The following is a 113680-nucleotide window of genomic DNA, read 5'->3' as shown; positions in this document are numbered from 1 at the left end:
CAATCAGGCCCTGACCACCACCGGTGTTCCCGATGTGCAGCCCGCCCCAGAACTGATACGTCCCATCGGGAAGCTTATAGGCCTGACGCTCGTACATCAGGCGATAGCGCAGACCGCGCTGATGCAACCACCGCACACAATCCAAACTCTCGTGTACGAGGACTTCGGTCAAGTCCGGATCATTGCGCCCATCAGTGACTTTCGCCAGATCCGCGGCGTACTCGTCCGCTGAATACGGGGGCACTTCGGTGACGGTATGCCGCTGGTCCTGATCGATCAGATCGGCGATATCGGCCAGCCCGCGATGTGCGATACGGGTGGCACCGGCTGTGTAATAGCTGTTGCCACCCGATTCGCTCTCGTTTCCTTTTTCGAGCAAGATCACGCGCCGTCCTCGCGCCGCGGCCGCGTGGGCGGCAGTGAATCCTGCGTTGCCGCCGCCGACTACGACCACATCGGTCGTATGGTCCTGTGCATCGTTGAGTGTCATCGACTATGTCCTGTCCGAGGTTTCGAGCTGACGGTTCGAGGCTCGATGACGCAGGTGCTGTACTGCGCTGACGGTGAGCGCGGCCGCGAGCACCAGGTAGAGGGTGATGGTGATCGGACTGCCGACCAGGATTCCGAGGCTGCCTTCCGATACCGCGAGAGCGCGGCGTAGTTCGACTTCTGCCAGGGGGCCCAGAATGACGGCGATGAGGACTGGGGCAAGTGGAATGTTGTAGCGGCGCATCATGAATCCGACGAGTCCGATGGCGACGAGGAGCCACAGATCGATGCTGGACGAACTGATGGCGTAGACACCGAGCACGCAAAAGACGCTGATGCTGGCGTAGAGGTAGTGGCGTGGAATGGACAGCAATTTGGCCCATACCGGAGCGAACGGAAGGTTGATCGTCAGCAGGATCACCAGACCGATGAACAGAGACGCCAACAAAGTCCAGACCAAGTCACCGCTGCGCTCGAACAACAGAGGCCCCGGCTGCATCCCGTACTGCTGGAATGCAGCCAGCATGATCGCCGCGGTTGCCGAGGTCGGCAGCCCCAGAGCGAGCAGCGCGCCCATTGCTGTACCGGCCGTGGAGTTGGCGGCAGCCTCGGGTGCAGCCAGGCCCCGAATGGAACCGCTGGTGCCGAAGGTGTCGTCGCCGTTCTTCTTGGCCAAGTACTTCTCGGTGCCGTACGCCATGAAGGTCGGCACTTCGGATCCACCGGCCGGGATGAGCCCGAACGGCGCTCCGAAGGTCGTGCCTCGCAGGAATGCGGGAAGGGCCCGGCGGAAGTCGGCCAGATTCAGACGCGTTTTTCCGCCGGCTTTCACCGCAGTGACTACCGGGTCTCGGTGGATGCGTGAGGCGACGAAGAGCACCTCACCCAGTGCGAGCAGGCCGACTGCGATCACGACGATGGAGATGCCGTCGAACAGTTCTGGCATGCCGAGCGCATAGCGCGCGGTACCACTCGGTCCGTCGACTCCGACCAACGCCAGTGCCAGTCCGATACCGAGGGCCGCCAGACCGCGCACGACGGATTCCGACACCACGGCCGAGATCGCCAGAAAGGCGAAGACGGCGAGCGCGAAGTACTCGGCGGGGCCGAAGACGGTGGCGAGTCGAACGAGGGTAGGGGCAAAGAACACGACCAACGTCGTTGCGATGATGCCACCGATGAATGCTCCGACGGCCGCAGTTGCCAGTGCCTTGGCGGCTTGACCGCTCTTGGCCATACGGTGGCCCTCGAAGGTCGACGCGATCGCCGACGAGTTGCCGGGGGTATTGAGCAGGATCCCGGAGGTCGAGTCGCCGAAGAGGCCGCCGAAATAGATGCCGGCGAACATGATGAATGCGGCGGTGGGCTCGAGGGAGAACGTCACCGGCAGCAGCAATGCCACGGCCATCGAAGAACCGAGACCGGGCAGCACTCCGACCGCGGTGCCGAGAATCGCGCCGATGAGAACCCACAGCAGATTCATCGGGGTGAGGGCGGCTGCGAAGCCGTCCATCAACAGGGGGAGTTGATCCATCAGAACAGCCCTCCTACGAAACCGGACGGCAATGGCAGTCCGAGACCTGCATTGAAGGCCAATTGGATGAACGACGACATCAGTAAGGCCAGACCAATGTCCAACAGCGGCCTTCTGCTACCGAGCGCACGTGCCACGACCCAGAACAGCGCAGCGGCGCAGAGTATCCAGCCCAGAATCTCGAGCAGAAGTACGAACCCCACCAGGGCACCCACGACTTGCCCGACGGTCTTCCAATCCGAATGCGTCGCCCATGTCGGTGCTGCAGGACCTGGGAGTGGATCGCTGTTGTCGGAGAGATCTCCGAGGTCGCGCAACATGTCGGGGGAGAAGTCGCCGTGTCCGGGATGCGCTGCGGTGTCCGAAACCTTGGGATGGCGAATGATGTTGATCGCCAATGCCGTTGCGCTCCCATAGAGCAGGATGCAGACGATGATGGGGAAGAATTGGGGGCCGGGAACCGACGACCCCATGACCTTCATCGTGACAGTGCCGACGGTGAGAAACACTGCGATGGCGTACAGCAGTGCGACGACAGCGAGCTCGCTGCGCCCGGTCCAGAACGAGTGGGGGCGCGGATTTTCAGCGCGCCGCGTCGGTAGAGAGTCTGTGCTCATTGTCCGAGTTCCTCGATGATGTCCTTGGCTCGCGCCACTTCGAGTTCGATGAAGTCCTCGAACTCGGTTCCGGTAGAAAAGGTGTCGGTCCAGTTGTTGCGATCCATCGTGGCTTTCCATTCCGGTGTCTCGCGCATTTCTCCGATGATGTCCACGAACTCGTTCTTGGTGGCCTCCGAGATTCCCGGTGCTGCAACGAATCCGAGCCAGTTCGACATCGCGACGTCGGTTCCTTGCTCTGTGAAGGTAGGAATGTCCACCTCGTCCACCCGCTCCGGTGCGGAGATGGCGAGAGCCCGCAGTGAGCCGGCGGCTATCTGGTCGCTCACCTCGTTGTATCCTGAGATCCCAGCTGTTGTGACGTGAGAAAGCAACGCGGACAGGGCTTCCCCACCGCCGGAGTATGCGATGTAGTTGACGGCGGCGGGGTCGATTCCGTTGGCTTGGGCCAGGAGTCCACTGAGTAGATGGTCGATCGATCCGAGCGATCCACCACTGATCGAGGTGCCGCCCGGATTCGCGCGCCAATCGGCGAGGAATTGGTCGAGGGTGAGGTAGGGCGAATCGCCGGGAACGACCAGGACCGCATAGTAATCGGCCATTCGTGCGATAGGCACCACGTCGTCGAACGACTCCGGATTGTCGGCCATTTCGATGGCGCCGACCAGGACTCCGCCGGTGGCCATCAACGCGTCCTCACGGCCGGGGGTCTGGACGAACTGGCTCAGCCCGATCGTGCCGCCCGCGCCCGGGATGTTGATGACCTGCGGGTTGTTGACGATGCCCTGAGCGCGCATGGCGCGCTGACTTTCACGGGCGAACCCGTCCCAGTTGCCTCCGGGTGCGGCCGGCGCGATCAACGTGAGTTTTCCCCGGGCGGTGGCGGCCGCACCGGACGAACTGGCGTTGACGAATGCGGTCACGGTGACGATCACGACCGCGAGGACGAACAGCGCGGTGGTCAGCGGCCGCTTCACTGAGTGCGGCTTTCCGACTCGAGAACGGAATGCGCGAACGATGCGATGGCCTCGGCGAACGCCTCGGGCTGCTCGGGTGCAAGAGCGTGTGCAGCGTCGGCGATGACGGACTCCGTGACCCGCTCGCCCAACATGGGCTTGAAGATGTTCGGGATGACGACCGCATCGTGTTCGGCTTGCAGGTCGAGTATCGGCACCGTTCCACCTGCGAAGTATTCGTCGATCGGCGTGATGTTGCGCGCGTGGCTCTGAGCGTGATGTGTGCTGGTCGACCACCCGGTCATCCACGAACTCGGATCATGGCCCGGCGCAAAGAATGCCTGTCGCAGGCACTCCATGCGTACCTCATCGGGCAGGTCCAGATTACCGGCCCCGTCGATGGCGTCCCGAAGCCTCGAGTACGGTTTTTCGTTCGATCCTGGAGGCATCTTTCCGGCCGAGGCCGCGGCCATGACGAGGCCGCTGACGAGATCGGGCCGGTCCATTGCCAGCATTCTGGCGGGCTGGCTGCCCCATGCGTGGCCGACGACGACTGTGCCGGTGCACTGTTCGTGATCGAGGACCGCGGCGACGTCGGCGGCGAAGTGGTGCAGGTTCAGGCCGTTCATCGGTCCTGTGCTTTCGCCGATGCCGCGGGGGTCGGGGCGGATCACACGGAAACCGCGCGCTGCCAGTAGTGGGGCAACGTCGTCGTAGTCCGCCGATCCCCGCGCCAGGGAAGGGAGAATCACAATAGTTGGACCGTCGCCCTCTCGGACGTAGCCGATCCGGACATCACCGTGACCGGCCACGCAGTGTTCGCGGGCGGTATGTGTGTTGGCATCGCTGGCAGTGGTGTGCACGACGGTCCGTTCTGTCGAGAGTCTGAGTCATCCGTGGTCCGAGTAGCCGCAAGATTGCTTCTGATGTCCTACTGACGTACAACAGTACGTAGGTGGTACGTTATTCGTGTTCCACATCACTGTCAACAATCGGTGTTGTGCACACCACAATGAGAGGATCGGACCATTGGCAAGAGTGCATCCCGCCGCTAGTAACGGCGAAGTCGCAGACCGAGTGAAGGCCCGTAGAGGCGGCCACCTGACCCCGCTCGACGAGGCCTTGCTGCACAGCGAACCGTTCGCCGACGGATGGAACACGTTGCTCGGTGCGGTCAGGTCCAGCATGGCGCTGCCCGGTGTGCTCCGAGAACTCGCCATCTGCCGCATCGCTGCGCTGAACGGTGCCGACTACGAGTGGCGTGCGCACGCCCCGCTCGCACGCGCCGAGGGGCTGACGGACGAGCAGGTTGCCGCCCTGAGACTCGACGCCGACGTTGCCCCGCTGAACGACGATCATCTGCTCGTCCTCGCCTATGCGGACGCGATGACGCGCTCGGTCACCGTGTCCGACGAGCTCAGCGCGGCAGTCCACGATCGATTGGGCACCCAACAACTGGTCGAGCTGACCGGCACCATCGCGGCGTACAACATGGTGTCTCGTTTTCTCGTAGCACTACAGGTCGGCCAGACCGCGCCGGCCGACACCCTCGAATCATCGGAAAGTGAAGTGACGGTATGACGGGTCGATTGGCAGGCAAGGTCGCTCTGGTGACAGGGGCCGGAAGCGTCGGACCCGGATGGGGCAACGGGCGCGCATCCGCGGTGCGTTTCGCGCAGGAAGGGGCGACGGTATTCGCGGTGGATCTCAACCGCGAGGCACTGGAGGAGACGGTCGCGCGCTTCGACGGACCAGAAGGCTCGATCATCCCCCTACAGTGCGACGTGACCGATACCGCTGCCGTCGAGACCGTCGTGTCCACGTGTGTGGAGCAAGCGGGCAGGATCGATGTCCTGGTCAACAACGTCGGTGGGTCGCGCGCCGGTGGCCCGGTCGAGATGACCGAAGAAGAGTGGAACAAGCAGCTCGAATTCAACCTCACGACAACATTTCTCACGTGCAAACACGTCCTGCCGCACATGAAGGAGGCCGGCACGGGTGCCATCGTCAACACCGCGTCGACATCCGGTATCCGCTGGACCGGAGCTGCACAGGCGGCGTACGCCGCGTCGAAGGCCGGAGTGATCGCATTCACCCGGTCGGTCGCGGTACAGCACGCGCCGCTGGGCATTCGTGCCAACACGGTGATTCCAGGACAGCTGCACACGCCGATGGTCGAGGTTCGGCTCGCCGGGCAACGCTCCGGCGGTGACGTGGACAAGCTTCTCGAACAACGGCTCTCACGGATTCCGATCGGTTTCATGGGCGATGGCCGAGACACCGCGAATGTTGCGTTGTTCCTTGCTTCCGACGAGGCACGGTTCATCACCGGTACCGAGATCGTCGTCGACGGCGGCATGTCCGCTCGCTGTGACTGACCCTGCAACGAAGGAGAACGACATGCTTCCACGATCGGAGCCCACGATCGAAGGTCCGCTCGCGTTCCCCAGCGCGCCGGTATACCGGTTGCCACCGAATGCGTGCGACAGTCATTGCCACGTGTTCGGCCCCGCAGCGCAATTTCCCTTCGCGCCCGACCGGACGTTCACACCACCGGACGTCCCGTTGAGCAGTCTCCGAAGGCTGCACGATGCGCTCGGTTTCGAGCGTGCGGTCATCGTCCAGTCGGCGTCGCACGGGCGCGATCATGCGGTGCTCGTCGATGCTCTTCGTACAGGTCGTGGCCGGTATCGGGGCGTCGCGCTGATCGGCCTCGACACCCCCGATCGGGAGCTCGCAGCGCTGCACGAAGAAGGCGTGAGAGGGGTACGTCTGCAGTTCATGTCGCACCTGGGTCCGCCACCGAGCGACGATGAAATAGTGCAGTACGCGCACAAGATCGCCCCGTACGGTTGGCACCTGGAGATTCACGTTTCAGGAACAGGGGCTGCAGACAGGTACGAGGTCATCTCCTCGCTCCCCGGACGGGTCGTCATCGATCACCTGGGGAGGGTCGACCTGGCTCAGGGGCTCGACAGTGCTGCGATTCGGGCAATCGAGCGGTTGCTCGACACCGGCAATGTGTGGCTCAAGCTGAGCAGCACCTACCGCGTCAGCACCCAGGGTGCACCGTACGACGATGCGAACGAACTCGCGGCACGGTATGCGGCACACAACCCGGATCGTGTGGTGTGGGGTACGGACTATCCGCACCCGAATCTGCACGCAGCCATGCCCGACGACGGAGTGCTGGTGGACGGTATCCCCGCGATTGTTCCGAGTACGGCCGGGCAACAGAAGCTTTTGGTCGACAACCCTTCGGAGCTGTTCGACTTCTGATCCCTGCCCGACGACGACGCCGGCCCCGAACCGTAAGCGGTTCGGGGCCGGCGTCTTTCGATCGATGTGACGATCAGTGACCTGCCGCAGCGGCAGACCCTACCGTCAACGACTCGCCTCGGTCCGAGCTCGAAGCTCGACGCACCAGCGCGTCGAGTGCGACGACGCCTGCACCAGCGGGACGGATGGAGACCGGGTTGATCTCGGCCTCCAGTACGTCTGTGTGGGACACGGCGAGCTCGGAGACCGCAACGATGGTGGCTGCGAGAGCATCCAGATCGCCTTCCGGAAGTCCCCGGTAGCCGGTGACCACCGACAGCCCCTTGACCTCACCGATCATCTCGTGAGCGGTCTTCGTGTCGACCGGTGCGAGGCGAACCGAGGAGTCAGCGAAAATTTCGGCCAGCACGCCTCCGGTGGACAGTACGACCAACGGTCCGACATCGGCGCTGACGCGATATCCCACCAACGCGTCGGCCAAGCCGCGAGGTGCCATCTGCTGTACGAGAACACGGTCTACGACGACGTCGGGCTGGTGCTCGCCGACGCTGGTGACGATGGATCGAGCAGCGTCGCGCACACCCTGGTCGTCGGTCACGTTCAGCATGACCCCGCCGACATCGCTCTTGTGAGGGACTCTGTCCGACAACACTTTCACGACGGCCGGGTAAGCAAATGGCAGGTTCAGATCGTCTTCGAGCGAGGCGACGTCCAGTGCGACTGCGGGGCAGAATTCGACGCCCAGCGAGCCGAGCAGCTCGCCCGATGCCTTCTCGTCCAGTACCGCGGTCGGTGCCGTGGCGTCGACGGCGAACCGAGCTCCGTTGCCGATGGACGCCGGAACGCGACCGTATGTGGCTGCGATGACGTCGGCGCACGACTCCGGTGTGCGGAAGGCAGGGACGCCGGAGGTGTTGAGAAGTGCTGCGGCGTCGGGTGCTTCGGGCAGCGCGAAGGCGACGATGGGCACCGAATGGTTGCCCCGCTCGGAGATGGCCTGCACCGCGAGTTCCGGGTTGAGGCGAGCCGAGGAGCCGATGACGAACACGATGAGATCGAACTCGCCGCTCTCCTGCATCGCGTCCAGAGCGTTGGTGACAATGTCGTGGCGCGCGCCTGCCAAGCCCAGATCGGCAATCAGGCTGTGTGGGATGGTGGCTCCGCGCTCTGCCATCGTTGCAACGAGTTTCTCGCTCGGTCCTGCGATGGTGAGTCCGCGCAGCGCGAGCTGGTCGACCATTATCGCTGCACCGCCGCCGGTGGTCGTCACTACGCCGACTCGAGGGGAGACGGGCGTGGGGGAGACGGGGACGCGACGCAGCAGGCCGGGTGCTTCGACGAGAGACTCGAAGTTGTAGACCCGAGCGAAACCGCAGGCGCGGAAGAATGCCTCGGACTCACTGTCCTCGCCGGCGAGTGCTCCGGTGTGCGAAACAGAAAGTGCCGCAGCCTCATCCGAGCGACCGAGCTTGTACACCGCTACCGGCTTGCCGGCAGCGGCGGCGGCCTGTGCGAACGAGGCGAGGTCTTCCGAATTGCGCAGCGACTCCATGAAGAGGGCGAAGGAGGTGACGCCGGGATCGGCAACCATCGACTCGCAGAGGGCTCCGAGGGACAAGTCTGCTTCACCACCGGTGGAGACGAGTCCGGCGAATCCGATACCGCGGCCGCGTGCTCGACTGACGAGGGATCCGATGACGCTGCCGGACTGCGAAGCGACGAAAATTCCGCCGGACGGGATGTTCGGCTCGCCGAATGCTGCGTTACCCGTGAGCATGACTCCGGTGCGCGGATTGACCACTCCCAGGCTGCTGGGACCGATGACTCGCACGTCGCCCTTGGCTGCGGCCGCTCGCAGACGGTCCTCGCGTTCGACGCCCTCGGGGCCTTCCTCGGCAAATCCCGACGAGAGAACTGTGGCGGCAGTGACGCCGAGTCGAGCGCACTCTTCGACAGCAGAGATCGCCGCTTCTGCGCCGGTCATGATGTAGACGTGCTCGGGAACCTCGGGCAGGGAAGACAGGCTGGGCCATGCCTTTTCGCCCTGCACGGTTTCCCTCGTGGGGTTGATGAAATAGGCGTTTCCGGTATAGCCGGCCTGCGCCAGAAATTGCTGCGGCCGAGCCGTCGTCTTCTTCGGATCGTTGGATGCCCCCACGATCGCAATCGACTTCGGGTCGATCAGTCTCTGGGCGAACGACCGAGTGCCGTCGGGATCGTTGCGATGTTCGTTCATGGGCTCAACTCCTGGGAGCAATGGGCGGTCGTGGCTTCGAACAGCACGCCGGATGGTGGTGCAGACCACTCGACCGGGACTGCATGATCTACGTTACACACTCTATAGAGTACTGTCTATCAACATGGGATCGAGCATTGGTGATCACGAGGACACCGAGGACGGCGACAACACGTCCGTCGCGGGCGTGACGAACCGCGAGGATCTGGTGAACAGGCTTGCCGTCGAGCCGTGTCGTGCACCTGACGATCGACTCGATCGCGCAATTTCGAGCTTCGTGGGGAGGCCTGTCGAGGGGTTCACTCAGCGAACATTCGGCGGACACCTTATTGCGCAGGCAGTGCTCGCAAGCGCTGCGACGGTCGACGATCCCGAACGCGTGGTGAACTCCCTCCACGCGTACTTCCTCATCTCGGGTTCGCATGAACACCCCTTGCGCTACGACGTCGACGCCGTGCGAGACGGAAGGTCTTTCTCCATCCGAGAAACCACGGTGGTTCAGAACGCTCGCAACCTCACCAGGCTCTCGGCCTCGTTCTGTGCGTCAGCGGCAGTCGGAGCCCCCAATGACGCGGAAGCCAATGTCCTGCCGGCGGTTCCACACCCCGAGTCGCTCGAGCCGCTGCATCGGCGTCGTCATCTCGGTCTGCCGGCCGACGGCATCAAGCTTCCGACGCGACGGCGTTGGGAGACCGCGTCTCGGCCGGTCGATATCCGGTACATCGACGACTCCGAACGGCGTTGCTTCTGGTTTCGTACCGCAGCCGTCGACGGCGTCCATCAAAACGTTCACAGGGCGATCCTGGCGTTCGCAAGTGATCGATCGTTGCTACCCGCCATCGCACATGCACGCGGAGATCTGGCCGGGGCCCACACCATGCGCACGGCGAGTATCGATCACTCGATGTGGTTCCATGCCGACGTGCGGGCCGGCGACTGGTATCTCTATCTTCAGGACTCGCCGTTTCACACCCCCAGATCCGGCTTGGCGCGAGGGTCGATCGTGGACGAGAGGGGTCGTCCGGTCGCTTCGGTGGTGCAACAAGGCCTGATCCTCGAACATAAATCGGAGAACTGATGTCGGTTCACGACCGCTACTGACACATCGATCCTGGATGCCGTTCCCGACGTACAGGAGCGATCGACGCTCGCTGCACAGGCTCACGGCCGCGGAATCTTTGTCGACCTACGGGTGAACAGTCGGTGTGGTTGCGCTTGATTCCGGGTGCCGGTCTCGGTGGACGCTGTGCCGCCGCGCAGCAGATCTGCTGCCGCACATGCCCGGGGGCACCGGAATTGTCGCGATAACCGTGGTTTCGCGGGTTTCGGATATCGGTTCGGGACCATCGGACCGGAAGGTGCCGAATGGCTTCTGTTGGTGCACAATGCTTGTCGAACTGCACTGCTCGACGACGGGGACGAGATATGCACATTGTCGTGGGAACCACGTGTGTCGCCACAGCGGCGGCTCTTCGTCGGTTCGTGTCGCAGGCGTCTGCGCCGTTCGTCGACAGCTCGCGAAACATGATCATCTGCCGAACGTGACCGGCACCGGCACCCGACGGCGTGCTTCCCCTCGGTCGACCCGCGAACAATCGTCGCGGACAATACTGCAACACAGAAGGATTCGACGTGGCCGCAACCGTGGAGCAAGCCTCCTATGTCTTCCGTGAGTGGCACAAGCGCATCGGGGATCGAGACGCGCCCGCTCTGTCCGAGTTGTACGCCGCAGGTGCGGTTCTCGAAAGCCCCTTGGTTCCGGTGCTGTTCGATCTGCGATCCGGAATAGTCGAAGGACGAATCGCACTCGACAGCTTTCTGCAGGAGACCACGCGTCGGCGATCCGACGAGAACGAATCGCCGTCGCCGGACCGCGTGGGCATCTACACGTTCGACGGGCACCGTCTGGTCTGGGAACACCCGCGTCAGACGGCGAACGGCGACAAACTCGATCTCGTCGAGATCGTGGAGCTCGACGGACCCCTCATCTCGAGACATCGAATCTATTGGGATTGGCACGGCATCGGGCGCATCGATCCCGCCGAACGACCTCGAGCCACTCGAAGGAAGCGAATCGGCCAGAGCTGAGGGCGTCCCTCGTGACGGTGGCGGTGCCCGATTTCGAGACAGTTCTCCATACACTGAAGCCCGTGACTCGGGTGAGCGGTTTCCACGGCTCCGATCGTGCTCGGCTTCTGGCCGGTGGGGCGATCGAGCTGCTGGCTACCGACGGTGTGCACGGACTGACTCACCGTCGTCTCGACAAGGCGCTCGGTATCCCTCCCGGCTCCACCTCGAATGTCTTTCGTCGTCGCGTCGATCTGCTGCGGGCCGCTCTCGATGCGCTCGTGGAGCAGGAAATGGTGGTCCTGTACGACGCTCTGGGCGATCGTGAGCCAGGGCCGTGGAGTGTGGACACCGCTGCCGAAGTATTCGCGGATGTGGTCGACGCGTGGCTGCTGCCGGCCAATCGCACTCTGCTCGTCGCGCGCTACACGCTGATTCTCGAGTCCTCACGATCCGACGAATTGGCACCGTTGTTGACCGCCGCGCGCAGTCGCTTCACCGCATTGGCGGAATTGCTCTGTGCCGCAGCCGGTGTCGGTTCCGAGGAGGCCTCCATCGATCCGGCGATTCAGCTTGTGGCCTGGGCGGACGGTGTGCTGTTAGCACACGTCACCGCTGGGGTCCGGGCACCGACGCGTGCTGATGTCGCGCAGGGAGTTCGCAGGTTGCTCGGTCTCTGACGACAACGTCGCGCTCGGATTTCGAACCGCGTTGGATGTCGTTCCCGTACGGTATGCAGAAACTACGATCGTAGTTTTCCGTCGATTCGGACGGGGGCGAACGGCCGAGGGGTGGACGATGATCGAGGAACAGACGACTTTCACGGTGGACGGTATCGAAGTAGCCGCAGTGTTGACTTTGCCCGAAGGAGAGAACGCCATGCGGTGCCCGGCGGTGTTCACGGCTCCTGGGTTCGCCGGAGTGAAGGAAATGCTGATACCGAACTACAGCGCAGACCTGGCCGCAGGTGGGGTGGCATCGCTCGCATTCGACTACCCGGGGTTCGGCGCAAGCGGAGGCGACGTACGCCAGCACATCGACCTACCTCAGCAGTTGCGGTCCTTCCATGCCGCGCTCGACGTACTGGCGCGCGACCCACGGATCGATTCCGACCGAATTGCCGTGTGGGGTACCAGCATGTCGGGAGGGCATGCCATTGCTGTGGCCGCGGACGATCCGCGAGTGAAGGCGGTTGCCGCGATCATCCCGTTCATCCGCCTCACTCCCACCGGCAATCTCGAGCTCGCACCGGTCATCGTTCGGGATGCGCTACGACGTCTGTTCCGTAGGCCGGGATTGACCATTCCGGCGGCGGGACGGCCGGGTGAGGTGGCGACGATGAACTCGGACGGAGCCTACGAATGGTCACAGGAGATGGCGCGCGGAGCGGAGAACTACCGCAACGAGGTGACCGTCGCTTCGCTACCGGCCATGTTGCGGTGGTCGACGCGCAAGGCGGCAGCCCGACTCACCGTTCCGGTTCTCGCGATACTCGCCGAATCCGACACCATCACTCCGCCCTCGCGAGTGCGCACAGCGTTCGCTGACGTCGACACGGTCGAGTACGTGTCCTACCCCGAATCGCACTTCGAGCTGTTCACCGATCACGCTGACGCAGTTTGTAAGTCGACGGTGGAGTGGTTGGTCGACAAGCTCGGAGAATGACTTGCGCCGCCTGACGTGATGGGTCTTTCAGTGCACGAGGGCCTGCTGTCGGCCGGCCACTCGGGCGGCAATGGCAGAAGCGAGATCGGCGACCTCCGCAGAGAGAGCGTCGGGAGTCTTGGTATCGGTTTCGTGCAGGAAAGTCGTCGATCCGACTGTGGCACCGCAATATTCGACGATACCGCGTTCGATCTGCGTCCGGAACGCGTCGTACACGCCGTGGCGATCGAAGCTGTCGGCGTCGTCGCCGGCAAGAGAGACCAGGTGGACGGTGAGTCGATCCAGCTTCTTGACGATGCCGTAGTCGGCAGTGAGATCGTAGGCCCACCCGCTGACGAAGACGCGATCGATCCACCCTTTCAGCAGGGCAGGCATGGACCACCAGTACATCGGGAAGACCAGAACCAGGTGATCGGCGCGGTCTATCCGTTCCTGTTCGGCAATCACGTTCGCAGGCGCGATGCCGTTGCCCCGAAACAGATTCAGGTCCCCACCGGCGAACCGTGGGTCGAAATTCTCCGCGGCGAGATCGGCCGTCTCGACGGTGTCACCTGCAGTGCGGATTGCGTCGGTCACGGATCGAGCGACGTGGTGGGTCAGTGAGTCGGGGTCGGAATGGGAGACTACGACGAGTGCGGGCATGGTCGATTCCTTCTGCGAGGCGAAACGGCTATGTACCAACAGTAGGTTACTATTAGTACATAGCGCAAGGGGGTCTCCGATGGCGCGGACGCGATTGTCTCGATCCGACCGATACGACCAGTTGGTCGAGGTCTCGTGGGCGCTCGTGCGAGCGGAGGGGGCCGACGCTCTGACGCTGGGCCGACTCGCCGAACATGCCGGCGTCGCAAAACCCGTGGTGTACAGCCACTTCGCCTCGCGTGCAGAACTGTTGGCCGCACTGTTCACAGAATTCGACGACCGACAAACGGTCATGCTCGAGGAATCTCTGCGCTCCGCGCCCGACTCGTTGAACGGACGCGCACAGGCCATCGCCGACTCGTACGTCGGCTGCGCGTTGGCGCAGGGTCGTGAGCTGACGGGTGTGCTGGCGGCACTGGAGGGCTCGCCCGAACTCGAACAGGTCAAGAGAACGGCCGAACGGGCGTACTCCGAACGATGCCGGTCGATTCTCGACCCGTACAGCGGATCCGGGGGTATCTCGGCACCGTCGTTCACTGCGATCTTCGGTGCAGCGGAGGCTCTCTCTCAGGCGGCGGTATCCGGCACTCTCGCACCGGAGGACGCGACGGGGGAACTTGCTCGACTGATCGTCGCTGCGGTCGGCAAGGACTGACCCCGACCCGAGCGGAGGGCCGCTACACGGCGGGGAATCGGTTGCGCAACGCATCGAGCTGGCGGTGCAGCTCGTAGAGCGACTGCTTCTGAGTCTGCGCCTCGTCGCTGTGCCAGACGTGGCTGCGGGAATCGCCGACGCGCAGGGCTTTGCGGGCGAGTTGCTCGGAGTCCTCGATGCGACTCGACGCGGCCGCGATCTCGGCGGTCAGCATGTCGGCGAACACCCTCGCCTGAGCCGCGTCCGAATTCTCTGCCATGTGCGACCACTCTCGATCTCGCGGCTCGACCGTTGATCGTTCGAGTACCGATGATCAGGATAACCAACTGTAAAAAGACCGCTGGACCGGCTTTGGTGTAACGGGAGCGTCGCTGCCGGGCCCGGACTACTACTCGGTGTAGTCGGTAGTAAGCTCCCGTCCATGTCCGAGCCGACGGAAGGATTCGCGCCTCTGCGCGGTGCCTCCGTGGGCGGACTCTCGGCGCTGGTCACCGCCTGGGCGCACACCGTCGGCGGCGGGATGGCCCCGTCCGATGCGTCGATCGTGCTGCTGGCGCTGGTGTGCTCGGCCGTCGGATACGCAACCGCGGTGGCACCGACGGGGGCTGCACCGCGCACTCGACTGCTGGTCGTTCTCGCTGCGGCCCAGTCGATCGGCCATCTACTGCTCACCGTCGTCGACAGTCACCATCACGGTCCCATGATCACCGAGCAGATGTTCGCGGCCCACGTGGTCGCCGTCCTGGTCGGTGCCCTGGCCATCAGGGGTGCAGAACTCGGCATCCGACGCGCGGTGACCTCGCTGGGCAGGGCTCTCCCACTACTGGCTGCCCTCGTCGTCGACGACAAGCGCATCGCCCCGCCACTGCCGGTGTACCGGATTCCGGGATCACCGCGACTTCTCGACCTTTCTGGCTGCGGAAACCGCGGACCACCGGCTCGAACTGCCTGAGCACAACCCACCGTCACACCCGCCCTGCTCGTCAGGCGTCGGGTAGTGGGTTGCTGCCGCATTCGACACCGCACATCGCACTCTCGGTGATTCACGCTGCCTCCGCGCGGCCCGGTCCCGTAGGCGATGCCACCTCGCGCACATCCGCGCGCCCACTCATCTCTTCACGAAACGAGACCTCGTGTCCACACCCGAAATGGAACGCGTCGCCGATCCTTCCCCGCCCACCCGTCCGACAAGCCCTCGCAGCTGGCGTCCGCTGATCCTGCGGCTGCACTTCTATGCGGGCATTCTCGTTGCACCGTTCATTCTCATCGCCACCATCAGCGGCGGGCTGTACGCCGTCGCACCGACCATCGAACAACTCATGTATCGGGACTACCTGCACGTCGACGCCACCGGCCCGGCCGTGCCGGTAGCGGATCAGATACGCGCAGCGCAGGCCGAACGACCCGATCTCACCGTCGCCGCCGTTCGCCCCGCAGCCGAAGCAGGCGACACCACCCGAGTGATGTTCACCGACCCCACCCTCGGTGAATCGAAGCGGCTGGCCGTCTTCGTCGATCCCGCGACCGCGACGTCCGTGGGCGAGCTGACGGTGTACGGCTCGTCCGGCTCATTGCCTGTGCGTACCTGGATCTCCGAGCTGCATCGCCATCTGCACCTGGGTGAACCCGGTCGCCTCTACAGCGAACTCGCCGCCTCGTGGCTGTGGGTGATCGCGCTCGGCGGCCTCTACCTGTGGTTCGAGCGCTATCGACGCAACCGCGACAAGGCACGACTGCTCACTTTCGATCGCAAGTCGAAGGGGCGCAATCGGTCTTTGAACTGGCACGGAGTGGCGGGAATCTGGATCGCTGTGGGTCTGATCTTCCTGTCCGCCACCGGACTCACGTGGTCCACCTACGCGGGCGAGAACGTCACCGACCTCCGCACGGCGCTGAGCTGGACCACCCCCGCCATCACCAAGACCATCGGCTCCTCCGAGGCGACGACGACGGGTGACCACTCCGGTCACGGCGGTCATTCGATGGACATGTCGGCCGACGCGTCGATGACCGACGACAACGTCGGTCGCATCGATTCGGTCCTCGGCATCGCGAAGGCCAACGGTATCGACGGGGCGGTGGAGGCGTCGATCCCGGCGTCGGACGACGCAGCGTTCGTCGTCGCCGAGACCCGTCAGCCCTGGGTGATGTCGAACAACTCCATCTCGATCGACGGCAGTACCGGCACGGTGATCGACACCCTGTACTTCTCCGACTGGCCCCTTGCTGCCAAGCTCTCGGCCTGGGGTATCCAACTGCACATGGGGACTCTGTTCGGTGTAGCCAATCAGCTTGCGCTGCTTGCACTTGCGGTCGCTCTGGCATCGGTCATCGTCCGCGGTTACATGATGTGGTGGAAACGCCGTCCCACCAAGGCAACCGGCGTCACCGCGGGGCGTCCCCCGCTGCGCGGCGGCATTCGCCGAATCTCACCGATCTCCGTCGTCGCACTGACGGTCGTCGCGGTTGCTGTCGGCTGGTTCGTCCCACTCCTCGGGCTGAGCCTGGTGGCGTTCCTCGCCGTCGACGTGGTCCTCGGCTCGATCCGTCGAGCACGGACCAGAACCGCCAATGCTGCTGCCTCTCGACACGAAAGCGAACTCGCATGACACTCTCCCGACGTACCTCGACCTTGTTGGCCGCCGTGTCGGTCACCGGTCTGATCCTCACCGGATGTTCCAGCAACGAGTCGGCCGCCGCGGCGAAGGAGTCCGATTCCGTTGTCGTCCGCGAGCAGTGGGTCAAAGCCGCCGACTCCGGTATGACCGCGGCGTTCGCCGAATTGCAGAACACCGGCGACTCCGATGTGCACGTGGTCGGTGCGTCGTCGCCGGCGTCGAGCACAATGGAACTGCACGAGATGGCAACCGGGGCCGACGGAGCGATGGTGATGCGTCCGAAGGAGGGCGGCTTCGTCATTCCGGCGGGCGGAACGCATGTGCTCGCCGCGGGCGGCGACCATTTGATGCTCATGGATGTGACCTCTCCGCTCACTCCAGGAGCCGACGCGGAGTTCACCCTCGAGTTCGAGGATGCGTCGAGTACGACGTTCACCGCGCAGGTTCGTGACTTCTCCGGTGCCCAGGAGAACTACGAGCCGGGCAGCATGGACATGGACATGGACATGGACATGGACGGGTCGGCAACCCCTGCCCCGACACCCGGTGGCTGACAACGACAACCGGTCACCACGCTCGCTGAGCCGGCGACGTCTCCTCGGTGGAGGCGTCGCCGCGCTCGGAGTCGCGGGGGTGGGAGCCGCGACCGGTTACGGAATCATCGGCAACCGGGCCGAGGAGACGGCCACCGGAGGTGACACGGTGCCGTGGCGTGGCCTGCATCAAGCGGGCATCGATACGGTTCCGCCACAGGCACACTCGACGTTCGTCGGGCTGACCTTGCACGATCGAGTCGGGCGCGACGAGCTGATCGGGATTCTGAAGGTCTGGACCGAGGACATCGGACGGCTCACTGCCGGTGCACCCGCGCTGGCCGATACCGAAGCCGAACTGGCGCTTCGGCCCGCACGCCTGACGGTGACCGTCGGACTCGGCCCCGGCGTGTTCGATGCGATCGGTCTGCCGGATCGGCGGCCGTCGTGGCTGGCACCGCTTCCTGCCTTCGGAATCGACCGTCTGGAACCGGAATTCACCGGTGGAGATCTGCTGCTGCAGGTGTGCTCGGACGATCCTGTCACCGTTGCACACGCCCTTCGGGTACTCACCAAGAACGTTCGCTCGTTGGTGACGATCGCCTGGACGCAGCGCGGGTTCCGGCGCTCGCGGGGTACCGAGGAATCGGGCACCACGATGCGCAATCTGATGGGGCAGGTCGACGGTACCGTCAATCCGAAGGCCGGAAGTACCGACTTCGACGGCCTGGTCTGGGACGACGGCAGCGACCAGCCCTGGATGCAGCACGGAACGTCGATGGTGTTGCGTCGCATACGAATCGAGATGGACACCTGGGACGAACTGGACCGACCCGGCCGGGAGTTGTCGGTGGGAAGAACTCTCGACACCGGTGCCCCGTTGACCGGAACCGCAGAGTTCGACGAGGCCGATTTCGACGTGACCGATCGATTCGGCATTCCGGTCATCCCGCCGTCCTCGCACATCGCGAGGGCACGGCACCTTCACGACGGCGAGCGAATCTTCCGGCGGGCGTACAACTACGACGATCCACCTGCTCCCGGTTCGGTGTCGAACTCCGGACTTCTGTTCGCGAGCTATCAGCGCGATGTGCTGACCCAGTTCCTACCGATTCAGCAGCGCCTCGACGAGTTCGATGCACTGAACGAGTGGACGACGCCGATCGGGTCCGCGGTGTTCGCGATACTGCCGGGAGTGGTCGACGACGGCTATCTGGGTCAGAGCCTGCTCGGGTGACTGCGCCGACAGGTGCGGATCCCGCGACTCAGAACGAGGTTGCCAGGGCGACGCCGAGTGCGGTCAACGTGTCGACGAACTCGGCTTCGGTGAATGTCAGAGTGCCGCGCAGCCATCGGTCGAGAAGTTCGGTCGTCCCGGCGATCATCAGCACGGTGGCTGCCTCGGCGCGGGGGTCCGCAGGATCGGCGTCGAGCACTGCTTTCATCAGCAGTGGGGTGAACCTGTCGACCATGTGTCGGCGCCGGTCCTCGAGTGCGGGATTGGCCGACGCCTCGGTGTACAGCAGGGAGGACCGTGGATCGGCGGTGAGAGCGCGCACCAAGGCCGCGGCGGTGTGTGCGACGCGTTCTTCCGTCGATCCATGTTCCTGTTCGAGCTCGTTCAGTGCGGTTCCCACGGTATCGATCACGTCGTCGAGTGCAGAGACGAGGATGGCGTCGCGGTCACCGAAGCTCTCGTAGAAGTAGCGCTTGGACAGGCCGGCGCGGGCACAGATGTCGTCGACCGTGACGGTGGAGACACCGGACTCCGCTACGGCGTCGAGGCACGCGTCGAGCAGCTTCTCGCGTCGCTCACGTCGACGTTCGTCGGCGGCGACGCCTCGGTAGGGACGAACGACGGGCGGCATGGCTACATCTTGACACGAAGATGTGCTCAGTTGTGCGCGGTGAGCCGAGGGCGGGTCTCTCGCCGCGCGACCGGGGTCAGAGCGCTGTCCACGTTGGACAACGCCAGACCCATGCTGGTGGTCATGCCGATCCCGGTCGTGACGGTGACGATGTGCACACGGTCGACGGGCTCTTCCAGCAGGAATTCCGAACCCGGTGCGGAGCAGTACGTTCCCTGCCATCGCTCGACGACGTCGATGCGGTCGACTCCGAACAGCGTTCTCGCTTCGCCGAGCAACACCTCGAAACCGTCTTCGCTCTGGAACGGCGAGGTGGTGATCTCGCGAACGTGGGTGTCGCCCAACAGGATCGACCCGTCCGGTTGTGGGGTGTACATCTGGTGCAGGTCGAGTTCGACGTAGTCGGGATACTCGGCCTGCAGGCGGGCAGCGACGTCTGCAACGGCGGGCAGGTTCTCGAAACCCGAGTACCTCAGCAGCGACCAGCCGGTGAACAGCGGCGAGGGAAGCGGTGCACGCAGCGGCATGGTGGCTCGCATCATGTGCAGTCGGCACCGCACCAGTCCGCCGCGTTCGGCGCTCTCGGGAAACAGGCGATCGATGTCGTGGTTGACGGTGACGAACGTGGCACCGGCATGCAGGTCGCCGCGGGAGGTGCGAACGATTCCCGGCGCGAACGACGTTGCAGCGGTGCGCCAGTGGAAGTCCACCCCGGAATCGGCGAGCCAGCGTGCGACGGCCGGAGCGGCGGAGCGCGGGTCCACCTGGACGTCCAGAGGCAGGTACATGCCGCCGACCACATCGGTGTCGGCAAGGGGGAGTCGGTTCAGTACCTCGCTGCGGTCCAGCAGCTGTACCTGATCCTCGCCCCGTAGTTCGGCGAACTGCTCGAGCACCGCGAGCTCGTCCTCGTGCCGGGCGACGCAGTGCGTTCCCGATTCCGCTGCCCAGAAGTCGGCTCTTCGGGCGAGGTCGAGCCAGTGACTGCGGCCTGCTCGCGCGTACTCGAGTGCGGTCCCGGATTGCGCTGTGATGCAGGCGTGTCCGAAGTTCTGGACGGAGGCACCTGCGACACGATCGGCATGATCGATCACAGCCACGGTGAGTCCGCGCCGATGGGCGTGATACGCGTGTGCGAGGCCGACGATCCCGGCCCCGACGACCACGACGTCGTACGTCGATGTCATACGGAAAGTCTTTCTGCTGAGGTCATGTCAGGCGTCCATGACGGCGGTGAAGGTCATCCGGTCTCCGCGATAGAGCGACCGTCGGTGTTCGATGGGAACACCGTCCGTGTCGTAGGAGACACGGCCGAGCAGAAACATCGGTGTCCGAGTGTCGACGGTGAGCAGTGCGGCTTCCCTGGCATCGGGGAGGACGGTTTCGATGGTGTCGACAACGCGCCCGAACGTGACTCCCCGGGCTGCCAATTCGGCATAGAGAGACGTTCGGTGATCGAAACTGTCCTGTAGCCCCGGGATTCGATAGGCGGGAATGCGGGTCGTTTCCAGTCCGACTCGCACGTCGCCGGTGGTGAAGACGCGTTCGAGTTGCACCACCTCCGAACCGATCTCGATCGCGAGGAGTTCCGCCAGCACGTCGTCTGCTCGGAACACTTCCCAGCCGACCAGAATTCGAGTGGCGCTCATGCCCTTCTCGCGCGCGGCCTCGGTGTAGGAGCCGATCGCCAACGGCAGCACCACTTTGGGTTCGGCCACCACCGTCGCCCGGCCGCGACGTTCGATTCGACCGGCTACCAACAGTTCTCGGATGGCTTGACGCAGTGTCTCGCGGGACACGTCGTATCGATCGGCGAGATCGCGCTCGGACGGAAACGCGTCGCCCGCAGACATGCCGTCGAGCATCGCGTCGAGGCTTCTGCGGACGATCTGATGCTTGAGTACGCGAGGTTCGGTGTCCACGGCCATGGACCAACCATAGCATCAATTGGTCTAGACCTAATTGTCGTGCGACGTTCACGGTCCGTTCACTCACGTTCCACGTAATGGTCTATACCAAACGGCAGTCTCTTCCCCATGCCGAACTCCACCAGCCCGAACATCAGCACCCCCGTCGAGCTCGTCGTCCTCGACATGGCCGGAACCACTGTCACCGACGACGGTCTGGTACTCGAATCGTTCGATGCCGCAGCCACCGCCGTCGGACTTGCCGACGCCGGTCCGGAACGTGACGACGCCCGCCGCTATGTGCTCGACACGATGGGTCGGTCCAAGATCGAGGTGTTCCGCGCACTGTTCGGAACAGAGGACCGCGCTCAGGCCGCCAACCGCGCTTTCGAGTCGGCCTACGACGCCCGCATCGACGACGGGGTCTCACCCGTACCCGGTGCGGCCCAGGCGATCACGAAGCTTCGCGAATCCGGAATCACCGTCGTCCTGACGACCGGATTCTCGGCACCCACCCAGAATCGCATCATCGACGCGCTCGGCTGGCGGGATCTGCCGGACGCATTCCTCGCACCCGGGAGTGCCGGTCGTGGCCGTCCGCACCCCGATCTCGTGCTCTCGGCCGCCCTGCTCGCCGAGGTGACCGACATTTCCGCGGTCGCCGTCGTCGGTGACACGTCGAGCGACATCCTGTCCGGTCGCCGAGCCGGCGCATCGCTGCTGGTCGGCGTCCTCACCGGAGCTCATTCCGAGACCCAGCTGCTCGAAGCGGGTGCCACCCACGTGCTCGACAGCGTCGCCGACCTTCCCCCCATCGTTCTGCCCTGAACAGCTCTGCCCTGAACAGCTCTGCCCTGAACATCCACCACACCCCGAACGGACATCACGCCATGACCACCATCTCTCGCCGTCGTGCCGGAACCGCCGCGGCCGTGCTCTCTGCCGCGGCTCTCGTCGCAGCCGGTTGTTCGAGCTCATCCGAGGGGGCGACCACCGAGCAGGGATTCCCCGAAACCATCACGCTCGCAGCCATTCCCGCCGAGAACTCCACTGACCTGAAAGCCAGCTACGACCCCGTCATCGAGCGGCTGGAGAACGAGACCGGAGCGAGCGTCGAGTTCATCCAGGCCTCGGACTACGCCGGCGTGGTCGAGGGCCTGATCGCAGGCAACGTCGACATCGCGTTCTTCGGCCCCTTCGCGTACGTCGTCGCAGGCATCAACGGTGCGGAGATGACACCGCTGGGTGCCGTCGTCCAGGACGAGGGAACTCCTCCCGGCTACCAGTCGTACGGAATCGCTCGTTCGGACAATGCCTCGGTGAACGGTCTCGCCGACTACGCAGGCAAGAAGGTCTGCTTCGTCGACCCGAGCTCCACCTCCGGATTCCTCTACCCGACAGCGGGACTCATCGAGGACAACGTCATTTCCTCCGGTTCCGAGGCCGACATCTCCGCCGCGATGACCCCGATCTACGCCGGCGGACACGATGCATCGGCGCTGGCCGTCAAGGCCGGAGACTGCGACGCCGGATTCGCGTTCGACACCATGGTCGACCGCACGATGATCGACAACGGTGAACTTGCACCCGGTGAGCTCAAGACCGTGTGGAAGTCCGAGATGATCGCCGGATCGCTCTTCGCAGCCAACAACGATCTCGGTGCCGACGCCATTGCCAAGCTCCAGGACGTCTTCAGCGAGGGCATGAACTCGGATGCCTTCGTGGCCGACGGCATCTGTGCCGAGGAATGCCGCATCACCGACGAGGACGCCTGGGGCGTCGTTCCCGCCCAGGACAGCGATTACGACGGCGTGCGCCACGTATGCGAGGTCACCGGCTCCGAGAAGTGCCAGGGCTGATGATGTCCGCACCGATGGACCGGGGCGACGTGGTGGTCAGTGTTCGCAACGTCACCAAGACATTCGGATCCACCACAGCGCTCGAGAACGTGAATCTCGATGTGCATCAGAGTGAGATGTTGGTTCTGCTCGGGCTTTCCGGCTCCGGGAAGTCGACGCTGTTGCGGTGCATCAACGGCTTGCAGCCCGTGACGTCGGGGAGCGTCACTGCACTCGACATCCGGGTCGATCTGGCGAACCGCCGCCGTGTGCGCGAGCTACGCCGAGATGTCGGCTTCGTCTTCCAGCACTTCAATCTCGTCGGTCGGTTGAGTTGCCTCGAGAACGTACTCGTGGGAGGCATCGGCCGACTGTCGATTCCGCGCTACGGCGCACTCACCTACCCGAAAGCGATGCGAGAGGAAGCCCGCGCGTGCCTCGACCGAGTCGGGTTGGCGGACTTCGCCGAACGGCGTGCCGACACGCTGTCGGGTGGACAGCAGCAACGGGTGGCGATCGCACGCACCCTGATGCAGCGTCCGCGGATCGTCCTCGCGGACGAACCCGTCGCCTCGCTCGACCCCGAGAACGCGGGCGTGGTGATGGATCTGTTGCAGCGAGTGTGCAGCGAGGAGAAACTGACCGTGGTGTGCACGTTGCATCAGGTCGATCTCGCCCTCGGCTGGGCCCATCGCCTCGTGGGTCTCCGAGACGGTCGGGTGGTGCTCGATCGCCCCGCCGCCGGTCTCCAGCGTGATGACATCATGCCGATCTATCAACGGATCGCGCCCGACCCCGGGAGCATGACCACGGTGGCACCGACATGACCGTCACCGTCGAACCGAGGCCCACGAACACTGCAGGGCAGAAGGATCCGCAGCGGCGTCGATGGCTGTTCCCGGCACTGGGTGTCGTCGCGCTCGTTCTCACCGTGCTCTCGGCGGGCTACATCGACTTCGCGCCGACGACCTTGATCGACGGTCTCGAGGATGTGGGCAACCTGCTCGAGCGGATGCTGCCGCCGCGTGTCGACGACACCGGAAGGATCGTCTCCCTCGCGCTCGACACCTTGCTCATGGCAGTGCTGGGCACCGTGCTCGCAGCGGTCGTCTCGGTACCGCTGGCGTTCCTCGCGGCACGGAACACCTCGCCCCACCCGGCCCTGTACGGCATCGCGCGCGCCGTCATCACCTTCTGCCGGGCGATGCCGGATCTGCTGTTCGCGGTGCTGTTCGTCCGGGCGTTGGGAATCGGTGTGCTGCCCGGCATCCTGGCTCTGGCACTACATTCCATCGGCATGCTCGGCAAACTGTTCGCCGACGCCATCGAAGAGACCGATGTCGGACCGCGAGAGGCGCTCCGTGCCGCTGGAGCCGGCTACTACCGGGAGATGATCAATGCTGTGGTCCCGCAGGTTGTTCCGGCGTGGATCGGCGCCTTCGTCTATCGAATCGACATCAACCTGCGCATGTCGGTCGTGCTCGGCTTCGTCGGGGCAGGCGGCATCGGTTTTGCCCTGCAGGACGCTCTCCGCGGACTGATCTACCCGCGTGCTCTCGGAATCGTGTTGGTGATCCTGGTGATCATCGCCGCAATGGAATTGGCAGCGATGACTCTGCGCCGCATGCTGCTGGTCCCGTCCGCGGCCGGCCCGCAGCGCGATCGACTGATGCGCCTCGGGGCGTTGGCTGTGCTCTTGTTCGCGATCGTGGCGTCGTTCGTGGTTCTCGAATTGGATCCGCGCTCGCTGCTGACCTGGATCGGGCCGTCGATCGAGGTGTTCGGTCGAATGGTCCCACCGGATTTCTCCGCTTTGGGATCGGACCTGTTCGACGCCGCTGTACAGACCGTCGCCATCGGAGTCGTGGCCACCGCAATCGGCATCGTGCTGTCGATTCCCGTCGGAGTTCTGGCTGCGCGCAACGCAACTCCGCATCCCGCGGTGTGCTGGGTTGCGCGATCCTGGATTCTGTTGGTTCGGGCTGTGCCCGAACTCATCCTCGCCGTCGTGTTCGTTGCAGCGCTCGGATTGGGTCCGGTGGCGGGAACCTGCGCACTGGCCATCGGATCCGTCGGATTTCTCGGCAAACTCGTTGCGGACGCGATCGAGGAGATCGATCCCGGTCCCCTCGAAGCGGTGGCGTCGGTGGGTGGCGGTTGGTGGAACAGGACATCGAGTGCCGTTGTTCCTCAGGCCATTCCATCGATGGTCGGTTCGAGCTTGTATCTGCTCGACGTGAACATTCGTACCTCGACCATTCTCGGGATCGTCGGTGCGGGCGGCATCGGCTTCCTGCTCTTCGAGTCGATTCGTACCCTGAACTTCGACGTCGCCGGTGCGATCGTTCTCGTCATCTTCGTCGTCGTGTACATCGTGGAAAGGATCTCCGGATGGATCAGATCACTGCTGGTCTGACGCCGGCCGCCGTCTGGACGGGGAGCGGGATCGAGACGTGGGACATCGAGATTCCCGCCCTCGAGTCGGGTGATCTGCTGGTGCGCGTCGATCTCGCCACGGTGTGCGGGAGCGATCTGCACACGGTGTCCGGTCGACGGCACGGAGCGTGCCCGTCGGTACTCGGGCACGAGGCCGTCGGTCGCGTCGTCGCCGCCGGTGATGCCACATCCCCAGCGGCGGTCGGGGATCGGATCGTGTGGTCGGTGACCGTGCCCTGCGGCCGATGCAGTCGATGCGTCCGCGGGTTCACGGCCAAGTGCTCGTCCGTGCGCAAGGTGGGTCACGAATCTGCCGAGAGTCCATGGGTTCTCAGCGGCTCCTACGCCCGACACATCGTGCTTCCTCGCGGTACCGCAGTGGCCCGGGTGCCCGACACCATGCCCGACGCCGTCGCCGCACCGGCAGCGTGTGCGACGGCCACGGTGATGGCGGCTCTCGACGCAGCGGGTGCTTTGGACGGCCGACGGGTACTGATCGTCGGGGCCGGAATGCTGGGGGTCACCGCCGCCGCAGCGGCATGCGAGCGAGAGGCATCGGTGACGGTCGTCGATCGAGACCCAGAGCGACAGAGACAATCTCGTGCATTCGGGGCCGGTGAGGACGACGGTGCACGAACAGATGTGGCGATCGACTTCTCCGGATCGTCGGAGGCCGTGCAGTCGGCGTTGGGGCGACTCGACGTCGGTGGGCGGCTCGTGCTTGCCGGATCCGTCGCGCCGGGTCCGCCGATCACCGTCGACCCGGAAGCAGTGGTCCGGAACTGGCTGACCATCACCGGCATCCACAACTACGAGCCGCGGCACCTCCATCAGGCCGTTGCCTTCCTACGCGACACCGGCGCGAAGTATCCGTGGGAATCCCTCGTCGAGGCACCGGTGCCGTTGGCCGAACTCGCGTCGGTGTTGCGGCCGACGCCGTCGGGAATTCTCCGATCCTCGGTCGCGCCGTAGGTTCTGGGTCTGTCCACCAGCTCTGTCGTGCCCACGTCGGCCGGGGCGTGTCGCCGACAGCGTCGCCCTCGACGTAGCGAGCGACGATCAGATCCGGCCGATGCGGGCCCGGTGTTCGGATTGCGTTTCGTTCGAGCGGGATACCCGGAGGTCATGCCCGAAGGTGACACAGTGTTCGTATTGGCCGCGAGGTTGCGTCGAGCATTGGACGGCGCATCGTTGCGGGCCGGAAGGCTGCAGGTGCCCGCGCATGCAGTCGAGAATCTGGCCGGGCGAACCGTCGTCGCACACCGGACCCACGGCAAACATCTGCTGACCGATTTCGACGACGACACGACGCTGCACACACATCTGCGGATGAGCGGATCGTGGACGGTGGTGCGGGCCGGTCGCTCGATTCCGCAGCGTGTCCGACCCGACGTGCGGGTGCGGCTCGCCGCGGTCGACGGGCCCACCGCCTACGGAATTCTGCTACCGGTCGTCGATTACGGATACACACCGGACATGAACGCGCTGATCGCACATCTGGGACCGGACCCACTGCACTCGACGTTCGACGCAGACCGAGCGGTTGCCAACATTGCCGCTCAGGGAACGCGGCCGATCATCACGACGCTGCTGGACCAGAGGGTGATCGCCGGGCCGGGAAATCTGTGGGCGAACGAGCTCTGCTTTCTGCGCGGGCTGTGGCCGTGGACTCCGTCGACCGCCGTCGACGCCCAGCGGTTGGTCGCGTTGCTCGAACGAGCAATGCGTCACTCGGCGACGGTCCCGGGTGCGATGCAGGTCACCACCGGGGACACCCGCCGGGGCCGCACGCATTGGGTCGCCGGTCGAGCCGGGAAGCCGTGCCTGCGGTGCGGAACATCGATTCGGGTGGTCGCAGAAGTGAACGGTGAACCGGACAGGCGTCGAACGTGGTGGTGTCCGAGCTGTCAACCGAAGCAATAGCGACGGGCGGTCGATCGCTGTTGTCTCAACGAGATAACCGCCCGCGGGTATCGCGTGTTGCCTGCCGATACCACTGACAGCCATTCCTCGCGAGCGGCGAATCGAAACCCCGTCGTCTCGTCAGAAGGTCGAGTCCGTCGGATGATCGGTCTCCACCAGATCACGGGCCACGAGGTGCAGAGGGAGGTTCTGTTGCTGTGACAGCTTGGCCAACAGCTCGAAGGCCTGCACCGCGTCGAGGTCGTAGCGTTCCATGATCATGCCCTTGGCCTGACCGATGATGTCTCGACTGGCCAGACCGGTTCGGAACTGCTCGTGGTCACGGGCGCTGAGCATCGCGATGGCAGCGTGGGCAGAAAGCGATTCACCGATGGTCACCGCGTCGGCGTGGAATGCGCCGGGTCGGTCGCTGTAGAGCACGAGCGCACCGAGGTCGTCGGCGTTGCTGTAGAGCTGGAACGCAGCAAGTGATTTGAAACCCTCTTCGACGGCGGTGGCGGCGAATCGAGGCCACCGATCCTCGTCGGTCAGATCGGCGGCGACGACGACGTCGAAGTGATGAACCTCGGTGGAAATGGGTCCTTCGCCGAGCTCGTACTGCAGGCGACACAGCTTCTCCGCGACCGGATCGGTGGACGCGACCACCGTCCGCTCGCCCTTTTTCACCGTGGTGATGCATCCGGTGACTGCACCCGGGATCATCGTGATGGCAGTACGCAGAATCGCATCGAGTGTCTGCGGCATCGAGCGCCGAGTCTCACGCAAGGATCGGGCGAATTCGGCCAAGCTCGAGGCGTCCGCCGATGCGGCTGTGTTGCCTTCGATAGAAGAGTGCGGCATGCACACAGTCCTCTCGCATGGGACCCCTGCCGACTTCGTCGCAGAGATCGGAGATCATGCGCCTTCTGCTGGACGCTCGATTCGGCCGACGGTGTCGGCTCCGTGCACTTTATACGCTGCCTTCGGGACGGTTGTACGTAGAACCGTCGAGCGTCGGCGGCGGCACCCGAAAACGCAGCGAAGGCCGCCGATCCGCAGATCGACGGCCCTCGCGGGTGCGACTTACTTGAAGGTGTCCTTGATGTTCTCGCCGACCTTCTTCACGCCTGCCGAACCCTGATCCTTCTTGCCCTCGGCCTCGAGGTCCTTGTTGTTGGTGGCGTCGCCCACAACTTCCTTGGCCTTGCCGATGGCGTCTTCTGCTGCGTTCTTGGCCTTGTCGATGAAGCTCATGTGAGTCCCTTTCTCGTTTCGTGCGGTGTCAGTAGTTGGTCGATGCTCGAACCGGAAAGCGCACGCCGAACCTATGAGATCTGGGTCACATCGGACGCCGCGCTCGGTCGACGTTTCGAGGAGCGGCACGGCGGATACATTCGAGCGATGATGGTCGGCAAGGTGGACAGCTTTCAGCGCAGGCACCCGTCAGCGGGTTTCCCGCTCGCAGTTCTGTACAAGTTCCTCGACGATCGAGGTGGATATCTCGCGGCTCTCATCGCGTACTACTCGTTTCTCTCGTTGTTCCCGTTGCTGCTGCTCTTCACCACCGTGTTGGGAATCGTGCTGGCCGGCGACCCCGAATTGCAGAGTCGAATCATCGATTCCGCGATGAGCCAGATCCCGGTCATCGGTGACCAACTCGGTCAGCCGGACCGCCTCAGCGGCGGAACGACCGCCATCGTCATCGGCGTGGTGGGGTCGTTGTACGGCGGGCTCGGAGTGTCACTTGCCGCGCAGTACGCGATGAACACCGCGTGGTCCGTCCCGCGAAACGAACAACCGGATCCGATCAAGGGACGCCTGCGAGGGCTGTTGCTGCTGAGCACCGTCGGCACGGCGATCATCGGACTGACCGTTCTCAACGGAGTCGCGTCCTCGGGTGTGTTCGGTTTTGCCGGCGGTGCGTTGGCGCTCGTCGGGGCCGTGGTCGTCAACGTCGTGGTCTTCACCGCCGCATTCCGTATCGGCACCGCCCGAGCCCTGACCGTGCGTGAGGTGCTGCCCGGCGCTGCGATCGCCGCGGTGATCTGGCAGGCACTGCAATCGTTCGGCGGGATCTACATTCGCTATGTCGTCGGCAACGCCAGCGCCAGCAACGGAATCTTTGCAATCGTCCTCGGCCTGCTCGGCTTTCTCTACGTCTCGTCGGTGCTCATCGTGCTGTGTATCGAAATCAATGCCGTGCGGGTCGACCACCTGCACCCACGGGCGCTGTTGACGCCGTTCACCGACAACGTCGAACTCACCGAGGGTGACAAGAACTCCTACACCGGACAGGCAGAAGCGCAGCGCAACAAAGGATTCCAGGACATCACCGTCACCTACGACGAGCCGGATTCGGTGACGGGGGAAGACGCGCCGACCAAGTGACCCGTGTGTCCACTGTTTCTGCTCGCGAGCGGTTCCCCTGTTCGGATGCGAATCGTGGTCACTCCAGGCGGCTCGGAATTTCTGACATGCATGGGAAAAATAATGCGTCGGTGCTAAAGTTGGGTTCATGCCATCGCCCAAGGCGGACCGTCCCGAACCCACATTCATTCAGAACGCCCGTCGCGAACAGCTGATCCACTGCGCTGTCGATGTCATCGCGGAAGCGGGGGCGGAGAAGGCGTCGTTCGTCCGCATCGCCGAGCGCGCCGGAATCAGTCGCGGCGTCATCTCCTACCATTTCGGCACCCGCGAGGAACTCCTCGATGGCGTCGTCCAGCTCGTCTACGCACTCGGTGAACAGGAGGTCGGACCTCTCGTTCGTGCGGCAGGTTCGAGTCGAGAAGCGTTGCTGGAGTTCATCGGCGGCAGCGTCGTGTTCTACGCTGCCTACCCTCGGCACATGAAGGCACTGTCGGCAATCTTCGCCACAGCTCCCGCTCGCGGTGAACGATCCGAGCACGGAGCCGAGATGCTCGAAGTTCACGGCCTTCTCGAGTCGGGGCAGCAGACTGGTGAGTTCCGGTCCTTCGACACTCGGATCATGGCCATGACGATTCGCGCTGCTCTCGACGCGGCCGTGTGGCAAGTAGGAGCTGGCGACGATGCGGTGAAGCTGGCCGACGAGCTGCGTCGAACATTCGATGCCGCAACACGATCGGACGGCCGATGAGGAAGTTGCCGGTCGCCCTCGCTACCGTGCTCCTGGTACTCGCCGGGTGCGCATCTACCTCGGATCCATCCGACAGCGCAAGCCTCGACGTCGCCACGACCACAGCTACCGTGCACGGGTTTGCTGCGCAGAACACGCGGCAATTTCTCGGCATCAGGTACGCGGAGCCTCCGGTCGGTGATCTGAGATGGTCACCTCCACAACCGCTTCCGGCATCCGACGACGATGCCGACGCCACTGCGCCGGGTTCGCAGTGTCCGCAGAGCTCGGCCGAGTCCGGTGGAACACCGACGACGGACGAAGATTGCCTCTTCCTCAATGTGACGACGCCGCTGGTGACGTCGAACGAGCCACTGCCGGTCATGGTGTGGTGGCACGGCGGCGGTTTCACGTCTGGAGCGGGCTCCGGATACGAAGCTCAGCGGATCGCTTCGGAGGGCAACGTCATCGTGGTGACGGTGAACTACCGACTGGGCATGCTGGGTTACCTGGGGCTCCCCGGCCTGGACGGGGGCGGCAACTTCGGATTCGCCGATCAGATTCAGTCCCTGCGGTGGGTGAACGACAATGCCGCAGCATTCGGGGGAGACCCCGACAACGTCACCGTGTTCGGGGAGTCCGCAGGCGGTATGGCGGCGTGTGCTGCGCTGACATCGCCTGCCGCGCAGGGGTTGGTGGACAAGGTGGCCATCATGTCGGGGTCGTGTGCGTTGAACTTTCCGACCGACTCGATCTACCCGGGCGTGCCCGAACAACGACCTTACGTTGCGCTGGCCGACAACGAGGCCACCGGAGCCGAAGTGGCGCAGCAACTGGGATGCTCGGGCTCGGGCGCGATCGAATGTTTGCGTGCGCTGCCCGTCGATGCTCTCGTAGCGCAGGGACAGAATTTCTCCAATCAACTCGCCTACGGTACCGAGCTGCTACCCGCCGATCCGGCGCGTGCTGTCGAAGCCGGTGCAGCCCTGAACGTTCCGGTGTTCTCCGGTGGCAACCGGGCCGAACAGAATTCGTTCGTCGGTGGGGCGCTGTTGGCGGATCCGACTTCGGTGACAGCCGATTCGTATCCCGCACTCCTCGCCGATGCATTCGGACCCGAGGCCGCCGGCGTCGCCGATCTGTATCCGCTGCAGAACTTTTCGTCTGCGGCGCTGGCATGGGCGTCGGCGACCACCGATGCCGGTTGGTCGTGCCCGACGTACCGAAACAACCGGGCTCTGGCAGTGAATGCGCCGGTGTATTCGTACGAGTTCGCCGATACCGGGACCGCTGACGTCAGTGGCGTCGGTGCGTCCGGCGTGCCACAGGATGCCGCACATGCGACGGATATGCCGTACTTCTTCGACATTGCGGGACACGATCTGCTGAAGACTCCGGCGCAGCACGATCTCGCCCGATCGATGATCGCGTACCTCACCTCGTTCGCCCACACCGGAACACCCAGTGCAGACAATGCACCGCCGTGGCCTCGTACCACCGCAGACGTCAGCCCCGTTCTGCAGTTCGTCTCCGACGACATCTCGGTGATCGACGCCGATGCCGAGCATCACTGTGACTTCTGGAATTCGCTCGCGCGCTGACAGATGGGTTCGGTCGACGGGCAAACGCGCGCGCGTTTGCCCGTCGACCGAACCCATCTGTCAGCGCGCGAGCGAATTCCAGAAGTCACAGTGATGCTCGGCATCGGCGTCGATCACCGAGATGTCGTCGGAGACGAACTGCAGAACGGGGCTGACGTCTGCGGTGGTACGAGGCCACGGCGGTGCATTGTCTGCACTGGGTGTTCCGGTGTGGGCGAACGAGGTGAGGTACGCGATCATCGATCGGGCGAGATCGTGCTGCGCCGGAGTCTTCAGCAGATCGTGTCCCGCAATGTCGAAGAAGTACGGCATATCCGTCGCATGTGCGGCATCCTGTGGCACGCCGGACGCACCGACGCCACTGACGTCAGCGGTCCCGGTATCGGCGAACTCGTACGAATACACCGGCGCATTCACTGCCAGAGCCCGGTTGTTTCGGTACGTCGGGCACGACCAACCGGCATCGGTGGTCGCCGACGCCCATGCCAGCGCCGCAGACGAAAAGTTCTGCAGCGGATACAGATCGGCGACGCCGGCGGCCTCGGGTCCGAATGCATCGGCGAGGAGTGCGGGATACGAATCGGCTGTCACCGAAGTCGGATCCGCCAACAGCGCCCCACCGACGAACGAATTCTGTTCGGCCCGGTTGCCACCGGAGAACACCGGAACGTTCAGGGCTGCACCGGCTTCGACAGCACGCGCCGGATCGGCGGGTAGCAGCTCGGTACCGTAGGCGAGTTGATTGGAGAAATTCTGTCCCTGCGCTACGAGAGCATCGACGGGCAGCGCACGCAAACATTCGATCGCGCCCGAGCCCGAGCATCCCAGTTGCTGCGCCACTTCGGCTCCGGTGGCCTCGTTGTCGGCCAGCGCAACGTAAGGTCGTTGTTCGGGCACGCCCGGGTAGATCGAGTCGGTCGGAAAGTTCAACGCACACGACCCCGACATGATGGCCACCTTGTCCACCAACCCCTGCGCGGCAGGCGATGTCAGCGCAGCACACGCCGCCATACCGCCTGCGGACTCCCCGAACACGGTGACGTTGTCGGGGTCTCCCCCGAATGCTGCGGCATTGTCGTTCACCCACCGCAGGGACTGAATCTGATCGGCGAATCCGAAGTTGCCGCCCCCGTCCAGGCCGGGGAGCCCCAGGTAACCCAGCATGCCCAGTCGGTAGTTCACCGTCACCACGATGACGTTGCCCTCCGAAGCGATCCGCTGAGCTTCGTATCCGGAGCCCGCTCCAGACGTGAAACCGCCGCCGTGCCACCACACCATGACCGGCAGTGGCTCGTTCGACGTCACCAGCGGCGTCGTCACATTGAGGAAGAGGCAATCTTCGTCCGTCGTCGGTGTTCCACCGGACTCGGCCGAGCTCTGCGGACACTGCGAACCCGGCGCAGTGGCGTCGGCATCGTCGTCGGATGCCGGAAGCGGTTGTGGAGGTGACCATCTCAGATCACCGACCGGAGGCTCCGCGTACCTGATGCCGAGAAATTGCCGCGTGTTCTGCGCAGCAAACCCGTGCACGGTAGCTGTGGTCGTGGCGACGTCGAGGCTTGCGCTGTCGGATGGATCCGAGGTAGATGCGCACCCGGCGAGTACCAGGAGCACGGTAGCGAGGGCGACCGGCAACTTCCTCATCGGCCGTCCGATCGTGTTGCGGCATCGAATGTTCGACGCAGCTCGTCGGCCAGCTTCACCGCATCGTCGCCAGCTCCTACTTGCCACACGGCCGCGTCGAGAGCAGCGCGAATCGTCATGGCCATGATCCGAGTGTCGAAGGACCGGAACTCACCAGTCTGCTGCCCCGACTCGAGAAGGCCGTGAACTTCGAGCATCTCGGCTCCGTGCTCGGATCGTTCACCGCGAGCGGGAGCTGTGGCGAAGATTGCCGACAGTGCCTTCATGTGCCGAGGGTAGGCAGCGTAGAACACGACGCTGCCGCCGATGAACTCCAGCAACGCTTCTCGACTCGAACCTGCCGCACGAACGAGAGGTCCGACCTCCTGTTCACCGAGTGCGTAGACGAGCTGGACGACGCCATCGAGGAGTTCCTCGCGGGTGCCGAAATGGTAGGAGATGACGCCGCGACTGATTCCGGCGCGCTCGGCGATGCGGACGAACGACGCCTTCTCCGCCCCCGCTTCCGCGATGACATCGACAGCGCAGTGGATCAGCTGTTCGCGACGGGCGTTCTGAATGAATGTGGGTTCGGGACGGTCCGCCTTGGGCGATGGCATGAACCCAACTTTAGCACCGACGCATTATTTTTCCCATGCATGTCAGAAATTCCGAGCCGCCTGGAGTGACCACGATTCGCATCCGAACAGGGGAACCGCTCGCGAGCAGAAACAGTGGACACACGGGTCACTTGGTCGGCGCGTCTTCCCCCGTCACCGAATCCGGCTCGTCGTAGGTGACGGTGATGTCCTGGAATCCTTTGTTGCGCTGCGCTTCTGCCTGTCCGGTGTAGGAGTTCTTGTCACCCTCGGTGAGTTCGACGTTGTCGGTGAACGGCGTCAACAGCGCCCGTGGGTGCAGGTGGTCGACCCGCACGGCATTGATTTCGATACACAGCACGATGAGCACCGACGAGACGTAGAGAAAGCCGAGCAGGCCGAGGACGATTGCAAAGATTCCGTTGCTGGCGCTGGCGTTGCCGACGACATAGCGAATGTAGATCCCGCCGAACGATTGCAGTGCCTGCCAGATCACCGCGGCGATCGCAGCGCCGGGCAGCACCTCACGCACGGTCAGGGCTCGGGCGGTGCCGATACGGAATGCGGCGGTGAAGACCACGACGTTGACGACCACGGCCCCGACGAGCGCCAACGCACCGCCGGCAAAACCGAACACACCCGAGGACGCGACTCCGTTGAGAACGGTCAGTCCGATGATCGCCGTGCCGACGGTGCTCAGCAGCAACAGCCCTCGCAGGCGTCCCTTGATCGGATCCGGTTGTTCGTTTCGCGGGACGGACCACGCGGTGTTCATCGCGTACTGCGCGGCAAGTGACACTCCGAGCCCGCCGTACAACGACCCCACCACGCCGATGACGATGGCGGTCGTTCCGCCGCTGAGGCGGTCCGGCTGACCGAGTTGGTCACCGATGACCGGGATCTGGCTCATCGCGGAATCGATGATTCGACTCTGCAATTCGGGGTCGCCGGCCAGCACGATTCCCAACACGGTGGTGAAGAGCAGCAGCAACGGGAACAACGAGAGAAACGAGTAGTACGCGATGAGAGCCGCGAGATATCCACCTCGATCGTCGAGGAACTTGTACAGAACTGCGAGCGGGAAACCCGCTGACGGGTGCCTGCGCTGAAAGCTGTCCACCTTGCCGACCATCATCGCTCGAATGTATCCGCCGTGCCGCTCCTCGAAACGTCGACCGAGCGCGGCGTCCGATGTGACCCAGATCTCATAGGTTCGGCGTGCGCTTTCCGGTTCGAGCATCGACCAACTACTGACACCGCACGAAACGAGAAAGGGACTCACATGAGCTTCATCGACAAGGCCAAGAACGCAGCAGAAGACGCCATCGGCAAGGCCAAGGAAGTTGTGGGCGACGCCACCAACAACAAGGACCTCGAGGCCGAGGGCAAGAAGGATCAGGGTTCGGCAGGCGTGAAGAAGGTCGGCGAGAACATCAAGGACACCTTCAAGTAAGTCGCACCCGCGAGGGCCGTCGATCTGCGGATCGGCGGCCTTCGCTGCGTTTTCGGGTGCCGCCGCCGACGCTCGACGGTTCTACGTACAACCGTCCCGAAGGCAGCGTATAAAGTGCACGGAGCCGACACCGTCGGCCGAATCGAGCGTCCAGCAGAAGGCGCATGATCTCCGATCTCTGCGACGAAGTCGGCAGGGGTCCCATGCGAGAGGACTGTGTGCATGCCGCACTCTTCTATCGAAGGCAACACAGCCGCATCGGCGGACGCCTCGAGCTTGGCCGAATTCGCCCGATCCTTGCGTGAGACTCGGCGCTCGATGCCGCAGACACTCGATGCGATTCTGCGTACTGCCATCACGATGATCCCGGGTGCAGTCACCGGATGCATCACCACGGTGAAAAAGGGCGAGCGGACGGTGGTCGCGTCCACCGATCCGGTCGCGGAGAAGCTGTGTCGCCTGCAGTACGAGCTCGGCGAAGGACCCATTTCCACCGAGGTTCATCACTTCGACGTCGTCGTCGCCGCCGATCTGACCGACGAGGATCGGTGGCCTCGATTCGCCGCCACCGCCGTCGAAGAGGGTTTCAAATCACTTGCTGCGTTCCAGCTCTACAGCAACGCCGACGACCTCGGTGCGCTCGTGCTCTACAGCGACCGACCCGGCGCATTCCACGCCGACGCGGTGACCATCGGTGAATCGCTTTCTGCCCACGCTGCCATCGCGATGCTCAGCGCCCGTGACCACGAGCAGTTCCGAACCGGTCTGGCCAGTCGAGACATCATCGGTCAGGCCAAGGGCATGATCATGGAACGCTACGACCTCGACGCGGTGCAGGCCTTCGAGCTGTTGGCCAAGCTGTCACAGCAACAGAACCTCCCTCTGCACCTCGTGGCCCGTGATCTGGTGGAGACCGATCATCCGACGGACTCGACCTTCTGACGAGACGACGGGGTTTCGATTCGCCGCTCGCGAGGAATGGCTGTCAGTGGTATCGGCAGGCAACACGCGATACCCGCGGGCGGTTATCTCGTTGAGACAACAGCGATCGACCGCCCGTCGCTATTGCTTCGGTTGACAGCTCGGACACCACCACGTTCGACGCCTGTCCGGTTCACCGTTCACTTCTGCGACCACCCGAATCGATGTTCCGCACCGCAGGCACGGCTTCCCGGCTCGACCGGCGACCCAATGCGTGCGGCCCCGGCGGGTGTCCCCGGTGGTGACCTGCATCGCACCCGGGACCGTCGCCGAGTGACGCATTGCTCGTTCGAGCAACGCGACCAACCGCTGGGCGTCGACGGCGGTCGACGGAGTCCACGGCCACAGCCCGCGCAGAAAGCAGAGCTCGTTCGCCCACAGATTTCCCGGCCCGGCGATCACCCTCTGGTCCAGCAGCGTCGTGATGATCGGCCGCGTTCCCTGAGCGGCAATGTTGGCAACCGCTCGGTCTGCGTCGAACGTCGAGTGCAGTGGGTCCGGTCCCAGATGTGCGATCAGCGCGTTCATGTCCGGTGTGTATCCGTAATCGACGACCGGTAGCAGAATTCCGTAGGCGGTGGGCCCGTCGACCGCGGCGAGCCGCACCCGCACGTCGGGTCGGACACGCTGCGGAATCGAGCGACCGGCCCGCACCACCGTCCACGATCCGCTCATCCGCAGATGTGTGTGCAGCGTCGTGTCGTCGTCGAAATCGGTCAGCAGATGTTTGCCGTGGGTCCGGTGTGCGACGACGGTTCGCCCGGCCAGATTCTCGACTGCATGCGCGGGCACCTGCAGCCTTCCGGCCCGCAACGATGCGCCGTCCAATGCTCGACGCAACCTCGCGGCCAATACGAACACTGTGTCACCTTCGGGCATGACCTCCGGGTATCCCGCTCGAACGAAACGCAATCCGAACACCGGGCCCGCATCGGCCGGATCTGATCGTCGCTCGCTACGTCGAGGGCGACGCTGTCGGCGACACGCCCCGGCCGACGTGGGCACGACAGAGCTGGTGGACAGACCCAGAACCTACGGCGCGACCGAGGATCGGAGAATTCCCGACGGCGTCGGCCGCAACACCGACGCGAGTTCGGCCAACGGCACCGGTGCCTCGACGAGGGATTCCCACGGATACTTCGCGCCGGTGTCGCGTAGGAAGGCAACGGCCTGATGGAGGTGCCGCGGCTCGTAGTTGTGGATGCCGGTGATGGTCAGCCAGTTCCGGACCACTGCTTCCGGGTCGACGGTGATCGGCGGACCCGGCGCGACGGATCCGGCAAGCACGAGCCGCCCACCGACGTCGAGTCGCCCCAACGCCGACTGCACGGCCTCCGACGATCCGGAGAAGTCGATCGCCACATCTGTTCGTGCACCGTCGTCCTCACCGGCCCCGAATGCACGAGATTGTCTCTGTCGCTCTGGGTCTCGATCGACGACCGTCACCGATGCCTCTCGCTCGCATGCCGCTGCGGCGGCGGTGACCCCCAGCATTCCGGCCCCGACGATCAGTACCCGTCGGCCGTCCAAAGCACCCGCTGCGTCGAGAGCCGCCATCACCGTGGCCGTCGCACACGCTGCCGGTGCGGCGACGGCGTCGGGCATGGTGTCGGGCACCCGGGCCACTGCGGTACCGCGAGGAAGCACGATGTGTCGGGCGTAGGAGCCGCTGAGAACCCATGGACTCTCGGCAGATTCGTGACCCACCTTGCGCACGGACGAGCACTTGGCCGTGAACCCGCGGACGCATCGACTGCATCGGCCGCAGGGCACGGTCACCGACCACACGATCCGATCCCCGACCGCCGCTGGGGATGTGGCATCACCGGCGGCGACGACGCGACCGACGGCCTCGTGCCCGAGTACCGACGGGCACGCTCCGTGCCGTCGACCGGACACCGTGTGCAGATCGCTCCCGCACACCGTGGCGAGATCGACGCGCACCAGCAGATCACCCGACTCGAGGGCGGGAATCTCGATGTCCCACGTCTCGATCCCGCTCCCCGTCCAGACGGCGGCCGGCGTCAGACCAGCAGTGATCTGATCCATCCGGAGATCCTTTCCACGATGTACACGACGACGAAGATGACGAGAACGATCGCACCGGCGACGTCGAAGTTCAGGGTACGAATCGACTCGAAGAGCAGGAAGCCGATGCCGCCCGCACCGACGATCCCGAGAATGGTCGAGGTACGAATGTTCACGTCGAGCAGATACAAGCTCGAACCGACCATCGATGGAATGGCCTGAGGAACAACGGCACTCGATGTCCTGTTCCACCAACCGCCACCCACCGACGCCACCGCTTCGAGGGGACCGGGATCGATCTCCTCGATCGCGTCCGCAACGAGTTTGCCGAGAAATCCGACGGATCCGATGGCCAGTGCGCAGGTTCCCGCCACCGGACCCAATCCGAGCGCTGCAACGAACACGACGGCGAGGATGAGTTCGGGCACAGCCCGAACCAACAGAATCCAGGATCGCGCAACCCAGCACACCGCGGGATGCGGAGTTGCGTTGCGCGCAGCCAGAACTCCGACGGGAATCGACAGCACGATGCCGATTGCGGTGGCCACGACTCCGATGGCGACGGTCTGTACAGCGGCGTCGAACAGGTCCGATCCCAAAGCGGAGAAATCCGGTGGGACCATTCGACCGAACACCTCGATCGACGGCCCGATCCAGGTCAGCAGCGAGCGCGGATCCAATTCGAGAACCACGAACGACGCCACGATCGCGAACAAGAGCACAGCCAACGCCCCGAGGCGCATCAGTCGATCGCGCTGCGGGCCGGCCGCGGACGGGACCAGCAGCATGCGGCGCAGAGTCATCGCTGCCAATTCCATTGCGGCGATGATCACCAGGATCACCAACACGATTCCGAGAGCACGCGGGTAGATCAGTCCGCGGAGAGCGTCCTGCAGGGCAAAACCGATGCCGCCTGCCCCGACGAAGCCGAGCACGACCGACATGCGCAGGTTGATGTCGATTCGATAGACGAAGGCGCCGATCCACGCCGGAACAACCTGCGGGACCACAGCATTGATCATCTCCCGGTAGTAGCCGGCTCCAGCGGCACGGAGCGCCTCTCGCGGTCCGACATCGGTCTCTTCGATGGCGTCGGCGAACAGTTTGCCGAGCATGCCGATGGAATGTAGTGCCAGAGCCAGGATGCCGGGCAGCACACCGATTCCCAACGCCCGGACGAACAGCACCGCGAACAGCAGATCCGGCATCGCCCGGCAGAAGGTGATGACGGCGCGCGCGATGCCGTACAGGGCCGGGTGGGGCGAGGTGTTCCGTGCCGCGAGGAACGCCAGCGGTACCGAGACGACCGCTGCGAGCACGGTGCCCAGCACTGCCATGAGCAAGGTGTCGAGCGCGAGGGAGACGATCCTTCCGGTGTCGTCGACACGCGGCGGCAGCATCCGCTCGAGCAGGTTGCCCACATCCTCGAGACCGTCGATCAAGGTCGTCGGCGCGAAGTCGATGTAGCCCGCCGAGAGCACGGTGAGAACGAGCGCGACGACACCCAGTGCCGGGAACAGCCATCGACGCCGCTGCGGATCCTTCTGCCCTGCAGTGTTCGTGGGCCTCGGTTCGACGGTGACGGTCATGTCGGTGCCACCGTGGTCATGCTCCCGGGGTCGGGCGCGATCCGTTGATAGATCGGCATGATGTCATCACGCTGGAGACCGGCGGCGGGGCGATCGAGCACCACCCGACCGTCTCGGAGACCCACGAGGCGATGGGCCCAGCCGAGGGCGAGATCGACCTGATGCAACGTGCACACCACGGTCAGTTTCTCCTCGCTGCACACTCGCTGCAACAGATCCATCACCACGCCCGCGTTCTCGGGGTCGAGCGAGGCGACGGGTTCGTCCGCGAGGACGATCCGCGGACGCTGCATCAGGGTGCGTGCGATCGCCACCCGTTGCTGCTGTCCACCCGACAGCGTGTCGGCACGCCGTTCGGCGAAGTCCGCCAACCCGACTCGGTCGAGGCACGCGCGGGCTTCCTCTCGCATCGCTTTCGGGTAGGTGAGTGCGCCGTAGCGCGGAATCGACAGTCGGCCGATGCCTCCCACGAGTACGTTCTCGAGGCAACTCAACCGACCGACGAGATTGAAGTGCTGGAAGACGAAGCCGACATCTCGGCGTAGCTCGCGCACACGGCGGCGGTTCGCCAGATCGACCCGGATGTCGAGTGCAGTGACGCTCCCCGACGTCACGGGCTGCAAGCCGTTGATGCACCGCAACAGCGTCGACTTCCCGGAGCCGGAAAGCCCGAGCAGAACCAACATCTCACTCTGATGCACATCGAGATTCACGTTCTCGAGCGCTGTGGTGGATCCGAATGTCTTGGTGACGTTGCGAACACTGACCACCACGTCGCCCCGGTCCATCGGTGCGGACATCATCAGCCCTGGCACTTCTCGGAGCCGGTGACCTCGCATACGTGGCGCACGCCGTCGTAATCGCTGTCCTGGGCGGGAACGACGCCCCAGGCGTCCTCGTCGGTGATGCGGCATTCCTCGGCACAGATGCCGTCGGCCACGAAGGCATCCGAGTTCATGCCCTCGCTGAAGACGTCCTGGAGCTTGGCAATGGCGTCGGCACCGAGATCGTTGTTGGCTGCGAAGAGCGATCCGGCGATCATCTCGGACTTCCACACGGTCTTGAGCTCACCGGGTGCAAGTTCACCGTTGTCGATCATCGTGCGGTCGACCATGGTGTCGAACGCGAATCCGGCGTCGCAGTCTCCGGCCTTGACGGCCAGCGCCGATGCATCGTGTCCGCCGGCGTAGATCGGGGTCATCGCGGCGGAGATGTCGGCCTCGGAACCGGAGGAAATGACGTTGTCCTCGATGAGTCCCGCTGTCGGGTAGAGGAATCCGGAGGTGGAGCTCGGGTCGACGAAGCAGACCTTCTTGCCTGCGTAGTCGGCGAGACCGTTCACCGAGGCATTGTCCGAACGAGCGATTCCGTACGACTGGTAGCCGGGAGGAGTTCCCTCGTCCTGGACGACGGCACCCAGCGGTGTCATCTCCGCACCGTTGATGCCTGCGACGACGTACGCGAAGGGGCCGAAGAACGCGATGTCGACGTTGCCTGCGATCAGGCCCTCGACCACGCCGGCGTAGTCCGAGGCCTGGATGAACTCGACGCTCGCTCCGGTCTCGTTCTCCAGCCGCTCGATGACGGGGTCGTAGCTGGCTTTCAGGTCAGTGGAGTTCTCGGCGGGAATGGCTGCGAGCGTGATGGTTTCGGGGAATCCCTGCTCGGTGGTCGCCCCCTCGGATGAGCTCGAACAACCGGCTGCGACGAGAGCCGCGGCAGAGAGCACGGCCGCGGCGGTTCCGGCACGACGGCGAGAGATGGTGGTCATGGCGTGATGTCCGTTCGGGGTGTGGTGGATGTTCAGGGCAGAGCTGTTCAGGGCAGAGCTGTTCAGGGCAGAACGATGGGGGGAAGGTCGGCGACGCTGTCGAGCACGTGGGTGGCACCCGCTTCGAGCAGCTGGGTCTCGGAATGAGCTCCGGTGAGGACGCCGACCAGCAGCGATGCGCCGGCTCGGCGACCGGACAGGATGTCGCTCGACGTGTCACCGACGACGGCGACCGCGGAAATGTCGGTCACCTCGGCGAGCAGGGCGGCCGAGAGCACGAGATCGGGGTGCGGACGGCCACGACCGGCACTCCCGGGTGCGAGGAATGCGTCCGGCAGATCCCGCCAGCCGAGCGCGTCGATGATGCGATTCTGGGTGGGTGCCGAGAATCCGGTCGTCAGGACGACGGTGATTCCGGATTCGCGAAGCTTCGTGATCGCCTGGGCCGCACCGGGTACGGGTGAGACCCCGTCGTCGATGCGGGCGTCGTAGGCCGACTCGAAAGCGCGGTTGGCGGCCTGAGCGCGGTCCTCTGTTCCGAACAGTGCGCGGAACACCTCGATCTTGGACCGACCCATCGTGTCGAGCACATAGCGGCGGGCGTCGTCACGTTCCGGACCGGCGTCGGCAAGTCCGACGGCGGTGGCTGCGGCATCGAACGATTCGAGTACCAGACCGTCGTCGGTGACAGTGGTTCCGGCCATGTCGAGGACGACGAGCTCGACGGGGGTGCTGATGTTCGGGCTGGTGGAGTTCGGCATGGGGAAGAGACTGCCGTTTGGTATAGACCATTACGTGGAACGTGAGTGAACGGACCGTGAACGTCGCACGACAATTAGGTCTAGACCAATTGATGCTATGGTTGGTCCATGGCCGTGGACACCGAACCTCGCGTACTCAAGCATCAGATCGTCCGCAGAAGCCTCGACGCGATGCTCGACGGCATGTCTGCGGGCGACGCGTTTCCGTCCGAGCGCGATCTCGCCGATCGATACGACGTGTCCCGCGAGACACTGCGTCAAGCCATCCGAGAACTGTTGGTAGCCGGTCGAATCGAACGTCGCGGCCGGGCGACGGTGGTGGCCGAACCCAAAGTGGTGCTGCCGTTGGCGATCGGCTCCTACACCGAGGCCGCGCGCGAGAAGGGCATGAGCGCCACTCGAATTCTGGTCGGCTGGGAAGTGTTCCGAGCAGACGACGTGCTGGCGGAACTCCTCGCGATCGAGATCGGTTCGGAGGTGGTGCAACTCGAACGCGTCTTCACCACCGGCGACGTGCGAGTCGGACTGGAAACGACCCGCATTCCCGCCTATCGAATCCCGGGGCTACAGGACAGTTTCGATCACCGAACGTCTCTCTATGCCGAATTGGCAGCCCGGGGAGTCACGTTCGGGCGCGTTGTCGACACCATCGAAACCGTCCTCCCCGATGCCAGGGAAGCCGCACTGCTCACCGTCGACACTCGGACACCGATGTTTCTGCTCGGCCGTGTCTCCTACGACACGGACGGTGTTCCCATCGAACACCGACGGTCGCTCTATCGCGGAGACCGGATGACCTTCACCGCCGTCATGGACGCCTGACATGACCTCAGCAGAAAGACTTTCCGTATGACATCGACGTACGACGTCGTGGTCGTCGGGGCCGGGATCGTCGGCCTCGCACACGCGTATCACGCCCATCGGCGCGGACTCACCGTGGCTGTGATCGATCATGCCGATCGTGTCGCAGGTGCCTCCGTCCAGAACTTCGGACACGCCTGCATCACAGCGCAATCCGGGACCGCACTCGAGTACGCGCGAGCAGGCCGCAGTCACTGGCTCGACCTCGCCCGAAGAGCCGACTTCTGGGCAGCGGAATCGGGAACGCACTGCGTCGCCCGGCACGAGGACGAGCTCGCGGTGCTCGAGCAGTTCGCCGAACTACGGGGCGAGGATCAGGTACAGCTGCTGGACCGCAGCGAGGTACTGAACCGACTCCCCCTTGCCGACACCGATGTGGTCGGCGGCATGTACCTGCCTCTGGACGTCCAGGTGGACCCGCGCTCCGCCGCTCCGGCCGTCGCACGCTGGCTCGCCGATTCCGGGGTGGACTTCCACTGGCGCACCGCTGCAACGTCGTTCGCGCCGGGAATCGTTCGCACCTCCCGCGGCGACCTGCATGCCGGTGCCACGTTCGTCACCGTCAACCACGACATCGATCGCCTGTTTCCCGAGAGCGCCGAACGCGGCGGACTGGTGCGGTGCCGACTGCACATGATGCGAGCCACCATGCCGCTGCGTGCACCGCTTCCCTCGCCGCTGTTCACCGGCTGGTCGCTGCTGAGGTACTCGGGTTTCGAGAACCTGCCCGCCGTTGCAGACGTCGCTGCCCGCCTGCAGGCCGAGTATCCCGACTACGTCGAACTCGACCTGCACCAGATGTACACCCCACAACCGGACGGGTCGATCCTGTTGGGCGACACCCACGTTCGCGAGATCACCACCTCGCCGTTCCAGAGCGAAGACGGTTTCGAGGTGTTGCTCGGCGAAGCGAGAACGCTGTTCGGAGTCGACCGCATCGACGTCGTCGAGCGATGGCAGGGAACGTACTGCTCCGCACCGGGTTCGGAATTCCTGCTGGAAGAGCCCGTCGACCGTGTGCACATCGTCACCGTCACGACCGGGATCGGCATGACCACCAGCATGGGTCTGGCGTTGTCCAACGTGGACAGCGCTCTGACCCCGGTCGCGCGGCGAGAGACCCGCCCTCGGCTCACCGCGCACAACTGAGCACATCTTCGTGTCAAGATGTAGCCATGCCGCCCGTCGTTCGTCCCTACCGAGGCGTCGCCGCCGACGAACGTCGACGTGAGCGACGCGAGAAGCTGCTCGACGCGTGCCTCGACGCCGTAGCGGAGTCCGGTGTCTCCACCGTCACGGTCGACGACATCTGTGCCCGCGCCGGCCTGTCCAAGCGCTACTTCTACGAGAGCTTCGGTGACCGCGACGCCATCCTCGTCTCTGCACTCGACGACGTGATCGATACCGTGGGAACCGCACTGAACGAGCTCGAACAGGAACATGGATCGACGGAAGAACGCGTCGCACACACCGCCGCGGCCTTGGTGCGCGCTCTCACCGCCGATCCACGGTCCTCCCTGCTGTACACCGAGGCGTCGGCCAATCCCGCACTCGAGGACCGGCGCCGACACATGGTCGACAGGTTCACCCCACTGCTGATGAAAGCAGTGCTCGACGCCGATCCTGCGGACCCCCGCGCCGAGGCAGCCACCGTGCTGATGATCGCCGGGACGACCGAACTTCTCGACCGATGGCTGCGCGGCACTCTGACATTCACCGAAGCCGAGTTCGTCGACACGTTGACCGCACTCGGCGTCGCCCTGGCAACCTCGTTCTGAGTCGCGGGATCCGCACCTGTCGGCGCAGTCACCCGAGCAGGCTCTGACCCAGATAGCCGTCGTCGACCACTCCCGGCAGTATCGCGAACACCGCGGACCCGATCGGCGTCGTCCACTCGTTCAGTGCATCGAACTCGTCGAGGCGCTGCTGAATCGGTAGGAACTGGGTCAGCACATCGCGCTGATAGCTCGCGAACAGAAGTCCGGAGTTCGACACCGAACCGGGAGCAGGTGGATCGTCGTAGTTGTACGCCCGCCGGAAGATTCGCTCGCCGTCGTGAAGGTGCCGTGCCCTCGCGATGTGCGAGGACGGCGGGATGACCGGAATGCCGAATCGATCGGTCACGTCGAAATCGGCCTCGTCGAACTCTGCGGTTCCGGTCAACGGGGCACCGGTGTCGAGAGTTCTTCCCACCGACAACTCCCGGCCGGGTCGGTCCAGTTCGTCCCAGGTGTCCATCTCGATTCGTATGCGACGCAACACCATCGACGTTCCGTGCTGCATCCAGGGCTGGTCGCTGCCGTCGTCCCAGACCAGGCCGTCGAAGTCGGTACTTCCGGCCTTCGGATTGACGGTACCGTCGACCTGCCCCATCAGATTGCGCATCGTGGTGCCCGATTCCTCGGTACCCCGCGAGCGCCGGAACCCGCGCTGCGTCCAGGCGATCGTCACCAACGAGCGAACGTTCTTGGTGAGTACCCGAAGGGCGTGTGCAACGGTGACAGGATCGTCCGAGCACACCTGCAGCAGCAGATCTCCACCGGTGAATTCCGGTTCCAGACGGTCGATTCCGAAGGCAGGAAGCGGTGCCAGCCACGACGGCCGCCGATCCGGCAGACCGATCGCATCGAACACGCCGGGGCCGAGTCCGACGGTCACCGTCAGGCGTGCGGGCCGAAGCGCCAGTTCGGCTTCGGTATCGGCCAGCGCGGGTGCACCGGCAGTGAGCCGTCCGATGTCCTCGGTCCAGACCTTCAGAATCCCGATCAGCTCGTCGCGCCCGACTCGATCGTGCAAGGTCAGCCCGACGAACGTCGAGTGTGCCTGTGGCGGAACCGTATCGATGCCCGCTTGATGCAGGCCACGCCACGGCACCGTGTCACCTCCGGTGGCCGTCTCCTCGGCCCGGTTGCCGATGATTCCGTAACCGGTCGCGGCTCCCACCCCCGCGACTCCGAGCGCGGCGACGCCTCCACCGAGGAGACGTCGCCGGCTCAGCGAGCGTGGTGACCGGTTGTCGTTGTCAGCCACCGGGTGTCGGGGCAGGGGTTGCCGACCCGTCCATGTCCATGTCCATGTCCATGTCCATGCTGCCCGGCTCGTAGTTCTCCTGGGCACCGGAGAAGTCACGAACCTGCGCGGTGAACGTCGTACTCGACGCATCCTCGAACTCGAGGGTGAACTCCGCGTCGGCTCCTGGAGTGAGCGGAGAGGTCACATCCATGAGCATCAAATGGTCGCCGCCCGCGGCGAGCACATGCGTTCCGCCCGCCGGAATGACGAAGCCGCCCTCCTTCGGACGCATCACCATCGCTCCGTCGGCCCCGGTTGCCATCTCGTGCAGTTCCATTGTGCTCGACGCCGGCGACGACGCACCGACCACGTGCACATCGGAGTCGCCGGTGTTCTGCAATTCGGCGAACGCCGCGGTCATACCGGAGTCGGCGGCTTTGACCCACTGCTCGCGGACGACAACGGAATCGGACTCCTTCGCCGCGGCGGCCGACTCGTTGCTGGAACATCCGGTGAGGATCAGACCGGTGACCGACACGGCGGCCAACAAGGTCGAGGTACGTCGGGAGAGTGTCATGCGAGTTCGCTTTCGTGTCGAGAGGCAGCAGCATTGGCGGTTCTGGTCCGTGCTCGACGGATCGAGCCGAGGACCACGTCGACGGCGAGGAACGCCACCAGGCTCAGCCCGAGGAGTGGGACGAACCAGCCGACAGCAACCGCGACGACCGTCAGTGCGACGACGGAGATCGGTGAGATTCGGCGAATGCCGCCGCGCAGCGGGGGACGCCCCGCGGTGACGCCGGTTGCCTTGGTGGGACGGCGTTTCCACCACATCATGTAACCGCGGACGATGACCGATGCCAGAGCGACCGCAAGTGCAAGCAGCGCAAGCTGATTGGCTACACCGAACAGAGTCCCCATGTGCAGTTGGATACCCCAGGCCGAGAGCTTGGCAGCAAGGGGCCAGTCGGAGAAGTACAGGGTGTCGATCACCGTGCCGGTACTGCCGTCGATCGAGATGGAGTTGTTCGACATCACCCAGGGCTGACGGGTCTCGGCGACGACGAACGCTGCGTCGTCCGACGCCGGGATCGACGCCTCCACCGCCCCGTCGATACCGTTGGCCTTCGCGATGCCGAGGACCGAATCGATGCGACCGACGTTGTCGTCGGTCATCGACGCGTCGGCCGACATGTCCATCGAATGACCGCCGTGACCGGAGTGGTCACCCGTCGTCGTCGCCTCGGAGGAGCCGATGGTCTTGGTGATGGCGGGGGTGGTCCAGCTCAGCGCCGTGCGGAGGTCGGTGACGTTCTCGCCCGCGTAGGTGGACCACGTGAGTCCGGTGGCGGACAGGAAGATCAGACCCACAGCGATCCAGATTCCCGCCACTCCGTGCCAGTTCAAAGACCGATTGCGCCCCTTCGACTTGCGATCGAAAGTGAGCAGTCGTGCCTTGTCGCGGTTGCGTCGATAGCGCTCGAACCACAGGTAGAGGCCGCCGAGCGCGATCACCCACAGCCACGAGGCGGCGAGTTCGCTGTAGAGGCGACCGGGTTCACCCAGGTGCAGATGGCGATGCAGCTCGGAGATCCAGGTACGCACAGGCAATGAGCCGGACGAGCCGTACACCGTCAGCTCGCCCACGGACGTCGCGGTCGCGGGATCGACGAAGACGGCCAGCCGCTTCGATTCACCGAGGGTGGGGTCGGTGAACATCACTCGGGTGGTGTCGCCTGCTTCGGCTGCGGGGCGAACGGCGGCGACGGTGAGATCGGGTCGTTCGGCCTGCGCTGCGCGTATCTGATCCGCTACCGGCACGGCCGGGCCGGTGGCGTCGACGTGCAGGTAGTCCCGATACATGAGTTGTTCGATGGTCGGTGCGACGGCGTACAGCCCGCCGCTGATGGTGGCGATGAGAATGAACGGTGCAACGAGAATGCCCGCATAGAAGTGCAGCCGCAGGATCAGCGGACGCCAGCTGCGAGGGCTTGTCGGACGGGTGGGCGGGGAAGGATCGGCGACGCGTTCCATTTCGGGTGTGGACACGAGGTCTCGTTTCGTGAAGAGATGAGTGGGCGCGCGGATGTGCGCGAGGTGGCATCGCCTACGGGACCGGGCCGCGCGGAGGCAGCGTGAATCACCGAGAGTGCGATGTGCGGTGTCGAATGCGGCAGCAACCCACTACCCGACGCCTGACGAGCAGGGCGGGTGTGACGGTGGGTTGTGCTCAGGCAGTTCGAGCCGGTGGTCCGCGGTTTCCGCAGCCAGAAAGGTCGAGAAGTCGCGGTGATCCCGGAATCCGGTACACCGGCAGTGGCGGGGCGATGCGCTTGTCGTCGACGACGAGGGCAGCCAGTAGTGGGAGAGCCCTGCCCAGCGAGGTCACCGCGCGTCGGATGCCGAGTTCTGCACCCCTGATGGCCAGGGCACCGACCAGGACGGCGACCACGTGGGCCGCGAACATCTGCTCGGTGATCATGGGACCGTGATGGTGACTGTCGACGACGGTGAGCAGTAGATGGCCGATCGACTGGGCCGCAGCGAGAACGACCAGCAGTCGAGTGCGCGGTGCAGCCCCCGTCGGTGCCACCGCGGTTGCGTATCCGACGGCCGAGCACACCAGCGCCAGCAGCACGATCGACGCATCGGACGGGGCCATCCCGCCGCCGACGGTGTGCGCCCAGGCGGTGACCAGCGCCGAGAGTCCGCCCACGGAGGCACCGCGCAGAGGCGCGAATCCTTCCGTCGGCTCGGACATGGACGGGAGCTTACTACCGACTACACCGAGTAGTAGTCCGGGCCCGGCAGCGACGCTCCCGTTACACCAAAGCCGGTCCAGCGGTCTTTTTACAGTTGGTTATCCTGATCATCGGTACTCGAACGATCAACGGTCGAGCCGCGAGATCGAGAGTGGTCGCACATGGCAGAGAATTCGGACGCGGCTCAGGCGAGGGTGTTCGCCGACATGCTGACCGCCGAGATCGCGGCCGCGTCGAGTCGCATCGAGGACTCCGAGCAACTCGCCCGCAAAGCCCTGCGCGTCGGCGATTCCCGCAGCCACGTCTGGCACAGCGACGAGGCGCAGACTCAGAAGCAGTCGCTCTACGAGCTGCACCGCCAGCTCGATGCGTTGCGCAACCGATTCCCCGCCGTGTAGCGGCCCTCCGCTCGGGTCGGGGTCAGTCCTTGCCGACCGCAGCGACGATCAGTCGAGCAAGTTCCCCCGTCGCGTCCTCCGGTGCGAGAGTGCCGGATACCGCCGCCTGAGAGAGAGCCTCCGCTGCACCGAAGATCGCAGTGAACGACGGTGCCGAGATACCCCCGGATCCGCTGTACGGGTCGAGAATCGACCGGCATCGTTCGGAGTACGCCCGTTCGGCCGTTCTCTTGACCTGTTCGAGTTCGGGCGAGCCCTCCAGTGCCGCCAGCACACCCGTCAGCTCACGACCCTGCGCCAACGCGCAGCCGACGTACGAGTCGGCGATGGCCTGTGCGCGTCCGTTCAACGAGTCGGGCGCGGAGCGCAGAGATTCCTCGAGCATGACCGTTTGTCGGTCGTCGAATTCTGTGAACAGTGCGGCCAACAGTTCTGCACGCGAGGCGAAGTGGCTGTACACCACGGGTTTTGCGACGCCGGCATGTTCGGCGAGTCGGCCCAGCGTCAGAGCGTCGGCCCCCTCCGCTCGCACGAGCGCCCACGAGACCTCGACCAACTGGTCGTATCGGTCGGATCGAGACAATCGCGTCCGCGCCATCGGAGACCCCCTTGCGCTATGTACTAATAGTAACCTACTGTTGGTACATAGCCGTTTCGCCTCGCAGAAGGAATCGACCATGCCCGCACTCGTCGTAGTCTCCCATTCCGACCCCGACTCACTGACCCACCACGTCGCTCGATCCGTGACCGACGCAATCCGCACTGCAGGTGACACCGTCGAGACGGCCGATCTCGCCGCGGAGAATTTCGACCCACGGTTCGCCGGTGGGGACCTGAATCTGTTTCGGGGCAACGGCATCGCGCCTGCGAACGTGATTGCCGAACAGGAACGGATAGACCGCGCCGATCACCTGGTTCTGGTCTTCCCGATGTACTGGTGGTCCATGCCTGCCCTGCTGAAAGGGTGGATCGATCGCGTCTTCGTCAGCGGGTGGGCCTACGATCTCACTGCCGACTACGGCATCGTCAAGAAGCTGGATCGACTCACCGTCCACCTGGTCTCTCTTGCCGGCGACGACGCCGACAGCTTCGATCGCCACGGCGTGTACGACGCGTTCCGGACGCAGATCGAACGCGGTATCGTCGAATATTGCGGTGCCACAGTCGGATCGACGACTTTCCTGCACGAAACCGATACCAAGACTCCCGACGCTCTCTCTGCGGAGGTCGCCGATCTCGCTTCTGCCATTGCCGCCCGAGTGGCCGGCCGACAGCAGGCCCTCGTGCACTGAAAGACCCATCACGTCAGGCGGCGCAAGTCATTCTCCGAGCTTGTCGACCAACCACTCCACCGTCGACTTACAAACTGCGTCAGCGTGATCGGTGAACAGCTCGAAGTGCGATTCGGGGTAGGACACGTACTCGACCGTGTCGACGTCAGCGAACGCTGTGCGCACTCGCGAGGGCGGAGTGATGGTGTCGGATTCGGCGAGTATCGCGAGAACCGGAACGGTGAGTCGGGCTGCCGCCTTGCGCGTCGACCACCGCAACATGGCCGGTAGCGAAGCGACGGTCACCTCGTTGCGGTAGTTCTCCGCTCCGCGCGCCATCTCCTGTGACCATTCGTAGGCTCCGTCCGAGTTCATCGTCGCCACCTCACCCGGCCGTCCCGCCGCCGGAATGGTCAATCCCGGCCTACGGAACAGACGTCGTAGCGCATCCCGAACGATGACCGGTGCGAGCTCGAGATTGCCGGTGGGAGTGAGGCGGATGAACGGGATGATCGCGGCAACCGCCTTCACTCGCGGATCGTCCGCGGCCACAGCAATGGCATGCCCTCCCGACATGCTGGTACCCCACACGGCAATTCGGTCGGAATCGATCCGTGGGTCGCGCGCCAGTACGTCGAGCGCGGCATGGAAGGACCGCAACTGCTGAGGTAGGTCGATGTGCTGGCGTACGTCGCCTCCGCTTGCGCCGAACCCCGGGTAGTCGAATGCGAGCGATGCCACCCCACCTGCGGCCAGGTCTGCGCTGTAGTTCGGTATCAGCATTTCCTTCACTCCGGCGAACCCAGGAGCCGTGAACACCGCCGGGCACCGCATGGCGTTCTCTCCTTCGGGCAAAGTCAACACTGCGGCTACTTCGATACCGTCCACCGTGAAAGTCGTCTGTTCCTCGATCATCGTCCACCCCTCGGCCGTTCGCCCCCGTCCGAATCGACGGAAAACTACGATCGTAGTTTCTGCATACCGTACGGGAACGACATCCAACGCGGTTCGAAATCCGAGCGCGACGTTGTCGTCAGAGACCGAGCAACCTGCGAACTCCCTGCGCGACATCAGCACGCGTCGGTGCCCGGACCCCAGCGGTGACGTGTGCTAACAGCACACCGTCCGCCCAGGCCACAAGCTGAATCGCCGGATCGATGGAGGCCTCCTCGGAACCGACACCGGCTGCGGCACAGAGCAATTCCGCCAATGCGGTGAAGCGACTGCGCGCGGCGGTCAACAACGGTGCCAATTCGTCGGATCGTGAGGACTCGAGAATCAGCGTGTAGCGCGCGACGAGCAGAGTGCGATTGGCCGGCAGCAGCCACGCGTCGACCACATCCGCGAATACTTCGGCAGCGGTGTCCACACTCCACGGCCCTGGCTCACGATCGCCCAGAGCGTCGTACAGGACCACCATTTCCTGCTCCACGAGCGCATCGAGAGCGGCCCGCAGCAGATCGACGCGACGACGAAAGACATTCGAGGTGGAGCCGGGAGGGATACCGAGCGCCTTGTCGAGACGACGGTGAGTCAGTCCGTGCACACCGTCGGTAGCCAGCAGCTCGATCGCCCCACCGGCCAGAAGCCGAGCACGATCGGAGCCGTGGAAACCGCTCACCCGAGTCACGGGCTTCAGTGTATGGAGAACTGTCTCGAAATCGGGCACCGCCACCGTCACGAGGGACGCCCTCAGCTCTGGCCGATTCGCTTCCTTCGAGTGGCTCGAGGTCGTTCGGCGGGATCGATGCGCCCGATGCCGTGCCAATCCCAATAGATTCGATGTCTCGAGATGAGGGGTCCGTCGAGCTCCACGATCTCGACGAGATCGAGTTTGTCGCCGTTCGCCGTCTGACGCGGGTGTTCCCAGACCAGACGGTGCCCGTCGAACGTGTAGATGCCCACGCGGTCCGGCGACGGCGATTCGTTCTCGTCGGATCGCCGACGCGTGGTCTCCTGCAGAAAGCTGTCGAGTGCGATTCGTCCTTCGACTATTCCGGATCGCAGATCGAACAGCACCGGAACCAAGGGGCTTTCGAGAACCGCACCTGCGGCGTACAACTCGGACAGAGCGGGCGCGTCTCGATCCCCGATGCGCTTGTGCCACTCACGGAAGACATAGGAGGCTTGCTCCACGGTTGCGGCCACGTCGAATCCTTCTGTGTTGCAGTATTGTCCGCGACGATTGTTCGCGGGTCGACCGAGGGGAAGCACGCCGTCGGGTGCCGGTGCCGGTCACGTTCGGCAGATGATCATGTTTCGCGAGCTGTCGACGAACGGCGCAGACGCCTGCGACACGAACCGACGAAGAGCCGCCGCTGTGGCGACACACGTGGTTCCCACGACAATGTGCATATCTCGTCCCCGTCGTCGAGCAGTGCAGTTCGACAAGCATTGTGCACCAACAGAAGCCATTCGGCACCTTCCGGTCCGATGGTCCCGAACCGATATCCGAAACCCGCGAAACCACGGTTATCGCGACAATTCCGGTGCCCCCGGGCATGTGCGGCAGCAGATCTGCTGCGCGGCGGCACAGCGTCCACCGAGACCGGCACCCGGAATCAAGCGCAACCACACCGACTGTTCACCCGTAGGTCGACAAAGATTCCGCGGCCGTGAGCCTGTGCAGCGAGCGTCGATCGCTCCTGTACGTCGGGAACGGCATCCAGGATCGATGTGTCAGTAGCGGTCGTGAACCGACATCAGTTCTCCGATTTATGTTCGAGGATCAGGCCTTGTTGCACCACCGAAGCGACCGGACGACCCCTCTCGTCCACGATCGACCCTCGCGCCAAGCCGGATCTGGGGGTGTGAAACGGCGAGTCCTGAAGATAGAGATACCAGTCGCCGGCCCGCACGTCGGCATGGAACCACATCGAGTGATCGATACTCGCCGTGCGCATGGTGTGGGCCCCGGCCAGATCTCCGCGTGCATGTGCGATGGCGGGTAGCAACGATCGATCACTTGCGAACGCCAGGATCGCCCTGTGAACGTTTTGATGGACGCCGTCGACGGCTGCGGTACGAAACCAGAAGCAACGCCGTTCGGAGTCGTCGATGTACCGGATATCGACCGGCCGAGACGCGGTCTCCCAACGCCGTCGCGTCGGAAGCTTGATGCCGTCGGCCGGCAGACCGAGATGACGACGCCGATGCAGCGGCTCGAGCGACTCGGGGTGTGGAACCGCCGGCAGGACATTGGCTTCCGCGTCATTGGGGGCTCCGACTGCCGCTGACGCACAGAACGAGGCCGAGAGCCTGGTGAGGTTGCGAGCGTTCTGAACCACCGTGGTTTCTCGGATGGAGAAAGACCTTCCGTCTCGCACGGCGTCGACGTCGTAGCGCAAGGGGTGTTCATGCGAACCCGAGATGAGGAAGTACGCGTGGAGGGAGTTCACCACGCGTTCGGGATCGTCGACCGTCGCAGCGCTTGCGAGCACTGCCTGCGCAATAAGGTGTCCGCCGAATGTTCGCTGAGTGAACCCCTCGACAGGCCTCCCCACGAAGCTCGAAATTGCGCGATCGAGTCGATCGTCAGGTGCACGACACGGCTCGACGGCAAGCCTGTTCACCAGATCCTCGCGGTTCGTCACGCCCGCGACGGACGTGTTGTCGCCGTCCTCGGTGTCCTCGTGATCACCAATGCTCGATCCCATGTTGATAGACAGTACTCTATAGAGTGTGTAACGTAGATCATGCAGTCCCGGTCGAGTGGTCTGCACCACCATCCGGCGTGCTGTTCGAAGCCACGACCGCCCATTGCTCCCAGGAGTTGAGCCCATGAACGAACATCGCAACGATCCCGACGGCACTCGGTCGTTCGCCCAGAGACTGATCGACCCGAAGTCGATTGCGATCGTGGGGGCATCCAACGATCCGAAGAAGACGACGGCTCGGCCGCAGCAATTTCTGGCGCAGGCCGGCTATACCGGAAACGCCTATTTCATCAACCCCACGAGGGAAACCGTGCAGGGCGAAAAGGCATGGCCCAGCCTGTCTTCCCTGCCCGAGGTTCCCGAGCACGTCTACATCATGACCGGCGCAGAAGCGGCGATCTCTGCTGTCGAAGAGTGCGCTCGACTCGGCGTCACTGCCGCCACAGTTCTCTCGTCGGGATTTGCCGAGGAAGGCCCCGAGGGCGTCGAACGCGAGGACCGTCTGCGAGCGGCCGCAGCCAAGGGCGACGTGCGAGTCATCGGTCCCAGCAGCCTGGGAGTGGTCAATCCGCGCACCGGAGTCATGCTCACGGGTAACGCAGCATTCGGCGAGCCGAACATCCCGTCCGGCGGAATTTTCGTCGCTTCGCAGTCCGGCAGCGTCATCGGATCCCTCGTCAGTCGAGCACGCGGCCGCGGTATCGGATTCGCCGGACTCGTCTCCACCGGTGGTGAAGCAGACTTGTCCCTCGGAGCCCTCTGCGAGTCGATGGTTGCCGATCCCGGCGTCACCTCCTTCGCCCTCTTCATGGAGTCGCTGCGCAATTCGGAAGACCTCGCCTCGTTCGCACAGGCCGCCGCCGCTGCCGGCAAGCCGGTAGCGGTGTACAAGCTCGGTCGCTCGGATGAGGCTGCGGCACTTTCTGTTTCGCACACCGGAGCACTCGCCGGCGAGGACAGTGAGTCCGAGGCATTCTTCCGCGCCTGCGGTTTCGCTCGGGTCTACAACTTCGAGTCTCTCGTCGAAGCACCCGGCCTGCTGCGTCGCGTCCCCGTCTCCCCCACGCCCGTCTCCCCTCGAGTCGGCGTAGTGACGACCACCGGCGGCGGTGCAGCGATAATGGTCGACCAGCTCGCGCTGCGCGGACTCACCATCGCAGGACCGAGCGAGAAACTCGTTGCAACGATGGCAGAGCGCGGAGCCACCATCCCACACAGCCTGATTGCCGATCTGGGCTTGGCAGGCGCGCGCCACGACATTGTCACCAACGCTCTGGACGCGATGCAGGAGAGCGGCGAGTTCGATCTCATCGTGTTCGTCATCGGCTCCTCGGCTCGCCTCAACCCGGAACTCGCGGTGCAGGCCATCTCCGAGCGGGGCAACCATTCGGTGCCCATCGTCGCCTTCGCGCTGCCCGAAGCACCCGACGCCGCAGCACTTCTCAACACCTCCGGCGTCCCTGCCTTCCGCACACCGGAGTCGTGCGCCGACGTCATCGCAGCCACATACGGTCGCGTTCCGGCGTCCATCGGCAACGGAGCTCGGTTCGCCGTCGACGCCACGGCACCGACCGCGGTACTGGACGAGAAGGCATCGGGCGAGCTGCTCGGCTCGCTGGGCGTCGAATTCTGCCCCGCAGTCGCACTGGACGTCGCCTCGCTCGAAGACGATCTGAACCTGCCATTTGCTTACCCGGCCGTCGTGAAAGTGTTGTCGGACAGAGTCCCTCACAAGAGCGATGTCGGCGGGGTCATGCTGAACGTGACCGACGACCAGGGTGTGCGCGACGCTGCTCGATCCATCGTCACCAGCGTCGGCGAGCACCAGCCCGACGTCGTCGTAGACCGTGTTCTCGTACAGCAGATGGCACCTCGCGGCTTGGCCGACGCGTTGGTGGGATATCGCGTCAGCGCCGATGTCGGACCGTTGGTCGTACTGTCCACCGGAGGCGTGCTGGCCGAAATTTTCGCTGACTCCTCGGTTCGCCTCGCACCGGTCGACACGAAGACCGCTCACGAGATGATCGGTGAGGTCAAGGGGCTGTCGGTGGTCACCGGCTACCGGGGACTTCCGGAAGGCGATCTGGATGCTCTCGCAGCCACCATCGTTGCGGTCTCCGAGCTCGCCGTGTCCCACACAGACGTACTGGAGGCCGAGATCAACCCGGTCTCCATCCGTCCCGCTGGTGCAGGCGTCGTCGCACTCGACGCGCTGGTGCGTCGAGCTTCGAGCTCGGACCGAGGCGAGTCGTTGACGGTAGGGTCTGCCGCTGCGGCAGGTCACTGATCGTCACATCGATCGAAAGACGCCGGCCCCGAACCGCTTACGGTTCGGGGCCGGCGTCGTCGTCGGGCAGGGATCAGAAGTCGAACAGCTCCGAAGGGTTGTCGACCAAAAGCTTCTGTTGCCCGGCCGTACTCGGAACAATCGCGGGGATACCGTCCACCAGCACTCCGTCGTCGGGCATGGCTGCGTGCAGATTCGGGTGCGGATAGTCCGTACCCCACACCACACGATCCGGGTTGTGTGCCGCATACCGTGCCGCGAGTTCGTTCGCATCGTCGTACGGTGCACCCTGGGTGCTGACGCGGTAGGTGCTGCTCAGCTTGAGCCACACATTGCCGGTGTCGAGCAACCGCTCGATTGCCCGAATCGCAGCACTGTCGAGCCCCTGAGCCAGGTCGACCCTCCCCAGGTGATCGATGACGACCCGTCCGGGGAGCGAGGAGATGACCTCGTACCTGTCTGCAGCCCCTGTTCCTGAAACGTGAATCTCCAGGTGCCAACCGTACGGGGCGATCTTGTGCGCGTACTGCACTATTTCATCGTCGCTCGGTGGCGGACCCAGGTGCGACATGAACTGCAGACGTACCCCTCTCACGCCTTCTTCGTGCAGCGCTGCGAGCTCCCGATCGGGGGTGTCGAGGCCGATCAGCGCGACGCCCCGATACCGGCCACGACCTGTACGAAGAGCATCGACGAGCACCGCATGATCGCGCCCGTGCGACGCCGACTGGACGATGACCGCACGCTCGAAACCGAGCGCATCGTGCAGCCTTCGGAGACTGCTCAACGGGACGTCCGGTGGTGTGAACGTCCGGTCGGGCGCGAAGGGAAATTGCGCTGCGGGGCCGAACACGTGGCAATGACTGTCGCACGCATTCGGTGGCAACCGGTATACCGGCGCGCTGGGGAACGCGAGCGGACCTTCGATCGTGGGCTCCGATCGTGGAAGCATGTCGTTCTCCTTCGTTGCAGGGTCAGTCACAGCGAGCGGACATGCCGCCGTCGACGACGATCTCGGTACCGGTGATGAACCGTGCCTCGTCGGAAGCAAGGAACAACGCAACATTCGCGGTGTCTCGGCCATCGCCCATGAAACCGATCGGAATCCGTGAGAGCCGTTGTTCGAGAAGCTTGTCCACGTCACCGCCGGAGCGTTGCCCGGCGAGCCGAACCTCGACCATCGGCGTGTGCAGCTGTCCTGGAATCACCGTGTTGGCACGAATGCCCAGCGGCGCGTGCTGTACCGCGACCGACCGGGTGAATGCGATCACTCCGGCCTTCGACGCGGCGTACGCCGCCTGTGCAGCTCCGGTCCAGCGGATACCGGATGTCGACGCGGTGTTGACGATGGCACCCGTGCCGGCCTCCTTCATGTGCGGCAGGACGTGTTTGCACGTGAGAAATGTTGTCGTGAGGTTGAATTCGAGCTGCTTGTTCCACTCTTCTTCGGTCATCTCGACCGGGCCACCGGCGCGCGACCCACCGACGTTGTTGACCAGGACATCGATCCTGCCCGCTTGCTCCACACACGTGGACACGACGGTCTCGACGGCAGCGGTATCGGTCACGTCGCACTGTAGGGGGATGATCGAGCCTTCTGGTCCGTCGAAGCGCGCGACCGTCTCCTCCAGTGCCTCGCGGTTGAGATCCACCGCGAATACCGTCGCCCCTTCCTGCGCGAAACGCACCGCGGATGCGCGCCCGTTGCCCCATCCGGGTCCGACGCTTCCGGCCCCTGTCACCAGAGCGACCTTGCCTGCCAATCGACCCGTCATACCGTCACTTCACTTTCCGATGATTCGAGGGTGTCGGCCGGCGCGGTCTGGCCGACCTGTAGTGCTACGAGAAAACGAGACACCATGTTGTACGCCGCGATGGTGCCGGTCAGCTCGACCAGTTGTTGGGTGCCCAATCGATCGTGGACTGCCGCGCTGAGCTCGTCGGACACGGTGACCGAGCGCGTCATCGCGTCCGCATAGGCGAGGACGAGCAGATGATCGTCGTTCAGCGGGGCAACGTCGGCGTCGAGTCTCAGGGCGGCAACCTGCTCGTCCGTCAGCCCCTCGGCGCGTGCGAGCGGGGCGTGCGCACGCCACTCGTAGTCGGCACCGTTCAGCGCAGCGATGCGGCAGATGGCGAGTTCTCGGAGCACACCGGGCAGCGCCATGCTGGACCTGACCGCACCGAGCAACGTGTTCCATCCGTCGGCGAACGGTTCGCTGTGCAGCAAGGCCTCGTCGAGCGGGGTCAGGTGGCCGCCTCTACGGGCCTTCACTCGGTCTGCGACTTCGCCGTTACTAGCGGCGGGATGCACTCTTGCCAATGGTCCGATCCTCTCATTGTGGTGTGCACAACACCGATTGTTGACAGTGATGTGGAACACGAATAACGTACCACCTACGTACTGTTGTACGTCAGTAGGACATCAGAAGCAATCTTGCGGCTACTCGGACCACGGATGACTCAGACTCTCGACAGAACGGACCGTCGTGCACACCACTGCCAGCGATGCCAACACACATACCGCCCGCGAACACTGCGTGGCCGGTCACGGTGATGTCCGGATCGGCTACGTCCGAGAGGGCGACGGTCCAACTATTGTGATTCTCCCTTCCCTGGCGCGGGGATCGGCGGACTACGACGACGTTGCCCCACTACTGGCAGCGCGCGGTTTCCGTGTGATCCGCCCCGACCCCCGCGGCATCGGCGAAAGCACAGGACCGATGAACGGCCTGAACCTGCACCACTTCGCCGCCGACGTCGCCGCGGTCCTCGATCACGAACAGTGCACCGGCACAGTCGTCGTCGGCCACGCATGGGGCAGCCAGCCCGCCAGAATGCTGGCAATGGACCGGCCCGATCTCGTCAGCGGCCTCGTCATGGCCGCGGCCTCGGCCGGAAAGATGCCTCCAGGATCGAACGAAAAACCGTACTCGAGGCTTCGGGACGCCATCGACGGGGCCGGTAATCTGGACCTGCCCGATGAGGTACGCATGGAGTGCCTGCGACAGGCATTCTTTGCGCCGGGCCATGATCCGAGTTCGTGGATGACCGGGTGGTCGACCAGCACACATCACGCTCAGAGCCACGCGCGCAACATCACGCCGATCGACGAATACTTCGCAGGTGGAACGGTGCCGATACTCGACCTGCAAGCCGAACACGATGCGGTCGTCATCCCGAACATCTTCAAGCCCATGTTGGGCGAGCGGGTCACGGAGTCCGTCATCGCCGACGCTGCACACGCTCTTGCACCCGAGCAGCCCGAGGCGTTCGCCGAGGCCATCGCATCGTTCGCGCATTCCGTTCTCGAGTCGGAAAGCCGCACTCAGTGAAGCGGCCGCTGACCACCGCGCTGTTCGTCCTCGCGGTCGTGATCGTCACCGTGACCGCATTCGTCAACGCCAGTTCGTCCGGTGCGGCCGCCACCGCCCGGGGAAAACTCACGTTGATCGCGCCGGCCGCACCCGGAGGCAACTGGGACGGGTTCGCCCGTGAAAGTCAGCGCGCCATGCGCGCTCAGGGCATCGTCAACAACCCGCAGGTCATCAACATCCCGGGCGCGGGCGGCACGATCGGGCTGAGCCAGTTCGTCCAGACCCCCGGCCGTGAGGACGCGTTGATGGCCACCGGCGGAGTCCTGGTCGGCGCCATCGAAATGGCCGACAATCCGGAGTCGTTCGACGACGTGGTGCCTATCGCACGAATGGCCGATTACTATGCGGTCCTGGTCGTTCCCGGCGATTCGCCCTACCTCACCCTCGACCAATTCCTCGCCGATTGGCGCGCGAATCCGGGCGGCACCTCGATCAGTGGTGGATCGCTCGGATCGATCGACCATCTACTCAGTGGACTCCTGGCCCAAGCCAACGGAATCGACCCCGCCGCCGTCAACTACATCGCATACTCCGGCGGTGGGGAAGCCCTGTCCGCGTTGCTTTCTCACGTCACAACAGCTGGGATCTCAGGATACAACGAGGTGAGCGACCAGATAGCCGCCGGCTCACTGCGGGCTCTCGCCATCTCCGCACCGGAGCGGGTGGACGAGGTGGACATTCCTACCTTCACAGAGCAAGGAACCGACGTCGCGATGTCGAACTGGCTCGGATTCGTTGCAGCACCGGGAATCTCGGAGGCCACCAAGAACGAGTTCGTGGACATCATCGGAGAAATGCGCGAGACACCGGAATGGAAAGCCACGATGGATCGCAACAACTGGACCGACACCTTTTCTACCGGAACCGAGTTCGAGGACTTCATCGAACTCGAAGTGGCGCGAGCCAAGGACATCATCGAGGAACTCGGACAATGAGCACAGACTCTCTACCGACGCGGCGCGCTGAAAATCCGCGCCCCCACTCGTTCTGGACCGGGCGCAGCGAGCTCGCTGTCGTCGCACTGCTGTACGCCATCGCAGTGTTTCTCACCGTCGGCACTGTCACGATGAAGGTCATGGGGTCGTCGGTTCCCGGCCCCCAATTCTTCCCCATCATCGTCTGCATCCTGCTCTATGGGAGCGCAACGGCATTGGCGATCAACATCATTCGCCATCCCAAGGTTTCGGACACCGCAGCGCATCCCGGACACGGCGACTTCTCCCCCGACATGTTGCGCGACCTCGGAGATCTCTCCGACAACAGCGATCCACTCCCAGGTCCTGCAGCACCGACATGGGCGACGCATTCGGATTGGAAGACCGTCGGGCAAGTCGTGGGTGCCCTGGTGGGGTTCGTACTTCTGCTCGAGATTCTGGGCTGGATACTCTGCGCCGCTGCGCTGTTCTGGGTCGTGGCACGTGCGCTCGGTAGCAGAAGGCCGCTGTTGGACATTGGTCTGGCCTTACTGATGTCGTCGTTCATCCAATTGGCCTTCAATGCAGGTCTCGGACTGCCATTGCCGTCCGGTTTCGTAGGAGGGCTGTTCTGATGGATCAACTCCCCCTGTTGATGGACGGCTTCGCAGCCGCCCTCACCCCGATGAATCTGCTGTGGGTTCTCATCGGCGCGATTCTCGGCACCGCGGTCGGAGTGCTGCCCGGTCTCGGTTCTTCGATGGCCGTGGCATTGCTGCTGCCGGTGACGTTCTCCCTCGAGCCCACCGCCGCATTCATCATGTTCGCCGGCATCTATTTCGGCGGCCTCTTCGGCGACTCGACCTCCGGGATCCTGCTCAATACCCCCGGCAACTCGTCGGCGATCGCGTCGACCTTCGAGGGCCACCGTATGGCCAAGAGCGGTCAAGCCGCCAAGGCACTGGCAACTGCGGCCGTCGGAGCATTCATCGGTGGCATCATCGCAACGACGTTGGTCGTGTTCTTTGCCCCTACCCTCGTTCGACTCGCCACCGTCTTCGGCCCCGCCGAGTACTTCGCGCTCGCCGTCTTCGCCTTTCTGGCGATCTCGGCCGTGGTGTCGGAATCCGTCGTGCGCGGTCTGGCGGCCCTCGGTATCGGACTGGCACTGGCGTTGGTCGGAGTCGACGGACCGAGTGGTACCGCGCGCTATGCGCTCGGCATGCCAGAACTGTTCGACGGCATCTCCATCGTCGTGATCGCAGTCGGCCTGCTCGCACTGGGTGAGGTGCTCTTCGTCGCCTCACGCATCCACCGAGACCCGGTAGTCACTGCGGTGAAAGCCGGCGGAAAAACGCGTCTGAATCTGGCCGACTTCCGCCGGGCCCTTCCCGCATTCCTGCGAGGCACGACCTTCGGAGCGCCGTTCGGGCTCATCCCGGCCGGTGGATCCGAAGTGCCGACCTTCATGGCGTACGGCACCGAGAAGTACTTGGCCAAGAAGAACGGCGACGACACCTTCGGCACCAGCGGTTCCATTCGGGGCCTGGCTGCACCCGAGGCTGCCGCCAACTCCACGGCCGGTACAGCAATGGGCGCGCTGCTCGCTCTGGGGCTGCCGACCTCGGCAACCGCGGCGATCATGCTGGCTGCATTCCAGCAGTACGGGATGCAGCCGGGGCCTCTGTTGTTCGAGCGCAGCGGTGACTTGGTCTGGACTTTGTTGGCGTCTCTGTTCATCGGTCTGGTGATCCTGCTGACGATCAACCTTCCGTTCGCTCCGGTATGGGCCAAATTGCTGTCCATTCCACGCCACTACCTCTACGCCAGCATCAGCGTCTTTTGCGTGCTCGGTGTCTACGCCATCAGTTCGTCCAGCATCGATCTGTGGCTCCTCGTCGCCATCGGACTCGTCGGATTCATGATGCGCCGCTACAACATTCCACTTGCCCCAGTCCTCATCGCCGTCATTCTGGGCCCCCTGGCAGAAGTCGAACTACGCCGCGCTCTCGCGGTATCGGAAGGCAGCCTCGGAATCCTGGTCGGCAGTCCGATCACCATCACCCTCTACCTGGTGCTCGCGGCCGCGCTCACCGTCAGCGCAGTACAGCACCTGCGTCATCGAGCCTCGAACCGTCAGCTCGAAACCTCGGACAGGACATAGTCGATGACACTCAACGATGCACAGGACCATACGACCGATGTGGTCGTAGTCGGCGGCGGCAACGCAGGATTCACTGCCGCCCACGCGGCCGCGGCGCGAGGACGGCGCGTGATCTTGCTCGAAAAAGGAAACGAGAGCGAATCGGGTGGCAACAGCTATTACACAGCCGGTGCCACCCGTATCGCACATCGCGGGCTGGCCGATATCGCCGATCTGATCGATCAGGACCAGCGGCATACCGTCACCGAAGTGCCCCCGTATTCAGCGGACGAGTACGCCGCGGATCTGGCGAAAGTCACTGATGGGCGCAATGATCCGGACTTGACCGAAGTCCTCGTACACGAGAGTTTGGATTGTGTGCGGTGGTTGCATCAGCGCGGTCTGCGCTATCGCCTGATGTACGAGCGTCAGGCCTATAAGCTTCCCGATGGGACGTATCAGTTCTGGGGCGGGCTGCACATCGGGAACACCGGTGGTGGTCAGGGCCTGATTGCCGATCACACCCGCGTCGCGCTGGCCGAGGGCGTCGATATCCGCTACGGCCACTCCGTCACCGACCTGATCTACGACAACGACCGCGTCACCGGAGTGCGCTTTCGTAGATCCGACGGCAGCGCCGGAACGGTGTTGGCCGAGTCGACTGTGCTGGCCGCAGGCGGTTTCGAAGCCGACGCCGAGATGCGCGAACAGCATCTGGGGGCAGGGTGGTCCCACGCCAAGGTACGAGGCACACCACTCAATACCGGCGAGGTTCTCGCGGCCGCCCTCTCGATCGGTGCAGGTAAGGGCGGAGACTGGACGACCTGCCACAGCACGGCATGGGATGCGTTGGCGGAGAACAACGAAAGCAATCGCGAACTGACCAACCGGTTGACTCGGCAGTCCTATCCACTCGGAATCGTCGTCAACAATCGAGGGGACAGATTCCTCGACGAAGGAGCCGATTTCCGCAACTACACCTACGCGAAGTACGGGAAGGAGATTCTCGCTCAACCTGACTTCATCGCGTACCAGATCTTCGACAGCGCTCTGCGTCCGATGCTCAGAACCGAGGAATACGACATGCCGGGAGTCTCGGAAACGGTGGCCGACTCGGTCGGCGAACTGGCCCGCATTCTCGGCATCGGCGCTCGAGGGTTGGAGACGACCATCGACGAATTCAACGCGTCGATCGACCGATCGATCACGTTCGATCCCACAGTGAAGGACGGCCGCGCCGCACGAGTGCAGCCACCGAAGAGCAACTGGGCCGCACCGATCGAAACCCCGCCGTTCTACGCATATCCCGTCACCTGCGGAATCACCTTCACCTTCGGTGGTCTGGCCGCCGACACCCACGGCCGCGTCCGTCGAGACGACGGTTCGACCATCGCCGGTCTGCTGGTCTGCGGAGAGATGCTCGGTGGGCTGTTCAGCGGAAACTATCCTGGCGGTTCCGGGCTCGCTGCGGGTGCCGTCTTCGGCCGCCGAGCGGGCAACATCGCCTGAATCGACACTCGGCTGCCTGAACAGCAGCCGAGTGCTGGCTACGATGGGCGACAGTGAGGGTCGGTCACGACCATCCGATCGACAGGAGCGCACAGAGGAATGCCGAGAGACGATCCCGACTACATCGAGTCGGTCAGCAAGGCGTTCCAAGTGATCGAAGCGTTCAGCGCGTCGCACCCGACGCTGACCATTTCGGAGGCTGCCGCACTCACGGGGTTGACCAGACCTACCGTTCGGCGTCTTCTGCTGACGCTGTGCAGGCTGGGCTTTGCCTCGCAGCCGGACGGCAAAAGGTTCGCGCTCACCCCGCAGATGATGCGACTCGGTTACGCCTACCTTTCGTCCACCCCGATCTGGGACCATGCGCTGCCGTATCTCAGGGACCTTGCCGATGCAGTGCGCGAGTCGGTTTCACTTGCTGTGCTCGATTCACCCGACATCGTCTACGTCGCTCGTGTCCCTGCCGCACGGTCGATGACGATCACACTGACTGTGGGCGCACGACTTCCGGCTTATCCGACCTCGCTGGGTAGGGCACTGCTCTCAGGACTGTCGGCGGCAGAACTCGACGCCTACCTCGACAAGACCGAATTGCTCCGGCTCACCCCGACGACCATCACCGACCCTGACGATCTTCGCAGCGAACTCGCGCGGGTACGAGATCAGGGCTACGCGATCATCGACGGTGAACGCGAAGAAGGTGTGCGCTCTGCCGCGGTGCCGATCAAGAACCGGCAGGGTCGTACCATCATGGCCCTGAACGTGTCGGCGAACTCCGCGCGGATGTCCGTCGAGACCCTCCGCGACGACGTGGTACCCCAACTCTTGCGCACTGCCGAAACAATTTCGGCGAATGGACGTTTCGTCGAGCACGGGTGAGGCCGGTCGATAGTCCGTACGACAACAGCCACCTCGACCGCGATCGAGGTGGCTGTGATCGTGCATCGCTCGGCTACGTACGCAGAACGGTTGGGTCACCGACAGTGAACCCTGGTCCGACCACCGCGGCAAGACGCTCGAGCCGTTCCGAGAGCTGTGCAGGATCCTGGTTCGACACCCACGGCCCGAGGCCGCCGACATGCGAGGGAAAACCATAGGCGAGTGTCAGCATCAGGTCGATATCGCCGGAACGATCGGCAATTCCGTCCTGCAGCAACAGTGCAGCCTCGTTGACCATCGACAGAAGCACACGGTCGACGATGGCGTCGTCGGTGAACGCACTCCGTTCGATGCCCTTGCCCGACGAGGATCGATCGATCAGCTCGTGGACGGCAGGGTCGGAGATCGGGGTTCGAGAACCGTCGACGTACCGATACCAACCCGCGCCGGTCTTCTGGCCGAATCGGCCCTGTTCGCACAGAGCGTCCGCGACGTCCGGATAGCGTTCGGCAGGATTGCGATCGGCTTTTTTCGCCTGCCGCATCCGCCAGGCGATGTCGAGTCCAGACATGTCCGAGACCGCGAACGGGCCCATCGCGAAACCGAACTGGACCAACGCTCGGTCGACCTGCTCCGGGTAGGCACCCTCTTCCAGCATCAGCTCGCATTGGCGACGATAGGCGTTGTAGATCCGGTTCCCGATGAACCCGTCGCACACGCCCGCAACGATCGGCAGCTTCTTCAACACGGTCGCCGCTGTCAACGCTCGGTCCAATGCCTCACGTGACGTCTCGCGCCCTCGCACCACTTCGAGGACCGCCGCGCGATGCGCAGGGCTGAAGAAGTGCATACCCACTACCCGACCGGGACGATCGACCGCCGTCGCGAGCTCGTCGATATCCAGATACGACGTGTTTGTCGCCAGAGTGACGTGCGGACGAACCACATGTTGAAGTCGTTGCAGCAGTTCCTTCTTGACCGCCATGTCCTCGAAGACAGCCTCGATGACAAGGTCGCATTCGTCCAAGGACTCGACCGAACGACCGGGGCTCAGGAGCATCATGCGCTCGTCGACATCGTGCGTGCTCAGCCGCCCCTGTGCGACCGACCGCTCGTACGTCGAACGCAACTTCTCGATTGCCCGCACCGCCATGTCGGGATCCCTGTCCACGAGGACCACGGACTTCCCCGCCTCGACGAAGGCGCGGGCGATGCCGGCTCCCATCGTTCCCGCGCCGACGACACCCACCGAGTCGACTTCCCTCGGCGACGTCGGCTTGTTCGCCTTCGTCGTTTCACGTCGAGCGAAGAACAGGTGACGCAAAGCCGCCGCTTCAGGACCGTTGCGCAGTCTGGTGAATTCGGCTCGCTCGAAGGCGATCGCGGACGGCGCAGACAGCGCCACGCCGTTCAGAATCGCTGTCACCGCCGCCGCGTACTGCGGTCGTCCGCGTCCCCGCGTCAGCACTGCGTGTGCCGTCTGCTCGAACTCACCCGGCTCATCGACCGATACGACCGGAAGGTCCATCAGAACACGCTTGCCCGAGCAATTCCTAGCGAAAGAGACTGCAGCAGAGCGCAGATCACCGTCGGCAAGGCTGTCGACGAGACCGTTGTCAGCTGCCCATCGCACCGGCATGGACTTGCCGGAGGTGATCAGATCCAGCGTTCGTGAGGGTCCGATGATGCGCAACGGTCGCTGCGTGCCGCCGGCACCCGGGATCATTCCGAGGCCGATTTCCGGCAATCCCACGACGGTCCCGGGCGCAGCGATTCGGTAGTCACATCCGAGCGCCAGCTCGAAGCCACCGCCCAGCGTCGAGCCGGAGATAGCCGCGACAACGGGCTTGGCAGAGGCCTCGATTGCCGCGATGACGGTAGGCAGTGTCGGCTCGGGGACGGGTCCGTCGAACTCTCGCAGATCCGAACCGGACACGAAATGTTTGCCCGCTCCGAGGAGAACGATCGCATCGATCGCACTGTCTGCATTCGCGGCACCGAGCCCGTCCAACAGACCTCGCCGAACCGCTGCGCTACTCGCATTGACCGGAGGATTGTCGATCGTCAGAACCGCAACCCTGTCCTCGACCTCGTAGGAAACCACGCCTCGCACCGCGACTGGTGTCGAGGTCATCGGGCGTCTTCCTGCCTCGGTGCGCGCTGGCTGAACTTCCGGTCGAACACTTCTTCGGCGATGCGGTTCTTCAACATCTCGATGGATCCGCCCGCGATCATCCAGCCACGGGTACGACGCATGCAGTATTCGACCAGGGACTCGGAGCTGTAGCCCAGGGCCCCCATGGCCTGCATTGCTTCGTTGGCGGCGAGGAAACCTGCTTCATTGGCGGCGAGCTTGGCCACCGAGGTCTCGTACGCGGACGGCAGGCCGGCCGCGGCATTACGGACGGCACGCTCGAGCAGCAGTTCGGCGCCATCGAGGGCAACCGCTACCTCGGCGAACTTCCACTGCAGGCCCTGAAATTCGTTGAGGGTACGGCCGAACTGGGTCCGCTCACTCACGTGTGCACGCGCGGTATCGAAGGCCAGTCGTCCCAAAGCCAATGCGCGCGAGGCGTTTCCGATGCGCTCGACGTTGAACCCGCTCATCTGCTTCTTGAACCCACCCGGTCCGAGCAGGATGTTCTCGCGCGGGACCCACACGTTGTCGAAGTAGAGCTGGCACCACTGCTCGCCGCTCATGTAGTTCGACGGCTTCCCGAACGAGAGCCCTTCGGCACCGCGCTCGACGAGAACGGAGCCGATGTTGCGGGTGCCGGGGCCGAAGCGGACGTAGATCAGAAACAACGTGGCGTCGACGCTGTGCGTGCCCCAGATCTTGGTGCCGTTGAGCCGATACCCGTCACCGTCCTCGGTCACCGAGGTCTCCAGCTCGGTCGCAGCCGAACCTGCCCCGGGCTCGCTCATGCCGAGGCTGATCAGGGCGTTGCCCGACAACAGGTCCGGCAGGTACTTGTGCTTCTGCTCCTCGGTACCGAACTCAGCGAAGGTACGGATCGCGCCGAAGTTACCGGCCTGCAAAATGTCTGCGCTCTTGGGGCACGAACGAGCAACTTCCTGGATGACGGCCACCGCGTCAGCCAACGATGCTCCCTGGCCCCCGTCCTTCTCGGCGATGGTCAGGCCCAGAAGATCTTGCGCGCCCAGCAGGCGAGCGATGTCCCACGAGTACGCGGGGTCATGGGCCCGTTCGAGGGCTCCGTCGGCGAGGTGCCGTTTCGCGAAGGCGCGAACCGAATCCACCAGTGCATCACGGTCGGTCATCACTGCGGTCATGATTGTCCTTCTCTCGATATTCTATAGATTCATGAAGTCTGCGAGATCGCTCTCGATTCGGGCCGGATCAGCCCATGTAACCGAACGCCTGCTTCCAGATCTCTTCGTCTCGCGCTGCGAACTCGTCGTATTCCTCTTCGGTGAAGAGATGGAACTGCGGCGAATTTGCCTGCGGCAGCTGGTACTTGTCGCCCGCTTTGATCGGGTCCATGTCGGTACGCGCCGGGACGAACCCCTGCGCCGCTGCGAATCCTTGTCCGGACTTGGACATCGTCCAATTCATGAACACCTGAGCAGCGGGATTGGCGAGACCGTTCGCGGTCATGCCCATCAAGTTTTCCGACGCCGACACGCCCTTGTCGGGAATCACCAATTCGAGAGGCGCACCTGCGAGTTCGGCCGCGAAAGCGTTGTTGAAGCTCAGCGATGCGATGGATATCTCACCACGAGCAAGCGCATCGACCTCGGTGGACGTCGAATCGAAGATGCGTGGATTCTGCTCGCCCTGCTTCTTCAAGAAGTCCTCGCCGAGTGTGGAGATCTGGAAGTTGGCCAGCGCATTCAGCGTTCCGCCGGTGGTCACCGCGACGACACCGAGCTTTCCCTTGTACTTCGGGTCGGTCAGATCCTCCCACTGGGTGGGCTGATCCTCTTCGATGATCGCGTCGTTGTATCCCATTGCGTTCACGAAGTAGTAGCAGTTGAGATAGGTGTCGCGTAAACCGGTGTTCTGCTGACGAAGCAGATCGTCGAAAGGCGTTGCATACGGCACGAATACACCCTGCTCAGAGAATTGCTTCGCCACGCGCGGATCGGTGACTCGCGCGATGTCGGCACCGAGTTTGCCTGCGCCCTGCTCGGACAGAACACGTTCGGCGAGCTTGTTCGTCGGCAGGCGCGTCAGCTCGATATCGAGGCCCGTCTCCTGCTTGAATCGGGCTGCAGTGAGGTCTTCGGCTTCTTTTCCGGTGCCGGAGTAGAGCTTGACAACTCCCCCCTGCGCCGCATCCCAGAGGGCCTTGTCCGCGACGAGTTCTCCGTCGATCACGAGACCGTTACTGGTGTCGACCTCCGATGCCCGATACAGCTCGCGAGCTTGCTCGTCTTTGCCGCCGCCTTCCTGGCCGCACGCTGTCAGCGTCACGACGAGTGCGGTCGCTGCCACGAGGGCTCCGGCCAGCCGTGGGAGACGTCCCTTTCGAGTAGTCATTTCGATTCCTTTCGAGCCGGTTGCGTTATGCATGACCGGACCCACTTTTGGCACCGATCCGGCGCGGCAGGTAGCTGAGGATGAACATGATCGCGCAGTAGATCAGGGCCAGCGCGGAAGCCTCGCGGAGCGCTCCACCGTTCTCGAACTGGTCGTAGATGGCGATCGAGAGTATGCGGGTGTCGGTGGTGTACAGGAACAGGGGCACGGTGAGCTCGCGCATGCTGAGCATCAGCAGCATCAGGAACGTCGAGGACACCGCGACGCGGAGCAGCGGAATCGTGACGAAGCTGATGGCACGAAAGCGGCGTGCTCCCAACAGAACTGCGCTGTCTTCCAGATCGCGATCGGTCGACTGGATCGCAGCAGCGATACCGCGGAATCCCTGTGGCATCTGCACCGCGACGAATCCGATGATCAGAACCCAGAGCGTGCCGTATACGGGCACCGGCATGACCAACCACGTCCAGAGCAGTCCGATTCCGAGAACGATTGCCGGGATGGCCAACGGCACCATCGACAGCGCTTCGAGCAGACCGCGTGCGTACGAACTGGTGCGGTAGACGGTGTAGCCGACGAGGAAGGCCAGCACGGTTCCGCCTGCTGCCGCCATCACGGACACCAGGACGCTGTTGGTCGCTGCCGTGTGGAAGGTCTCCGAGGAGAACACGTCCAAGAACGAGGTGATATCCAATGCGCCCGGCTCGGTCAACGAACCGAACGACTGCATGTACGGCGAGCTGCGGATGGCCGAAAAAAACAGGGCGAGAAGCGGAAGCACAATCGCGAGAACGAAATACAGCAGCGCCAGCAGCAGTGCCGGTGTACGTAGCTTGCCGAGGTCGAGGGTGCGAGCCTTGACTCCCTTGCCCGAGACCGTGGTGTAGGAACGCTTGGCCAATACCTTGCGCTGCACGATGGTGATCGCAATGACGGCGGCGACCAGAACGATCGCGATGACCGATGCCTCGTTACCGCGCGAGGGCGAGGTGTTCATCAACCTGTAGATGAAGGTGGGCAGAGTGTCGATCTGGCCGGGGGTGGCCAATACCTGTGCAACAGGGAAGTTTTCGAGGATCAGAATGAACATCAACAAGCCCGAACCCATGATTGCCGGCAGCGCCAGTGGGGTGGTGACCGAGCGAATCGTGCGCCAGGTGGACGCTCCGTGCACGTTGGACGCATCTTCGAGGTCGGGGTTCATCAATGACATCGAGGCGTGAATGAGCAGGAAGGCGTACGGCGCGTAGTACATGGCGAACACCATGACGACGCCACCGGTGGAGTACATGTTGACCGGGCTTCCCATTCCCAGATCTCGGCCCGCTACGTTCAGCAGACCCGCTCCCGGACTTCCGAGAATCGACCATGCCAATGCACCCACGTACGACGGCAGGAACATCGGCATCAAGCCGATGAGAAAGACGAAGGACTTTCCGCGGACGTTCGTTCTGGCGGTGATGAATGCCAGGAATCCGCCGATGCACAGGGCAATTGCCGTCGCGGACACCGCAATGAGCAAGGAGTTCGCGGTCGCTCCGAGGACGCCGGCCTCGAGAAGGACATCGACGTTCTTCAGCGTGAGATCGAACGAGATGCTTCCGGGGCGCGGGACCGTCTCACTGAACGCTGCAAGCAGGACGAAGCCTGCAGGTACCAGCACGAGGAACGCAACGACGAGCAGCAGGGGAAGGCTGCCGAACTTGCCGCGCCGGCCGATCTTCTTGTTGCGCTTACGTGGTACGAGTGGAAGTGGTGCCTCCGGTGCCGACTTCTCGAGGAGTGACGCACTCATGCTGCTACCGCCACTCGGGATTCCGCAACCGGGGCCTCGTCGGGCAGAACCTTGACCGCATCCGCGGCGATGGTGACCTTGACGCGTGCACCCGGTGCCAGCAGACCGTCGGTGGGCGGCGCGCACACGGCGTCGAGCTGAACTCCGCCGTCGAGCTTGACCTTGCACCGAATGGTCGATCCCTGGAAGACAGCGATCTCGACGACGCCGTCGAGGATGTTGGTGTCGGAATGGCTTGCGGCCGAGGCAGCGTCGCGGGGCTGGTCGAGCGTGACGAGAATGTCTTCCGGTCGAATGCAGGCGCTCGACGCCGCCGTGGGCACGTCGGAGGCGGACCGAAGCACGACCTCGGACCCGGTGAGATGAAGCGATCGCGATGTCGAGTCGGCCGCGACCGAGAAGACATTGGTCACGCCGAGGAAGCTGGCGATCGAGGCGCTCACGGGCGAACCGTAGATCTGCTCGGGAGTGCCCAGCTGACTGATGCGACCCTCCTGCATGATCGCGATGCGGTCGGCCAGAGCAAGCGCTTCCTGCTGATCGTGGGTGACGTAGAGGCTCGTCAGACCACGTTCGGTCTGGATCCTGCGGAGCTCGACGCGAAGGTCGTCGCGCAGCCTGGCGTCGAGGTTGGACAGTGGCTCGTCGAGTAGGAGCACGCTCGGGGCCATCGCCATGGACCGTGCGAGGGCCACACGCTGCATCTGCCCACCGGAGAGCATGCTCGCTCCGCGGTCGGCCAGGTGCGCCAGTCCGACGAGTTCGAGTACGGCGAGCGCCTCGGCCCGACGCTTGGACTTCGCCACGCCCTTCATCTTCAGCGGGAACGCCACGTTCTCGAGGACGGTCTTGTGCGGCCACACGGCGTAGGACTGGAAAACCATGCCCACATTGCGCTTGTACACCGGAACCACTTTTCCGGAGTTGCCATCGAACACCGTCTTGTCGCCGATCGAAATGGTTCCACCGGTAGGCATTTCGAGACCGGCGATGCAGCGCATCGTGCTGGTCTTTCCGCAGCCCGACTGGCCGAGCAGGACGACCGATTCGCCGTCCGGGATGATCAGGTCGAGACTCTTGATGGCTACGAAGTCGCCGTAGGCGAGTTCGAGATCGTGAACTGCAACCTCCATGAGAGGTCCTTTCTGTATCCGACGGCTGCCCGCGGAAGTGGATGTCTTAGGTGGTGGTGGAGTACGCGCGCACTGCGGCGTCGAGATCGTCGAGGAAGGTGAGGGTGTCGAAGTTCCAGCAGGATTCGATCAGCTGCTTGGCTCCGTCGGCACCGATCAGTGGTTCGACCAGTCCGCGAGCTTTGACCTCGAGGTCGGCGTCGGACATGGGGTTGGTCGGCTCCCCGTACGGCTGCTCGACGCGGTGGACCAAACGACGTCCGTCCTTGGTGGTGATCGCAACCTCGGCCGGGCGTCCGGTCTTGGGGTACGACGCCTCGGCGGCCTCGTCGAGGCGAACAGTCACCGCGTCCATGAGTGCGACGATGTCGGCGTCCTGTCGGGTGGTCTCGGCGAAGTCCGTCATGGTGACGGCTCCGCGAACAGCTGCCACGGCGACAGTGAACGGAAGACTCAACTGTGCCTGCAGGATGGTGTCGAGGACTCGACCTGCGTGGCGGGTGGCGATGGCGAAGGTACCGACGTCGATGGAGCTGATATCGGCTGCATCGAGGGAATGTTCGTTACGGAGCGCCAGGACTGCGTCGATCGCACCGTGCAGGTGTCGGCAGCACGGATACGGCTTCACGTAGGTGCGCAGTAGAACCCAGTCCTCACCGAGTCCTCGGGTGAGGGTGTCGGCGAACCAGTCCGTGCCTTCGTCCCCCGCATAGGCGGCGAAGTAACCATCACGACCCTCGAAGATGGTGGTGGGACCGGTCAGGCCGGCTTCGGCCAAGTCGGCACTGGCGATGCCGTCACGGGCAGCTTTGCCTGGATGGAAGCGCTTGACCTCGGCCGAACCGCCCAGGAACTCGAAGACGCCGCTGGCGTGCGAGCCGGCGAGGCCGAGCGCGTTGGCAACGCCGTTCGCGTCGAGCTCGAGCAGAACCGCGACGGCGGCAGCCGCCCCGAAGACTCCGGCGATCGGGGTGTTGTGGAAATGGCGGTTACGTGTTGCGGGGTGGCCTGCGTCGGCAATTCTGCACGCCAGCTCCATTCCGATGGCGGAGGCGATCAGGACGCGCTCACCGCTGATCCCGCGCTCCTGAGCGACTGCGAACACGGCCGGGAACACCACCGAAGTTGGGTGCATCGAACCCGGTGTGTACCCCTCGTCGGACTCGATTCCGTGGCCGTTGGTTCCGTTGAGCAGTGCTGCGCCCAGGGCAGACGTGCGACCGTGACCGATCGCAGTGGAGGTGGAGCCTGTGTAGGACCGCGAGACGTGCACCCCGACGGCGCGCGAAACATCTCCGACTGCGCTTGCGGCCACGCCGGCCAGGTGATCGAGGAGCATGCGCCGAACATGATGATCCATCTTCCCCGGGAGTGGGGCATTGCTCTGCCTCACGATCCAGTCGGCGATATCCAGTGTCAGATTGTGCTGGGAGCTCATTCGCATCTCCGTAATCGGTCTCGTCAGTGATTGTCTCGCCGGTGGGAAGGGCCTACATCGTTATCGAACAGCGAGTTGCCGGTCACACTCCCCTGCGCTGGTGATGCACGTTACACACTCTATAGAGTGTTGTCTACTGTCCATAGTCCATGTGCAACCGACTGTTTATGCGTAAGGTCGACACACGATGGTGTAGACAAAATAGAGCGCACTTCGCACGAAGAGAGGTCCCCGGCATGAGCGTCTCCAGTTCCGCCCCGCCAGTGAGCCGGACGAAATACGTAGTCGATCGCCTCAAGGAAGACGTGGCCAGCGGTGCGATCAAGCCCGGCGAGTTGATCAAACAGACCGTTCTCGCGAAGCGATACGGAGTCAGCGCCACACCGGTCCGCGAAGCACTGCGCATGCTCGAAGCCGACGGAGTCGTCTCCTACGACGCACACAAGGGTGCGTCGGTACGAGAAATGACGCCGGACACCGCCCGCGACCTCTATCGCCTCCGCGCCGCGGCCGAGCGCACGGCCGCCGAAATGGCCGTGGAGAGAATGACGCCGCGTGGACTCGACGCGATTCGCGCGGCACATGCAGAGCTGTCCGCCGCCCAGGAAGCGGGCACCAGCACTCCGGCCGAACTCTCGGTTCTCAATCGAGCCTTCCACTTCGCCATCTACGGCCAGACGTCCCCACTGATCGTTCAGCACCTCGAACTTCTGTGGGCCCGTTTCACCCCCGGCACCACCGTGTGGCGTCGACCGGCAGATGCGGCCGAGCTTCAGCACGATCACGACGGCATTCTCGCCGCGATCGAGCGAGGAGATGCGGAGGAGGCCGGGCGACTGACCGCCGAACACGTGGCCCGCGCCAGCCGCATTCGCGAACGGGAGCCCGACCTTCGGGCTGCAGGAGCCGACGAAATCGAGAACTTCTCGAATGAGTGACCTCCCTGTCGGTCGCATCGAAACCGGCACGGGACACTGAGCGCAGATGATCAAGTCTTGGTTTGTGATGCTCTGTGCCACAACGGCACTCATCCAGGCGGTGTACGCAGCAGTACGTGTGATGATCACCTACAAAGCGTTGGAACTCGGCGGTGATGCCCTGACGGTCGGAATCCTCACGGCCCTGTATTCGCTGCTTCCACTGGTCGCGGCGATGCAGATCGGACGGGCGGTCGACGGTCGCCGGGCGGCGACCATGCTGCGCCTGGGCACCGCGATCTCACTCATCGCCGTCGCAGTCGTCATCGTGAGCTCGGGGATCGTGGTACTGGCTGCCGGCTGTATCTTACTGGGCTTCAGCCACATCCTGACCATGGTGTCCAGCCAGGGCTACATCCCCGTCCGGTCGAAACCGGACGACTACGACCGGCGCTTCGGTGGATTGACGGTCTGGATATCGGTGGGCCAGTCGATCGGAATACCGATCGTCGGCTTCATCGCCTCACGCAGCGACGTCGGCCATGTGGACACACAGGGAGCCTTGGTTGCCATGTTCGGCGTCGCGGTCGTGGCCTCGATCCTCACGTTGGCGCCCTCACTGAGTATCAGCGGGGCCTCGGTCAGCGCGCGCAAGCAGCACGAAAAACAGTCCACACGAACGATGTTGACGACACAAGGCATGCGTCCAGCAGTATTTTCGAGTTTGATCATTCTGACGTCCATGGACCTGATGACCGCGTACCTACCGGTCTTCGGCGAGCAGTACGGGTACAGCGTCGTAGTCGTGACAGTCATCTTGACAGCTCGCTCCGTCGCCGCCATCATCTCACGTACGCTGCTCACTCAGCTGTTGAAAGTGGCTCCCAGACAGTGGCTTCTGGTATCCGGGAGCCTCTGCTCCGCTCTCCCCATGGTTCTGGTCCCGATCCTGCCGAACCAATGGGTAGTGGGTGTACTGATCGCGATCGCCGGATTCTTCTGGGGTCTCGCTCAACCCCTGACCATGACTTGGGTTGCCGGACTGGTGAACCCACGGAACCGTGCGTCTGCTCTCTCGCTTCGCCTGACGGGCAATCGCCTCGGGCAAGTAGTCATCCCCCTCGTCGCAGGCACCTTCGCCGGCTCGGCCGGGGCGGGTGCGGTCTTCTACCTCACGGGCGGGCTGCTGGCCGGGGCCGCAGCATCGACGTGGCGGGCTCTGTTCCGAACTCAATCTCCTTGAACACCGACCTCCAGTAAGGAATTCACATGCCAGACGCCGTCATCTGCGAACCTCTTCGAACGCCCGTCGGACGGTTCGGAGGCGTTTTCCGAGACATAGCCCCCGAGGAACTCGCAGCCACTGTCATCCGAGAAATAATGCACCGCACCGGCATTCAAGCCGGCCGCGTGGACGACGTCATCCTCGGCCAAGCATCACCCAACGGAGAAGCACCCGCACTCGGCCGAGTCGCAGCATTGCAGGCCGGACTGGGCATCGAGGTTCCCGGGCAGCAGATCGATCGCAGGTGCGGATCGGGCCTGCAAGCAGTCATCAACGCGTGCATGCAGGTTCAGACCGGAGCCAGCACTCTCGTCCTGGCCGGCGGAGCAGAGTCGATGAGCAACGCCGAGTTCTACGCGACCGGCATGCGATGGGGCGTCAAGGCAGAATCGGTCCAGTTGGCCGACCGATTGGCCCGCGCGCGTGTCACCGCAGGAGGGGCGCACTTCCCGGTTCCCGGCGGAATGATCGAAACCGCGGAGAACCTACGTGCCGAGTTCTCGATCTCACGCGCAGACCAGGACTCGCTGGCAGTGCTGTCGCATCGTCGAGCAGTCGCCGCGCAAGCGAACGGCGTCTTCGACGAGGAAATCGTCCCGGTGTCGGTTCCCAATCGGAAGGGTGATCCCACAGTCGTTGCCGTCGACGAACACCCGCGCCCCGACACCACCATGGAGAGCTTGGCTTCACTACGTCCGATACGCCAGCGGGTCGACCCCGATTCGACCGTCACTGCGGGAAATGCCAGCGGTCAGAACGACGGCGCGGCGCTGTGCGTAGTCACGACCCCTGAGGTCGCATCCGAGTTGGGCCTTCGCCCGCTGGCCAGACTCGCATCCTGGGCGGTAGCAGGCGTCCCGCCCCGCACGATGGGCATCGGCCCGGTTCCCGCTACGCGAGCCGCACTCGGTCGGCTCGAACTCGGGCTCGAAGACATGGACGTCATCGAACTCAACGAGGCCTTCGCAGCGCAGGCTCTCGCGGTCCTCAGAACCTGGGAGATCGAGCCCACCGATCCGCGACTGAACCCCAACGGGTCGGGCATCTCGCTCGGCCACCCAGTCGGCGCAACCGGAGCCCGAATCTTGGCGACACTTCTTCGGGAAATGGATCGGCGCGAGGTTCGCTACGGACTCGAGACCATGTGCATCGGTGGAGGACAGGGACTGGCTGCGGTATTCGAGCGCACGGCGCTCTGATCGAAGTCGTGAGTCAGGCGGACGTCAACCGAAAGATCGGGAACCGACGACCCTCCGCCGTCTCGACGTATTTCGCGAAGCCCTCGGACGCGTCCAAAAACTTCTGCCAGTTCGCGTCCCACTCGTCGTCGGGGAGTTCCGACACGGTCACCGCGATGGTTCGGACGGCACCGTCGCCGGGAACCTCGACATCGATGGCGGGGTGTGCACGCAGGTTGTGCACCCACGCAGGATGTTTCGGTGAGCCGGCTGCCGAGCCCACGATCAGCCAGCTGTCGTCCTCCGGAATCGCCATGAGTGGGTTCAACCGGATCTCACCGCTCTTGGCTCCGATGGAGTGCAGCACGACGAGCGCATCACCGAAACCCGCCGTCGACACGTGTCCGCCGTTGCTCCGGAACTCGTCGATGATCATCTGGTTGAAGTCGGCCATAGGACGAGTATGCCGCGCATCGTGTCCTTTCGGACCCGATCGAATGCCACGATTTCCATCGGCGCAGGACAAAGGTTAGCCTGTGCTCATACACGCCTCGGTGTGTGCCGCCGTCGGGCAATCCCCGGCGGCTCGTTGCTGTCTTAACCCGAAGGACATTCCACGTGCTCAACGTTCGTCGCCGCGCAGGCACTCTCGCTGCCGCCGCCGCCCTGATCGGATCGCTCGTCGCCTGCGGAGCATCCGAGGAGGTCTCCGACGCCACCGCGGAGGCCACCGACGGCGGGACGTCGTATCCGCTGACGATCGAGAACTGCGGCGAGTCGGTCACCTTCGACTCCGCCCCGCAGCGAGTTGTGTCACTCGACCAGAACTCCACCGAAATCCTTCTCTCGCTCGGTGTGCAGGATCGGATGGTGGGCACCGCATCCTGGACCGATCCGGTCCGCGACAACCTCGCAGACGCCAACGCCGCGGTTCCTCGACTGGCCGACAATGCCCCCACCTACGAGGTCGTCGTCGATACCGAACCCGACCTCGTCACCGCATCGTTCGGACGCCACTTCGAGCAGGGCGGCGTCGCGCAGCGTTCGCGCTTCACCGAAACCGGTGCCGCCACGTATCTTTCACCCACCGACTGCGACGCCGGTCGTAGCGTCAACGGGGGCAACACCCGGACGACGCCGCTCACCATGGAGTCGCTGTACCAGGAGATCACCGAACTCGCGGCGATTTTCGACGTCAACGAGCGCGGTGCCGAATTCGTCGAAGAACTGAAGACCCGCATGGCCGACGCCACCGCGCGAACCGCAAATGCCGATGTGTCCGTGGCCTTCTGGTTCGCAGACACCAAGAGCCCGTACATCGCAGGCGGACGCGGCTCGGCCGATCTGCTCGCCAGAACGGTCGGAATGACGAACGTCTTCGCCGATACCGACGACGACTGGCCCGCCGTCGGCTGGGAGACCATGGTGGATCGGGATCCGACCGTCCTCGTACTGGGTGACCTGGCCCGCAATCGCTTCCCCGGTGACCTACTCGCCGACAAGATCGCATTCCTCGAGTCCGACCCCGTCACCAGCACGATGGCCGCCGTCCGCGACAAGCGCTACATCTCGCTGCACGGCGCGGAGATGAACCCGTCGATCCGGGCCGTCGACGGCGTCGAGAAGGTGTCGGCCGGACTGCGCGACCTGGGACTGTCGTCCTGACCGCGACCATCACCCCGCGGCGGACCGCCCAGCGATCGCACACCGACCTGTGGCGTTGGGGGTTGGCTCTGCTGGGCGGTGTCGTGCTGTGTGTGGTGTCTGTTCTCGTCGCCATCACGCTCGGGCCCGCGAACATCTCGCTGGTCAACGTTCGCGATGTGGTGCTCAACCATCTCGGCGTCACCGATGTGCCGGTGAAAGCGTCGAAGAACGCGATCGTCTGGGAGGAGCGGCTCCCCCGAGCACTCGTCGCTGCGGCCAGTGGCGTCGGGCTCGGGATCTGCGGCGTCATCATGCAGTCGCTTCTGCGCAATCCGTTGGCGGATCCGTTCGTGCTCGGGGTGTCCTCGGGTGCGTCGACGGGAGCCGTGGTGGTCGGCGTTCTCGGTGTCGGCGGTGCCGCACTCGGTCTGTCGGGCGGCGCGTTCATCGGTGCGCTCGTTGCGTTCGGGTTGGTGCTCTTCCTTGCCCGCATGTCCGGTAGCGGAAACGACCGCGTCATCCTCGCCGGTGTCGCGACCACTCAGTTGTTCTCGGCGCTCACATCTTTCGTGATCTTCGCGTTCGCGGACTCCGACGAGACCCGCGGCGTGATGTTCTGGCTCCTCGGATCGTTCGAGGGAGTGCGATGGAACGACGTCGTGCTCTGTGTGACCGTTGCCGGTATCGGCGCAGTGGTCTGTTGCTACTACGCGTACGTGCTCGACGCATTCGCGTTCGGAGACTCGGTGGCGTCCTCGCTCGGCTTCGACGTCAAGAAGGTGCGCCTGGCACTGCTCGTCGGAACCGCCCTGATCACTGCGACACTCGTCAGCGTGGCCGGTGCCATCGGTTTCGTCGGCCTCATTCTTCCGCACGCGGCGCGACTGTTGGTGGGGCCCAACCACAGCCGCCTCGTGCCCACCACTGCCGTCATCGGCGCGATCTTCATGGTGTGGGTCGACGCCGTCTCCCGAGTCGCCTTCGCCCCGACCCCACTGCCGGTCGGCGTCGGAACAGCACTGGTCGGCGTCCCTGCCTTCATCGCAATCATGGCTCGCAAGAGAGGAATTCGATGACACTGCACGCGTCGAACGTCTCCTGGAAGCGCGGCGGCGCACTCGTGGTCGACGGAGTGACGCTGCACCCCGCGCCCGGCCGAACGGTTGGCCTGTTGGGGCCCAACGGTTCCGGTAAGTCCTCGCTGCTCCACCTGCTGGCCGGGGCCGCGTCGCCAACCTCAGGCGTCGTCGAGTTGGACGGTGCCGAGCTCGGTTCGCTCAAACGCAAGCACATCGCTCGCGCCGTCGCGGTCGTCGGACAGCACGCGCACACGGACGTCGACGTGACGGTCGGAGATGTCGTGCGTCTGGGACGGATCCCCCATCGCGGGGCGTTCGGCGGTAGCGACCTCGACGACGACGCAGTGGACGACGCGCTCGCGCAGACCGGACTCACCGGCAAGGCGGATCGATTGTGGCGCACGCTGTCCGGCGGTGAGCAGCAGCGGGCGCACATTGCACGCGCACTCGCCCAGCAGCCTCGCGAGATGTTGCTGGACGAGCCGACCAACCACCTCGACATCCATCACCAGCTCGAATTGCTGGCCCTCGTCGCCCGTCTGCCGATCACCAGCATCGTCGCGCTGCACGACCTGAATCTGGCCGCGATGTTCTGCGACGAGGTGCTCGTGCTCCAGGACGGCAGGGTCGTCGCAGGTGGCGCACCTGCGGACGTGCTGACCGAAGAACTCATCGCCGAGGTGTATCGAGTACGGGCGCGGGTGTCGTTGGACGACGAGAACGGACGGGTTCACATCCGTTTCGATGCGGCGGCCGGGTACGAGACCGTCGAGGGTGAGCAGAACACCCGCGTGACGGCAGTCTCGCGCGGCTGATCGGAGTCGGACTGCAGCCCCGGGAGGTTGGGTGCCACGATTCGTGGTACCCCTGAACCATGAGCGAATCTTTCGGACCGGGCGTTTCGACCACGAGCCTGCCCCCATTCGGGTTCGAGTCGACCTTGGCCGACCAGGTCCCCGGCGTCACCTTACCGTGGCAGGGCACCTACGCACCGGATCCTCGCGTACTGATCCTCAACGACGGCCTGGCCCGGTCACTCGCGCTCGACCCTGCGTCGCTGCGCACTCCGGACGGGGCCGGCGTGCTGTCCGGATCCGTTTCTCCGACCGAGACCGCCACCGTGGCGATGGCGTACGCGGGTCATCAGTTCGGCAACTACCAGCCATTGCTTGGGGACGGCCGAGCGCTGCTGCTCGGTGAGCTTCGCGACGATCAGGGCCGTCGGGTCGATCTGCATCTCAAGGGTTCCGGTGCCACGCCGTTCTCGCGCGGTGGTGACGGGCGTGCGGTGGTGGCAGCCATGCTGCGCGAGTACCTGATCAGCGAGGCGATGCATGCGCTGCACATCCCCACCACCCGCTCACTCGCCGTCGTCACGACCGGAGAACGGGTGGTGCGAGAGGGAGGTCCGCAGCCCGGCGCGGTACTGGCCAGGGTGGCGTCGAGCCATCTGCGGGTGGGCACCTTCGAGTTCGCTGCCCGACGAGAGGGACTCGCGCAGACCCTCGCGGACTACGCGATCGCCCGCCACTACCCCGAATTCGTCGAGCGAGCACCCGAGGATCGCTACCTCGCATTCTTCGAGGCCGTCGTCGATGCTCAGGCGTCCCTTGTCGCACAATGGATGTCGGTCGGATTCGTGCACGGCGTCATGAACACCGACAACACGACGATTTCCGGCGAGACCATCGACTACGGGCCGTGTGCCTTTCTGGACGCCTACGATCCCGCCACGGTGTACAGCTCCATCGACCACGGTGGACGCTACGCCTACGGCAACCAACCCGCCGTTCTCGGGTGGAATCTGGCGAGATTCGGCGAAACACTACTGCCACTGGTGAATTCGACTCCCGATCTCGCGATCACCGCCCTGACCGCGGTCCTGGACACCTACGGGGATCGCTACCGACAGCACTACGGCGCCGCGATGGCCGCCAAACTCGGCCTGGACGAGGGTGCAGTCGATGGCGCTCTCGTCGACGATCTGCATCGGTTGCTCACGGATCACCGCGCCGACTGGACCCTGACTTTCCGCGCCCTCGCCGAGAACCTACGCGGAAACTCGGTGCCGTTCGACTCCCTCGTCCCACCCGACGCCTCCAGGAGTTGGCTCGAGAGGTGGCGGACTGCGGTTTCGGCTCGGGGACAGGACTTTTCATCCGTCGCCGACGGTATGGACCGCGTCAACCCGGCATACATTCCCCGGAACCACCTGGTCGACGCTGCGCTCCAGGCTGCGACGACCGGCGATCTGGGGCCCTTCGAGCGTCTGCTCGAGGTCGTCACATCGCCGTTCGACCGACACGATGACCGGGCGGATTACGCCCTGCCTGCTCCTGAGAACTTCAGTGCCGGTTTTCGGACCTACTGCGGAACCTGACTTCCTGCGCGCACCTGCAGGCCCCGGCAAGGGTCGTCGTGATGGACATCGCCTGCCGACCTCGTCAATTCACGAAAACCGCACCGGGTGCGGCCCACGGTGAGAGACTGTGGTGCGTGCAGACGCTGTGGCCCTGGGGTGCTCGTGCACGATCGATGACAAACCTGCGTCCGATCGTGCTCTCGGTGTGCGTGGTCGTTCTGATCGGCGTCGGCATTCCCGTTTCGGCACATGCGGTTCCTGGTGTCGAGGGAACCGCGCGCACGTGTTCGGCACCGTCTGTCGCGGAAGCCGGTTTCGAGCGCGCAACCCCGTCCGAAGTTGGGATGGACGATAGGGCTCTCGCCGACGCGGTGGCATTGGCATCGTCACGCCTGCGTACCAACGTGCAGGTGTTTCGGTACAACTGCCTCGTCGGGGAAGGCCCATACAACGAGGCCACAGGCAACACACCGTGGCACTTGTGGAGCTCGACGAAAAGTGTGGTGTCGATGCTGGCGGGTGTGGCCACCACCTTGGGCGAACTGGACGTCGACGCGACGATCGACCGGTACCTTCCCCCAGGCCAGGGCGATGCGGCACACCGCAGCATCACGGTACGGCAGTTGTTGAACCAAAGTTCCGGGCTCGCGCAGGGGATCGTGTCGGACGGCATCCCGAGCGGCCTCGACGTGACCGTCGACGTCGCGGCCGAAGCCCTGTCTCGGCCGTTCGTCACGGCCCCAGGACAGGACTTCGCATACTCCCAACGCGGGCCGGACCTGTTGGCCTACGTTGTCGAGAACGCCGTCGGCGAAGACCTTCAAGCCTTCGCCCAGCGAGAGTTGTTCTCTCCCATCGGCATCACACCGGCCGACTATCATTGGGCGAGAGACCGCACAGGGCACACATACGGCTTTGCACTCCTGTTCATGCCGCCCAACGACTTTGCGCGACTGGGAATGCTGTTGGCGAACGACGGGTCGTGGAACGGTCGCCGGATCATCTCCCGCGATTACGTTTCCGCGCTTCGCGAGCCGTCCCGGACGAACGCCTGCTACGGATTCTTGGTGTGGCTGAACCGAACACCATGCCACGGACCCAGTTTTCCGTCCGAGCAGACCGTAGATGCCCCGCTGATGGGACCGATGCCCGATGATGCCTACGCCATGGTCGGGTTTCTGCAGCAGAACAATTTCATCATCCCCAGTCTTGGCGTTCAGGTCACGTGGAACGGTGCTTTCGGAGACGTATCGCCGGATCCGGCGACAGTGCTCAGTGCAAGTGTCAACAGCGAGCTGTATTCCAGTTTCTTCAACGCACTCGCCGCGGCATTACCGGACGCGGATATCGTGCCGCGCCCGTATCGACCGACATTCAACGTCGACATCGACCCCGCCAGCTTCCTCGACACCAGTGACCTGTTCGACAGTGTGCAGGACCTGGGACCTCATTCGACCAGAATGCCCTTCGCCGCCACCCCGCCAGGATGCCTCCTGTTCGTCTGCCTGCCGATCTCGCCTCAGACACCGCACAGAGTGGGCAAGTGAGTCCTCTTTTCGGCAGCGTGTGCGGCCGGACCTCGTTTCGAACAACGGTCTCTGCGCCGCCCTGTACGCCGATCTCGACAGACATGCGGGACGTCGGTCGACCTGGCCAGATATACCTTTCGCGATCCCCGTACCCGCCGGTTCTATCCCGAGTGGAGTGACCTCACGGACATGACCGTGCACACCGCCGAACCGGGTACCCCGTCAGGCGACGCGCTCGGCCGGCTCAGACGTCAGGTAAAGCGGTGCCGTCTGAGTTTCGGTCGTTGGTGGATCGGCACTGTCCGGCAGCATCATTGGGGTTAGGATCCGGTCGTGCCTTCTTCCCCTACACAATGGTCGGTCGGCGACGTCGTCATCACTCGCGTCGACGAGATTGCGTTGGAGGGGCAGGGACGGTGGCTGCTTCCCGACGCCACCCCCGAGCTCGTCGGCGCTCAACCTTGGCTCGATCCGTCGTCCACCGACGAGGACGGCGAGATTCGGGTGTCCGTGCACAGCTTCGTGGTCGATATCGCCGATACACGCGTCATCGTCGACACCGGTGTGGGAAACGGCAAGGTCCGGGAAAATCCTGCATGGAACGACCTCGACACCGAATACCTCCAGCGGCTGGCCGGCGCAGGAGTGTCACCGGATTCGGTCGACCTCGTGGTCACTACACACATCCACCGTGATCACGTCGGATGGAACACCACCGTGCGAGAGGGTCTGTGGGAGCCGACCTTTCCCCGCGCCCGATATCTCACGTCCCGCACGGAATGGGACTTCTGGGCTTCCCAGGAGTTGAGCGCGGACCAGGAGCGGATGTTCGCGGACTCCATCACCCCGATCAGGCAGGCAGGACAACTCGATGTGGTCACTGCCGAATCGGCGGTCGAGATCGCCGACGGAATCGAACTGATTCCCACACCGGGCCACACCCCCGGTCATGTGTCGGTGCGGATCTCGTCGGCGGGCGAGACAGCCTTCATCACAGGGGATTCGATGCACCACCCCGTGCAGCTCGCCCACCCGAGTCTGTGCTGCGGTGCCGACGTCGATCCACTTCTGGCTCGACGCACCCGAGAACTGATCCTCTCCAGCATCGCCGACACGAACACCCTCCTACTGGGCAGCCACTTCACACCGCCCACAGGCGGCCATGTAGAGAGCACGACAACAGGATTCGTTCTCGTTCCCGCTCCGGCACGGTAGCGCTGCGCGGAAAAGTCGCTCTCCTTCGCGCTCGAGCGAAGGCCTGTGCGTCGATCATCACTGGCCACATACCGTCGCTCTGTCGCCGTGAGGATTGCCGCTCGAAGGGCCGCTCTCGGTTGTTCGCCGATGGGCCGAGATGCACGTGCGTGAAATCGACGACCATCGCCAGTCCTCCAACACCGATCGGCACGCTTACCTGATGACACTCAGCGGTTGCGTTTCTGCTCCGCCCGGATCAATCCGCCGCCGACGATCAGTCGCTGAATTTCGCTCGTGCCCTCGTACAGGCGCAGCAGTCGCACATCCCGATAGATGCGCTCGACCGGGACCTCTCGCATGTATCCGGCACCACCGTGGATCTGGACGGCGAGATCGGCGACCTTGCCCACCATCTCGGTGCAGAAGAGTTTCACCGCGGACGGCGCGATACGCCGATCGGTCTCCTGCACCCACGCCCGCGCAGCCTCACGGACCATGGCCCGGCCCGCCATCACACCGACCTGCTGATCGGCGATCATGGCCTGCACCAGTTGGAAGTTCCCGATCGGCTCACCGCCCTGAGTGGACGCCGCCGCATGCGAGACCGATTCGTCCAGCGCGCGCTGCGCCTGACCGACGGCCAGCGCCGCAATGTGTACCCGCCCCCGCGCCAGCGAGGTCATCGCAGCCTTGTAGCCGATATCGATCATGGGTCGTTCCGCAGGCTCCACTCCTGCATCGCTGTTGCCGCCAACCAAGGCGTCGGCCTCGACGCGTACGTCGGTGAAGTTCACGTCGGCCGTGCCGGATCCCTGCTGCCCCATCTTCGCGTCCTTGACACCGACCTCGATTCCCGCAGCGTCGGCGGGAACCACGAATACCGCAATACCGTTGCCGCTCAGCGGTTTCGGGTCCAGTTTCGCGAAGACGACGAACATGTTCGCGATCGGCGCATTGGTGATGTACCGCTTGCTGCCGTTGATGACCCACCCGGAGCCGTCGACCGTCGCAGTGGTCTTCAGGCCCGCCGGATTGGATCCGGCCCCGTCCTCGGTCAGCGCGAAGGAGGCAACGACGTCACCGGACGCCATGCCCGGCAACCATTTCGCCTTCTGTTCCTCGGTGCCGAACCCCACCAGCACCTGCCCGGCAATTCCGTTGTTGGTGCCGAACATCGATCGCAACGCCAACGAGGTGTACCCGAGCTCCATGGCGAACTCGACATCCTGAATCAGATTCAGGCCCAGCCCACCCCACTCCTGCGGAAGCGCATAGCCGAACAATCCCATCTCGGCAGCCTGCGTGCGCAGATCCTCCGGGATGGCATCGGTGTTCATGATCTCGAGTTCGCGCGGGACGACACGCGACCGCACGAACTGCGAGACCTGCTTCAACACGTCGGCGAAGACGTCGTCGGGTACATCGGGATTCAGCGTGTCCATCGGACCACTATCTGTCAGAGCAACGTGATTCGTCCACTGCCGTGCGAGGGCTCGAACGACTGGAAGACCCGACGGTCGGGACCAATCCGGCCTCGTCGCGTGCGTACATCGGAGTCCTCGTGACTCTGTTGTCCATCAACGGCTTCCCAGTGCCGGGCCCTCGGTGCGTCCGACGGCCTTGCGGTGGCCGAGTGTGGGAATGTCCAGCGGCTTGGGATGCCGCGTTCCGAAGTGGTCGGACCAGGATCGGTGGGGCCGATGCGGGCGAACGCCCTGAAATGCCAGGTACGCACCGATCGCCGGCGGCACGACATGCCGATGGCCTCGGGACGGCTCGGGCAATCGATGTATCGCACGCAGGTCTTCGGTGAACACCGACAGCAGAATGCCGTCGGCGAAGCGCTTCGTCCGACCGGGGAACCATCGCTCCTGCCAATCGAGGAACAATTGATCGACGATCTTGCGGGCACCGTCGGTGTGCTCGTACCGAGACTCGTAGTCGAACGTCCAGCGCAAGAAACGCTCTCGCGTCTGCGGAACATCGAGGCCCATGTACTCCCCGACCTGACGCCAGAAGTGAAAACGCGCTTCACGCTCGTTGTCGGTGAAGACGCTCAACCCGAGATGTTCGACGATGCGGTCCGGCTCGAAGGCCAGCGAACCCAATGTGTACAGCTTGTCGTCGTCGGTGATACCGAACCGCGAGTGAATCTGCTCCATGCGGTCGATGATCGATCGGCCGTATTCGCTGGAATGCCCGTGATGGAGCATCTCGCCGAAGAAGAGCAGCGTGTCGTCGTTGCGTCTGCGCACGTCGTGCATCATGTCGCCGGTACCGGTCCGGTACAGAATTCGCGCGATCGACGGAACCGCCACCTGTCGAGCGAATGCCACGGTGTACGCGGCATGGGCGAAAATGGCGTCGCCATAACGGACTTCGAGGCTCAGATGCGTGGCTTCCTCGTTGCCCACAACCGGGTCGAGTTCCTCGATCCGGCGACCGACCGCCCGCCCCGTCACCCACTTCCGAGACATCAGTGCCGCGTTCGTTGCCATGACTTACCTCCACGTTCCGTCATCGGCACCAAACAGGAACGGCACCGTTCTCAGTTCACCATGCAACTAGGAACGTCTTCGTGTCAATATGTCACCGGAGATTTGCGCCTCCGGTGGCAATTCCCCCCGTTCGCGCGCTGTGGGTCAAGACGAGGGGCGACTTTCCTGGCCCGCGGAGCTCATTCGCGGCGAAGGGCCGCACATTGTCGGCGCAGATCCTGCGTGACCGGTCAACGACGGGTTGCGGCGAACACGTCGACCGGGTGCGGCACCCGACGTCTGCCGTCGGTGCCCGGCACCGAGACCGCGTCGAGATAGGCCCGCACGGTGCCGTACAACTCGGGAGTCAGCCGGGCCTGCACTGCGAAGTCGAGTACCTCGTCGCCGGCAGAGGCGAGGTCTACCAACGCGTCCAGAGTGGCCACGTCGTCCACTGCGATCCCGCCGTCGACGAAGGCTTTCTCGACGTCGGCACTGAACCACTGCCGGTGGCCCTCCAGCGGCGGGGCGAGAACGCCCACCAGAGCGTTGAGCGCAGCCGACGGTGCAACGGCCACCCACAGCTCACCGCCGGGCCGCAGCAGGTCGAGAGCGCTTCGCAGCGTCGCCCCCACGTCGGCGACGTAGTACATCGAGTGCACGAACAACACGACGTCGAAAGTCTCGTCGACCGGGGCGTCGCCGAAGGACGCGACGTGCGCATCGACGCTGAGCTCGGCGGTCGTCAGCGCGGCCATCCTGGCGGTGAACAACTCCACACTCCCGGGCCAGGGGTCGATGCCCACGTACCGCACCGGTTCGCCGGACAGCCGCTGTACCAGACCGGCGGCGAGCCGGACGTCGAGCGACCCGTCACCGCAGCCCACCGACAGCACCGAAATCGGTCCATCCCCCATCGCTGCCAGCCGGGCGGCGAGGTGCTCGGCGATCAGACCGCGCTGGTCGGACAGTCGCTCGAAAGCGGCGTGGTCTCGGGCGTAGGAGTCGGGCGCGAGACCGGGCAGAGGCCCGGAGTCACGCCGCAGGGCGCGTAACGCGTCGAGGAACCCGGCTGCAGCGTCGCTCGACGGATACGGAGCTATGTTGGACACCACATCGAGTGAACCACGACGCACCCGGGAATGCGTTGCGGTTGGCTTCCCGAGAGGAGTGCCATGAGCAACGGAGACACGGCCGAGCGCAGTCTCGAGCACTGGAGCGAGGCCGGCCGCACGGGCATGGAGGCCTTCTACGCCCTGGCCACGGAGGACTACCACCAACTGGCACTGGCCGCCGACTGGCCCGCCCTGCTCGCCGAGCACAGCCGCGACGGCTGGTCGCTGCTCGACGTGGCCTGCGGCAGCGGCAAGTTCCCCACCGCTCTACGCCGCTACACCGATCTGTCGACGGTGCCAGAGTTGGCCTACGACCTGCTCGACCCGTCTGCGTTCTCGGTGGCCGAGGCTCGCGGAGCCCTCGGCACACCGTTCGTGCCTCGAGACGACCTGGTGATGACCCTGCAGGACCTGCCCGCGGATCGGACCGGGTACGACATCGTGTGGGCCACCCACGCGCTGTACGCCCTTCCGCCCACAGAATTGGATGCCGCAGCCGAACGATTCGTGGCTGCTCTGGCCCCCGGCGGCCTCGGTTTGGTCGCGCAGGCCACGGCGAGCTCCCACTACCTGGCGTTCTACGACGCCTTCCGGGCAGGCGTGCGTGATGCGACCCCGTACACGACGGCCGAGCAGGTGCGCGACGCGCTGATCCGAGCCGGCGCGGATGTGCGCGACCAGCGCGTCACGTACACCACCGGGACATCCGATCGTGTTGTCGCCGAGGGCTTTCTGCAGCGCTGTGCCTTCGACGACTCCGTGTCGCTGGAGGAGATGGAGGCTGCACCGGTGCTGGGCGACTACCTCGCCTCCTGCCGCGACGAGTCGGGTTCTTACACCTTCTCGCACGAGGCGGCCCTGCTGTGGCTCTGAACGAACCTGCGGCTCCGACGAACGAACGGCTTCCCCAGCAGAATCGCGATGGCGGTATCGACCAGGACTGGGCAGGCGACGATCAGGACTGGTGGGATTGGTACGTCACTCTGGCTGCCAACGACCAGGTGCCCGCCGAGTTGGTCGACGGGCCGGGCCTGCCGGACGTCGACGCAGCGTCCGACGAGCAGGTCGCGCATGAGCTTGCCGAGCCGTACGACCTCGCCCCGGCCGCAGTCGAGTCCTTCGCCCGGGAGGCCTTCGTTCGGCTGCCCGCCGTGTTCTCCCCTGCCGTGGTACGACGCCTCGCCGAGCGCCTCGAGGAGCTACTGCGCGCCGAGCACGGCGAGAACGTCGCCGGTCGGTTCACCGCACTGGAGCAGATGTGGCTCCACGACGACCTGATGCGTGCCGTGGCACTCTCGCCCCGGATCGGCGGCCTGGCCGCGGCCTTGCTGGACGAACCGGCCGTGCGGCTCTACCACGACAACGCGCTGTCCAAGGAGCCCGGCTGTGGACGCACGCCCTGGCATCACGACGCGGAGCATTTCCCACTGCAGACCGTCCAGGCGGTCACCGCGTGGATGCCGATGTCGGCCATCCCCGGCCGAATGGGTCCGCTGTCGTTCGCCCGCGGCCGCGAGGTACTGAACGAGGTTGCCGACCTGGAGTTCGACAAGGTCGGCACCTCGTACGACGAGGCCGTCGCCCATCGCTTCGTCGAGCGCGGCGTTGCCGTGGAGTCCGAGCCGTTCTCGGTAGGAGACGTGTCGTTCCATTCCGCGCTGTGCTTCCACACCGCGGGGCCGAACCTGACGACCCAGCCGCGCCGCGCTTTGGCCACCACCTACTTTGCCGACGGGGCTCGGGTTGTCGAGTCGCCCACGCTGATCAGCGGCACCTGGCGCGAATTCTTACCAGGCGTGGAGCCCGGTGGCCTCGCGGCCTCGGAACTGAACCCGGTGGTGGGTCGCCGAGACTGAACCGGTCACGGGCAGATGAACCCATCGTCCACCATCAGACACCGCTTGGGGTTGGTGGGGATTCTGCCCTCGAACGCTTCGCCGATACTGAGTGCACCGTCACCGTTGCTGTCGAGCCCCGGAGACAGGGACGCTGGCAACAGCGGTGCATCGAGCACTTCATCGACCGTGACCGCACCGTCGTTGTTCGGATCGAAGGCAGGAGCGGCCGACGCTACCCCCGGCACGACGAACAGCCCTGCAACCGTCAATGCCGCGATCGTTGCCGCTTTCAGCGGAAGTCGTCCAACCGTCATCGGCTCTCTCCTGTTCGAGGGGAAATACCGGACAATAGTGGCACGGCGGCCGGGTGGTGTCCTAGAAAACCGACGACCCATTCGAGTGAACATACGTACATTGGAAACGGTGGGGGCGAAAACTCAGCGCACACAAGAGTTGGGCGAACTCGCAGAAATCGCGATTCGCGAGCTGGCGTCGGCCGCGGGTGGTGTTCGCGCAGTTCACTCGGCCATTGCACGACGCACATTTGCCGCTGTGCGGCTCGGCGTCGGTCCCGCGGTTCTACCGACACAGCTGATGCACGACGCGATCGCCGCCGGAACCTACGCGTCCATCACAGCCGCCTGCACCGGCGCAGCCAAGGCTGTCGGAGCCTTTTCCGGCGGCGACGAAGCGACGGAGGACGACCATCGCCCGTCGCCGTCCCACACTGTCTTCGGTGCCCAGACCATCGCCGTCCTGCACGGTCTCATCGGCGACGACATGGAGCGCAGTTCCCGGGTCCTCGCCTACCCGATGTCGATACGTGTCGACGGACGCCCGGTAGTTCCCAAGTACCGCGCTCTGGCCACGGCGTTTCCCGACGCGGGAGCGTACCTCGTGGTGTTCCTGCACGGGCTCGTCGAGACCGAATCGGCATGGCGGCTCGGTGGGCGACCCACGTACGGGCAGCGCCTGGACTCCGAAGCCGGAACAACCTCGATCTTTCTGCGCTACAACACCGGCCGTCGAATTGCCACGAACGGTGCCGACCTGTCGGACCTGCTGGAACAGCTCGTGCCGGCCTGGCCCGTCAGGGTTCACCGCATCACCCTGGTCGGTCATTCCATGGGCGGGCTGGTCTCGCGCAGCGCCGCACACCACGCTGCGGAGAACGGCCGCCGATGGGTGGAGCTGTTGACGGACGTATTCACCCTGGGGACACCACATCTGGGTGCGCCGCTTGCGCGCGGCGTTCACGTCGCCACGGCAGCGCTGGCGATAGCGCCCGAGACCCGTCCGTTCGCGAACCTGTTGGCGCGTCGAAGCGCAGGAGTCCGCGACCTGATTCACGGATCGATCACCGAGGACGAGGGACATGCCAGCTACGCCGACGGATTCGACGTCGGAGCGGCCGCGGACATCTCGGTTCCGGAGGGGGTGCGGCATCATCACGCGTCCGCCGTCATCACAGGAAACCCGCGACACCCGATCGGAATCTTCGTGGGCGACGGCCTGGTCCGTACGGACAGCGCCGGAGGGCGGAACAAGCTGCGTGACATAGGACTTCGTCCGGACGACGGTCTGGCGATCAACAGCGCACACCACTTCACCCTCCTCAACGACGAGAGAGTGTACGAATGGATGCGACGCGCACTGGTCGGCCCATCTTCCGAATCGTCCCCCTGACTGTCGATTTCGGCCTACTCGGTCCATCGATAGTCGAGGAACTTCCCGTCGAACGTCACCACGACCCGATCTCCGTCATCGTGCGGTCGTCGTTCGATGTTCATCGTGAAGTTGATGGCGCTCATGATGCCGTCGCCGAATTCCTCGGCGATCAGTTCTTTGAGCGCAGGGCCGTACACCTGCAGCGCCTCGTGGAATCGGTAGACCGTGGGGTCCGAGGAGATGTCCAGCGACCCACGATAGGGAGCCAGGGTCAGCTCGAACAACGAACCGTCGGGCATGCCCAGTTTTTCGGCGAGCAGGTCGGCCTGGGCGAGGCTGAGGGGATGCTGTCCGTAGAGTGCCGACACCGTCCATGCCACCGGCATGTCGATGGCCTCGGCCACAGCGGCCCAACTCAATCCGGCTCGAGCTCGTGCAAGCCGAATCTCGCCGATCAATGGCTTACCTGAAAAATCGGTCAACAGATCTCTCCTTCGTGGCCGTACTGCAGGCGCACACCGAGTGCGCCCCGAGTTCACAGTCTCAGCTCGATGATCCTGCCTCGCAACATCTGGTATCGATCACGCGAGCGCGGTCCGATCGCAGATATGGTGGTTGTTTCCGCCACGGCACAACGAAAGTACTGACGACATGACCCGACTCGGTCTCGGCCTTGCCGCCCTCGGACGCCCCGAGTACCTGACGGTCGGGCACTCCGATGCCGTCGACGGGCGATTCGATCCGGCAGCCCTCGAGCAGCTGTGCCACGCAGTACTCGACGCCGCATGGGACAGCGGAATCAGACACTTCGACGTCGCGCGCTCCTACGGCTTTGCCGAGCGCTTCCTCGGCAGCTGGTTGTCGCGACACCCTTCTCGGCGAGACGAGCTGGTGATCGGCTCCAAATGGGGATACGCGTACGTCGCCGATTTCCAGCGGGGTGCCGAGGTGCACGAGGTGAAAGAGCACTCGGTTGCCCGCTTGGCCGAGCAGTGGCCGCAGACTCTGCGCGACCTCGGCGGTGCACCGGACCACTACCTGATCCACAGCGTCACCCCGGACAGTCCAGCCCTGAGCGACACTGCCCTGCTCGACGACCTACGTGCCCTAGCCGAGAGTGGTACCCGAATCGGCATCAGCACCAGCGGGCCACATCAAGCCGACGTGGTGCATGCAGCGCTGGAGATCGGGGTGTTCAGCTCGGTGCAGTCGACGTGGAACCCCCTCGAGCCGTCCGTCGGCCCGGCGTTGGCACGAGCACACGAAGCCGGCTGGTTCGTCGTCGTCAAAGAGGCCATGGCCAACGGCCGACTGGTGGCCGAAGATTCTGCACTCGCCCGCGTCGCGGACTCCGCCGGAATCGGCCGCGACGCACTGGCGCTGGCACGTGCACTCGCCCAACCCTGGGCCGATGTCGTGCTCTCCGGCGCGGCCACTGCGGCACAACTCGAGCAGAATGTCGCTGCTCTGTCGATCGACCGCGAACTGATCGCAGCGAGCGATCCGGATCTTGCCGAGTCGCCGGAAATTTACTGGGACAACCGCTCTCGACTGGACTGGACGTGATCGGTTCTGGCACGAGCTGATCTTCCGCTGAATACTCGGATCCACGCCGATGTTCGCGGAGGCCGTCTCTGTGACCGACCACCTCGGATCGGCTCCTCCGTTTCGGATACCCGACTCCGATCGGCGTCGGGTTCACAAGAACGGGGAGCTGATTCGTGACGGCGGTATGGGGAGGGCGGATCGAACCGTCGACCGCTCGCTCACGGGTGCGATCACACCCGAGCTTGTCGAGCCGGTGTCGAGCAGTATTGCGGCGTTTGGGACGATTCGGGCATGACGACGAACCGGCAGACGCCCTCCGAACATGGTGACAAGGAGCAGGATCGACCCGGACTCGATGAGGTTGTCAGGGGGCGGCCGCCGGCGACGGAATTGGCGGCCAACGTCGTTCGCGGCGGTCTGATCGGTCTGGCGGAAACGGTTCCCGGGGTCTCCGGCGGCACGGTCGCCCTGGTCACCGGCATCTACACCAGGGCCATCGCGTCGGCGAAGCATCTGACGGACATCCCCAAGGCCGTGCTCACACGGTCCGACGTACGCGCCGAGATCCGTCAGGTCGATTGGTGGCTGCTCGTCACGGTCGGCGTCGGCATGCTGTTGATGGTGTTCTCGGTGGCAGGGATCATGGCGGATTTCGTCACGGATCAGCCCGTCTACTCCAAGGCACTGTTCATGGGCATGATCGCGATGTCGGTGGCGATCCCGTTCATGGAGATCAGTCGTGGAGCTTTCCCCACCATCAGGTCCCGACTGTCCGCCGTGGTTCTGTTCGTCGTTCTCGCTGTCGCGGTCGTCGTTCTCACGTCGCTACCCGGGGTCGAGGCGTCGAATCCGTCGTTGATTCTGGTGTTCTTCGCCGCGACGATCGCAATATGTGCGCTCGTGCTGCCAGGTGTATCTGGCTCGTTCTTTTTGCTGGTCATCGGCCTGTATGCGCCGACGCTCACGGCCGTCGACGAGCGGAACCTGACGTACCTGGCCGTGTTCGCCCTGGGTGCTCTGGTGGGGTTGGTCAGCTTCGTTCGAGTGCTCGAACGGTTGCTGGCGAACTACCACGACCTGGCGATGGTCGCCGCTGCCGGCCTGCTGTTGGGGTCCTTGCGTGCACTGTGGCCGTGGCAGGGCGAGAACAGAGAACTACTGGCCGTCGGCAACGAATGGCCCGCCGCCGTGGGCCTCTTCGCCGTCGGAGTTGCGGTCGTGGCTGTGGTCGCCATCGTTCAGCATCGACTGGCAACCACGCGTACGCCTTGACCGAAACGGCGGACGTAGCCGGCAATCCACGCCCCTCGTCGGAATCCACACCTCCTACAAGCACCGTGAATTCCCACGAGGGCCGCATATGCGCGCGAGCCGTCCGCACCGGCCACCACAGACAAAAACTCCGACCCCAGCAGCGGGATCGGAGCAGTGGAGCCTCCCAACGGGATCGAACCGTTGACCGCTCGCTCACAAGTATGTTGCGAGACAACCAGATACGTCCGAATGGAACCACCACAGAGGCTCTGACCTGTGCCGATCATCCAGGCGGGGAGCACCCGAATTCACTCTCGCACAGCCTGTCTCTGATCACATCTGCCACCGGACCGGCCTGGAAATGATCTCGGACAGCCGGCGGCGGTAGTACTTTGCGGTCTCCTGGACGAATGCGCTCATGGTGGCGGCGGCGGCGTCCTCGTCGCGGGCTCGCATCGCGTCGAGCACGTCCTGCTGCATCTCGATCGCGGCCAGTCGCGTGGCGATGGGATGCTCGTTCGGCTCCGCGTCCCGCACCAGCAGCCACAGAGTCTCCATGACGATGTTCAGGACCGGGTTACCGGCGGCGTCGTACACGCTGCGCTGAAAGGCCGAATTGTTGTCCTGGAAGTTGCCGTAGTCGCCCGGGTCTTCGCGCATTCGATCCAGAGCGGTCTGCATAACCTCGACCTGCTCATCGGTGATGTTTGCCGCGGCTTCCCGCGCCACGATCGGTTCGAGCATCAGCCTGGCGTCGATGACGTCGCTGATGTTGGCTCCGTCGATCTGGAGGAAGAGCTTCATTGTGTTGCCGAGCGATTCGAGCTGAGGGCGCTTCGCTACCGGCCCACCGCCGATGCCCGACTTGATGGTTACCAGGTCACGGCTTTCGAGGAGTCGAAGCGCCTCGCGGACGGTGGTCCGTGCTACGCCGTGCTCTGCCACCATGTCCTTCTCGGTCGGCAGCCGCTGTCCCTCGATGATGCCGCCGGTCAGGATCTGGTCGGCAATGAGGTTAGCGATCTTCGCGGACATCTTGGGTGCCCGCACGCGCGGGACGATCTCGCCGTCAGTGGTCACCATGAGATAACCATAGCGTCGGGGCTGTGTGATCTACGTTAAACCTATACATAGTTTGCGCGATTGGTTACTGTAGTTGTTGTCAGAAAAGTATCGACCGAACGGTAGGGAGTAGCGATGTTGCCGACAAGGCCGCCGAGCGCCGACCTCGCACACTCGTACCGAACCGACGGGCATTGGAGCGACCGACCGATCGGGCACTACCTCACCCGCGCTGCTCGTATGTACCCGGACGCCGTCGCCGTGGTCGACGGCAAGCGCCGAGCCACGTTTGCCGAGATCGATCGAGATGCGACCAGAGTGGCCGCCGCCCTGCACAACCGCGGCGTCACGTCCGACGACGTCGTGTCGTTCCAGCTCCCGAACTGCATCGAGGCAGTCGTCGTCTTTCAGGCCGTCATGAAGCTGGGTGCGGTCGCCAACCCCATCGTGCCCATCTACAGGTCTCGCGAGCTCCGCTTCATTCTCGGACAGTCACGAGCAAAGGTCGCTTTCGTCCCTGCCGAATTGCGCGGGGTCGACGTGGCCGCCATGTATCGCAATCTGGCCGACGATCTGCCGGACCTGGAACTCGTCGTATCCTTGGCGGAGTGGGATGATCTGCTGGACCGAGTCACGGACGAGATGATCTCGGACTTACGTTCGCGCACAGCACCTTCCGCAGACGATATCTGCCTGTTGCTCTACACATCCGGCACTACCGCCGACCCCAAGGGTGCCCTCCACAGCCATAACACCCTGGTCTATGAGAACTCGTCGATGATCGACTGGTTCGGACTCAACGAGACCGACGTGATCTTCAATCCGTCGCCGGTCACCCACGTCACGGGCGTCAATTGCGCCCTGATTCTGCCGTTTCTTCTCGGTACATCCGTTGTCCTACAACAAACGTGGGATCCTGCTATCGCGCTCCGCCGTATCGTCGACGAACACTGCAGCTTCATGATCTTCTCGACGCCGTTCCTGCGCGGACTACTCGACGAATCCGAATCCGGACAGGTACCGACACCGTCGATCAGGTACATCGTATGCGGCGGAGCCGACGTGCCCGACGCACTCACCGCGGCGACCACGACTCGCCTCGGCACCGTGGTGCGCATGTACGGTGCCACCGAGGGCCCCTCCGTCACCACTGCGGATCGATGGGACTCCTCGGCCGTGCGTCAGAAATCCGACGGACGCCCCATCGCACCTACCGAGGTGATCGTGTCGGACGGAGCGAACGGCGTCGGCGAAATACTGTGGCGCGGACCGGATACGTTTCTCGGCTATCTCGACCCCACCCTCAACGACGACGCCTTCACCCCCGATGGCTTCTTCAAGACCGGTGACCTCGGCCGCTTCGACAGCGACGGTGCCATTCACGTTGTGGGGAGAATCAAGGACATCATCAACCGTTCCGGGGAGAAGATCAGTGCCCATGACGTCGAGAACCACCTCGGTGCTCACCCGTCCGTAATCGAGGTCGCCGTAGTCGCGGGACCCGATTCCCAAACGGGAGAGCGGGGTTGCGCGTTCGTCGTCACTCGCGATCACCGAGACCTCACCCTGGACGAGGTCCACCGATTCCTCCTCGACCGCGACATAGCCGTACAGAAGATTCCCGAAAGCATCTTCGTGGTGGACTCGCTACCCAAGACCGCGAGCGGCAAGGTGCAGAAGTTCGCACTGCGCAGCTGGACCCGCGATCGCACCGCAGTACCGGCGCAGATGGCGGCGATGATCTTCGCCGCGTCACACGAGAAATAGAGGTTCCCTTGTCATTACAGCCTGCTGGAATCGACCACGTCGTGGTCACCGAGCCCGAGCCCGGTATCGCACTCGTCGAGTTGGCCCGCGGCAAGGTCAACGCGATCGACACCCAGATGTACCGGGAGATCGCCACCGTCTTCGAGGCACTGTCGGACAACCAGGACGTCCGCGTGGTGGTCCTGACCGGGCGGGGCCGAATCTTCTGTGCAGGAAACGATCTGGGCAGCTTCCGCGTCATGGACGCGACCAGCGGCGAGGTCGAGATGCGCGAAGTGCGCCGGTCGATCTTCGCGGTCCTGGACTGCTCGCTGCCGGTGATCGGGGCGATCAACGGGCCTTGCCTCGGAAGCGGATTCGGCCTGACGTCGGTATGCGACCTCGTGGTAGCGTCCGAGCGGGCCACGTTCGGTCTGCCCGAGATGGGCGTCGGCGTGCTCGGCGGCGGGCGATTCACCGCCCGGATGCTGCCGCAACAGGCCATGCGGCGGATGTTCTTCACCGCCGAGGCCGTCGATGCGGAGACGTTGCGCGCGTGGGGCGCTCCCATCGAAGTCGTCGATCACGACGTCCTGCTCGACACAGCGATGACACGCGCACGAACTATTGCGGCGAAGAGCCGCTACGCCCTGACCTTGGCGAAGCAATCGCTGAACGGGTGCGAGAGCATGGACCTCAAACGCGGGTACGAGCTCGAGCAGTCCTACACCCTTCGCCTGTCCGAACACCCGGATTCCAAGATCGCGGTCGAGGCGCGCATCGCCGAGATGGCGGGGGGAACGAAGTCATGACGATCGACGTTCAGGCATTCGCCGAGAAGTCCGAGGCCTGGCTCGCGGAGAACCTCGAACCCAGGACGAACTCCACGATGTCCGACCCCAACTACGCGATCTTCCACAATCGCAGTCACGACGAAGAACGCGAGCTGATCGACGCTGCGGCACACTGGCAGAGCCGCCGCGTCGATGCCGGGTTCGGGGCGATCACCTGGGCACCCGAATGGGGCGGACCGGGTCTCACCGCGAGCCACGAGCGCGCGTACGTCGGGATCGAACGGCAGTACAACGCACCGGAGCGACACGAGACCGTACTCGTGACAGTCGAATTGGTGGCACCTACCATCCACGCTCTGGGTTCCCCCGAACAGAAGAAGACATTCGTCGAACCCTTCCTGAGGGCCGATGAGCTCTGCTGCCAATTGTTCTCCGAACCCGGAGCAGGCTCCGACCTGGCCGGATTGTCGACCAAGGCAGTCAAGTCCGACGGCGGCTGGCGCGTGAACGGTCAAAAAGTGTGGAGTTCGGGAGCGCAGTTCTCCAAGTGGGGCCTGCTCATCGCCCGCACCGACACCACCGTCCCGAAACACCGCGGCATGACGGCGTTCATGATGCCCATGGACGCACCCGGGGTCGACATCAGACCTATTCGCCAAATGTCCGGCGGGTCGACGTTCAACGAGGTGTTTCTCGTCGACGTCGAGTTGCCCGACTCGTCGAGGCTCGGTGCCGAGGGCGACGGCTGGACAGTCGCGCTGACCACACTCGGTTTCGAGCGGAGTTCGAGCGCCGGGATCGTCAGCGCCGGCGGGAACGGCGCTGATCTGGTCCGGCTGGCCAAGAGCCTCGGCATTTCGGACGATCCGCTCGTCCGGCAACAGCTGGCCGAAGTTGCTGTCTACGAAAGAGCGTCGGCACTCATGGTCGCCCGGTACGCCGAGCGTGAATTGGCCGGAGCTGTTCCCGGAGTGGAGGGTTCGATCGGCAAACTGGTGTGGACCCAGAATCTCAAACGCATCGGCGACGCCGCAGCGACATTCCTCGGGCCCAAGATCCTGGCGGACACCGGTGCACCCGACACTTTCGCGTGGACCGAACATCTCCTCGGTGCCCCCGGATATCGGATCGCCGGCGGTTCGGACGAGATCCAGCGCAACATCATCGGCGAACGCGGGCTCGGCTTGCCTCGCGAACCACGATAGGAGCATGCCATGACACTCGAACTGACCGTCGAGCAACGCGATCTACAGGCCGGCCTCCGTTCGTCCTTGGCCAGAACGAAGATAGGCGAGGACGTCCGGCCTGCACTGGTCGAGATGGGTCTCACGGAAATCCCGTTCCCGGAAAGATTCGGCGGTGCCGGCTTCACGCTGAAGGACGCAGCAGTGGTGATGACCGAGCTGGGTCGTTCGCTCGGCAGGGCCCCCTATCTGTCTTCGGTCGTCCTAGCAGGCTTCGGTCTCCTCCACGCAGGGTCCGAACGGGCTTGCTCGCAGAATCTTCCGACGATTGCCGACGGTACCCGGACGGCCACACTGGTGGCCCCGTTCCCCTTCGCAGCGTCCTCCATCGAGGCTACGGCGGGCAGCGACGGCACCCTCGTCCTCAACGGCGTTCGAGAAGCCGTGGTGGACGGAGCCGATGCGGATCTGCTGATCGTCGTAGCCAAGGGTCCGAACGGTACCGAGCTGGCGGTGATCGAGGGTGGCGCTGACGGAGTCACCCGAACACCGAGTGAGGCACTGGATTTCACCAGGGGCCTCGCACGGGTCGAGTTTTTCGGCGCGGTCGCTCACCGGGCGACGAGTGACGACATCGGTGCCGGCCTCGGAAAGGCGCAGGCGGCCGCCATCACAGCTCTCGCAGCCGAACAGGTCGGATCGGCGCGAGCATGCCTGGACATGTCGGTGGAGTACGCAAAAACCCGTCAGCAGTTCGGACGGGCCATCGGGTCGTTCCAAGCGATCAAGCATCGCCTCACGGACATGCTCATCGCGACCGAACTGGCCGAGGCGGCGGTGCTCGATGCAGCCGGGGCCGACGCGCGCAGCACAAGCGAGTTCGTCGCCGCCGCCGCGACTGCCCGTGTGCTCGCGTCCCGAGCGGCCACCTTCGCCGCCGAAGAATCAATTCAGATCCACGGCGGAATCGGCTTCACCTGGGAACACCCACTGCACCACTACTTTCGGCGGGCAAAGACCAGTGAGTTGCTGTTCGGTGTCACCAGCGTGCACGCCGAGACGATCGCCGCTGCCCTGATCTGAGTCAGGGCGGCGGGCGGTTACGCCAGCACCAGCAGAAGATCGCCGCCGTCGACCTGAGAGGTACGGCCGATCGGAACGCGGGTGACCATACCTGCCCTGGTCGCGGTGATCGTCGCTTCCATCTTCATGGCCTCGATCGACCCGACCGATTCACCTTGCGCGACCACGTCGCCCTCTTTGACCGACAGCGTGACGACACCGCTGAACGGTGCGGGTATGTGCCCGGGATCGGTGCTATCGGCCTTCTCGGCAGACCGGGCGGTGGTTTCGATGCTCCGGTCGCGAATCCTCACCGGACGCAGCTGGCCGTTGAGGATGCACAGAACGTTGCGGACTCCTTCGACGTCGGGGTCCGATACCGCCTCGAGCCCGATCAGCAGTTCGACGCCCTGCTCGAGCCGAACTCGGTGCTCCTCTCCCTGCCGCAATCCGTAGAAGTACTGATTGGTCGACAATTGCGAGGTGTCGCCATAGTCCTTGCGGTGCTGCTCGAACTCGCGGGCGGGCGTTGGAAAAAGCAAACGATTCAGCGTGGTTCGGCGTTCGTGGCCGGGCGCGGACAGATTCTTCTCGTCCGCCTCGGTCAACGCAGTGGCGGCGCACGCTTCCGCCCGGCCGGTCAATGCCCGACTTCGAAGCGGTTCCGGCCATCCGCCCGCCGGTTCGCCGAGATCACCGCGGAGGAAGTCGACGACCGACCCTGGAATGTCGTAACTCGATGGGTCGTCGGCGAATTCGGCGGCCGTCGCGTCCGCACCGACCAGCGCCAGCGCGAGGTCGCCCACCACCTTCGACGACGGCGTGACCTTGACGAGTCGGCCCAACACCCGATCCGCCCCCGCGTAGGCAGCCTCGATGTCCTCGAAACGGTGCGCGAGCCCCAGCGCGGACGCCTGCTGGCGCAGATTGGAGAGCTGACCGCCCGGGATCTCGTGGGTGTAGACGCGCCCGGTGGGCGACGGGAGGCCTGACTCGAACGGCGCGTACGTGGAACGCACTGCTGCCCAATATGGTTCGAGGTCGCAGACCGCCGCGAGATCGAGTCCGGTGGCACGGTCGGTGTTGTCTGTTGCAGCGACGATCGCCGACAACGCGGGCTGACTCGTCGTCCCGGCCAGGGCTGCACTCGCCCCGTCGACGGCATCGACGCCGGCTTGCCACGCGGCGTAGTACGTCGCGAGTTGGCCGCCGGGGGTGTCATGGGTGTGCAAGTGCACGGGAAGGTCGAAGCGAGACCGCAGCGCGGCGACCAGAGTCGCTGCGGCGGGCGGTCGCAGCAGGCCCGCCATATCCTTGATGGCCAGGACATGGGCACCCGCGTCGACGATCCGGTCGGCCAGGCGCAGGTAGTAGTCGAGGTCGTAAAGGGTTTCGTTCGGATCGGCCAGATTGCCGGTGTAGGACATCGCCACCTCCGCGACAGCGGTCCCGGTGTCGCGGACTGCGTCGATGGCAGGCTTCATCTGATCGACGTTGTTCAGAGCGTCGAAGATTCGGAAGATGTCGACTCCGGTGTCGGTGGCTTCCTGCACGAAGGCGTGCGTGACGCGGTCGGGGTACGCCGTGTAGCCGACGGTGTTTCGGCCGCGCAGAAGCATCTGTAGACAGATATTGGGCATCTCCGCGCGTAGGGCGGCGAGTCGTTCCCACGGATCCTCGTGCAGAAACCGAAGCGCAACATCGTAGGTCGCGCCACCCCAGGCCTCGATCGAGAACAGCTGCGGGGTGAGGCGCGCAACGTGGGGTGCCACCGCGACGAGGTCGCGGGTGCGCACCCTGGTGGCCAGCAGGGACTGGTGCGCGTCGCGGAAAGTGGTGTCGGAAACGGCGAGTGCGGTCGCAGATCGCAGCTCGGCCGCGAAACCGGTCGGCCCGAGAGCGATCAGCCGGTCCCTCGAGCCGGTGGGAGGCGCGACTCGGGTGTCGACGTACGGAAGCTTGTCGATCGCGTAGACCGGCGACGGTCGCTCGCCGTGCGGGCGGTTGACGGTGACGTCGGCCAAGTACTGCAGGATGCGCGTGCCACGGTCGGCAGAGGTGTTCTGCGTCAACAGTTCCGGATGCTCCTCGATGAAGGTCGTGGTGACTTTCCACGCGAGGAAGTCCGGGTTGTCCAGCACCGCCTGCAGGAACGGGATGTTCGTCGCCACACCGCGTACCCGGAATTCGGCGATCGCCCGTCGTGATCTCGCGGAAGCGGTGGCGAAATCACGCCCGCGGCAGGTCAATTTGACGAGCATCGAATCGAAGTGCGACCCGATCTCCGACCCCACGCCGACATTGCCGTCGAGGCGCACACCCGACCCTCCAGGGGTGCGGTAGGCGGTGACGCGCCCGGTGTCCGGACGGAAGCCGTCGGTCGGGTCCTCGGTGGTGATGCGGCACTGCATGGCGAAGCCGTGGATCACGATGGAATCTTGGCTCAATCCCAGATCGGCCAGGCTTTCACCGGACGCGATGCGCAGTTGCGAGCCCACCAGATCCACGTCGGTGATTTCCTCGGTCACCGTATGTTCGACCTGAATTCTCGGATTCATCTCTATGAACACGTAGTTTCCAAGCGCGTCGAGCAGGAATTCGACCGTACCCGCACAGGTGTAACCGATGTGCCGGGCAAACCTGACCGCGTCTGCGCAGATTCGTTCTCGCAGTAAGGGATCGAGCCCGGGAGCCGGGGCGACCTCGACTACCTTCTGATGCCTCCTCTGCAGTGAGCAGTCACGCTCGAACAGGTGAATGACCTCACCCGTCGCGTCGCCGAGAATCTGCACCTCGACGTGCCGGGGGTCGACGACCGCCTGTTCGAGAAAGACGGTCCCGTCGCCGAACGCGGTCCTCGCCTCGCGAGATGCGGCTTCGATGGCGTCGCGTAGTTCCTCCGGTGCGACCACCCTGCGCATGCCGCGGCCGCCACCGCCGGCAATCGCCTTGACGAAAATCGGAAACGACATCGTTTCGGCTGCCGCGATCAACACGTCCGGATCCTCGGACGGAGCCGACGATGCGAGAACCGGAAGCCCTGCCGCGGCGGCTGCGGCAACAGCGCGCGACTTGTCTCCGGTGAGCTCGAGGATCTCGGCGGACGGGCCGACGAACGTGATACCGGCGGCCTTGCACGCTGCGGCCAAGTTGGCGTTCTCCGACAGGAAACCGTACCCCGGGTACACCGCATCGGCACCGGATTTCTTTGCGGCCGAGATGATCTCGTCGACCGAGAGGTAGGCGCGGACCGGGTGACCCGGCTCGCCGATCTGATAGGACTCGAACGCCTTGGCCCGGTGCGCAGAGTTGCGGTCTTCATACGGATAGACGGCAACGGTGGAAGCGCCCAGTTCGACCGCCGCACGGAACGCGCGGACGGCAATCTCTCCGCGATTTGCAACGAGGACTTTTGCGAACATGATGTTCCTCCCGGGTAGGGGCCGGCGGCATGCCGACTGACGGGGTATGGGCCGAGTCTCCCACAAAACCAGGCTTCTTACTAGATTGATAGTAAAGTTAGTAGTGTGGACCGTTCTCCAGAACAAGCTTCTCAAACTGCTGCGCAATATCTCTGTGCATGTTTCCATTGACCCACTGTTTCTATAGTGTGACTTGAAATACAGTCCACGCCACGGATGAGGAGGACTCGATGAGCAGCGACCAGAATTCCGACAGCTGGATCACCGATTGGGAGTTCAGCGAGCGGTACCCGGTCTACACACGGGCGAACGCCGGTGAGGTTCTGCCCGACCCGTCGAGTCCGCTCAACGTGACCCTCGTATGGAACAAGGGCCTGAACATCGGTTGGCGTGAAGGCTACGTCGAGCACCTCGGGACTCATCTCGCGTCCGAGATCGACGAAGGGATGCCGGAGATCATCGGCAACTTCGGTGGGTACCACTACACGAACTTCTCGATGACAGAACTCAACGGTGCCCGACTTCCCGGACTGACCGTTCCGGTCTGGAACAGCCTGTGGGTCGGCGATCATCCGGACATCCCCGAGTACGTCGAGAAGCCCGGCCACCAGAACGCCGAACTCACCGCGGGCCTGGCAGAGAAGACCGCGTGGTCACTGACCACCGACACATTCCCCGAGGCCGAAGAAGCCAAGCACCGTGCCGATCTCGCGCGCGCGAATCGCCCCGATGTCACGGCCATGAGCGACCAGGAGCTCGTCGATCACGCCCGCTCCTTCGTTCCGGACCTGATCTTCTGCTACGCCTATCACCCCGTCACCACTACCCTGTCGACGATGGGGCCGGCCGTCGCAGGCGCGCTGCTCGAATCCATCGGCGAAGCAGACAAGCTCGGCGATCTCCTCAGCGGCCTCGGCGGAGTCGACTCCGCGGAGCCCTCCTACGCACTGTGGAACATGGGCCGCCTCGTCGCCGGGTCTGCAGAACTGACCGCACTCTTCGACGACGGCCTCGCCACGTTGCTCGAGGCCGTCGACGCGAGCGGCACCCCCGACGCGAAACAGTTTCGAACGGACTTCGACGAGTTCCTCTACAAGTACGGGTCGCGCGCGCCGAACGAATGGGACATCCGCTCGGACAGTTGGGAATCCAAGCCGGTCCTGGCGCTGCTCGCAGTCAACGGCATGCGGATGAGCCCCGTGGAGAACGACCCTGAGCTCATCCGAGAGCGTAACCAGGCCAAGCGCATCGCGCTCACCGCCGAACTCGCCGCCAAGATGCCCGACGACGCCACTCGGCAGAGCTTTCTCGACGCTGCCAAATCCATCACGAAATTCATGCCGTGGCGTGAACGAACCAAGACCGCATGCGTGAAGGTCATGGGCGAAATGCGGACTGCGCTCTACGAACTGGGCCATCGCATGGTGGATCGGGGAGTGATGGGCGACCACCACGACGTCACCATGCTGCTCGACGACGAGCTCGACGCGTTCGTGGCGGACCCCGAGTCGTTCGAGAACACCATTGCGGACAGACGTGAGCAATACCTGGCGCTGTTCGACCTCGAACCACCTTTCTTCCTGTTCGAGAAGCTCCCGTTGTCGCAGTGGCCCAGGCGGACCGAGCACAAGGCACAGATCGCGGCGCCTGGCGACGCGCTGTCCGGTGTGGCCGGTGCACCGGGGGTGAGCCGTGGCCGAGCCCGGATTCTGCACGATCCCTACGAGGTCGGCGATCTGGCCGAAGGCGACATCATCGTTGCGCCGCAGACCGATCCGGCCTGGACGCCACTGTTCGTCTTCGCCGGCGGTGTGGTGGTCAACGTCGGTGCCACTATCACTCACTCGTCGATAGTCTGCCGCGAGCTCGGCATCCCCTGTGCCGTGTCGGTGCAGGACGCCACGTCCAGGATCCCCGACGGAGCGATGATCGAGGTCGACGGCAACACCGGAACGGTGACCGTCCTGTGAGCCTACGTATCGGATTGAGCCTCCCCCAGCTCGGGGAACATGTCGACGTCGGTGCGGTGCGCGAGTTCGCCACTTCGGCCGAGGAACTCGGGTTCGCAAGCCTGTGGGTCCAGGAACACCTGTTCTATCCGGAAGTGAACGAATCAATCTACGGAGGTCGCCACACCACCAGCGTCCACCCGGCCTACCGCTCGGTGCTCGGGGCCACGGAACTCATGGCCTACGTGGCAGCCTGCACTCGGACGGTCACGATCGGCAGCAGCATCCTGGTCGCTGGCTACCATCGTCCCATCGAACTGGCGCAGCGACTTTCGACTCTGGACATCCTTTCCGGCGGACGGCTCGTCGCGGGTCTCGGTGCCGGCTGGTCCGACGAGGAACACACCCAGATGGACGTCGATCCGCGTACCCGTGGTCGACGAATGAGTGAACTCGTGCACGCCGTTCAGGCGTGCTGGGGTCCTGATCCCGTACGGTTCGACGGCGAATTCTTCACCATCCCCCGCTCCGTCGTTCGGCCCAAACCAATACAGCAGCCGCACCCGCCGCTCCTGTCCGGACTGCGGTCCACCACCGGATTAGCAAGGACCGCAGCCCTTTTCGACATCTGGAACCCCAGCAGCGGTACATCGGCAGCGCTGCTCGACCAGCTCGACACGATGGCCGAAATGCGCCCGGCCGGTATGGATCCCGTTCGACTTTTCCTGCGATCCTATCTGCAGCGACCGACCGATGCCGTCGGCTCGGCCGGTCAAGGCATCGAGGGTGTCGAGAAGGACATCCGGACCGCGATCGCCGCCGGCGCGGAGCAGTTGATCGTCGAGGTCAACTTCTGGGACGACATGCGATCACCCGCCGATTGGGCTGCGGCACCGGCACGGCTGGCCACCCTGCTCGAAACCGCCGCAGAACTGACCACGCCGAAAGCGAGTGCACTATGACAGCCCAGCGTTCGGCGGCGCCGGCCGGTCGTCGACCGTCGAGAGGGACACCGGGCCCGTTGCCGCTGGAGCAGGTGTCGTGACCGCCGGTCTCGTGGCGGTCGTGACCGGCGCAGCGTCCGGAATCGGCCGTGCCACGGTCGAGATCATTCTCGAACGCGGTGGGTCGGTGGTCGCCTTCGACACCACCTCGAATTCACTGGACTGGTTGGCGGGCAACGACAATGCGGTCGCCTTCGTCGGCGACGTCACCCACGCCGACGACAACCGCGCCGCCGTCGAGCAGGCCGAGCTTTCGTTCGGCCGACTCGATGCCCTGGTGCTCAACGCCGGAGTTCCGGCATCGGGCTCGATCGAGACACTCGACATGAACGTCTTCGACCGGTCGATCGACGTGAACCTTCGGGCGATCGCACTCGGTGTGCGCGAGGCGATTGCGGCGTTCCGCCGCGCCGGCGGTGGCTCGGTCGTCATCACTGCGTCGGCAACCGCGTTGGGCGGAGAGCCCAACCGGTGGCCGTACGCCGCAGCGAAAGCGGGTGCGGTGAACATGGCGAGGTCGTTCGCCCTCGACCTCGCGAATGACGGTATTCGCGTGAACGCCGTCTGCCCAGGTCCGATCAGTACCGGAATGACCAAGCGCATCGAAGAGAACACACCCGATCGCTACGAATCGCTCAAAGGCATGGTGCCCCTGCACCGTTGGGGCACCGCCCGCGAAGTAGGCGAGGTCATCGCATTCCTCGCCTCGCCGCTCGCGTCTTTCGTCACCGGGGTGGCGATCCCAGTCGACGGCGGCGCCACCTGCGGCAGCGGCCAGACCGTCCCCGTTCCCGCCGGCCCCTAGCGGTTCGGGTCCACCAGCACCTTGGCGTGGGTGCTGGTACCGCTGTCGAGTTCGTCGAACATATCGACCAACTCACCCAGCCCGATCGTCCCGGTGTGCAAAGACTTCACGTCGATCCGGCCCTCGGCGATCAGCGTCATCGTCCCCTTGAAGTCTTCGTGCGAGTACGCCAGCGAACCGATGACCGTCAGTTCTCGTGACTGCCAGTCCCCGTAGCTCACCGACGAGTCCGTTCCGGGATAGCCGAGCAGCGCCAACGTTCCACCCCGCCTGACCAACTCCGCCGAGGGCTGGAACAGCGCGGCGACGCCGGTGCACTCGAACAGCACGTCGGCACCGAGACCATCGGTGACGTCGTTCAGTAGAGCAGCGAGGTCCCCGGGCTCCACCACGTCGGCGAAGCCCAGATTGCTGGCCGCCGAACGACGTGCGGGTGACGGTTCGCTGACCAGCACTCGCCCGGCACCGGCGGTGCGCGCATGCTGAGCAGTCAGCAAGCCGATCGGTCCTGCACCCTGGACCACGACGATCGAGCCGAGCGTGATGGCCGCTCGCTTGACGGCATGGAACGTCACGGTGGCCGGCTCCATCAACGCGGCCTCTTCGTCGGACAGTGCGTCCAGCACCGGAATCGCCCGCCGTGCGGACACTTTCAGCGTGGTAGCAAAACCACCGTGGGCCGGTGCATCGTCGGTGATTCCGTTGGCCTCCGCAAACGCGAGATCGCAGTTGGCCGCGTGCCCGGCGCGGCACTGAGCGCACGCCCCGCATGCCGGCCCGACACCCGCGACCACACGCTGCCCGACACGCACCGTCGTCACCTCGGCACCCACCGCACTGATCGTGCCCGTCCATTCATGTCCGAACACCGCAGGCGGCAATGCTGCCGACGCGTATCCGTGCGTGTCGGTCGCGCAGATGCCGCAGTACCGAATGTCGACGACCACCCCGTTAGGGGCCGGTGTCACGGTGTCCTCGACGACGGTCTCCGCTTCCCTGGGGGCGACGATGTGGACGAACTTGTTCTCGACTGCAGTTGTCATGTCAGCGTTCACTTTCCGGTCGACACAAACTTTGTTGCTCATGAGTACAGTTTCTCATTGGTGTGCACAAGCTCGTCGAGCACCGTCCACGTTGCCCGGCCGAGTTCGGCGATCCACCCGCCCGGATCGGTGACGCTTCGGGCCGAGGGTGCCTCCACACTGACTGCGGCCGACGCCGGGAGTGCTCGCAGGAGTTCGACGAGCGGAAGGGCACCCGTGCCCGGAGCCAGACGGTGGGTTCGGGCCTCGGTGATGGCCGCGTTCGGATCCACCGACGCGGCTGCCGACACCGCGTCGCACAGCTGGCAGTACGGCAGCAGATCCTCTGCGACGGCGGTGATGTCGGAGACCTCGGAACCCGCACGCGCCCAGTGCAACGCATCGACGAGTACGCCGGCCCGGCCGGCCACAGCCTCGACGAATGCTGCGGCCGCCGTCACGTCCCGCACCGACGAGAAGATCATCGGTTCCAGACAGGCGCGAAGTCCGTAGTCGCCGGACAGTTCCGCGAGTTCCGCGAAGTTGCTCTCGGCGCGACCCCGATCGTCGTCGAGCACCGTGACGAGTAGATAGTCCGCGCCGAGTTCCGCGCCGGCTTCGAGCACCGCCGACCAATCACCACGCGAGCTCCCGGGGTGCAGTTTCACCACTTCGACGTCGAGCACGCGCATCCCGTTGTCCGCCAGGGCGGACTTGGTGTCGCGCAGCAGCGCGGACCCGGCGGGGAGCTGAAATCCCCTGTCCTGCCCGGTCTGCGCCGCACGGACACCCACTGCGTTGAACCCGCCCATGGCGGCGAACTCGACGAACTGCGGAGGCGGTACCTCGATCGCGGACAGGGACGACAACGACACGATGCGCTCGGCTGCCGCGAGGATCATGCGAATCTACTTCTTCCAGAGCGTCTTGAACTGATCCTGGTAGTCGGCGACACCCACGTAGTAACCGGTCTCCTCGTCGAGCACCGCCGTGTCGATGTTGTCTTTGTTCAGCAACTGAGTCGGCATGAACGCCGCGTCCGCTTCGGCCACATCGTCGCCGTTGAACTGGCGGGCCAACGTGTCGAGCACACGCCATCCGAGAATCTGGACCGGGAAACCTACCCACACACTGTTGTCGCCGTCCTTCAGCGACTGTAGGTTGTCCGGCGTCGGCGTCTGACCGGCGAACGTGATCTGATCCTGCAGGCTCGCTCCGCGTAGTGCCGCATCGACACCGAGGACGAGGTCGCCGAAGGAAAAGACCGCGTAGTTGATGGTCGGGTCACGCTGGAGCGTGCTGACAACGCTCTGCGGGGTCTTGGTTCCGAGATCGGTGACCTGCTGGTTGACGAGCTGGACCTTGCAGTCCGGGCACTGACTTTCCAACTGCGCGGTGAAAGCATCGGTGAAGACGTTGAGGATGGAGTAGTCGGTGATCGAAAAGATCGCGACATTGGCCTCACCGTTGCTGTCCGCGACCACCTGACTGGCCACCATCTTGCCCCACTCCTGCACCTGCGCATCGCCGTCGAGCGCGGTGGAGATGACACCGGGAACCGGTTCTCCTGCAATGCTGTCCGCAACCACCGGAATGCCCGCGGCCTCGGCGGAGGCGATCTGCTTCGACAGCATCGTCAACGGTGTGCCGGAGATGTGGATGGCGTCCGGCTTCAGGGCGATGGCCTGATCCATGGCCTTGGGTGCCGCTTCGGCGTCGGTGCCCATCAGAACACGCTGGTATCGCCACCCGAGTACGTCGGCCGCCTCCTGAATGGCGTCGTTCTTGGCGCTGGAGATCGGTTGGGGCGTCTCGATACTGATGACGTACTTGCCCTCCTCCGGCGCCTTGCTCAACGGTGTGGTCAGCACGAGATCGGTAGGCGCGGCCTCGTACTGATCGGCGAAAGCCTGCGCACCGGCGACGTCTGCGGCCTCGCCGGTGGTCGTGTCGTCCGAGTTGCTGCAGCCGGTCAGGACCAGGCTTGCAGCAGCAATGCCGGCCAAAGCCTTTGTCCAGGTGTTGGTTTTCACGTGAGTTCCTTTCGGAGAACTAGTTGCGGCGAGCGGTCCGCGCAGCGAGCGCGACGGCGACGATGAGGGCGAGTCCGTTGAAGAGGTCGTTGACGAAGCTGGGTGCGCCGGCCAGTTGCAGGCCCTTCACACCGGTGGCGAGGAGATAGATGGCGATGAGCGTGCCGAGCACGTTGACGCGGCCGGCGCGGATCTGGGTGGAGCCCAGGAATACGGCGGAGAAGGCGGGAAGCAGGTACGACGGCCCGATGTCGGGCGCGGCGGTGCCCAGCTTGGCCGCCAAAACCACTCCGGTGAGCGCAGCGATCGTCGCCGATGTCATCAAGGCACCGAACATGATTCGTTCGACACGCAGGCCGGCGAGTCGCGCTGCCTGACGATTGCCGCCGGTGGCGTACAGGTAACGGCCCAACGGAGTCTTTTCGAGCAGAACGTACATCACCGCGGCGACGGCGATCATGTAGAAGAACGGCAGCGGCAGGCCGAGGAAGGGCTTGCTGCCCATGTCGAGGAAGCCATCGGTGAAACCCTCGGTGATCTGCTTTCCGTCGGTCACCCAGTAGGTTCCGGCCAGCAGGATGCTCGACATACCCAGCGTCGCAATGAACGAGTCGACGTGCAATTTGACCACGACGAAGCCGTTGACGGCACCGATCAGCGCACCGCACAGCAGGGTGGTGACGATGGCGACAGGCGTACTGATGCCCTGGGAGAGTTGGTAGGACACCATCGCGACCGAGAACCCCATGACGCCGGCGATGGAAAGGTCGAACACGCCCGCGGCCAACGGCACGATGAGGCCGATGGCCAAGATGGCGGTGATCGCCTGATCGCCGGCGACGATGCGGAAGTTGCCCTGGGTCATGAAGGTGTCGGGGATCCAGATCGCGAACAGCACGATGATGGCGACCCACACATACAGACCGCTGAAGCGATCGAGTCCGAGTGAGAACGTGCGCCCCTTCGTTCGGGCACTTGCGCGGTCGCTTCCGCCTGATGGTGGGCTCGCAGGCGCGGCCGCCGCTTCTTCGTGGGATTGGGTTGTCATGGTGATCCTTTCACCGAGTCCGAGTGCCGACGAAGGACGCGGCGGGAGCAGGTTTCTTCAACGTCGAAGCGGTCAGCCGATCGGGGTCGATCCGGGGCCGCGAGAATTCGTCGACAACACGGCCGACCGACAGCACGATCACCCGGTCACACAGTCGGGTGAGCTCGCCGTGGTCCGTGGACACCACCAGTACCGCTGCGCCGGCCTGAGCGGCGGCGTCCACGAGGGCGTGAATGTCGGCCTTCGCGCCGATGTCGACGCCCTGTGTGGGCTCGTCTAGCAGCAGCACTCGGGGATTGCGACGCAGCCACCGCGCGAGTACGACCTTCTGCTGGTTGCCGCCGCTGAGGGTGCTCAGATGCCGTTCGGTATCACCCGTGGGCCGCACTCCGAGACGTTCGAGCCAGTGCGCCACATCGGATTTCTCACGCTTGACGCGCACCAGACCACCCTTGGCGAACCCCCACGGATCGGCGACCGACACGTTCTCGCGTAGGGATGCTGTTGCGAACGCTGCGTTGGAGAGGCGTTCGGCCGGCACACAGCCGATACCCGCCGACATCGCCAGGTCCGGGCGACCCTGTTCGACGGTCTTCCCGTCGACGGTGATCGCGCCCCCGCGGCTCTCCGCGCCGAAGAGTGCAGGCACTATCTGCTCTCGACCGGATCCGGTGATACCGGCAATGCCGAGTACTTCACCGGAACGAATCGAGAAATTGAATCCTTCCACTGCGCCACAGGACAACTCGACGATCTGCAGAACGGGGTCAC

At 64.3% G+C, this 113680-nt stretch carries 109 protein-coding genes and 1 tRNA gene (2 of these 110 only partly in view); 56 read left to right on the top strand and 54 right to left on the bottom strand.

Annotation, left to right across the window (positions count from 1 at the left end):
• The 5 genes in view from tcuA (CH274_RS04970) to CH274_RS04950 are tightly spaced (at most 3 nt apart) and all read right to left on the bottom strand, a layout consistent with a single transcriptional unit that may run on beyond the window.
• Positions 1-490, bottom strand: the 5' end (the start) of a protein-coding gene (gene tcuA / locus CH274_RS04970) for an FAD-dependent tricarballylate dehydrogenase TcuA (RefSeq protein WP_094656908.1). It extends 995 nt beyond the left edge of the window; 490 of the gene's 1485 nt are visible here — the first part of the coding sequence; the start codon lies at positions 488-490; its stop codon lies beyond the left edge, outside the window.
• Between the two features lie 3 nt (positions 491-493).
• Complete coding sequence (locus CH274_RS04965; RefSeq protein WP_094634502.1) at positions 494-2023, bottom strand: tripartite tricarboxylate transporter permease; 1530 nt, start codon at positions 2021-2023, stop codon at positions 494-496.
• Complete coding sequence (locus tag CH274_RS04960; protein ID WP_094656909.1) at positions 2023-2640, bottom strand: tripartite tricarboxylate transporter TctB family protein; 618 nt, start codon at positions 2638-2640, stop codon at positions 2023-2025. Before CH274_RS04960 ends, CH274_RS04965 begins: the two co-directional genes overlap by 1 nt.
• Positions 2637-3617: a tripartite tricarboxylate transporter substrate binding protein gene (locus CH274_RS04955; protein ID WP_094656910.1), complete on the bottom strand. Its 981-nt coding sequence runs from the start codon at positions 3615-3617 to the stop codon at positions 2637-2639. Before CH274_RS04955 ends, CH274_RS04960 begins: the two co-directional genes overlap by 4 nt.
• A complete protein-coding gene (locus CH274_RS04950) occupies positions 3614-4459 on the bottom strand; it encodes an alpha/beta fold hydrolase (RefSeq protein WP_094656911.1) in 846 nt (281 codons plus the stop codon). Before CH274_RS04950 ends, CH274_RS04955 begins: the two co-directional genes overlap by 4 nt.
• 214 nt (positions 4460-4673) lie before the next feature.
• On the opposite strand from CH274_RS04950, the gene CH274_RS04945 reads away from it, so the two are divergent.
• Genes CH274_RS04945 through CH274_RS04935 form a run of 3 tightly spaced genes read left to right on the top strand, consistent with a single transcriptional unit; the run spans position 4674 to position 6875 of the window.
• On the top strand, positions 4674-5177 hold the full coding sequence (locus tag CH274_RS04945) for a carboxymuconolactone decarboxylase family protein (protein ID WP_094656947.1): 504 nt from the start codon (positions 4674-4676) through the stop codon (positions 5175-5177).
• Positions 5174-5974 (top strand): SDR family NAD(P)-dependent oxidoreductase, encoded by an 801-nt coding sequence (locus CH274_RS04940; protein WP_032405668.1) that lies wholly within the window; start codon positions 5174-5176, stop codon positions 5972-5974. The genes CH274_RS04945 and CH274_RS04940 overlap by 4 nt, the downstream gene beginning before the upstream one ends.
• A 22-nt stretch (positions 5975-5996) precedes the next feature.
• Positions 5997-6875 (top strand): amidohydrolase family protein, encoded by an 879-nt coding sequence (locus CH274_RS04935; protein ID WP_094656948.1) that lies wholly within the window; start codon positions 5997-5999, stop codon positions 6873-6875.
• 73 nt (positions 6876-6948) lie between these two features.
• On the opposite strand, the gene CH274_RS04930 is transcribed toward CH274_RS04935, so the two are convergent.
• Positions 6949-9111: an acetate--CoA ligase family protein gene (locus tag CH274_RS04930; protein ID WP_094656912.1), complete on the bottom strand. Its 2163-nt coding sequence runs from the start codon at positions 9109-9111 to the stop codon at positions 6949-6951.
• A 124-nt stretch (positions 9112-9235) separates the two neighbouring features.
• On the opposite strand from CH274_RS04930, the gene CH274_RS04925 reads away from it, so the two are divergent.
• The 4 genes from CH274_RS04925 (at position 9236) to CH274_RS04910 (ending at position 12843) form a co-directional block, all read left to right on the top strand.
• Positions 9236-10189 carry an acyl-CoA thioesterase gene (locus tag CH274_RS04925; protein WP_094656949.1) on the top strand — a complete coding sequence of 318 codons (954 nt, stop codon included), beginning with the start codon at positions 9236-9238 and terminating at the stop codon, positions 10187-10189.
• A 554-nt stretch (positions 10190-10743) separates the two neighbouring features.
• Positions 10744-11199 carry a nuclear transport factor 2 family protein gene (locus CH274_RS04920; RefSeq protein ID WP_143546528.1) on the top strand — a complete coding sequence of 152 codons (456 nt, stop codon included), beginning with the start codon at positions 10744-10746 and terminating at the stop codon, positions 11197-11199.
• A gap of 62 nt (positions 11200-11261) precedes the next feature.
• A complete protein-coding gene (locus CH274_RS04915) occupies positions 11262-11858 on the top strand; it encodes a TetR/AcrR family transcriptional regulator (RefSeq protein WP_143546529.1) in 597 nt (198 codons plus the stop codon).
• A 118-nt stretch (positions 11859-11976) separates the two neighbouring features.
• On the top strand, positions 11977-12843 hold the full coding sequence (locus CH274_RS04910; RefSeq protein WP_179275644.1) for an alpha/beta hydrolase: 867 nt from the start codon (positions 11977-11979) through the stop codon (positions 12841-12843).
• 27 nt (positions 12844-12870) lie between these two features.
• Here CH274_RS04910 and CH274_RS04905 read toward each other — a convergent pair whose 3' ends face one another.
• Complete coding sequence (locus tag CH274_RS04905; protein WP_094656916.1) at positions 12871-13485, bottom strand: NAD(P)H-dependent oxidoreductase; 615 nt, start codon at positions 13483-13485, stop codon at positions 12871-12873.
• A gap of 79 nt (positions 13486-13564) precedes the next feature.
• On the opposite strand from CH274_RS04905, the gene CH274_RS04900 reads away from it, so the two are divergent.
• Complete coding sequence (locus CH274_RS04900; RefSeq protein ID WP_094656917.1) at positions 13565-14140, top strand: TetR/AcrR family transcriptional regulator; 576 nt, start codon at positions 13565-13567, stop codon at positions 14138-14140.
• Positions 14141-14162: 22 nt separating this feature from the next.
• Here the strand turns inward: CH274_RS04900 and CH274_RS04895 are convergent, their stop codons facing one another.
• Positions 14163-14399, bottom strand: a complete 237-nt coding sequence (locus CH274_RS04895; protein WP_094656918.1) for a hypothetical protein — start codon at positions 14397-14399, stop codon at positions 14163-14165.
• Positions 14400-14561: 162 nt separating this feature from the next.
• On the opposite strand from CH274_RS04895, the gene CH274_RS04890 reads away from it, so the two are divergent.
• From CH274_RS04890 to CH274_RS04875, 4 genes are all read left to right on the top strand, one after another.
• A complete protein-coding gene (locus CH274_RS04890) occupies positions 14562-15092 on the top strand; it encodes a hypothetical protein (RefSeq protein ID WP_094656919.1) in 531 nt (176 codons plus the stop codon).
• 181 nt (positions 15093-15273) lie between these two features.
• Complete coding sequence (locus CH274_RS04885; protein ID WP_094656920.1) at positions 15274-16749, top strand: PepSY-associated TM helix domain-containing protein; 1476 nt, start codon at positions 15274-15276, stop codon at positions 16747-16749.
• On the top strand, positions 16746-17312 hold the full coding sequence (locus CH274_RS04880; RefSeq protein ID WP_094656921.1) for a copper chaperone PCu(A)C: 567 nt from the start codon (positions 16746-16748) through the stop codon (positions 17310-17312). Before CH274_RS04885 ends, CH274_RS04880 begins: the two co-directional genes overlap by 4 nt.
• Positions 17305-18528 (top strand): Dyp-type peroxidase, encoded by a 1224-nt coding sequence (locus CH274_RS04875; RefSeq protein WP_094656922.1) that lies wholly within the window; start codon positions 17305-17307, stop codon positions 18526-18528. The genes CH274_RS04880 and CH274_RS04875 overlap by 8 nt, the downstream gene beginning before the upstream one ends.
• A gap of 28 nt (positions 18529-18556) precedes the next feature.
• On the opposite strand, the gene CH274_RS04870 is transcribed toward CH274_RS04875, so the two are convergent.
• Genes CH274_RS04870 through CH274_RS04860 form a run of 3 tightly spaced genes read right to left on the bottom strand, consistent with a single transcriptional unit; the run spans position 18557 to position 21087 of the window.
• On the bottom strand, positions 18557-19159 hold the full coding sequence (locus CH274_RS04870; protein WP_094656923.1) for a TetR/AcrR family transcriptional regulator: 603 nt from the start codon (positions 19157-19159) through the stop codon (positions 18557-18559).
• A 26-nt stretch (positions 19160-19185) separates the two neighbouring features.
• Positions 19186-20346, bottom strand: coding sequence for a TIGR03364 family FAD-dependent oxidoreductase (locus tag CH274_RS04865; protein ID WP_094656924.1), 1161 nt, complete (start codon positions 20344-20346; stop codon positions 19186-19188).
• Positions 20347-20373: 27 nt separating this feature from the next.
• On the bottom strand, positions 20374-21087 hold the full coding sequence (locus tag CH274_RS04860; protein ID WP_032396017.1) for a GntR family transcriptional regulator: 714 nt from the start codon (positions 21085-21087) through the stop codon (positions 20374-20376).
• 108 nt (positions 21088-21195) lie between these two features.
• Here CH274_RS04860 and CH274_RS04855 point away from each other — a divergent pair, with 108 nt between their 5' ends.
• The 6 genes from CH274_RS04855 (at position 21196) to CH274_RS04830 (ending at position 27263) form a co-directional block, all read left to right on the top strand.
• Positions 21196-21894 carry a phosphonatase-like hydrolase gene (locus CH274_RS04855; protein ID WP_094656925.1) on the top strand — a complete coding sequence of 233 codons (699 nt, stop codon included), beginning with the start codon at positions 21196-21198 and terminating at the stop codon, positions 21892-21894.
• 62 nt (positions 21895-21956) lie between these two features.
• Positions 21957-22925, top strand: a complete 969-nt coding sequence (locus CH274_RS04850; protein ID WP_094656926.1) for a phosphate/phosphite/phosphonate ABC transporter substrate-binding protein — start codon at positions 21957-21959, stop codon at positions 22923-22925.
• Entirely contained in the window at positions 22925-23731 is an 807-nt protein-coding gene (phnC, locus tag CH274_RS04845) for a phosphonate ABC transporter ATP-binding protein (protein WP_176459126.1), read from the top strand. The genes CH274_RS04850 and phnC (CH274_RS04845) overlap by 1 nt, the downstream gene beginning before the upstream one ends.
• Positions 23728-25320 (top strand): phosphonate ABC transporter, permease protein PhnE, encoded by a 1593-nt coding sequence (phnE, locus tag CH274_RS04840; protein ID WP_094656927.1) that lies wholly within the window; start codon positions 23728-23730, stop codon positions 25318-25320. Before phnC (CH274_RS04845) ends, phnE (CH274_RS04840) begins: the two co-directional genes overlap by 4 nt.
• Positions 25296-26312 carry a zinc-binding dehydrogenase gene (locus CH274_RS04835; RefSeq protein ID WP_094656928.1) on the top strand — a complete coding sequence of 339 codons (1017 nt, stop codon included), beginning with the start codon at positions 25296-25298 and terminating at the stop codon, positions 26310-26312. The genes phnE (CH274_RS04840) and CH274_RS04835 overlap by 25 nt, the downstream gene beginning before the upstream one ends.
• A gap of 153 nt (positions 26313-26465) precedes the next feature.
• On the top strand, positions 26466-27263 hold the full coding sequence (locus CH274_RS04830) for a DNA-formamidopyrimidine glycosylase family protein (RefSeq protein WP_094656950.1): 798 nt from the start codon (positions 26466-26468) through the stop codon (positions 27261-27263).
• A 120-nt stretch (positions 27264-27383) separates the two neighbouring features.
• On the opposite strand, the gene CH274_RS04825 is transcribed toward CH274_RS04830, so the two are convergent.
• Positions 27384-28103 (bottom strand): GAF and ANTAR domain-containing protein, encoded by a 720-nt coding sequence (locus CH274_RS04825; RefSeq protein ID WP_094656929.1) that lies wholly within the window; start codon positions 28101-28103, stop codon positions 27384-27386.
• A gap of 222 nt (positions 28104-28325) precedes the next feature.
• A complete protein-coding gene (locus tag CH274_RS04820) occupies positions 28326-28496 on the bottom strand; it encodes a CsbD family protein (protein WP_027495724.1) in 171 nt (56 codons plus the stop codon).
• Positions 28497-28646: 150 nt separating this feature from the next.
• Here CH274_RS04820 and CH274_RS04815 point away from each other — a divergent pair, with 150 nt between their 5' ends.
• The 3 genes from CH274_RS04815 to CH274_RS04805 all read left to right on the top strand — a co-directional run bounded on the left by CH274_RS04815 (position 28647) and on the right by CH274_RS04805 (position 31940).
• Positions 28647-29630, top strand: coding sequence for a YihY/virulence factor BrkB family protein (locus tag CH274_RS04815; protein ID WP_094630639.1), 984 nt, complete (start codon positions 28647-28649; stop codon positions 29628-29630).
• 127 nt (positions 29631-29757) lie between these two features.
• Entirely contained in the window at positions 29758-30360 is a 603-nt protein-coding gene (locus CH274_RS04810) for a TetR/AcrR family transcriptional regulator (protein WP_094656930.1), read from the top strand.
• Positions 30357-31940: a carboxylesterase/lipase family protein gene (locus tag CH274_RS04805; RefSeq protein ID WP_094656931.1), complete on the top strand. Its 1584-nt coding sequence runs from the start codon at positions 30357-30359 to the stop codon at positions 31938-31940. The genes CH274_RS04810 and CH274_RS04805 overlap by 4 nt, the downstream gene beginning before the upstream one ends.
• A gap of 60 nt (positions 31941-32000) precedes the next feature.
• On the opposite strand, the gene CH274_RS04800 is transcribed toward CH274_RS04805, so the two are convergent.
• The 3 genes from CH274_RS04800 to CH274_RS04790 form a co-directional block, all read right to left on the bottom strand.
• Positions 32001-33584: a carboxylesterase/lipase family protein gene (locus tag CH274_RS04800; RefSeq protein ID WP_094656931.1), complete on the bottom strand. Its 1584-nt coding sequence runs from the start codon at positions 33582-33584 to the stop codon at positions 32001-32003.
• Complete coding sequence (locus CH274_RS04795) at positions 33581-34183, bottom strand: TetR/AcrR family transcriptional regulator (RefSeq protein ID WP_094656930.1); 603 nt, start codon at positions 34181-34183, stop codon at positions 33581-33583. Before CH274_RS04795 ends, CH274_RS04800 begins: the two co-directional genes overlap by 4 nt.
• A gap of 127 nt (positions 34184-34310) precedes the next feature.
• Positions 34311-35294 (bottom strand): YihY/virulence factor BrkB family protein, encoded by a 984-nt coding sequence (locus tag CH274_RS04790; protein WP_094630639.1) that lies wholly within the window; start codon positions 35292-35294, stop codon positions 34311-34313.
• 150 nt (positions 35295-35444) lie between these two features.
• Between CH274_RS04790 and CH274_RS04785 the strand changes: the two genes are divergently transcribed.
• Complete coding sequence (locus CH274_RS04785) at positions 35445-35615, top strand: CsbD family protein (RefSeq protein WP_027495724.1); 171 nt, start codon at positions 35445-35447, stop codon at positions 35613-35615.
• 222 nt (positions 35616-35837) lie between these two features.
• Positions 35838-36557 (top strand): GAF and ANTAR domain-containing protein, encoded by a 720-nt coding sequence (locus CH274_RS04780; protein ID WP_094656929.1) that lies wholly within the window; start codon positions 35838-35840, stop codon positions 36555-36557.
• Positions 36558-36677: 120 nt separating this feature from the next.
• Here CH274_RS04780 and CH274_RS04775 read toward each other — a convergent pair whose 3' ends face one another.
• The 6 genes from CH274_RS04775 to CH274_RS04750 all read right to left on the bottom strand — a co-directional run bounded on the left by CH274_RS04775 (position 36678) and on the right by CH274_RS04750 (position 42745).
• Positions 36678-37475, bottom strand: a complete 798-nt coding sequence (locus CH274_RS04775) for a DNA-formamidopyrimidine glycosylase family protein (protein WP_094656950.1) — start codon at positions 37473-37475, stop codon at positions 36678-36680.
• A gap of 153 nt (positions 37476-37628) precedes the next feature.
• The gene (locus CH274_RS04770) at positions 37629-38645 is read right to left on the bottom strand and encodes a zinc-binding dehydrogenase (RefSeq protein WP_094656928.1); all 1017 of its coding nucleotides are present in this window, start codon (positions 38643-38645) and stop codon (positions 37629-37631) included.
• A complete protein-coding gene (gene phnE / locus CH274_RS04765; RefSeq protein WP_094656927.1) occupies positions 38621-40213 on the bottom strand; it encodes a phosphonate ABC transporter, permease protein PhnE in 1593 nt (530 codons plus the stop codon). Before phnE (CH274_RS04765) ends, CH274_RS04770 begins: the two co-directional genes overlap by 25 nt.
• Positions 40210-41016: a phosphonate ABC transporter ATP-binding protein gene (gene phnC / locus CH274_RS04760; RefSeq protein ID WP_176459126.1), complete on the bottom strand. Its 807-nt coding sequence runs from the start codon at positions 41014-41016 to the stop codon at positions 40210-40212. The genes phnE (CH274_RS04765) and phnC (CH274_RS04760) overlap by 4 nt, the downstream gene beginning before the upstream one ends.
• Complete coding sequence (locus CH274_RS04755; RefSeq protein WP_094656926.1) at positions 41016-41984, bottom strand: phosphate/phosphite/phosphonate ABC transporter substrate-binding protein; 969 nt, start codon at positions 41982-41984, stop codon at positions 41016-41018. Before CH274_RS04755 ends, phnC (CH274_RS04760) begins: the two co-directional genes overlap by 1 nt.
• 62 nt (positions 41985-42046) lie before the next feature.
• Positions 42047-42745 (bottom strand): phosphonatase-like hydrolase, encoded by a 699-nt coding sequence (locus tag CH274_RS04750; protein WP_094656925.1) that lies wholly within the window; start codon positions 42743-42745, stop codon positions 42047-42049.
• A 108-nt stretch (positions 42746-42853) separates the two neighbouring features.
• Between CH274_RS04750 and CH274_RS04745 the strand changes: the two genes are divergently transcribed.
• From CH274_RS04745 to CH274_RS04735, 3 genes are read left to right on the top strand one after another with little or no spacing between them, the layout of a single operon-like run.
• On the top strand, positions 42854-43567 hold the full coding sequence (locus tag CH274_RS04745) for a GntR family transcriptional regulator (protein WP_032396017.1): 714 nt from the start codon (positions 42854-42856) through the stop codon (positions 43565-43567).
• 27 nt (positions 43568-43594) lie between these two features.
• On the top strand, positions 43595-44755 hold the full coding sequence (locus tag CH274_RS04740; RefSeq protein WP_094656924.1) for a TIGR03364 family FAD-dependent oxidoreductase: 1161 nt from the start codon (positions 43595-43597) through the stop codon (positions 44753-44755).
• A gap of 26 nt (positions 44756-44781) precedes the next feature.
• On the top strand, positions 44782-45384 hold the full coding sequence (locus CH274_RS04735; RefSeq protein WP_094656923.1) for a TetR/AcrR family transcriptional regulator: 603 nt from the start codon (positions 44782-44784) through the stop codon (positions 45382-45384).
• A gap of 28 nt (positions 45385-45412) precedes the next feature.
• Here CH274_RS04735 and CH274_RS04730 read toward each other — a convergent pair whose 3' ends face one another.
• The 4 genes from CH274_RS04730 to CH274_RS04715 form a co-directional block, all read right to left on the bottom strand.
• On the bottom strand, positions 45413-46636 hold the full coding sequence (locus CH274_RS04730; RefSeq protein ID WP_094656922.1) for a Dyp-type peroxidase: 1224 nt from the start codon (positions 46634-46636) through the stop codon (positions 45413-45415).
• Positions 46629-47195, bottom strand: a complete 567-nt coding sequence (locus tag CH274_RS04725; RefSeq protein WP_094656921.1) for a copper chaperone PCu(A)C — start codon at positions 47193-47195, stop codon at positions 46629-46631. The genes CH274_RS04730 and CH274_RS04725 overlap by 8 nt, the downstream gene beginning before the upstream one ends.
• Positions 47192-48667 (bottom strand): PepSY-associated TM helix domain-containing protein, encoded by a 1476-nt coding sequence (locus CH274_RS04720; protein ID WP_094656920.1) that lies wholly within the window; start codon positions 48665-48667, stop codon positions 47192-47194. Before CH274_RS04720 ends, CH274_RS04725 begins: the two co-directional genes overlap by 4 nt.
• 181 nt (positions 48668-48848) lie before the next feature.
• Positions 48849-49379, bottom strand: coding sequence for a hypothetical protein (locus CH274_RS04715; RefSeq protein WP_094656919.1), 531 nt, complete (start codon positions 49377-49379; stop codon positions 48849-48851).
• 162 nt (positions 49380-49541) lie between these two features.
• Here CH274_RS04715 and CH274_RS04710 point away from each other — a divergent pair, with 162 nt between their 5' ends.
• Positions 49542-49778, top strand: a complete 237-nt coding sequence (locus CH274_RS04710; protein WP_094656918.1) for a hypothetical protein — start codon at positions 49542-49544, stop codon at positions 49776-49778.
• Between the two features lie 22 nt (positions 49779-49800).
• On the opposite strand, the gene CH274_RS04705 is transcribed toward CH274_RS04710, so the two are convergent.
• Complete coding sequence (locus tag CH274_RS04705; RefSeq protein ID WP_094656917.1) at positions 49801-50376, bottom strand: TetR/AcrR family transcriptional regulator; 576 nt, start codon at positions 50374-50376, stop codon at positions 49801-49803.
• Positions 50377-50455: 79 nt separating this feature from the next.
• Here CH274_RS04705 and CH274_RS04700 point away from each other — a divergent pair, with 79 nt between their 5' ends.
• The gene (locus CH274_RS04700; RefSeq protein WP_094656916.1) at positions 50456-51070 is read left to right on the top strand and encodes an NAD(P)H-dependent oxidoreductase; all 615 of its coding nucleotides are present in this window, start codon (positions 50456-50458) and stop codon (positions 51068-51070) included.
• 27 nt (positions 51071-51097) lie between these two features.
• On the opposite strand, the gene CH274_RS04695 is transcribed toward CH274_RS04700, so the two are convergent.
• The 4 genes from CH274_RS04695 to CH274_RS04680 all read right to left on the bottom strand — a co-directional run bounded on the left by CH274_RS04695 (position 51098) and on the right by CH274_RS04680 (position 54705).
• A complete protein-coding gene (locus CH274_RS04695) occupies positions 51098-51964 on the bottom strand; it encodes an alpha/beta hydrolase (RefSeq protein ID WP_179275644.1) in 867 nt (288 codons plus the stop codon).
• Positions 51965-52082: 118 nt separating this feature from the next.
• A complete protein-coding gene (locus CH274_RS04690; RefSeq protein ID WP_143546529.1) occupies positions 52083-52679 on the bottom strand; it encodes a TetR/AcrR family transcriptional regulator in 597 nt (198 codons plus the stop codon).
• Between the two features lie 62 nt (positions 52680-52741).
• Positions 52742-53197, bottom strand: coding sequence for a nuclear transport factor 2 family protein (locus CH274_RS04685; RefSeq protein ID WP_143546528.1), 456 nt, complete (start codon positions 53195-53197; stop codon positions 52742-52744).
• Positions 53198-53751: 554 nt separating this feature from the next.
• A complete protein-coding gene (locus CH274_RS04680) occupies positions 53752-54705 on the bottom strand; it encodes an acyl-CoA thioesterase (RefSeq protein ID WP_094656949.1) in 954 nt (317 codons plus the stop codon).
• Positions 54706-54829: 124 nt separating this feature from the next.
• Between CH274_RS04680 and CH274_RS04675 the strand changes: the two genes are divergently transcribed.
• Positions 54830-56992, top strand: coding sequence for an acetate--CoA ligase family protein (locus CH274_RS04675; RefSeq protein WP_094656912.1), 2163 nt, complete (start codon positions 54830-54832; stop codon positions 56990-56992).
• 73 nt (positions 56993-57065) lie between these two features.
• On the opposite strand, the gene CH274_RS04670 is transcribed toward CH274_RS04675, so the two are convergent.
• The 3 genes from CH274_RS04670 to CH274_RS04660 are packed head-to-tail and all read right to left on the bottom strand — an operon-like array spanning position 57066 to position 59267.
• The gene (locus CH274_RS04670; protein WP_094656948.1) at positions 57066-57944 is read right to left on the bottom strand and encodes an amidohydrolase family protein; all 879 of its coding nucleotides are present in this window, start codon (positions 57942-57944) and stop codon (positions 57066-57068) included.
• Positions 57945-57966: 22 nt separating this feature from the next.
• The gene (locus tag CH274_RS04665) at positions 57967-58767 is read right to left on the bottom strand and encodes an SDR family NAD(P)-dependent oxidoreductase (protein ID WP_032405668.1); all 801 of its coding nucleotides are present in this window, start codon (positions 58765-58767) and stop codon (positions 57967-57969) included.
• A complete protein-coding gene (locus CH274_RS04660; protein ID WP_094656947.1) occupies positions 58764-59267 on the bottom strand; it encodes a carboxymuconolactone decarboxylase family protein in 504 nt (167 codons plus the stop codon). The genes CH274_RS04665 and CH274_RS04660 overlap by 4 nt, the downstream gene beginning before the upstream one ends.
• A 214-nt stretch (positions 59268-59481) precedes the next feature.
• Between CH274_RS04660 and CH274_RS04655 the strand changes: the two genes are divergently transcribed.
• The 6 genes from CH274_RS04655 to CH274_RS04630 all read left to right on the top strand — a co-directional run bounded on the left by CH274_RS04655 (position 59482) and on the right by CH274_RS04630 (position 65814).
• Entirely contained in the window at positions 59482-60327 is an 846-nt protein-coding gene (locus CH274_RS04655; RefSeq protein ID WP_094656911.1) for an alpha/beta fold hydrolase, read from the top strand.
• Positions 60324-61304 (top strand): tripartite tricarboxylate transporter substrate binding protein, encoded by a 981-nt coding sequence (locus CH274_RS04650; protein ID WP_094656910.1) that lies wholly within the window; start codon positions 60324-60326, stop codon positions 61302-61304. The genes CH274_RS04655 and CH274_RS04650 overlap by 4 nt, the downstream gene beginning before the upstream one ends.
• Positions 61301-61918: a tripartite tricarboxylate transporter TctB family protein gene (locus CH274_RS04645; protein WP_094656909.1), complete on the top strand. Its 618-nt coding sequence runs from the start codon at positions 61301-61303 to the stop codon at positions 61916-61918. Before CH274_RS04650 ends, CH274_RS04645 begins: the two co-directional genes overlap by 4 nt.
• Positions 61918-63447, top strand: a complete 1530-nt coding sequence (locus CH274_RS04640) for a tripartite tricarboxylate transporter permease (protein WP_094634502.1) — start codon at positions 61918-61920, stop codon at positions 63445-63447. The genes CH274_RS04645 and CH274_RS04640 overlap by 1 nt, the downstream gene beginning before the upstream one ends.
• A gap of 3 nt (positions 63448-63450) precedes the next feature.
• Entirely contained in the window at positions 63451-64935 is a 1485-nt protein-coding gene (tcuA, locus tag CH274_RS04635) for an FAD-dependent tricarballylate dehydrogenase TcuA (protein WP_094656908.1), read from the top strand.
• Positions 64936-65034: 99 nt separating this feature from the next.
• Positions 65035-65814, top strand: coding sequence for an IclR family transcriptional regulator domain-containing protein (locus CH274_RS04630; RefSeq protein WP_094656907.1), 780 nt, complete (start codon positions 65035-65037; stop codon positions 65812-65814).
• 73 nt (positions 65815-65887) lie between these two features.
• On the opposite strand, the gene CH274_RS04625 is transcribed toward CH274_RS04630, so the two are convergent.
• The 6 genes from CH274_RS04625 to CH274_RS04600 form a co-directional block, all read right to left on the bottom strand.
• Positions 65888-67948 (bottom strand): 3-hydroxyacyl-CoA dehydrogenase NAD-binding domain-containing protein, encoded by a 2061-nt coding sequence (locus tag CH274_RS04625; RefSeq protein WP_094656906.1) that lies wholly within the window; start codon positions 67946-67948, stop codon positions 65888-65890.
• Positions 67945-69108: an acyl-CoA dehydrogenase family protein gene (locus tag CH274_RS04620; RefSeq protein ID WP_032405660.1), complete on the bottom strand. Its 1164-nt coding sequence runs from the start codon at positions 69106-69108 to the stop codon at positions 67945-67947. Before CH274_RS04620 ends, CH274_RS04625 begins: the two co-directional genes overlap by 4 nt.
• A 67-nt stretch (positions 69109-69175) precedes the next feature.
• Positions 69176-70318: an ABC transporter substrate-binding protein gene (locus CH274_RS04615; RefSeq protein ID WP_094656905.1), complete on the bottom strand. Its 1143-nt coding sequence runs from the start codon at positions 70316-70318 to the stop codon at positions 69176-69178.
• A gap of 25 nt (positions 70319-70343) precedes the next feature.
• Positions 70344-72113 carry an ABC transporter permease gene (locus tag CH274_RS04610; RefSeq protein ID WP_094656904.1) on the bottom strand — a complete coding sequence of 590 codons (1770 nt, stop codon included), beginning with the start codon at positions 72111-72113 and terminating at the stop codon, positions 70344-70346.
• Complete coding sequence (locus CH274_RS04605) at positions 72110-73246, bottom strand: ABC transporter ATP-binding protein (RefSeq protein WP_094656903.1); 1137 nt, start codon at positions 73244-73246, stop codon at positions 72110-72112. Before CH274_RS04605 ends, CH274_RS04610 begins: the two co-directional genes overlap by 4 nt.
• Positions 73247-73292: 46 nt before the next feature.
• Positions 73293-74684, bottom strand: coding sequence for an MmgE/PrpD family protein (locus CH274_RS04600; RefSeq protein ID WP_094656902.1), 1392 nt, complete (start codon positions 74682-74684; stop codon positions 73293-73295).
• A 236-nt stretch (positions 74685-74920) separates the two neighbouring features.
• Between CH274_RS04600 and CH274_RS04595 the strand changes: the two genes are divergently transcribed.
• Genes CH274_RS04595 through CH274_RS04585 form a run of 3 tightly spaced genes read left to right on the top strand, consistent with a single transcriptional unit; the run spans position 74921 to position 78085 of the window.
• Positions 74921-75622, top strand: coding sequence for a GntR family transcriptional regulator (locus CH274_RS04595; RefSeq protein ID WP_032405656.1), 702 nt, complete (start codon positions 74921-74923; stop codon positions 75620-75622).
• A gap of 49 nt (positions 75623-75671) precedes the next feature.
• Positions 75672-76844 carry an MFS transporter gene (locus tag CH274_RS04590; RefSeq protein ID WP_094656946.1) on the top strand — a complete coding sequence of 391 codons (1173 nt, stop codon included), beginning with the start codon at positions 75672-75674 and terminating at the stop codon, positions 76842-76844.
• A 26-nt stretch (positions 76845-76870) separates the two neighbouring features.
• On the top strand, positions 76871-78085 hold the full coding sequence (locus CH274_RS04585; protein ID WP_094656901.1) for an acetyl-CoA C-acetyltransferase: 1215 nt from the start codon (positions 76871-76873) through the stop codon (positions 78083-78085).
• A gap of 13 nt (positions 78086-78098) precedes the next feature.
• Here CH274_RS04585 and CH274_RS04580 read toward each other — a convergent pair whose 3' ends face one another.
• A complete protein-coding gene (locus tag CH274_RS04580) occupies positions 78099-78518 on the bottom strand; it encodes a nitroreductase/quinone reductase family protein (protein ID WP_094656900.1) in 420 nt (139 codons plus the stop codon).
• Between the two features lie 164 nt (positions 78519-78682).
• Between CH274_RS04580 and CH274_RS04575 the strand changes: the two genes are divergently transcribed.
• From CH274_RS04575 to CH274_RS04550, 6 genes are all read left to right on the top strand, one after another.
• A complete protein-coding gene (locus CH274_RS04575; protein ID WP_094656899.1) occupies positions 78683-79729 on the top strand; it encodes an ABC transporter substrate-binding protein in 1047 nt (348 codons plus the stop codon).
• A gap of 92 nt (positions 79730-79821) precedes the next feature.
• Positions 79822-80787: a FecCD family ABC transporter permease gene (locus CH274_RS04570; protein WP_094656945.1), complete on the top strand. Its 966-nt coding sequence runs from the start codon at positions 79822-79824 to the stop codon at positions 80785-80787.
• Positions 80784-81605, top strand: coding sequence for an ABC transporter ATP-binding protein (locus tag CH274_RS04565; RefSeq protein ID WP_094656898.1), 822 nt, complete (start codon positions 80784-80786; stop codon positions 81603-81605). Before CH274_RS04570 ends, CH274_RS04565 begins: the two co-directional genes overlap by 4 nt.
• Positions 81606-81664: 59 nt before the next feature.
• Complete coding sequence (locus tag CH274_RS04560) at positions 81665-83170, top strand: protein adenylyltransferase SelO (protein ID WP_094656897.1); 1506 nt, start codon at positions 81665-81667, stop codon at positions 83168-83170.
• Between the two features lie 155 nt (positions 83171-83325).
• The gene (locus tag CH274_RS04555) at positions 83326-84699 is read left to right on the top strand and encodes a serine hydrolase domain-containing protein (protein ID WP_094656944.1); all 1374 of its coding nucleotides are present in this window, start codon (positions 83326-83328) and stop codon (positions 84697-84699) included.
• A 315-nt stretch (positions 84700-85014) separates the two neighbouring features.
• Positions 85015-85896, top strand: coding sequence for an MBL fold metallo-hydrolase (locus tag CH274_RS04550; RefSeq protein WP_094656896.1), 882 nt, complete (start codon positions 85015-85017; stop codon positions 85894-85896).
• 209 nt (positions 85897-86105) lie between these two features.
• On the opposite strand, the gene CH274_RS04545 is transcribed toward CH274_RS04550, so the two are convergent.
• The 3 genes from CH274_RS04545 to CH274_RS04535 all read right to left on the bottom strand — a co-directional run bounded on the left by CH274_RS04545 (position 86106) and on the right by CH274_RS04535 (position 89467).
• Positions 86106-87320, bottom strand: coding sequence for an acyl-CoA dehydrogenase family protein (locus CH274_RS04545; protein WP_094656895.1), 1215 nt, complete (start codon positions 87318-87320; stop codon positions 86106-86108).
• A 135-nt stretch (positions 87321-87455) separates the two neighbouring features.
• On the bottom strand, positions 87456-88376 hold the full coding sequence (locus tag CH274_RS04540; RefSeq protein WP_094656894.1) for an oxygenase MpaB family protein: 921 nt from the start codon (positions 88374-88376) through the stop codon (positions 87456-87458).
• Positions 88377-88606: 230 nt separating this feature from the next.
• On the bottom strand, positions 88607-89467 hold the full coding sequence (locus CH274_RS04535; RefSeq protein ID WP_143546527.1) for a class I SAM-dependent methyltransferase: 861 nt from the start codon (positions 89465-89467) through the stop codon (positions 88607-88609).
• A gap of 63 nt (positions 89468-89530) precedes the next feature.
• Here CH274_RS04535 and CH274_RS04530 point away from each other — a divergent pair, with 63 nt between their 5' ends.
• Both CH274_RS04530 and CH274_RS04525 read left to right on the top strand, forming a co-directional pair.
• A complete protein-coding gene (locus CH274_RS04530) occupies positions 89531-90343 on the top strand; it encodes a class I SAM-dependent methyltransferase (RefSeq protein WP_179272988.1) in 813 nt (270 codons plus the stop codon).
• A complete protein-coding gene (locus tag CH274_RS04525; RefSeq protein ID WP_094656891.1) occupies positions 90334-91326 on the top strand; it encodes a phytanoyl-CoA dioxygenase family protein in 993 nt (330 codons plus the stop codon). Before CH274_RS04530 ends, CH274_RS04525 begins: the two co-directional genes overlap by 10 nt.
• A gap of 5 nt (positions 91327-91331) precedes the next feature.
• Here CH274_RS04525 and CH274_RS29080 read toward each other — a convergent pair whose 3' ends face one another.
• Positions 91332-91622: a hypothetical protein gene (locus tag CH274_RS29080; RefSeq protein ID WP_179275643.1), complete on the bottom strand. Its 291-nt coding sequence runs from the start codon at positions 91620-91622 to the stop codon at positions 91332-91334.
• 85 nt (positions 91623-91707) lie between these two features.
• On the opposite strand from CH274_RS29080, the gene CH274_RS04520 reads away from it, so the two are divergent.
• Entirely contained in the window at positions 91708-92994 is a 1287-nt protein-coding gene (locus CH274_RS04520; RefSeq protein ID WP_179275642.1) for an esterase/lipase family protein, read from the top strand.
• A gap of 14 nt (positions 92995-93008) precedes the next feature.
• Here CH274_RS04520 and cynS read toward each other — a convergent pair whose 3' ends face one another.
• The gene (cynS, locus tag CH274_RS04515; protein ID WP_045196854.1) at positions 93009-93458 is read right to left on the bottom strand and encodes a cyanase; all 450 of its coding nucleotides are present in this window, start codon (positions 93456-93458) and stop codon (positions 93009-93011) included.
• A 169-nt stretch (positions 93459-93627) separates the two neighbouring features.
• Between cynS and CH274_RS04510 the strand changes: the two genes are divergently transcribed.
• Both CH274_RS04510 and CH274_RS04500 read left to right on the top strand, forming a co-directional pair.
• Positions 93628-94542: an aldo/keto reductase gene (locus tag CH274_RS04510; protein WP_094656889.1), complete on the top strand. Its 915-nt coding sequence runs from the start codon at positions 93628-93630 to the stop codon at positions 94540-94542.
• A gap of 273 nt (positions 94543-94815) precedes the next feature.
• Positions 94816-95796, top strand: a complete 981-nt coding sequence (locus tag CH274_RS04500; protein ID WP_094656887.1) for a DUF368 domain-containing protein — start codon at positions 94816-94818, stop codon at positions 95794-95796.
• A gap of 157 nt (positions 95797-95953) precedes the next feature.
• Here CH274_RS04500 and CH274_RS29075 read toward each other — a convergent pair.
• A tRNA-Ser gene (locus tag CH274_RS29075) sits at positions 95954-96046 on the bottom strand.
• Between the two features lie 65 nt (positions 96047-96111).
• Positions 96112-96861 (bottom strand): FadR/GntR family transcriptional regulator, encoded by a 750-nt coding sequence (locus CH274_RS04495; RefSeq protein WP_094630348.1) that lies wholly within the window; start codon positions 96859-96861, stop codon positions 96112-96114.
• A gap of 114 nt (positions 96862-96975) precedes the next feature.
• On the opposite strand from CH274_RS04495, the gene CH274_RS04490 reads away from it, so the two are divergent.
• Genes CH274_RS04490 through CH274_RS04475 form a run of 4 tightly spaced genes read left to right on the top strand, consistent with a single transcriptional unit; the run spans position 96976 to position 101647 of the window.
• The gene (locus CH274_RS04490) at positions 96976-98607 is read left to right on the top strand and encodes an AMP-binding protein (protein ID WP_094656886.1); all 1632 of its coding nucleotides are present in this window, start codon (positions 96976-96978) and stop codon (positions 98605-98607) included.
• Positions 98608-98648: 41 nt separating this feature from the next.
• Entirely contained in the window at positions 98649-99398 is a 750-nt protein-coding gene (locus tag CH274_RS04485) for an enoyl-CoA hydratase-related protein (RefSeq protein WP_094656885.1), read from the top strand.
• A complete protein-coding gene (locus CH274_RS04480) occupies positions 99395-100585 on the top strand; it encodes an acyl-CoA dehydrogenase family protein (RefSeq protein WP_094630345.1) in 1191 nt (396 codons plus the stop codon). Before CH274_RS04485 ends, CH274_RS04480 begins: the two co-directional genes overlap by 4 nt.
• Positions 100586-100594: 9 nt before the next feature.
• A complete protein-coding gene (locus tag CH274_RS04475; protein WP_094656884.1) occupies positions 100595-101647 on the top strand; it encodes an acyl-CoA dehydrogenase family protein in 1053 nt (350 codons plus the stop codon).
• Positions 101648-101664: 17 nt separating this feature from the next.
• Here the strand turns inward: CH274_RS04475 and CH274_RS04470 are convergent, their stop codons facing one another.
• The gene (locus CH274_RS04470; protein ID WP_094656883.1) at positions 101665-105048 is read right to left on the bottom strand and encodes a pyruvate carboxylase; all 3384 of its coding nucleotides are present in this window, start codon (positions 105046-105048) and stop codon (positions 101665-101667) included.
• A 230-nt stretch (positions 105049-105278) separates the two neighbouring features.
• On the opposite strand from CH274_RS04470, the gene CH274_RS04465 reads away from it, so the two are divergent.
• The 3 genes from CH274_RS04465 to CH274_RS04455 all read left to right on the top strand — a co-directional run bounded on the left by CH274_RS04465 (position 105279) and on the right by CH274_RS04455 (position 108806).
• The gene (locus CH274_RS04465; RefSeq protein WP_094630342.1) at positions 105279-107018 is read left to right on the top strand and encodes a PEP-utilizing enzyme; all 1740 of its coding nucleotides are present in this window, start codon (positions 105279-105281) and stop codon (positions 107016-107018) included.
• The gene (locus CH274_RS04460) at positions 107015-107959 is read left to right on the top strand and encodes a TIGR03619 family F420-dependent LLM class oxidoreductase (RefSeq protein ID WP_094630341.1); all 945 of its coding nucleotides are present in this window, start codon (positions 107015-107017) and stop codon (positions 107957-107959) included. The genes CH274_RS04465 and CH274_RS04460 overlap by 4 nt, the downstream gene beginning before the upstream one ends.
• A 79-nt stretch (positions 107960-108038) precedes the next feature.
• Entirely contained in the window at positions 108039-108806 is a 768-nt protein-coding gene (locus tag CH274_RS04455) for an SDR family NAD(P)-dependent oxidoreductase (RefSeq protein ID WP_094630636.1), read from the top strand.
• Here CH274_RS04455 and CH274_RS04450 read toward each other — a convergent pair.
• The 5 genes in view from CH274_RS04450 to CH274_RS04430 are tightly spaced (at most 38 nt apart) and all read right to left on the bottom strand, a layout consistent with a single transcriptional unit that may run on beyond the window.
• The gene (locus CH274_RS04450; protein WP_094656882.1) at positions 108803-109849 is read right to left on the bottom strand and encodes a zinc-dependent alcohol dehydrogenase; all 1047 of its coding nucleotides are present in this window, start codon (positions 109847-109849) and stop codon (positions 108803-108805) included. The two genes, CH274_RS04455 and CH274_RS04450, sit on opposite strands and share 4 nt — an antisense overlap.
• A 38-nt stretch (positions 109850-109887) precedes the next feature.
• Positions 109888-110730 (bottom strand): sugar phosphate isomerase/epimerase family protein, encoded by an 843-nt coding sequence (locus CH274_RS04445; RefSeq protein ID WP_256993484.1) that lies wholly within the window; start codon positions 110728-110730, stop codon positions 109888-109890.
• A gap of 6 nt (positions 110731-110736) precedes the next feature.
• Entirely contained in the window at positions 110737-111861 is a 1125-nt protein-coding gene (locus CH274_RS04440; protein WP_179275641.1) for a sugar ABC transporter substrate-binding protein, read from the bottom strand.
• Between the two features lie 19 nt (positions 111862-111880).
• A complete protein-coding gene (locus CH274_RS04435; RefSeq protein WP_256993483.1) occupies positions 111881-112909 on the bottom strand; it encodes an ABC transporter permease in 1029 nt (342 codons plus the stop codon).
• Positions 112910-112919: 10 nt separating this feature from the next.
• Positions 112920-113680 carry the end of a sugar ABC transporter ATP-binding protein gene (locus CH274_RS04430; RefSeq protein WP_094656880.1) on the bottom strand. The gene runs 784 nt beyond the window's last position, so 761 of the gene's 1545 nt are visible here — the last part of the coding sequence; its start codon lies beyond the right edge, outside the window; its stop codon occupies positions 112920-112922.

This window comes from Rhodococcus sp. 06-418-5 (assembly GCF_002258285.1).
Taxonomy (GTDB): domain Bacteria; phylum Actinomycetota; class Actinomycetes; order Mycobacteriales; family Mycobacteriaceae; genus Rhodococcoides.
Note: the sequence above shows the minus strand (reverse complement) of the source record. Positions and strands in the feature narration are given on the sequence as shown.

Excerpts from the sequence above, each read along its gene's own strand:
- CH274_RS04965 (WP_094634502.1), bottom strand. The coding sequence starts at position 2,023 with ATGGATCAACTCCCCCTGTTGATGGACGGCTTCGCAGCCGCCCTCACC.
- CH274_RS04960 (WP_094656909.1), bottom strand. The coding sequence starts at position 2,640 with ATGAGCACAGACTCTCTACCGACGCGGCGCGCTGAAAATCCGCGCCCC.
- CH274_RS04940 (WP_032405668.1), top strand. The coding sequence starts at position 5,174 with ATGACGGGTCGATTGGCAGGCAAGGTCGCTCTGGTGACAGGGGCCGGA.
- CH274_RS04935 (WP_094656948.1), top strand. The coding sequence starts at position 5,997 with ATGCTTCCACGATCGGAGCCCACGATCGAAGGTCCGCTCGCGTTCCCC.
- CH274_RS04930 (WP_094656912.1), bottom strand. The coding sequence starts at position 9,111 with ATGAACGAACATCGCAACGATCCCGACGGCACTCGGTCGTTCGCCCAG.
- CH274_RS04925 (WP_094656949.1), top strand. The coding sequence starts at position 9,236 with ATGGGATCGAGCATTGGTGATCACGAGGACACCGAGGACGGCGACAAC.
- CH274_RS04910 (WP_179275644.1), top strand. The coding sequence starts at position 11,977 with ATGATCGAGGAACAGACGACTTTCACGGTGGACGGTATCGAAGTAGCC.
- CH274_RS04905 (WP_094656916.1), bottom strand. The coding sequence starts at position 13,485 with ATGCCCGCACTCGTCGTAGTCTCCCATTCCGACCCCGACTCACTGACC.
- CH274_RS04900 (WP_094656917.1), top strand. The coding sequence starts at position 13,565 with ATGGCGCGGACGCGATTGTCTCGATCCGACCGATACGACCAGTTGGTC.
- CH274_RS04895 (WP_094656918.1), bottom strand. The coding sequence starts at position 14,399 with ATGGCAGAGAATTCGGACGCGGCTCAGGCGAGGGTGTTCGCCGACATG.
- CH274_RS04890 (WP_094656919.1), top strand. The coding sequence starts at position 14,562 with ATGTCCGAGCCGACGGAAGGATTCGCGCCTCTGCGCGGTGCCTCCGTG.
- CH274_RS04880 (WP_094656921.1), top strand. The coding sequence starts at position 16,746 with ATGACACTCTCCCGACGTACCTCGACCTTGTTGGCCGCCGTGTCGGTC.
- CH274_RS04870 (WP_094656923.1), bottom strand. The coding sequence starts at position 19,159 with ATGCCGCCCGTCGTTCGTCCCTACCGAGGCGTCGCCGCCGACGAACGT.
- CH274_RS04865 (WP_094656924.1), bottom strand. The coding sequence starts at position 20,346 with ATGACATCGACGTACGACGTCGTGGTCGTCGGGGCCGGGATCGTCGGC.
- CH274_RS04860 (WP_032396017.1), bottom strand. The coding sequence starts at position 21,087 with ATGGCCGTGGACACCGAACCTCGCGTACTCAAGCATCAGATCGTCCGC.
- CH274_RS04855 (WP_094656925.1), top strand. The coding sequence starts at position 21,196 with ATGCCGAACTCCACCAGCCCGAACATCAGCACCCCCGTCGAGCTCGTC.
- CH274_RS04850 (WP_094656926.1), top strand. The coding sequence starts at position 21,957 with ATGACCACCATCTCTCGCCGTCGTGCCGGAACCGCCGCGGCCGTGCTC.
- phnC (WP_176459126.1), top strand. The coding sequence starts at position 22,925 with ATGATGTCCGCACCGATGGACCGGGGCGACGTGGTGGTCAGTGTTCGC.
- phnE (WP_094656927.1), top strand. The coding sequence starts at position 23,728 with ATGACCGTCACCGTCGAACCGAGGCCCACGAACACTGCAGGGCAGAAG.
- CH274_RS04835 (WP_094656928.1), top strand. The coding sequence starts at position 25,296 with ATGGATCAGATCACTGCTGGTCTGACGCCGGCCGCCGTCTGGACGGGG.
- CH274_RS04830 (WP_094656950.1), top strand. The coding sequence starts at position 26,466 with ATGCCCGAAGGTGACACAGTGTTCGTATTGGCCGCGAGGTTGCGTCGA.
- CH274_RS04825 (WP_094656929.1), bottom strand. The coding sequence starts at position 28,103 with ATGCCGCACTCTTCTATCGAAGGCAACACAGCCGCATCGGCGGACGCC.
- CH274_RS04820 (WP_027495724.1), bottom strand. The coding sequence starts at position 28,496 with ATGAGCTTCATCGACAAGGCCAAGAACGCAGCAGAAGACGCCATCGGC.
- CH274_RS04815 (WP_094630639.1), top strand. The coding sequence starts at position 28,647 with ATGGTCGGCAAGGTGGACAGCTTTCAGCGCAGGCACCCGTCAGCGGGT.
- CH274_RS04810 (WP_094656930.1), top strand. The coding sequence starts at position 29,758 with ATGCCATCGCCCAAGGCGGACCGTCCCGAACCCACATTCATTCAGAAC.
- CH274_RS04805 (WP_094656931.1), top strand. The coding sequence starts at position 30,357 with ATGAGGAAGTTGCCGGTCGCCCTCGCTACCGTGCTCCTGGTACTCGCC.
- CH274_RS04800 (WP_094656931.1), bottom strand. The coding sequence starts at position 33,584 with ATGAGGAAGTTGCCGGTCGCCCTCGCTACCGTGCTCCTGGTACTCGCC.
- CH274_RS04795 (WP_094656930.1), bottom strand. The coding sequence starts at position 34,183 with ATGCCATCGCCCAAGGCGGACCGTCCCGAACCCACATTCATTCAGAAC.
- CH274_RS04790 (WP_094630639.1), bottom strand. The coding sequence starts at position 35,294 with ATGGTCGGCAAGGTGGACAGCTTTCAGCGCAGGCACCCGTCAGCGGGT.
- CH274_RS04785 (WP_027495724.1), top strand. The coding sequence starts at position 35,445 with ATGAGCTTCATCGACAAGGCCAAGAACGCAGCAGAAGACGCCATCGGC.
- CH274_RS04780 (WP_094656929.1), top strand. The coding sequence starts at position 35,838 with ATGCCGCACTCTTCTATCGAAGGCAACACAGCCGCATCGGCGGACGCC.
- CH274_RS04775 (WP_094656950.1), bottom strand. The coding sequence starts at position 37,475 with ATGCCCGAAGGTGACACAGTGTTCGTATTGGCCGCGAGGTTGCGTCGA.
- CH274_RS04770 (WP_094656928.1), bottom strand. The coding sequence starts at position 38,645 with ATGGATCAGATCACTGCTGGTCTGACGCCGGCCGCCGTCTGGACGGGG.
- phnE (WP_094656927.1), bottom strand. The coding sequence starts at position 40,213 with ATGACCGTCACCGTCGAACCGAGGCCCACGAACACTGCAGGGCAGAAG.
- phnC (WP_176459126.1), bottom strand. The coding sequence starts at position 41,016 with ATGATGTCCGCACCGATGGACCGGGGCGACGTGGTGGTCAGTGTTCGC.
- CH274_RS04755 (WP_094656926.1), bottom strand. The coding sequence starts at position 41,984 with ATGACCACCATCTCTCGCCGTCGTGCCGGAACCGCCGCGGCCGTGCTC.
- CH274_RS04750 (WP_094656925.1), bottom strand. The coding sequence starts at position 42,745 with ATGCCGAACTCCACCAGCCCGAACATCAGCACCCCCGTCGAGCTCGTC.
- CH274_RS04745 (WP_032396017.1), top strand. The coding sequence starts at position 42,854 with ATGGCCGTGGACACCGAACCTCGCGTACTCAAGCATCAGATCGTCCGC.
- CH274_RS04740 (WP_094656924.1), top strand. The coding sequence starts at position 43,595 with ATGACATCGACGTACGACGTCGTGGTCGTCGGGGCCGGGATCGTCGGC.
- CH274_RS04735 (WP_094656923.1), top strand. The coding sequence starts at position 44,782 with ATGCCGCCCGTCGTTCGTCCCTACCGAGGCGTCGCCGCCGACGAACGT.
- CH274_RS04725 (WP_094656921.1), bottom strand. The coding sequence starts at position 47,195 with ATGACACTCTCCCGACGTACCTCGACCTTGTTGGCCGCCGTGTCGGTC.
- CH274_RS04715 (WP_094656919.1), bottom strand. The coding sequence starts at position 49,379 with ATGTCCGAGCCGACGGAAGGATTCGCGCCTCTGCGCGGTGCCTCCGTG.
- CH274_RS04710 (WP_094656918.1), top strand. The coding sequence starts at position 49,542 with ATGGCAGAGAATTCGGACGCGGCTCAGGCGAGGGTGTTCGCCGACATG.
- CH274_RS04705 (WP_094656917.1), bottom strand. The coding sequence starts at position 50,376 with ATGGCGCGGACGCGATTGTCTCGATCCGACCGATACGACCAGTTGGTC.
- CH274_RS04700 (WP_094656916.1), top strand. The coding sequence starts at position 50,456 with ATGCCCGCACTCGTCGTAGTCTCCCATTCCGACCCCGACTCACTGACC.
- CH274_RS04695 (WP_179275644.1), bottom strand. The coding sequence starts at position 51,964 with ATGATCGAGGAACAGACGACTTTCACGGTGGACGGTATCGAAGTAGCC.
- CH274_RS04680 (WP_094656949.1), bottom strand. The coding sequence starts at position 54,705 with ATGGGATCGAGCATTGGTGATCACGAGGACACCGAGGACGGCGACAAC.
- CH274_RS04675 (WP_094656912.1), top strand. The coding sequence starts at position 54,830 with ATGAACGAACATCGCAACGATCCCGACGGCACTCGGTCGTTCGCCCAG.
- CH274_RS04670 (WP_094656948.1), bottom strand. The coding sequence starts at position 57,944 with ATGCTTCCACGATCGGAGCCCACGATCGAAGGTCCGCTCGCGTTCCCC.
- CH274_RS04665 (WP_032405668.1), bottom strand. The coding sequence starts at position 58,767 with ATGACGGGTCGATTGGCAGGCAAGGTCGCTCTGGTGACAGGGGCCGGA.
- CH274_RS04645 (WP_094656909.1), top strand. The coding sequence starts at position 61,301 with ATGAGCACAGACTCTCTACCGACGCGGCGCGCTGAAAATCCGCGCCCC.
- CH274_RS04640 (WP_094634502.1), top strand. The coding sequence starts at position 61,918 with ATGGATCAACTCCCCCTGTTGATGGACGGCTTCGCAGCCGCCCTCACC.
- tcuA (WP_094656908.1), top strand. The coding sequence starts at position 63,451 with ATGACACTCAACGATGCACAGGACCATACGACCGATGTGGTCGTAGTC.
- CH274_RS04630 (WP_094656907.1), top strand. The coding sequence starts at position 65,035 with ATGCCGAGAGACGATCCCGACTACATCGAGTCGGTCAGCAAGGCGTTC.
- CH274_RS04625 (WP_094656906.1), bottom strand. The coding sequence starts at position 67,948 with ATGACCTCGACACCAGTCGCGGTGCGAGGCGTGGTTTCCTACGAGGTC.
- CH274_RS04620 (WP_032405660.1), bottom strand. The coding sequence starts at position 69,108 with ATGACCGCAGTGATGACCGACCGTGATGCACTGGTGGATTCGGTTCGC.
- CH274_RS04615 (WP_094656905.1), bottom strand. The coding sequence starts at position 70,318 with ATGACTACTCGAAAGGGACGTCTCCCACGGCTGGCCGGAGCCCTCGTG.
- CH274_RS04610 (WP_094656904.1), bottom strand. The coding sequence starts at position 72,113 with ATGAGTGCGTCACTCCTCGAGAAGTCGGCACCGGAGGCACCACTTCCA.
- CH274_RS04605 (WP_094656903.1), bottom strand. The coding sequence starts at position 73,246 with ATGGAGGTTGCAGTTCACGATCTCGAACTCGCCTACGGCGACTTCGTA.
- CH274_RS04600 (WP_094656902.1), bottom strand. The coding sequence starts at position 74,684 with ATGAGCTCCCAGCACAATCTGACACTGGATATCGCCGACTGGATCGTG.
- CH274_RS04595 (WP_032405656.1), top strand. The coding sequence starts at position 74,921 with ATGAGCGTCTCCAGTTCCGCCCCGCCAGTGAGCCGGACGAAATACGTA.
- CH274_RS04585 (WP_094656901.1), top strand. The coding sequence starts at position 76,871 with ATGCCAGACGCCGTCATCTGCGAACCTCTTCGAACGCCCGTCGGACGG.
- CH274_RS04580 (WP_094656900.1), bottom strand. The coding sequence starts at position 78,518 with ATGGCCGACTTCAACCAGATGATCATCGACGAGTTCCGGAGCAACGGC.
- CH274_RS04565 (WP_094656898.1), top strand. The coding sequence starts at position 80,784 with ATGACACTGCACGCGTCGAACGTCTCCTGGAAGCGCGGCGGCGCACTC.
- CH274_RS04560 (WP_094656897.1), top strand. The coding sequence starts at position 81,665 with ATGAGCGAATCTTTCGGACCGGGCGTTTCGACCACGAGCCTGCCCCCA.
- CH274_RS04555 (WP_094656944.1), top strand. The coding sequence starts at position 83,326 with ATGACAAACCTGCGTCCGATCGTGCTCTCGGTGTGCGTGGTCGTTCTG.
- CH274_RS04545 (WP_094656895.1), bottom strand. The coding sequence starts at position 87,320 with ATGGACACGCTGAATCCCGATGTACCCGACGACGTCTTCGCCGACGTG.
- CH274_RS04540 (WP_094656894.1), bottom strand. The coding sequence starts at position 88,376 with ATGGCAACGAACGCGGCACTGATGTCTCGGAAGTGGGTGACGGGGCGG.
- CH274_RS04530 (WP_179272988.1), top strand. The coding sequence starts at position 89,531 with ATGAGCAACGGAGACACGGCCGAGCGCAGTCTCGAGCACTGGAGCGAG.
- CH274_RS29080 (WP_179275643.1), bottom strand. The coding sequence starts at position 91,622 with ATGACGGTTGGACGACTTCCGCTGAAAGCGGCAACGATCGCGGCATTG.
- CH274_RS04510 (WP_094656889.1), top strand. The coding sequence starts at position 93,628 with ATGACCCGACTCGGTCTCGGCCTTGCCGCCCTCGGACGCCCCGAGTAC.
- CH274_RS04500 (WP_094656887.1), top strand. The coding sequence starts at position 94,816 with ATGACGACGAACCGGCAGACGCCCTCCGAACATGGTGACAAGGAGCAG.
- CH274_RS04495 (WP_094630348.1), bottom strand. The coding sequence starts at position 96,861 with ATGGTGACCACTGACGGCGAGATCGTCCCGCGCGTGCGGGCACCCAAG.
- CH274_RS04490 (WP_094656886.1), top strand. The coding sequence starts at position 96,976 with ATGTTGCCGACAAGGCCGCCGAGCGCCGACCTCGCACACTCGTACCGA.
- CH274_RS04480 (WP_094630345.1), top strand. The coding sequence starts at position 99,395 with ATGACGATCGACGTTCAGGCATTCGCCGAGAAGTCCGAGGCCTGGCTC.
- CH274_RS04475 (WP_094656884.1), top strand. The coding sequence starts at position 100,595 with ATGACACTCGAACTGACCGTCGAGCAACGCGATCTACAGGCCGGCCTC.
- CH274_RS04470 (WP_094656883.1), bottom strand. The coding sequence starts at position 105,048 with ATGTTCGCAAAAGTCCTCGTTGCAAATCGCGGAGAGATTGCCGTCCGC.
- CH274_RS04465 (WP_094630342.1), top strand. The coding sequence starts at position 105,279 with ATGAGCAGCGACCAGAATTCCGACAGCTGGATCACCGATTGGGAGTTC.
- CH274_RS04450 (WP_094656882.1), bottom strand. The coding sequence starts at position 109,849 with ATGACAACTGCAGTCGAGAACAAGTTCGTCCACATCGTCGCCCCCAGG.
- CH274_RS04445 (WP_256993484.1), bottom strand. The coding sequence starts at position 110,730 with ATGATCCTCGCGGCAGCCGAGCGCATCGTGTCGTTGTCGTCCCTGTCC.
- CH274_RS04435 (WP_256993483.1), bottom strand. The coding sequence starts at position 112,909 with ATGACAACCCAATCCCACGAAGAAGCGGCGGCCGCGCCTGCGAGCCCA.